The following is a 109,097-nucleotide window of genomic DNA, read 5'->3' as shown; positions in this document are numbered from 1 at the left end:
CCTCCCCTGAGGGCGCGCGCGACTTCCTCGTGCCCTCGCGCCTGCATCCGGGCAAGTTCTACGCGCTGCCGCAGGCGCCGCAGCAGTTCAAGCAGCTCCTGATGGTGTCGGGCTTCGACAAGTATTTCCAGATCGCGCCGTGCTTCCGCGACGAGGACCCGCGCGCCGACCGCTCGCCCACCGATTTCTACCAGCTCGACATGGAGATGAGCTTCGTCGAGCAGCAGGACGTGTTCGACACGATCCAGCCCGTCATGCAGGGCATCTTCGAGGAGTTCGGCGGCGGCCGGAAGGTCGACACCGAATGGCCGCTGATTTCCTACAAGGACGCGGCGCTGTGGTACGGCACCGACAAGCCGGACCTGCGCAACCCGATCAAGATGCAGGACGTTTCCGAGCATTTCAAAGGGTCGGGCTTCGCGATCTTCGCCAAGCTGCTGGAACAGGAAGGCACGCAGATCCGCGCGATTCCCGCGCCGACCGGCGGCAGCCGCAAGTTCTGCGACCGGATGAACGCCTTCGCCCAGAAGGAAGGCCTGCCGGGCATGGGCTACATCTTCTGGCGCGAGGCCGAGGGCGGCATGGAAGCCGCCGGTCCGCTCGCCAAGAACATCGGGCCCGAGCGCACCGAGGCGATCCGCCAGCAGTTGGGCCTCGGCGTCGGTGACGCGGCCTTCTTCCTCGGCGGCAAGCCCGAGGCCTTCGAGCGCGTGGCGGGCCGCGCCCGCGTCGCGATCGGCGAGGAGCTCGGCCTGACCGAGACCGACCGCTTCGCCTTTGCATGGATCGTCGATTTCCCGATGTACGAGAAGGACGACGAGGGCCGGATCGACTTCAGCCACAACCCGTTCTCGATGCCGCAGGGCGGCATGGAGGCGCTGCAGGGCGATCCGCTCGAGGTGCTGGGCTACCAGTACGACCTCGCCTGCAACGGCTACGAGCTGATCTCGGGCGCGATCCGGAACCACAAGCCGGAGATCATGTTCAAGGCGTTCGAGCTCGCCGGTTACGGCGAGGACGAGGTGCGCAAGCGCTTCGGCGGCATGGTCAACGCGTTCCAGTACGGCGCGCCCCCGCATGGCGGCTGCGCGGCGGGCATCGACCGCATGGTGATGCTGCTCGCCGACGAAGCCAACATCCGCGAGGTCATCCTCTTCCCGATGAACCAGCGGGCCGAGGATCTGATGATGAACGCGCCGTCGGAGCCCTCGAACGAACAGCTGCGCGAGTTGCGGCTGCGGGTGCTGCCGCCCGAGAGCTGAAGACATGGACCCGACGCTCGCCCTGGCCCGCTCCACCGCGCTTCACGCGCTCGACCGGGCCGGGGTGTTGCTCGGGATCGGAGCGCGGGCCGGTTGCATGGAGGTCCGGCTAGTGCCCGACCAGTTCGGGTTCGCCGAGCAGATCGGCATCTGCGTGGGCTTCGCGTCAGATCCACATTGCCGTTGATCGGCCAGGCGCCGCCGGACACCGATCCCGCGTTCGACGTCGAAAGCCTTGCAGCATGCCTCGCCGATGCGCGCGCCGCGATCGAGGCCATGCCCGAGGCGCCATTGGTCGAAGGTATCGCGCATCGGGCAGGCTTTGCCGATCTGGAGCAGTCACCCGAGGCCTATCTCGCCGCTTTCGCCCTGCCGAACCTGTGGTTCCACCTGTCGATGGCACATGCGATCCTGCGGGCGCAGGGCGTGCCGGTGGGCAAGGCCGATTTCGACGGGCTGCATCGCTACCCCGAAGGGTTCAGCTGGATCGACTGAAACGGGGTGCGGGTCAGAGTACCAGCCCCCCCAGCACGCAGATCCAGGCGAGCCCCACCGCCGCGCCCGCCACCGCCACCGCGGCACTCCCCGAATCCTTGGCCTGCTTGGCCAGTTCGCGGCGTTCTTCGCTCACGTCGTCGACCACCCGCTCGATCGCGGTGTTGAGGCATTCGAAGGCCAGCACCATGACGCCGCCCATCAGCAGCATGCCCCGCTCGCCGGCCGAGAGTGGCAGCAGGAAGGCGAGGCCGGCCGAGACGATATTGGCCCACATCCATTGGTGCAGGCTGCCCTCGGTGTTCCAGATATGCTTGAGGCCCTGCCAGGACCAGACCGCGCGCATGCGCAGCCTCTCGTAATGTTCGCGCATCTTCGGCTCCCGGATCGGAGCGCGCAGAATGGCCGCTCTGCCGGGCGAAGCCAAGACGCGCCGAGGCCTTGCCGGCAGCAATGAAATGCCGGTGACGCTGCGACCTGTACCAATGCCCCCTGCACCGGCCGCCGCTCCGCGCTAGATGTGACCCATGACACCTCAACACGAAGACTATCCCGCCTATGCCCGTTCCGAGCGCATCGCCGATGGCGTGATCCATGCGCTCGGCGTGACCTTCGCGCTGACCGGCGCGGTGCTGCTCATCGTGTTCTCGGCGATGGCGGCGGAGGCGCAGGCGGGCCGGATCGCCGCCGTCGCCGTCTATGGCGGCGCGCTGGTCGCGACCTTCACGGCCTCGGCCTTCTACCACATGACTCCATGGACCGGGCTCAGGCCGGTGCTGCGGCGGATCGACCATGCGGCGATCTATCTGAAGATCGCGGGCACCTACACGCCGCTGGTTGTGCTGATCGGCTCGGCCTTCGCCTATGCGATCCTCGCGGTGGTCTGGGCGGTGGCGCTGGGCGGCGCGATCTCGCGACTGTTCTTCTGGAAAAGCCCGGGCCGGCTCGGGCCGACGCTCTACCTCCTCCTCGGCTGGCTCAGCACCGCGCTGGTCTGGTCGTTGGCGCTGACGCTGCCGGTGGCCTCGACCGTGCTGGTGGTCATCGGCGGGCTGCTCTACTCGGCCGGCGTGATCTTCTTCCTGTGGGAAAAGCTGCGCTTTTCCAACGCGATCTGGCACGGCTTCGTGTTGGCCGCCTCGGCCTGCTTCTTTGCCGCGATCACGATGGGGGTGCTCGGCTGAGCACCCCCGACCGGCTTTCGGCCCGTTCAGAAGATCGCGTCAGAGGCCCGCAGCGGTACGGCGGACGATCTCCATGCGCTGCGCGTTCGGCGGGTGGGTCCCGAGGAAGGTGTCGCCCGGATCCGGGATTCGCAGGAAGAACTGGGCGCCATTGACGGGATCGTAGCCCGCGCGCTTGGCGATGGTGGTGCCCAGCGCATCGGCCTCCAGTTCGAAATCCTTGGAGTAGCTGCGCGCGCCGACGCCCGCGCCGATCTGCTGCGCCGTGCGCACCACATCGGCGTTGCCGCCACCCAGTCCGCTGGCGAGCTGGCCGAACACCGTGGCGCCGATTGCGGCGTTGCGGCTCTGCCGGTCGAGATGGCCGGCGATGTGATGCGCCGCCTCGTGGCTGAGCACGAAAGCGAGCTCGTCGGCGTTTCGTACCTCGCCCAGCAGCGCCACGGTGAAGGCGAGGATCGGCCGTCCCTGCGCATCGCGGGTCTGGTAGGCGTTGGCGGGCTGGCCGGGGCGGTCATCGACGACGATCCGGAAATCGCAATCGAGCTGCGGCGCGTTGGCGCGGCAGACCTGTTCGGCGACCGGCTCGAGCCGTTCGACCACCCGCACGAAATTGCGCGCGGCGATGCGGGCGGCATCGGGGTCGGCCACCACGCCGGGCCCCTTAGAGACGGTCACCTGGGTCGGGGCCGGGGTGCCGGGGCGGGTGACGGTGGTGGTTCGCTGCGGGCCGGTGGCGACCACGACGGGGGGTGCACAGGCCGAGAGCCCGAGGCCGGCGGCCAGGGCGAGGAGAGTGAGGCGTGACAGCATCGGCAGGAATTTCCGGTTGTCTGAGGGCTTTGCAGATGATCCTAGCGGTGCGGCCCGGGCGCGGCCAGTCCCGCGGGGGCGCCGTTCACGCGATCGGCATGGGGTTGCCGTCGCGCTTGCGGCACGGACCGGGCCTGCCTAGGCTGGGGCCATGTTTACCATCGAGCACGATTTCGACGCCACCGTGGTCACCCTCGTCGACGAGGGGACGGCGAACCTGCAGGAGGACGTCACCGTCTGCGCCTTCGAGGATTGCGTCACGGTGGAGCAATACGACCCCCGGCGTGATGCGGTGGTCCGCATCACCCTGTCGCTGCATCAGGCGAGGGAACTGGGCGCGGCGCTGCACCTGCCCGAAGGGATCTACCGGGCGAAGTCGGAAAGCTGAGCGCGCCTGTCCCAACCCTTTTTCGGGGATACCTCCGAAAAGGGCCTTCGGGCTGGTCGAGGCCCGGAAGGCCGGGTTTGGCCCGCCGGGCTGCGCCATGCGTATTTGTGGAAAGATGAAAGGGAAGGGTGCGGCTGGAGCCGGGAGGCTTCACTCCTCTTCGGAGTGGGCCGGAACGGCCTGGCCATGCGCGCGCCAGATCTCGGCGCCCTTGCGTGCCAAGGGCTTCAGATCCTCGGCCCGACCCGCATCCATCATCTCGAACAGCCGGTCGCGCATTCGCGGCTCCCAGAACGAGCGCAGATGCTCGGCCACGCGTTCGGCGCGGGTGCCCTCGGCCTGGCTTTCAAAGAAGGTGGCGATCTGGTTCGCCATGTAGACGAGCTTTTCGTCGGTGGTTCTAGAGGACATGGGCGCTCCCTATGCGGGCGTGATGGGTAAAGATGCGGGTGCCGTGGCGGTTGTGGGTGACGAGCGCGATACCGGCCTCCTCGGCCAGCCGCACCGCATGGGCGGTGGGCTGCGAGACCGAGAGCATCACCGGCGCGCCGATCATCGCGGTCTTCTGGACCATCTCCAGCGACAGCCGCGAGGTCAGCACGATCGCGCCCAATGCCGGATCGGTCCCGGCGGCCGCCATCGCGCCCGCCAGCTTGTCGAGCGCGTTGTGCCGGCCGACATCCTCGCGGGCGAGCACGATGCCCCGTCCAGGCACGTAGAACCCGGCCGCGTGGACCGCGCGGGTTTCGTCATGCAGCGGCTGCCGCGCGCGCAACCCGTCGAGCGCCGCCGCGATCTCCGACGGGGCCAGCACGAGATCGGAGGCGGGCACGGCGCGCACCTCGCGCGCCGCCTGCGCGAGGCTGTCGATGCCGCACAGCCCGCAGCCCACCGGGCCGACCTGCGCCCGGCGGCGCGCATCGAGCGCGGCCTGCCGGTTCTCGGGCAGCCAGATCCGGGCCTCGATGCCCATCGCCTGTTCGATGATCTCGACCTCGCCGATCTCATGCGCTTCGGCGAAGCCCTCGGTGATCGTGAAGCCGCGCGCGAAATCCTCGATATCGGCGGGAGTGGTCATCATCACCGCCTGGGTCGAGCCGTTGTAGACCACCGCCACTGGGGTCTCTTCGGGCAGCGAGACGGGGGCGGCTTCGGCCGCCCCCGTGTCATAAGCCGCAACCCGCCTGTAGGGATGCAGCCCGCCGCTCATTCCGCCGCCGGCAGGATGCGGCGCGATTGCTCGGCCTGCGCGTCGTAGTCCTGCTGCCACTCGGAGGGGCCGTTCGACGGGCTGACCTGCACCGCCGTCACCTTGTATTCCGGGCAGTTGGTCGCCCAGTCCGAGAAGTCGGTGGTGATGACGTTGGCCTGCGTCGTCGGGTGGTGGAAGGTGGTGTAGACCACGCCGGGGCTGACCCGGTCGGTGACCAGCGCCCTGAGCGACGTCTCGCCCGAACGCGAGGCGAGGCGGACGTAATCGCCATCGCGCACGCCGCGTGTCTCGGCGTCGTGCGGGTGGATCTCCAGCACGTCCTCCTCGTGCCAGCGCGAGTTCTCGGTCCGCCGGGTCTGCGCGCCCACGTTGTACTGCGACAGGATCCGCCCCGTGGTGAGCAGAAGCGGGAAGCGCGGGCCGGTCTTTTCATCCGTCGCCACGTATTCGGTGCGGATGAAGCGCCCGCGACCGCGCACGAAGCCGTCGATATGCATGAGCGGCGTGCCCTCGGGCGAAGCGTCGTTGCAGGGCCACTGCACCGAACCCTTCTCCTCCAGCAGCTCGTAGCTGACATTGGCGAAGCTCGGCGTCGTCGCCGCGATCTCGGCCATGATCTGCGCGGGGTGGGTATAGGTCCAGCCGCCGCCCATCGCGTTCGCCAGGAGCTGCGTCACCTCCCAATCCGCGTAGCCGTTCTTCGGGGCCATGACCTTGCGCACGCGGTTGATACGGCGCTCGGCGTTGGTGAAGGTCCCGTCCTTTTCGAGGAAGGTCGAGCCGGGCAGGAAGACATGGGCGTAGTTCGCGGTCTCGTTCAGGAACAGGTCCTGCACGATCACGCAGTCCATCGCCGCAAGGCCCGCCGCCACGTGCTTGGTGTCGGGATCGGATTGCAGGATGTCCTCGCCCTGACAATAGAGTCCCTTGAAGGTGCCGTCGACGGCCGCGTCCAGCATGTTGGGGATGCGCAAGCCGGGCTCGCTGTCGAGCTTGACGTTCCACAGGCTCTCGAACACGTCGCGGACCTCCGAGCCCGAGACGTGCCGGTAGCCCGGAAGCTCGTGCGGGAAGGAGCCCATGTCGCAGGAGCCCTGCACGTTGTTCTGGCCGCGCAACGGGTTCACGCCGACGCCGCGCCGACCGATATTGCCGGTCAGCATGGCGAGGTTGGCGATGCCGATGACGGTGGTCGAACCCTGGGAGTGCTCGGTCACGCCGAGACCGTAATAGATCGCGCCGTTGCCCCCCGTCGCATAGAGCCGCGCCGCCTCGCGCAGCTCCTGCGCGGGCACGCCGGTCAGCATCTCGACCGCCTCGGGCGCATGACGCTCCTTGGCCACGAACTCCACGTAGTCCTGGAACTCCTCCCAGTCGCAGCGGGTGCGGATGAATTCCTCGTCGTAGAGCCCTTCGGTCACGATCACATGCGCCATGGCGGTGACGATCGCGACGTTGGTGCCCGGCCGCAGCGCGAGGTGATGGGCCGCCTCGATATGGGGCGATTTGACGAGGTCGATCCGGCGAGGATCGACGACGATCAGCTTCGCCCCCTCCCGCAACCGCTTCTTGAGGCGGCTCGCGAAGACCGGGTGGCCGTCGGTCGGGTTGGCCCCGATGACGACGACCACATCCGTGTCCTCGACCGAATCGAAATCCTGCGTCCCGGCCGAGGTGCCGTAGGTCTGGCCGAGGCCGTATCCCGTGGGTGAGTGGCAGACGCGGGCGCAGGTATCGGTGTTGTTGTTGCCGAAGACGGCGCGAGCCATCTTCTGGACGAGGTAGGTCTCCTCGTTGGTGCAGCGCGACGATGTGATCACGCCGATCGACTTCTTGCCGTATTGCTCCTGGATGCCACGCATCCTTTTCGCGGCGAAGCCGATCGCCTCGTCCCAGGACACCTCGCGCCACGGCTCGTCGATGCTGTCGCGGATCATCGGGTTGAGGATGCGGTCCTTGTGCGCGGCATAGCCATAGGCGAAGCGGCCCTTGACGCAGCTATGGCCGCGATTGGCCTTGCCATGCTTGTAGGGCGTCATCCGCACCAGCTCGTCGCCGCGCATCTCGGCCTTGAACGAGCAGCCGACGCCGCAATAGGCGCAGGTGGTGACGACCGAGCGGTCGGGCGTGCCGATCTCGATCACCGACTTCTCCTGCAGCGTCGCGGTCGGGCAGGCCTGCACGCAGGCGCCGCAGGAGACGCAGTCCGAGGTCATGAAATCGTCGAGCTTGGTGCCCGCCGAGACCCGGCTGTCGAAGCCGCGACCCTCGATGGTCAGCGCGAAGGTGCCCTGCACCTCTTCGCAGGCCCGCACGCAGCGCGAGCAGACGATGCATTTGCTGGGGTCGTAGGTGAAGTAGGGGTTGCTATCATCCTTGGGGATGAATTGCGGGTTGTTGATCCCGACAGGGTCGCGCAGCCGCGCCTCGGCCTGGCTCCGCGCGCCGGTGCCCGAGGGGTCGTAATGGTTGTCCCCGGGCGTGTAGCGCACGTCGCGCAGGCCCACCGCGCCCGCCATGTCCTGCAACTCGCAATCGCCATTGGCGCCGCAGGTCAGGCAGTCGAGCGGGTGGTCGGAGATGTAGAGCTCCATCACCCCCTTGCGGAGCTTCTTGATCTTGGAGGTCTGGGTGTGGACCACCATGCCCTCGGCCACCGGGGTGGTGCAGGAGGCGGGGGTGCCGCGACGGCCCTCGATCTCGACCACGCAGAGCCGGCAGGAGCCGAAGGCGGCCATGTTGTCGCTGGCGCAGAGCTTGGGCACCTGAATGCCCAGCTCGGCCGAGGCGCGCATCACGCTGGTGCCCTCGGGGACCGTGACCTCGAAGCCGTCGATGCTCAACGTCACCATGCTGGTGGAGGTCGAGGCGGGCGTGCCCATGTCGCGGTCGTCGTGCAGCCCGGTGCCGCCCGGACCGTCAAAGGGGATCAGAAAGTCTTTCATTCCGCCGCCTCCTTGGCATTGGCATGGAAATCGTCTGGGAAATGGGTGAGCGCCGACATGACGGGGTAGGGGGTGAAGCCGCCCAGCGCGCAGAGCGAGCCGTCCTTCATGGTATCGCACAGATCGGTCAGCAGCGGGATCGCCGAGGCGTCGCCCCGTGCAATGCGGTCGACCGTCTCGACCCCACGCACCGCGCCGATCCGGCAAGGCGTGCACTTGCCGCAGCTCTCGACTGCGCAGAACTCCATCGCGAAGCGCGCCATGCCGAGCATGTCGGCGGTGTCGTCGAATACCACCACGCCCGCATGGCCGATCAGCCCGCCCTCGCCGTCGAACTCCTCATAGCCGAAGGGGGTGTCGAACAGGTCGCGCGGGAAATAGGCCCCGAGCGGCCCGCCGACCTGCACCGCCTTGACCGGGCGGCCCGAGGCGGTGCCGCCGCCAATCTCGTCGACCAGCGCGCCCAAGCTCGTGCCGAAGGCGGTCTCGAACAGACCGCCGTACTTCACGTTGCCGGCGATCTGGATCGGGATCGTGCCGCGCGAGCGCCCGAGACCGAAGTCGCGGTAATGCGCCGCGCCCTTCTCGAAGATCACCGGCACGGTGCCGAGCGAGATGATGTTGTTGACCACGGTGGGCTTGCCGAGGAAGCCCTCGATCGCCGGGAGCGGCGGCTTGGCGCGCACCACGCCGCGCTTGCCCTCGAGGCTGTTGAGGAGCGAGGTTTCCTCGCCGCAGACATAGGCGCCTGCGCCGACGCGGACCTCCATGTCATAGGCGAAGCCGGAGCCGAGCACCGAGGCGCCGAGAACGCCGCGCGCGCGGGCGATGCGGATCGCCTCGTTCATGGTGTGGATCGCTTCCGGGTACTCCGAGCGCAGGTAGATGTACCCCTTGGTCGCGCCGACGCAGATGCCCGCGATCGCCATGCCCTCGATCAGGCTGAAGGGATCGCCCTCCATCAGCATCCGGTCGGCGAAGGTGCCCGAATCGCCCTCGTCGGCATTGGCGACGATGTATTTCTGGTCCGCCTCGGCGAGCCGGACCGTGTCCCACTTGATGCCGGTCGGGAAACCGGCGCCGCCGCGACCGCGCAGTCCCGATTCCTTCATCTCGTCGATGATCGCCGCGCCGGTCATCTCCAGCGCCCGGCGCAGCCCCTTGAGCCCGCCATGCGCCTCGTAGGCATCGAGAGACAGCGGATCGATCACGCCGACGCGGGCAAAGGTGAGGCGGGTCTGCCGCTTCATCCAGTCGATTTCCTCGGTCGGCCCGAGGGCGAGGGCGTGATCGCCCCAATCGGCATCGAACAGCGCCTGCACGTCGTGCGGCGTCACCGGCCCGAAGGCATGGCGGGTGCCATCCTTCTCGATCTCGACCATCGGCTCCAGCCAGAGCATCCCGCGCGAGCCGTTGCGGATCAGCTCGACCTCGATTTCGCGGATCTTCGCCTCGGCCAGTACCGCCTCGGCGACCTTCTCGGCATCGACCGCGAGGGCGGCGGCGTCACGGGGGACGTAGATCTTCAGCTTGCTCATGCGCCGACCTCCGAAAGCAGGGTTTCGAGCCGCTTCTCGTCGACGCGGGCCACGACGCGGCCGTCGATCATCGCGGCGGGGCCGGTGGCGCAGAGGCCGAGGCAATACACGGGCTCAAGCGTCACGCCGCCATCGGCGGTGGTGCCGTGCCAGTCGACGCCGAGCCGCGCCTTGGCCGCGGCCTCGACGCCGTGACCGCCACGCGCCTGACAGGCCTCGGCGCGGCAGATCTTGACCATGTGGCGGCCCGCCGGCTCCTCGCGGAAATCATGGTAGAAGCTGACCACGCCATGCACCTCGGCGCGGCTGATGTTCAGCCCTTCGGCAATGATCGGCAGCGCCTCCGGCGGCACGTAGCCCCATTCGGCCTGCACAGCGTGCAGGATCGGCAGCAGCGGCCCCTCAAGTTGCGCGTGATCGGAGAGAATCGCGCCGAGGCGCGTCTCCAGATCGACGGGGGCTGGCGGTGTCGGCATTGGCTGGCTCCTCCTCGAGTCGTCCGCGCATACAACTGCATGCTCACGCCCCGGATCAATATCGCTGTTCCGTGCCGCGATAGAGAAATCCTATCATGATTTGTCGAAGCGTCGGGCCTCGGCGAGCAGGGCCGTCAGCAGCGGCGTGTGCGGCTCGCGCCAAGCCGCGATCAGCCCGATCTCATGCGCGGCATCGGGGGCGGTCAGGGGGCGGGCGACCAGCGGCTGCCCTTCCAGAAAGATCGCCGCGCCGCGCTCGGGCAGGATCGTCACCCAGCCGGTGGCGAGCACGTGGCTGATCAGCACAATGGTCGAGTTGGTCTCGACCTTGGGCGCAACCTCGACGCCAGCGGCCCGCAGATGCCCGGCGATGATCCGGCGGTTCTGCATGTCGGGTGTGAGCAGGCACAGCTCGACCTGCGCCAGATCGCCCCAGCGCAGCCTGTCGCGATCGGCCAGCGGCGCGTCGGCGCGCATCACCGCGACATAGCGCTCGGTATAGAGCGGCACTGTGACGACCCGGCCCAGTGGCTCGTTGTCGAGATAGCCGATCCCGGCATCGGCCTCATGATCCTCGATCGCCGCCAGAAGCTGGGTGGTGGTGGCCGAGCGGATGGAAAACCGCATCCTCGGATGCGCGGCCGAAAAGCGCGAGGTGAGCTGCGCCACCGCGCCCAGTGCCGTCGGGATGACCGCGAGCCGCAGCACGCCGGTAAGCCCCTCGCGCGCGGCGCGCAGCTCCTCCTTCATGCCCTTCACGTCGCCCGAGATGCGCCGCGCCCAGTCGAGCACGCGCTCGCCCTCGGGGGTCAGCCCCTGAAAACGCGAGCCCCGCCGCACCAGCATCACCCCGAGCTGGTCCTCGAGCTGGCGGATCGCGGCCGAAAGCGTGGGCTGCGTTACCCCCATCGCTTCGGCGGCACGGCCGAAATGCCGGGCCTTGGCAAGCGCCAGAAACGCCTCGAGCCGCTCGATCATCGCAAGCCCTCCGTGCCGAGGCGAAGCGGTCCCAGGACCCCGGACCCGTCGGAGCCGGAAACCGCCAGCGGGGCCGGGCGGGATGTCGTTCCAAGCGGCATGTGCCGCGCTTCCGTTGCCCGTGCGAAATCCGGGGCGGAGTCGGTCGGATAGGATGTCATCTGGCGTGTTCTCCCGCCCCGGAACTAGCGCTTAGGGAGGGCCGTGGCGAGAGCCGGCAGATTTTCGCTGTCCGCGATTGATCACAATTTCCGGATGCTGGCGCGGGAAATGAAACGTGAAGTTGCCGTGCGGTCGGGTTTGCCCGACATGATCTATGCGAAAGCGGCGGGATTTTCGCCATAAGGTTGCTCATCTTGCCTGACCCTGGGGAAATTCGACAGGTCTGCTGTCGCATGGTCATGCCGCGAATAGTCTTGCATTGCAGGGCCTATCGCAAAAGGATCGTGCCACAACCACGCCCGCAAAGGGCGGACGTCCATCCGGCGCGGCCTCACCCGCGCCTTTTACACAGGGATGATCTAATGACCTTGAAGACCCGCCTTCTCGCCGGTGCGGCGCTGATTGCCATGGCCGGCGCCGCCCATGCCGAAAGCCACGCGATGATGGAGCACCCCGAGACCGGGGAGAAGCTCGCCGCCGACCAGAGCTTCACCTACCGCGTGCTCGACGAATTCCCGTCGATCGACCCGAACCTGATCGAGGATGTCGAGGGCTCGGCGATCGGCCGCCAGCTGTTCGAAGGCCTGATGAACCAGGACGAGAAGGGCGAGGTGGTGCCGGGCGTGGCCACCGGCTACGAGGTCTCCGAGGATGGCCTGACCTATACCTTCACCCTGCGCGACGACGCCAAGTGGTCGAACGGCGAGCCGGTGACCGCGAATGACTTCGTCTATTCCTGGCAGCGCGCCGCCGACCCGGCGACCGCCTCCGAGTACCAGTGGTACATGGGCCTGATGAAGATCGCCAATGTCGACGAGGTGATCGCGGGCGACATGGAGCCCTCCGAACTCGGCGTGAAGGCGATCGACGACCACACCCTCGAGGTGACCCTGTCGCAGCGTCTGCCCTATTTCCCGCAGATGGTGACGCACACCACCACCTTCCCGGTGCCCAAGGCGACCATCGAAGAGCATGGCGACGCCTGGACCCAGCCCGGCAACATGGTGTCGAACGGCGCCTACGTGCTCGAGGACCGCGTCCCGCAGGAGTACATCACGCTCAAGAAGAACCCGGAATACTGGGACTCCGAGAACGTCATCATCGAAGAGGTGAAGGCGCTCATCATCAACGACGAGAACCAGGCGCTGACCCGCTATCTCGCCGGCGAGTTCGACCAGACCGACGTGCCCGCGGGCCAGTTCCCGCGTCTCGCCGAGGAGCACCCGACCGAGGCGATCTCGGTGCCGAACCTGTGCACCTACTACTACAACCTGAACGTCTCCGAGAGCGGCCCCGAGGCGCTCAAGGATCCGAAGGTGCGCGAGGCGCTCTATCTCGCCATCGATCGTGACGTGATCGTCGAGAACGTCGTCGCCGGCGGCCAGAAGCCGGCCTACACGCTGACCCACTGGGCCACCGCGGGCTTCGAGGTTCCCTCGGTCGAGGCGGCGCAGATGAGCCAGCAGGAGCGCAACGAGCGCGCCAAGGAACTCTTCGCCGAGGCCGGCTATGGCGAAGGCGGCGAGTCGCTCTCCTTCGACCTGCTCTACAACACCTCCGAGTCGCACAAGCAGGTCGCGACCGCGATCGGCCAGATGTGGAAGCAGACGCTGGGCGTCGACATCTCGATGGCCAACATGGAGTGGCAGACCTTCCTCGAGGAGCGCCACAACAAGAACTACGAGATCGCCCGTGCCGGCTGGTGCGCCGACTACAACGAGGCCTCGTCGTTCCTCGACATCATGGACACCAACTCGTCCTACAACGACTCCGGCTTCAACAACGCCGATTACGACGGGCTGCTGGCCGAGGCGAAGACCGCCGAGGATCCGCTGCCGCTCTACACCCAGGCCGAGGAGATCCTGACGCAGGAGTTCCCGATCCTGCCGATCTACCACTACGCCACCGTGTTCATGATGGATGACACCATCAAGGGCTACCCGCTCGAGAACGCGCAGGACAACTGGTACGCCAAGGATCTCTACCGCGTCGCGGAAGAGTAAATCCTGATGTGACGACAACCGCGCCCCCTGGCCGTCGCGCCGGGGGGCGCGATCCATTTCCGCAGGCTGCGGAAACGAGGTATCATCCCCCATGCTGAATTACGTTCTCAGGCGCGTCGCCGTCGCGATCCCGACGATCCTGCTGCTTGTCGTGATCTCCTTCGTGCTGATGTATGCCGCCCCCGGCGGCCCCTTCAATTCCGAACGCCCGCTGCCCGCGCAGGTCATGGCCAATATCGAGGCGCGCTACGGGCTCGATCAGCCCTATTGGAAGCAGATGGCGAACTACGTCTGGAACGTGGTCGTGCATTTCGACTTCGGCCCCTCGTTCCAGTACCGCGACCGCACCGTCAACGACGTGATCGCCCAAGGTTTCCCGGTGACGCTCACCTACGGGTTCTGGAGCTTCATCGTCGCCCTCGTGGTCGGCGTTGCGCTCGGCGTCGCCGCGGCGATCCGGCACAATTCCTGGCTCGACTATCTCGCCGTCGGCATCTCGATCGGCGCGCAGGTGCTGCCCAACTTCGTGATGGCCCCGATCCTCGTGCTGGTCTTCACGCTGTGGCTCGGCTGGCTGCCGGGCGGCGGCTGGCAGGGCGGCCAGATCGAGTACATCATCCTGCCGGTGATCGCGCTCTCGACCTCCTACATGGCCTCGATCGCCCGGATCACCCGCTCGTCGATGCTCGAGGTGCTCAATGCCGGCTTCATCCGCACCGCGCGGGCCAAGGGCCTGCCGACCAGCCGGATTATCTGGAAGCACGCGATGAAGCCGACCATGCTGCCGGTGCTCAGCTATCTCGGGCCCGCCTTCGTCGGCATGATCACCGGCTCGGTGATCATCGACGTGTTCTTCTCGACCGGCGGCATCGGCCAGTTCTTCGTCAACTCAGCCTTCAACCGCGACTACTCGGTCATCATGGGGATCACCATCCTCGTCGGTGTGCTGACGGTCACGTTCAACCTCGTGGTCGATCTGCTCTACGCATGGATCGATCCGAAGATCCGCTACTGAGGAGGGGTCCCATGTCGCTCAATCCCGATCCCGACACCGCCGACCGCCTGCTCGCCGCGCAGGCCGCCGCCGAGGTCAAGGGCCGCTCGCTGTGGAAGGATGCGCGCCAGCGCTTCATGCGCAACCGCGCAGCCGTGGCCGGTCTCGTGGCGCTGGTGCTGATCTGCATCTTCGCCTTCTTCGGCGGGTTTCTCGCCCAGTACGAACCCGACTACGTCGATTTCTCGCTGATCGGCTCCAATGCCACGCAGGGCGTGCCCTCCTTCGAGACCGGGCATTACTTCGGCACTGACAGCTCGGGCCGCGACCTCTATGCGCGGACCGTGCAGGGTACCCGGATCTCGCTCCTCGTCGGCATCGTTGGCGCTGGCGTCGCGGTGATTGTCGGCACGCTCTACGGCGCCATCGCGGGCTATCAGGGCGGGCGCACCGACGGCGCGATGATGCGCACGGTCGATATCCTGATGTCGGTGCCTTACATGTTCGTGCTGATCCTGATGCTGGTGATCTTCGGCCGCTCGATCCTGATGCTGTTCATCGGCATCGGCCTGATCTCTTGGCTCGACATGTCGCGCATCGCCCGCGGCCAGACATTGACCATCAAGGGCAAGGAGTTCGTCGAGGCGGCGCATGCCACCGGCGTCCGGCCGATGACGATCATCCTGCGCCACATCGTGCCGAACCTTCTGGGCCTCGTCATCGTCTACGCCACGCTGCTCGTGCCGCAGATGATCATCACCGAGAGCTTCATCAGCTTCCTCGGCCTCGGCATCCAGGAGCCGAACACCTCGCTCGGGGCGCTGATCTCGAACGGTGCCAGCAACATGCAGTACGGCGTGATCTGGCAGCTTGCCTTCCCGCTCTTCTTCTTCGTCATCACCCTCTTCGCCTTCTTCTTCGTCGGCGACGGTCTGCGTGATGCACTCGACCCCAAGGATCGCTGATGGCCCTGCTCGACATCGAAGACCTCCGCGTCACCTTCACCACCGGCGATGGCGAGGTGAACGCCGTCAACGGGGTCAGCTTCTCGGTGGAGGAGGGCGAAACCCTCGCCATCGTCGGCGAGAGCGGCTCGGGCAAGAGCCAGACCGCCTTTGCCGCGATGGGGCTCTTGGCGCGCAACGGGCGCGCCACGGGCCAGATCCGCTATGACGGGCGCAACCTGCTGGAGCTGAAGCAGAAGGAGCTGAACCGGGTGCGGTCCGAGGAGATCGGCATGATCTTCCAGGACCCGATGACCTCGCTCAATCCCTACATGCGGATTTCCGAGCAGATGGCCGAGGTGCTGACCCTGCACAAGGGAATGACCAAGCGCGACGCGATCGCCGAGGCCACGAAGATGCTCGACGCGGTGAAGATTCCCGATGCCAAGAACCGCATCACCATGTTCCCGCACGAGTTCTCGGGCGGGATGCGGCAGCGGATCATGATCGCCATGGCGCTGCTGTGCCAGCCGCGGCTCCTGATCGCCGATGAGCCGACCACCGCGCTCGACGTGACGGTGCAGGCGCAGATCATGGAACTGATGGCCGAGATCCGGCAGGAGTTCGGCACCGCGATCATCCTGATTACCCATGATCTCGGCATCGTCGCCGACACCTGCGAGCGTACGCTCGTGATGTATGGCGGCCAGATCATGGAGACCGGACCGACCGACACGCTGTTCGAACGGCCAACCCATCCCTACACGCTGGGTCTGTTGCGCGCCGTGCCGCGCATCGACCGCGACGACGAGACGCTCTCGACCATCGCGGGCGAGCCGCCGGACATGTCGCGGCTGCCCAAGGGCTGCCCCTTTACGCCGCGCTGCGCCTGGGCGCATGGGCCGTGCCCGACGGTGCGCCCCGAGCTGCTGCCCGCCGAGGGCTATCCCATGCTGCGCCGCGCCTGCCATGCCCCCGTCGAAGAGGTGAAGTGATGACCGATCCCAAAGACGACAAGTTCACCGAGGCCGAGGGCCGCGACGAGGCGGGCGATCCGATCCCCGCCGCGCCCCCGGCCTCCGGCACGCCGGTGGCGACGCCGCCATCGCCCGCGCCGGCCGAGGTGGCGCACAAGGGCGCGCCGGTCGCGGAGCGGGCCGACAATGGCGGTCGCCCCGACCGCACCGGCCAACTCGCCGCGCCGATCCTGCGGGTCGAGGACCTGCGCGTGGCCTTCGACATCCGCCCGCGTGGCGCCTGGCCCTGGACGCCCTCGAAGAAGCTGCACGCCGTCGGCGGCATCAGCTTCGACCTCGCACCGGGCGAGAGCCTCGGCGTGGTGGGCGAGAGCGGCTCGGGCAAGTCGACGCTGGCGCGCGCCATCGTCGGCACCATCGCTTCGACCGGCGGCCGCATCGAGTTCGAGGGCCAGGACCTCGCCTCGATGTCCGAGCGCCAGCGCCGCGTCCACCGCAAGGACGTGCAGATGGTGTTCCAGGACCCCCTAGCCGCGCTCAACCCGCGCATGACGGTGGGCGACATCATCGCCGAGCCGCTGATCACGCACGAGCCCAAGACGCCCCGCAAGGAGGTCCGTCGCCGCGTGGCCGAGCTGATGGAGCGGGTCGGGCTGCTGCCGAACCTCGTGAACCGTTATCCGCACGAGTTCTCGGGCGGCCAGTGCCAGCGCATCGGCATCGCCCGCGCGCTGATCCTCAAGCCCAAGCTCTTGATCTGCGACGAGCCGGTCTCGGCGCTCGACGTCTCGGTGCAGGCGCAGGTGGTGAACCTCCTGAAGGAACTGCAGCGCGACATGGGGCTGGCGATGATCTTCATTGCGCATGACCTCTCGGTCGTGAAGCACATCTCCGACCGGATCGTGGTGATGTATCTGGGCCGGGTGATGGAGGTGGCCAAGTCCAAGGCGCTGACCACCAGCCCCGAGCACCCCTATACGCAGGCGCTCATCGCGAGCGTGCCGATCCCCGACCCGGTGCTGGAGCGTAAGCGTCAGCGCCCGGTGCTGGGCGGCGAGTTGCCCTCGCCGATGAACCCGCCCTCGGGTTGCGTGTTCCGCACCCGTTGCCCCAAGGCGCATCCCGATTGTGCCGAGGGCCTGCCGCCGATGCTCGATCTGGGCGACGGCCACCGCGTGGCCTGTCCCTATCACGAAGAGCCCAGCGTGCTCGATTCCGCGCGGCAGATGGCGGGCTGATCGACATCCCGGCCGGCCCCTTGCAGGGCCGGCCGGGATTCCGCGTCGATGCTGGAGTCGGCGCAGGGCAGGGAAGGCCCTGCCCATAGCGGTGGCATGTGGCGGCTGGGCTCCGGGAACGGGGCGGAGAGCTGCACCGAGCCCGGTTGTCAGTCTTGAAGGATGTGAGATTTCGCAGTCGCCCCCGGGCGAGGCGAAGCTGGTTGCGCCTGCCTCTTGTGAACGGGGCATCAGGTCGGGTCCGGTGCCGGGTCGTCGGCGCTCAGCTCCCGATGACCGCCCGCGCGGCGGCCAGCAGTTGGCCGGGATCGTAGGGCTTTTGCACGCAAGGGTGCTTGGCGTAGCTGCCCGCGAGGCCGGCCGAGGCGTAGCCGGTAGCGAAGATGAAGGGAATCTTGCGTTCTTCGAGCAGCTCAGCCACCGGATAGCTCGTCTCGTTGCCGAGATTCACGTCGAGAATCGCCACGTCGAGATCGCTCTCCTCGGCGGCGCGCAACGCCTCGCTGAGCCGCATCGCCACCGTGACCCGGCAGCCGGCCTCGCTGAGCACGTCCTCGCCCAGCATCGCGACGATGCATTCGTCCTCGACCAGAAGCACCCGCACGCCGGTTAGCTCCCCGCTACCCATGTCCGGCCCCGGCGGATGGCTCCAACGCGACGGGGTCGGGCAGCTGCGGCAGCAGCATGTCGATCCGGCAGACAAGCCCTTCGGGGCGGAAATCGACATGCGCCTCGCCGCCGAATTCCATCGCCACCTGCCGCTCGATCAGCCGCAGGCCGAAGCCTCTCGACGCGGGCGGGGCGACCAGCGGACCGCCACGCTCGGTCCAGCGCAGCGACAGATGCGTGCGACCTTCCTCGGCGGGCTCCGCCGCCCATTCGAGCGCGACCTCGCCGTCGGGCTGGCTGAGCGACCCGTATTTCAGCGCGTTGGTCCCCAGCTCGTGCAGCGCCATCGACAGGCTCACCGCCGCCTTGGGGTGGACATCGAGATCCTCGCCGGTCACGGAGATCCGCCCCGGCGCGATCATCTCGACGGCGGCATCGGCGATGCCTTGCAGCGAGGCGCCCGCCCAGGCGGTCTCGGTCAGCACGTTATGCGCGCGCGACAGGGTGGTCAGCCGACCCGAGAACCGCTCGAAGGTCTCGGGATCGGTGCCCTTGAAGGTCTGCCAGGCGATCGACTGGACCGTGGCGAGGGTGTTCTTGACCCGGTGGTTCAACTCGTTGACCAGAAGCCGCTGCCGTTCCTGGGCGCGCTTCTCCTCGGAGATGTCGCGCACCTCGATGATCGTGCCGATGGTCTGGCTTTCCTCGTCGCGGATCGGGCTGGCGGTGAATCCGACCGGGTAGAAATGCCCGTCCCGGTGGACGAAGACCTCCTCGCCCTGGGTCTGGTTGTGCTCGGGGAAGGCGCGGTCGATGGCGCATTCATGCAGCGGGAACGGCGTGCCGTCGGGATAGGTATGGTGGATGATGTCGTGCAGCGGCTTGTCGAGCGCGACGACCTCCTCCAGCGTCCAGCCGGTCAGCAGCTCTGCGGCGCGGTTCATGTAGACGCATTGCTGCCGGTCATCCATCAGGAAGATCGAGACGCTGGCGTTGTTGAGCACGGCGTGCAGCCGCCGCTGGGCATCGTCGAGGGGGCGCATTTGAGAGGATTGCAGCAAGGTTAGAGTTCTCCGACGAAAGCGCCACCCGGCCGAGGATGCCACTTGGGGGCGATCACGGCCAGCGGCCATTTTCCGACCATCTAGTGTTCGACGCAGGGCGGCAACACCGCCCAAGCGTCACATGTCTTCAACTCCCGATCATCCTGCCCCAGAGATCATATTCGCCGGCCTCGTCGACCTTCACGGTGAGCATGTCGCCCGGCTTGAGGATCTCGTGACCCTCGTCGATGAACAGGTTGCCGTCGATCTCGGGCGCGTCGGCCATGGTGCGGCAGGTCGCGGCCTCCTCGTCGACCTCGTCGACGATGACCTGCAGGTGCTGGCCCACCTTGGCTTCCAGCTTGGCTTCGGAAATCGCCTGCGCCTTCTGCATGAAGCGCTCCCAGCGCTCCTGCTTGACCTCTTCGGGCACGTGGTCCGGCAGGTCGTTCGACCGGGCCCCCGCGACGTTCTCGTATTTGAAGCAGCCGACCCGGTCGAGCTGCGCCTCGTCGAGCCAGTCGAGCATGTAGTCGAACTCGGCCTCGGTCTCGCCGGGGTAGCCGACAATGAAGGTCGAACGCAGCGTGATGTCGGGCGCCATCGACCGCCACGCCGCGATTTCGTCGAGCGTCTTCGCGGAGGCCGCGGGGCGCGCCATGCGCTTGAGCACGTCCGGGTGCCCGTGCTGGAACGGGATGTCGAGATAGGGCAGCAGGCCGGAATTCGGATCGGCCATCAGCGGGATCAGATCGCGCACATGCGGGTAGGGATAGACGTAGTGCAGCCGCACCCATGCCCCGAGGCTTCCCAGATCGCGCGCCAGATCGGTGATATGGGCGCGGTGGCCGCGATCCTCGGCGTGGCGGATGTCGAGGCCGTAGGCCGAGGTGTCCTGGCTGATCACCAGAAGCTCGCGCACACCGGCCTCGACGAGCTTCTCGGCCTCACGCATCACCGCATGCGCCGGACGCGACTGCAGCCGGCCCCGCATGTCGGGGATGATGCAGAACTTGCACTTGTGATTGCAGCCCTCGGAGATCTTCAGGTAGCTGAAATGCCGGGGCGTGAGAGAGATGCCGCGCGCGGGCAGCAGGTCGACGAAGGGATCGGGCGCGGGCGGCACCGCACCATGCACCGCGTCGAGCACCTGCTCGTATTGATGCGGGCCGGTGACGGCCAGCACTTTCGGGTGCGCGCCGGTGATGTAGTCGGGCTCGGCGCCGAGGCAGCCGGTGACGATCACCTTGCCGTTCTCGTTGAGCGCCTCGCCGATCGCGTCGAGGCTCTCGGCCTTGGCACTGTCGAGAAAGCCGCAGGTGTTGACGATCACCGCGTCGGCGCCGGCGTAGTCGGGCGAGATCGCGTAGCCCTCGGCCCGGAGCCGGGTCAGGATGCGCTCGCTGTCGACCAGTGCCTTGGGGCAGCCGAGCGAGACCATGCCGATGGTCGGCTGGCCCGGGCGGGCGACATCGTTGAAGCGCGCCTTGGGGGCGAGGTCGGGGCGGAGATTCGGCGGGTTCTGCATCCGGCGCGATCTAATCGCTCTCAGCCCGTCTGGGAAGCCCTCCCGTTCTCGGCCCGGCGGATCGTGAACGACTTCCACACGAAGGCCGCGATGAAGATCATCGTGAGCCCGAGGATGATGGTCGGCGCGGGCGCGCTGTCGATCCAGAAGCTGGCATAGACGCCGCCCCATGTCGCCGCGAGCGTCACCGTCACCGCCACGCCGAGCATCGCGCCGAAACGGCGGGTCACGAGGAACGCGATGGCGCCCGGCGCGATCAGCAGGCCGATGGCGAGGATGATGCCGACCGCCGAGAGCGTCGAGACGATGGTCAGCGACAGCATCGCCAGCAGCCCGTAGTGGAACAGTCCCACCGGCAGGCCCAGCGCGCGCGCATGGGCCGCGTCGAAGGCGTGCAGCATCAGATCGCGCCAGCGCGCCAGCAGCGCGAGGCTGACCAGACCGCCGACGATGCCCGCGGTCCACAGATCGGCCTCGTCGACGCCGAGCATGTTGCCGAAGAGGATGTGGTCGAGATGCACCTCGCTCTCGATCCAGGTGTAAAGCACGAGGCCGATGCCGAACATGCCCGAGAACACCACGCCCATCACCGTGTCCTGCTTGATCCGGCTGTGATCGGCGAGAAAGCCGGTCGCCAGCGCGCAGGACATGCCCGCGACGAAGGCGCCGACCAGCAGAGGGATGTTCAGGATATAGGCCAGCACCACGCCCGGCAGCACCGCGTGGCTCACCGCGTCGCCCATCAGCGACCAGCCCTTGAGCACCAGAAAGCACGAGAGCAGCGCGCAGGGCACGGCGATCAGCCCGCCGATCACGAAGGCATCGCGCATGAAGTCGAGCTGGAACGGAAGCAACCAGTCGTTCATAGCGCCGCCCTCGCGCGGGCCCGTGCCGCCAGCCAGCCATGCTTGGGCGCGAAGACGAAGACCAGCAGGAAGATCAACGTCTGCAACGTGATGATCACGCCGCCCGTGGCCCCGTCGAGGAAGAAGGAGGCATAGGCGCCGACGAAGCTGGTGACGCTCCCCAGCGCCACGGCGATGACGATCAGCCGCGGAAAGCGATCGGTGAGCAGGTAGGCGGTGGCGCCGGGCGTCACCACCATGGCGATGACGAGGAACGCGCCCACGGTCTGCAGCGCCGCCACGCAGGCGGCCGAGAGCAGCACGAAGAACACGAAGCGCAGCATGCCGGGGCGCAGGCCCACGGAGCGCGCATGCGTCTCGTCGAAGAAGGCGACCATCAGGTCCTTCCATTTCAGCAGCAGTACCACGAGGCAGACCGCGCCGATGATGGCGAGCTGGAGCGTGTCCTCGGGCGTGATGGCGAGGATGTTGCCGAGAATGATGGTCTGCACGTCCACCGGCGTCGGCGAGACCGAGACCATGAACAGCCCCAGCCCGAAGAAGCCGGTGAAGATCAGGCCGATCACCGTGTCTTCCTTGAGGCCGGTGCGCTGGTTCAGGAACAGCATCGCCGCCGCCGCCAGCCCGCCCGAGAGGAACGCGCCCAGCGCGAAGGGCAGGCCCAGCATGTAGGCCCCCGCGACGCCCGGCACGATCGAATGCGAGAGCGCGTCGCCGATCAGCGACCAGCCCTTGAGCATCAGATAGGCGGAGAGAAAGGCACAGACCGCGCCGACAAGCGCCGAGACCCACATCGCGTTGAGCATGTAGCCATAGGTGAAGGGGAGGGTGAGCGTTTCGATCATCGCTCGCCCCCGTTGCTGCCGCCGGTCTGCTGGCGGTCGTCGTAGAACACCAGCGGGCGTTCATCATCCGAGAGGATGCGCAGCTTGCGGGCATCCTCGTCCTGATGCAGCTCGGCGCCGCCGAGCACGAAATGCCGCAGCACGCCGCCGAAGGCGCGCTCGAGATTGGGCCGGGTGAACACCTCGCGCGTCGGGCCATGCGCGAGAACCGTGCCCTTCACGAGCACGGTGCGGTCGCAGAATTCCGGTACGCTGCCGAGGTTGTGGGTCGAGACCAGCATCACCCGGCCCTCGTCGCGCAATTCGCGCAGCAGGCGGATGATCGCCTCCTCGGTCTGCACGTCGACGCCGGTGAAGGGCTCGTCGAGCAGGATCACCCGCCCGTCCTGCGCCAGCGCGCGGGCGAGGAAGACCCGCTTGCGCTGGCCGCCCGACAGCTCGCCGATCTGGCGGCGCCGGAAATCGGTCATGCCGACCCGCTCCAGCGCCGAGGCGACGGCCGCGTGGTCGGCCGCGCGCGGCCTGCGCAGAAAGCCCATGCGCCCGTAGCGGCCCATCATCACCACGTCCTCGACCAGCACCGGGAAGGACCAGTCGACCTCTTCGGCCTGCGGCACATAGGCGACGAGGCCGGATTTGAGCGCCTGTTTCACCGGTTGCCCGAGGATCGAGATCGAGCCCCGCGCCAGCGGCAGGAAACCCATGATCGCCTTGAACAGGGTGGACTTGCCCGCGCCGTTGACCCCGACCAGCGCCGAGATCGTGCCGACGGGCAGCGCGAAGCTGGCCTCGCGCAGCGCCGTGACGCCGTTGCGGTAGGAGACGGTGACACCCTCGGCGGAAATGCCGGCGCCCGCGCCCTGCGCGTGCTCGGGATAGGCGCGGGCATCCATCACTCGCCTCCGTTCAGGCCGTCGGCGATGGTTTCGGTGGTGACGCGCAGCAGGTCGAGATAGCTCGGCACCGGGCCGTCCGGCTCGGACAGCGAATCGACGTAGAGCTCGCCGCCATAGATCGCGCCTGTTTCACGTGCGACCTGCTTGGCCGGGTCGGTGTTGACGGTGCTTTCGCAGAACACCGCCGGGATCTCGTGTTCGCGCACCCCGTCGATGACCCGGCGCACCTGCTGCGGCGTGCCTGTGGCGTCCGCATTGATCGGCCACAGATACAGCTCGTTCAGCCCGAGGTCGCGGGCGAGATAGCTGAACGCGCCCTCGCAGGAGACCAGCCAGCGCTTTTCCTCGGGGACCTTCTCGATCTCGGCGCGCAGCGGCTCGATCATCGCGGCGATCTCGGCCTTGTAGGCCTCGGCGTTGGCGGCATAGGTCCCGGCGTTCTCGGGATCGGCCTCGCTCATGGCGTCGCGGATGTTGTCGACATAGATCGCGGCGCTGTCGGGGCTCATCCAGGCATGCGGGTTGGGCTTGCCCTCATATTCGCCGCCCGAGATCGAGATCGGCTCGATGCCCTCGGAGATCACGGCGGCGGGCCGGTCGCCCGCATTGTCGAGAAACTGCTCGAACCACAGTTCGAGGTTCAGCCCGTTCCACAGCACGAGATCGGCATCGCGTACGCCGAGGATGTCGCGCGGCGTGGGCTGGTAGTTGTGGATCTCCGCGCCCGGCTTGGTGATCGACACCACCTCGGCCGCGTCGCCCGCGACGTTGCGGGCCATGTCGGCGATCACGGTGAAGCTGGTCGCCACCTTGAGCTTGTCCTGCGCGGTGGCGGGCAGGGCCAGCACCGAGAGGCCGAGGGCGAGAAGGGGCAGGGGGCGCATGTAGGTCTCCGGATTGACTAGAACTCTGCCACCGAGAAGATGCGAACCATTCGCAAGAAGTCAACTGGATTGCGAATAATTCTCAACTAATCTGGCAGGGCCTTGCTGTGAGGTGGCGTTGCAGCGGCGCGCGGCCGCCGCTAGGCACGGGCATGCGAGATCTCATCACGCCCCATGATCCGAACTGGTCCGCCGCGTTCGACGCCGAGGCTCGGGCGGTTCAGGCGGTGCTGGCCGAAGTGGCCATCGCCCTGCACCATATCGGCAGCACAGCCATACCCGGAATCCCCGCGAAACCGGTGATCGACATGCTGGGCGTGGTGCCGGAACTCGGACAGCTGGATCGGCGAACGGTCGAGCTGCGCGCGCTGGGCTACGTGGCGATGGGTGCCTACGGCATCGAGGGCCGCCGCTACTTTCTCAAGAAGGATGCAGCCGGTCGGCACACCCATCATCTGCACGTCTACCCGGAAGGTTCGGCTCATATCGAGCGGCATCTCGTGTTCCGAGATTACCTGCGGCAGCACCCGGAGCAGGCCGCCGCCTATGGCACGCTCAAGCTACGGCTGACGAATGGCGGGGCGCGATCCCGCGAAGCCTATCAGGACGGCAAGGCCCCGTTCATCATGCAGACCGAAAGGAAGGCGCTGGACTGGTGCCGTGGGCCCTCGAAGACCGCCGGATAGCCGAAGCCGCATGAAGAAAGGGGCCGCGCGGTGGCGGCCCCTTGGCGTCTCTCGATCGAGAAGAACTCAGCGCCGACGGTCGCGGCGCGAGGACATCGGCTGGAAGGCGACGCCGACATGCGCTTCGCAATAGGGTTTGCCCTGCTGGGTCGGCAGGCCGCAGAACCAGAAATTGTCGGTCGCGGGGTCGCCCACCGGCCATTTGCAGGTCTTCTCGGTCAGCTCCATCAGCGTCAACTTCTTGGCGCCCTTCTCCACCTCGGAGACCTTCGCGAGCGCCTCGGGGCTGATCTCGTTGGCCGAGGGCTGCGGCGGCAGCGGCTGACCCGCGGGGATGATAGCGCGGCGCGCGGCGCTCATCGGGATCGGCGCGTCGTCCTCTTCTTCCTTCGCAGGCTCGGGCGCGGCGGCCTGCGGCGCGGGCTCGGGGCGCGATGGGGCTGCCGGCTGGGCCGGGGCCGCCGGGGCGGCCTGCGGGGCCGTCGGGGTAGGCTGCGGCGCCACGCCGGTGCGGTTCGACAGGCCCAGGCGGTGCACCTTGCCGATCACGGCGTTGCGCGTCACGCCCCCGAGTTCCTTGGCGATCTGGCTCGCCGACTGGCCCTCGTTCCACATTTTCTTGAGCGTCTCGACGCGCTCGTCGGTCCAGGACATGCAATGCCTCCGATCGGTTGGGCGGTGGCCCGCCGTTTCAGTTGCGACGTGCCGATTTACACAGCCACGCGCCGCAGTTCAACCCGGCGCGCGCAGCCCGGCGGCCGGCATCGCCCGCGTTGCGGCCTTGCCACCGCGCATGTGACGGCTACAACCCGGGCCCTAGGAGGTGCGCAAATGAGCATCGATACAGACCAGGGCATCCGCCGCTTCGGCCGGTTCAACAGGCTGGGCACCGCCACGCTCGCGATCCGCGAGATCCGCCGCTTCCTCAATGTCTGGGCGCAGACGGTGATGGCGCCGCTGATCAACGCGGCGCTGTTCCTGCTGATCTTCACCATCGCCATCGGGCCGCGACGCGGCGACGTGATGGGGGTGGAGTTCCTGCACTTCCTCGCGCCGGGCCTGTTGATGATGACGGTGATCCAGCAGGCCTTCGCCAACACCTCGTCCTCCCTCGCCTCGGCCAAGGTGCAGGGCAACATCGTCGACACGCTGATGGCGCCCCTCTCCTCGGCCGAGGTGCTGGCGGGCTATGTCGCGGGATCGGTGGCGCGCGGCCTGATCGTCGCCACGGTGATCGCCACGGGCGTCTGGCTGTTTCTCGGTGTCGGTCTCGCGCATCCGATCTGGGCCCTCGCCTTCTGGGTGCTGGGGTCGATCTTCATGGGCGCGCTGGGCCTGATCGCCGGGATCTACGCGCAGAAATTCGATCAGCTGGCGGCGATCACCAATTTCCTCGTGACCCCGCTCGCCTTCCTGTCCGGCACTTTCTACTCGATCGACGCATTGCCGGGATTCCTGCAGACGCTGAGCCATGCCAACCCGTTCTTCTACCTGATCGACGGGGCGCGCTACGGCATGATCGGCGTTTCCGACAGCTCGCCGGTTCTCGGCCTCGGCATCGCGGTGGTTTCCTGCATGGTGGTTCTCGGCTTGGCCTGGGCCTGGCTCGAGAAAGGCTACAGGCTCAAGCCGTGAAGCTGCGCGACGCCGTCCCGGCCGATTTCGAGCGCCTCGCCGTCGGTCTGCCGCCGCAGGGGCTGAAGCTGCCGGAGGCCGGGCTGGTCACCGTGACCACCGCGATGCTGATCGCCCGGCGCTGCGAGGATCTGCGGGCGGCACAGGGCTGGGGCACCTGCCTGATCACCGAGGGCGACCTCATGGTCGGCTTCGTGGTTTCGAAGCTGCCCGACCCGGCGGGCCATGCCGAGTTCGGCTACGCGGTGTCACCGGCCCAGCGCGGGCGCGGCATCGCCGGCGCGGCGGTCGGCGCCTTCATCGAGCGCGCGTCGGACGAAGGGCTCGCGGCGCTTCTCGCCGAGACCGACCCGGGCAATGCCGGCTCGATCCGGGTGCTGGAGCGCAACCTGTTCACCCCCGTGCCCTCGCCGCGTCCCGAGCGGTTGCGCTGGCGGCGCTACCTGCGGCGGTAGAGCGCCAGCGTCAGCGGCGCCAGAAGCGCGGTCAGGATCGCCGGGCCGAGCAGCGCGAGGCCGATCTCCCCCAGCGTCGCCGTGCCTGCCATCAGCGCCCGCATCGCCGTGGTCATCAGCGAGACCGGGTTCACCGCCACGAAGGCCTGCAGCCAGCCCGGCATGGTCACGGGATCGACCATGATGTTCGAGGCGAAGGTCACCGGAAACAGCACCGCGAAGCCCAGCGTCATCACCGTCATCGGCGTGCGCACCAGAAGTCCAAGCACGATGAAGATCCAGCCCCAGCCGAAGCCGATCGCCAAGAGCAGCGCGAATGAGGCGAGGATGCCCGTCAGCCCCGCCTCGGGGCGGTAGCCCAATGCCAGACCGATGCCGAGGATGATCGCGCCCGCGATGGAGTGGCGCAGCATGTCGCCCACCATCAGCCCGGCAAAGGGGGCGAGCGACCAGATCGGCAGGCTCCGAAACCGGTCGAACAGCCCCTTGGAGAGATCCGTGGACAGCCCCATCCCGGAATAGACGGTGTTGAACACGGTGGTCTGCACGAGGATGCCGGGAATGAACCATTGCAGATAGGCGGTGGACGACCCGGCCAGCGCGCCGCCGAAGATGAAGGTGAAAAGCAGCGTGAACATGATCGGCGTCATGACGAGGTCGAACAGCTGCTCGGGCACGTGGCGGAACTTGAGCACCGCGCGCCATGCGAAGGTCAGCGCGCTCGAGGCGGGCGAGGGGGCAGCGGGGCGCGGGCCGCGGGGCAGGGGGATGCTCATGCGGCCTCCTTTCCGGTCAGGGCGAAGAACACCTCGTCGAGGCTCGGCGCGCCGAGCGAGAATTCCGCGAGCCTGATCCCCGCCTCCGCCAGCCGCGCCAGATGCGCCGCCGCCTCGGCGTCGTCGGTGACCGGCACCGAGAGCCGCGCCCCCTCGGGGTCGGCCTGCGCCGCCTCGCCGAGAATGCCCAGCGCGATCGCGCGGTTGCCCGGGTCGAGCGGCGTGACATGCAGCACGCCCGAGCCGGTCTGCGCCTTCAACTCGCGGCTGGTGCCTTCGGCGATCTTGCGGCCATGGTCGATCACCGCGATGCGGCCCGCGAGCTGGTCGGCCTCTTCGAGATACTGGGTGGTGAGCAGGATCGTCACCCCTTCGGCCGAGAGCCCCCGGATCAGCCGCCAGACCCCGGCGCGGGCCGAAGGGTCGAGCCCGGTGGTCGGCTCGTCGAGAAACAGCACCCCCGGGGTCACGATCAGCGAGGCGGCGATGTCGAGGCGGCGGCGCATCCCGCCCGAGTAGTCCTTGACCTGTTTCCGGGCCGCCTCCGCGAGGTCGAACGCGGCCAGAAGCTCGCCGGCCCGCGCCTTGGCCGCGCGCCAGCCGAACCCCCAGAGCCGGGCCAGCATCACCAGATTCTCGCGCCCCGTCAGATCCTCGTCGAGCGAGGCGAACTGCCCTGTCATGGCGATCGCGGCGCGGACCTTCTCGGGATGCTCCGAGAGATCGTGTCCCATCACCTGCGCGGAGCCCGCATCGGGCCGGGTCAGCGTGGCGAGCATCCGCAGCAGCGTGGTCTTGCCGGCGCCGTTGGGGCCGAGAATGGCAAAAATCATGCCGCGCGGCACGTCGAGATCGATGCCGTCCACCGCCCTGAGATCGCCGAAGCTGCGCCGCAGCCCGCGCGCGCGGATCGCGAGATCCTCCTGCATGCGATACCTCCCTCGTCTTTCGATGAAGGCTAGCATGCGCGGGCCCGCGCGGCGCCGTTTTCCTCTTTCCGTCCCGGTATTCCTCGCCTAACGTCGCGCGCATGACGCAGATCGCCGCCTTTGCCGCCGCCCGACGCCGACGCTGAAGCTCACCCGCTTCGCGACGCGGCTCATTTTGCGTCCCGCTTCCCCCACGACAATTGACTTGCCCCTGCCGCTGCGGCACCAACGGGGCCTCTTGAAGGACCATTGCCATGATCCCCTCGATCCTGCCGACCTACAACCGCGCGCCCCTGTCCTTCGTGAAGGGCGAGGGCGTCTGGCTGCAGACCGAGGACGGGCGGCGATATCTCGATCTCGGCGCCGGCATCGCCGTCAACGCGCTGGGCCATGCGAATCCCGATCTCGTGGACGCGCTGACCACACAGGCGAACGCGCTGTGGCACGTCTCGAACCTCTACCAGATCCCGGCGCAGCAGCGGCTCGCCGACGCCCTCGTCGAGGCAAGCTTTGCCGACACCTGCTTCTTCACCAATTCGGGCACCGAGGCGATGGAACTCGCGGTGAAGATGGCGCGCAAGTACTGGCACGAGAAGGGCGAGCCGCAGCGCACGCGCATCCTCACCTTCGAAGGCGCGTTCCACGGCCGCTCCTCGGCGGCGATCGCCGCCGTCGGTACCGAGAAGATGACCAAGGGCTTCGGGCCGCTGCTGCCCGGTTTCACCCAGCTGCCATGGGGCGATCACGAGGCGCTGCGCGAGGCCGCAGCGCAGGCGGATGTCGGCGCGATCCTGATCGAGCCGGTGCAGGGCGAGGGCGGCATCCGGCCGGTGCCCGACCAGTGCCTGAAGGGGCTGCGCGATCTGTGCGACGACATCGGCGCGCTGCTGATCTTCGACGAGGTGCAGTGCGGCATGGGCCGGACCGGCCGCCTCTTTGCCCATGAATGGGCCGGCGTGACCCCGGACATCATGATGGTCGCCAAGGGCATCGGCGGCGGCTTCCCGCTGGGGGCGGTGCTGGCCACCGAAGCGGCGGCCTCGGCGATGACCGCTGGCACACACGGCTCGACCTATGGCGGCAACCCCTTGGCCTGCGCGGTCGGCGCGAAGGTGATGGAGATCGTTGCCGATCAGGGGTTTCTCGAAGGGGTGCGGGCACGGGCCGGGCGGCTGCGCCAAGGCCTCGAGGGCCTCGTGGCGGCGCACCCGGAGGTGTTCGAAAGCGTGCGCGGCACCGGGCTGATGCTTGGTCTGAAGTGCAAGGCGGCCCCCGCCGATCTGGTGCAGGCGGGCTATGCCGAGGGCGTGCTCACCGTGCCCGCCGCCGACAGCGTGGTGCGGCTGCTGCCGCCGCTGAACATCACCAAGGCCGAGGTCGACGAGGCCTTGGCGCGGCTCGACCGGGCGGCGGGGCGGATCGGGTCCGATGCCGGCTGACTACCGCTTCAGGCCGCTGGTCGCCTCGGACCGGCGGCTCTTCGACCGCTGGCTGGCGGAGCCGCATATCGACGGCTGGTGGGGCGACGCCGCCACCGAATGGGCCGAGATCGAGCGCGACTGGGCCGAGGGCAACACCGGCACCGACATGCGCATCGTCGAGCACCGGGCGCATCCCTTTGCCTATGTCCAGGATTACGACGTCCATTTCTACGACATGCCGCATTACGCGCATCTGCAAAGGCGCGCGCGCGGCATGGACGCCTTCCTCGGCGATCCGGCCTATCTCGGGCGCGGCCATGGCGCGGCCTTCCTGCGCGCCCGCGCGCTGCAACTGATCGCGGCAGGCGCGCCCTTGGTCGCGGTCGATCCCGCGCCCGACAACACCCGCGCCATCGCGGCCTATCTGCGCGCCGGTTTCGCCGGCGACACGATCCTGCCCTGCGAGGACGGCACGCCGATCCGGCTGATGCTGCTCGAGCCGGCATGATTTCATCTTTCTTCAAATACGCCGGGGGGAGTCGCGCAAGCGACGGGGGGCAGCGCCCCCCCTCCGCCATCCGACCCGGGAGACCGACATGACCCATTTCCTCGACATCCTGCCCACCCCCACGGACGATCTGCGCGCGATGATCGACCATGCCCGCGCCATGAAGGATGCGCGCAGGGGCCGCCCCAAGGGCATGTGCGACGACGAGAAGCCGCTCGACGGGCGCATGGTGGCGCTGATCTTCGAAAAGCCCTCGACCCGCACCCGGGTGAGCTTCGATGTCGGCGTGCGCCAGATGGGCGGCCAGACCATGGTGCTGTCCGGCGCCGACATGCAGCTCGGCCACGGCGAGACCATCGCCGACACGGCCCGGGTGCTGTCGCGCTATGTCGACCTGATCATGATCCGGACCTTCGAGGAGCAGACCCTGCTGGAGATGGCCGAGAACGCCACCGTGCCGGTGATCAACGGCCTGACCAACCGCACACATCCGTGCCAGATCATGGCAGATATCATGACCTTCGAAGAGCATCGCGGCCCGATCAAGGGGCGCCGGGTGGTCTGGTCAGGCGACGGCAACAACGTCTTCGCGAGCTTCGCCCATGCGAGCGCCCGGTTCGGCTTCGATCTCGTCTTCACCGGCCCGAAGCCGCTCGACCCCGATCCAGAGATCCTCGCGGCGTGCCGGGAGGCGGGCGCCAATATCGAGATCGTTCGCGACCCGATGGCGGCGGTCGAGGGCGCGGATCTCGTGGTCACCGACACCTGGGTGTCGATGCACGATCCGCAATCGGCGAAGGAGCGGCGGCACAACCAGCTGCGCGGCTACCAGGTCAATGCCGAGTTGATGGGCCGGGCCAAGCCCGACGCGCTGTTCATGCATTGCCTGCCCGCGCATCGCGACGACGAAGCGACGAGCGAGGTGATGGACGGGCCGCATTCGGTGATCTTCGACGAGGCCGAGAACCGGCTGCACGCGCAGAAGGCGGTGATGCGCTGGTGCCTGGGCGCGTGACGCCCGAATTTCGCCTAGAGCCGCTCAAGGTCGAGGACGCCGAGGCACTGGCGGCATTCGAGATGGCCAGCAGCGACTGGTTCGAGCGCGAGGTGCCGCCGCGCCCGGCAGGCTATTTCGATCCCGAGACGCTGCGCGGGTTCCTGCGCGAGCTGCTGGAGGGGCCGGAGGCGGGGCGGGACCGGTTCTATTTGGTGCGCAGTCCTGGGGGCGAGATCATGGGGCGGGTCAATCTCACCGGACTCACAGAGACGCCCGAGGGGCCATGCGCCGAGGTCGGCTACCGGATCGGCCCCGATCATGCGGGGCGGGGTCTCGCCAAGGCGGCGCTGGCGGCGGTGATCGCGCTGGCGCGGGATGCGGGGATCGCGCGCCTAGAAGCGAAGGTGGCCACCCGCAACGCCGCCTCGATCCGGGTGCTCGAGGCCAATGGCTTCACGCCCACCGGACGTGACCTGCCGCCGGCCGAGCTGCGCGGCGTGCCGCTGCAACTGCTGCACTACGCCCGCGCCATCTGAGTGCCCCGGGAACGCGGCTCGGCGGTTCGCGTTGGCCCTCGATGCCCTGCCCGGAGACCGCCCCATGCCCCGCCCGCCCCGATGCCATCGCCTTCGACGCGGTGGAAACCCTGTTTTCCCTCGAAAGCCTGCGGCCGCGTATCGAAGCGGCGGGGCTTCCCGGCCACGCCTTGGAGACGTGGTTCGCGCAGATGCTGCGCGATGCCTTCGCGCTCTGCGCGCTCGACATCTACAAGCCGTTTCGCGAGCTCGCGGAAGCCATGCTCGAAGCGATGATGAAAGCGCAAGGCATCGAGGAGCGCAGCCCCAGGATCGAGGCGATCCTTTCGGGCTTTACCGAACTCGACGCGGAACCCGACGTGCTGCCCGCGATGCAGCGGTTGAAGCGAGACGGGTTGCCGGTCGCCATCCTCACCAATGGCAGCGAAAAGGTCACCCGCGCGCTGGTCGAGCGCAACGGGCTGTCGGACTTCGTGGGCCGGGTGATCTCGGTCGACGAGCCTGGCCGCTGGAAGCCCGCCGCGCGGGTCTATCACCACGCCGCCGCGCGGATCGGCGTCGCGCCCGAGCGGCTCGCCATTGTCGCGGCGCATGGCTGGGACGTGCAAGGCGCGCGGAGCGCCGGGCTGATCACCGGCTACGTCACCCGGAACGGACGGCCGCGCAGCGCCGTGATGGCGCCCGCCGATGCCGAAGGCGAGACGCTGATGCAGGTGGTCGACCGGCTGATCGGCGCGCGCTGAGGCATCACATTTCCCGCAGGATCTCGCGCAGCCCGTCCTCGGTGACCAGCCGCGCCGCCACCTTGGCCGGGACCCAGCGCCGGTCGCGCCGCTTCACCTCGGGATAGTCGTCGAGCACGGTCTTGGCCTTCACCTCAAAGACGCGGGTGACGCAGATCTCCTCGTCGCCATGCTTCGACAGCTTGACCGCGACGAAGGTGCCGACCGGCTTGCGCTTGACCTTGCCCTCGCGCACCCCGGCTTCCTCCCACGCCTCGACGAGGGCGGCGTCGCTGTCGCGCATGCCCTCGATCGGCCAGCCCTTGGGCAGGATCCAGCGCCCCTCGGAGGAGGTGACGAGAAGCACCTCGCGGCCCTTCTTGCCCTTGCGGTGGCACAGGGCAGCGAGCTGCCGGTGGATCGGGGTGGTGTAACTGCCGGACATCTCGCCCGGAAGGTCCTTGGGGGTCATAAGGCTGCCTCGGATAACGCGTACCGTTCTTGTTCTTGTGCCGGGTAACATAACATCATGAACAGGTAATGCAATCTGACCCATTCAGCTTCCTTGGCGAGCTGAAGCATATCGGCCGATTGCCGCTACGTCCCGCGTGGCTTGGCGCGCAGGGTCGGCGCCGCCTCGGTCGGGTCCTCGGGCCATGGGTGACGCGGGTAGCGGCCGCGCATGTCCTTGCGCACATCCGCATAGGAGCTGGCCCAGAAACCGGGCAGGTCGTCGGTCACCTGCACCGGCCGACCGGCAGGCGACAGCAGCGTCATCTTCAGCGGCGTGCCACCGATCACGGGGTGCCGTTCGACGCCGAAGACCTCCTGTAGCCTGAGCGAGACCTCGGGCTGCGCGTCACCGTAATCGATCGGCACCTGCCGCCCCAGCGGCGTGGTGTAGGCGGGCGGTGCTTCGCGGTCGAGAAGCTGGGACTGGTTCCAGTCGAGCATCGCCCGCCATGGGCCCAACAGGTCGAAACCCTTCCAGTCGCCGGCGGTCTTCACGCCGCCCAGATAGGGCAGAAGCCACTCTTCCAGCCGCTCCATCAGCGCCGCGTCCGACAGGTCCGGCAGGTCGGCACCGCCCACGCGCACCAGCCGCACCCTCGCGCGGAACCGCTCCGCGGCGGGGGAGGGGCGCAGGCCGAGCTGGCGCACCCCGTCGAGCATGGCGCGCGCGACCGCATCCCCGGGCGCATCGCGCCAGATCCGGTCCGAGAGCGCGATCGCGCCGAGCCGCTCCTGCAGCCGGGTCGTGACACGGTTCTCGCGCCTCGACCACTCGCACAGGGCGACCTCCTCGATCCGGTCTGCGAAGGCCTCGCGCAGTTCCGCTTCCTCGATCCGGGCGGCGAGGCGGATGCGGGCCTCGGGCACATCGTCCGAGAGATCCGTCGCCACGATCAGCCGCGCCCCCGCGAGGGCGTCCGAGCCCGGCATCACCGCGCCGCGCCCGCCGGACAGCAGCCATCGCGGATCGTCGCCGGGCCGCCTCAGCCCGATCCGGTCGGGATAGGCGAGCGCCGCCATCGCGCCCGGCGACATCTCCGGCCCCTGGGCGCGGCCGCGCGACAGCCGCCTTGCCTCGTCGCGGATTCGCGACAGCGCGCCCATGTCGGGCGGGGCGGGCAAATCGCGCCGTCCGGCGATAGCGGCGAGGCGCAGGGACAGGTCGGCGCCGGCACCGCGCAGCGGGTCGCGCTCACCCATCAAAGCGGCCAGCGGCGCGGCCTGCGCTCCGGCGGTCTCCAGCATGTGACCGAGCCGCGGATGCAGCGGCAGCGCGGCGAGGCGGCGACCATGCGCGGTGATCGTGCCCATGCCGTCGAGCGCGCCCAGATCGCGCAGGAGCGCCTGCGCCTCGGCGAGCGCCGGAGCGGGCGGCGGCGTCAGGAAGGGCAGGGACCGGGCGCCCCACAGCGCCAGCTCGAGCGCCAGCGGCGCAAGATCGGCGCTGGCGATCTCCGGGTCGGGAAAGGCCGCGAGCGCGCCCTCCTCGCCGCGGGTCCAGAGCCGGTATGCCACGCCGGGCGCGACCCGGCCCGCGCGTCCCGCCCGCTGCGCCGCCTCGGCCCGGGTGACCCTCTCGGTGACCAGCCGCGACATGCCGGAGCCCGGGTCGAACCGGGCCCGGCGGGCGCGGCCCGCATCGACGACGACGCGAATGTCGGGGATCGTCAGCGAGGTCTCGGCGATGGCGGTGGCCAGCACCACCCGGCGGCCCGAACCGGGCTCGAGCGCCGCCGCCTGCTGCGCCGGCGGCAGCGCGCCGTAGAGCGGCAGCACCTCGCAGCCGCGAAGCCGTCCCTCCAGCAGGCCCTGCACACGCCGGATCTCGCCCTCGCCGGGCAGGAAGACGAGGATCGAACCCGCCGCCTCGGCCGCCGCACGTTCCACCAGCGCCGCCAGTTCCGGCTCCAACCGGGCGCGGGGCCCGAGCGGTCGCTCGAGCCAGCGGGTTTCGACCGGAAAGCTGCGCCCTTCGGAGATCACAACCGGCGCGCCCATCAGATCCGCCACGGGCTGTGCGTCGAGGGTCGCCGACATCGCGACGAGCACCAGATCCTCGCGCAGGGCGCCGCGGATCTCCAGGCAAAGGGCGAGACCGAGATCGGCGTTGAGCGAGCGTTCGTGAAACTCGTCGAAGATCACCGCCCCGACGCCCGACAATTCGGGGTCGGACTGGATCATCCGCGTCAGGATGCCTTCGGTCACGACCTCGATCCGCGTCGCCTTGGAGACCTTGGCCTCGCCCCGGATGCGGAAGCCTATCGTTTCACCGACCCGTTCCCCCAGCGTCGCGGCCATTCGCATGGCCGCCGCGCGCGCGGCGAGGCGACGCGGCTCCAGCATGACGATGCGGCCGGAGATGCGACCCAGCATCGCCAAGGGCACCCGCGTCGTCTTGCCGGCCCCGGGCGGGGCCATCAGCACCGCCTGTCCTCGGCTCTTCAGCGCGGCGAGCAGCTCGGGCAGGGCATCGTCGATCGGCAGTCGGGTCATGTCGCGCCTCGGTCTGGCCGGGCAGGGGGCGCTGCCCCCGCCGCCCGCTGGGCGGCTCCCCCGGCGTATTTCAGGAACAAAGTCGAAGGCATGCGAAAAGGCCCGGCACCTCGCGGGAGGGCCGGGCCTTGGTCTTCGCGATCCGAAGGGATCAGGCGGTGGCCGAAGCGGCCTTCGCGAGCTCTTTCTTGACCTTCAGCGCGGCCGCCGACAGGTCCTCTTCCTTCGCCTTGGCGAGGAAGGCGTCGAGGCCGCCGCGGTGATCGACCGAACGCAGCGCGTGCGACGAGACGCGGAACTTGAAGCCGCGGCCCAGCGTGTCGGACAGCAGCGTCACATCCTGCAGGTTGGGCAGGAAGCGGCGACGGGTCTTGTTGTTGGCGTGGCTGACATTGTTGCCAGTCATCGGGCCTTTTCCGGTCAGTTCGCAGCGGCGCGACATGGTCTCATCCTTCGTGTCTCGGGGCCTGGCAGAAATCCGAGCCCGAAGGCACGGATACGGCGTCGGCAACGGGGCCGGGCCATGAATTCGGTCAGGGGGCCTTACGGGGATTCCATGGCCGCGTCAAGCGTCCCGCAGCGCCCGAACCAGCGGCTCGAGCGCCGCGCGCGCCGCGGCGCCGGGCGCGGCGCGACCGGCCTCGACCTCGGCGCGCAGGCGCTCCAGCCGCGCGGCGAGTTCGCTGTCCGAGGCGAGCAGGGCCTCGAGGCCGGCGCGCAGCTCGTCCTCGAACCACTGGCCCGCCTGCGCGGCGCGCACCCGCGCCGTCACGCCGCTGTCGCGCCGCCAAGCGGCAAGCCGTTCCACCTCGGCCCAGGCCTCGGCGAGCCCCTCGCCGGTGAGTGCCGAAACGGTGCGCGCGGCCGGGATGCCCTCGGGGTCGGTGTCGCGCCGGCGCATCAGCCGCAGCGCGCCCGCGTAATCGGCGCGGGTGCGCTGCGCCTGCGCCGCGAGATCGCCATCGGCCTTGTTGACGAGCACGAGGTCGGCGATCTCCATGATGCCGCGTTTCACCCCCTGCAATTCGTCACCGCCGGCGGGGGCCAGCAGCAGCAGGAACACGTCGGTCATCCGTGACACCAGCGTCTCGGACTGGCCCACGCCCACCGTCTCGACGATCACCACGTCGAAGCCCGCCGCCTCGCACAGCAGCATCGCCTCGCGGGTCCGCCGCGCCACGCCGCCCAGCTGGGCGGCGGCGGGGGAGGGGCGGATGAAGGCGCGGGGCTCGCGGCTCAACCGCTCCATCCGGGTCTTGTCGCCCAGGATCGAGCCGCCCGAGCGGGCCGAGGAGGGATCGACCGCGAGCACCGCCACGCGGTGGCCATCTTCCACGAGCCGCAGTCCCAACGCCTCGATGAAGCTCGACTTGCCGACGCCGGGCGTGCCCGAGAGCCCGACGCGCAGCGCCGTGCGGTCGGGATCGGCGAGTCGGTCCAGCAATGCCTCGGCCGCGGCGCGGTGATCGGCGCGGGTGCTTTCCACCAGCGTGATCGCCCGCGCCAGCGCCCGCCGCTCGCCCGCGACGAGACGCGCGGCCAGATCCTCGATCTCGATGCTCATGGCCCCTTGTCGCGGCGAGGGCGCCGCCTGTCCAGCCTCAGCGGCAGATCGCCTCGGCCTGATCGGCAAACGCCTTGTAACGGCGCCAGAACGCCTCCTGGCCATCCTGCTGCCGGGTGTCCTGCGCCTTTTGCGGGTCCTTGAAGAACTTGGCCGCCCGGCGCTGCTCGCTTCCCGTAAGCATCGCGTTCGCCGCGCCCTGCACGCAGGAGCACAGCGCCGGGTTGGCGCCGGGTCGGTCGCTCGCCTCGCAGGCGCGGCTGATCGCGCCGGTGGGGCGCCCGCCGCCGCAGGCCGCCAGCGCCGTAAGCGCGATGATGGATATGATGATGCGCATGCCCGTATTCCCCGTCTGACCGGCCCGGGTTGACCCGGATCGCGGTGCTGCTCTGCCGGGCGCCAAGATGCCGCACTCCGCAGCCTTGCGCAATTCGACCGCGCGGCGGCGCCGCCGCGGCTCCCTCACGATGGCGTGAGCGCATGCGCGCGCAGCCGCCGCGCCGCCCCATTGACCGAAAGCTCGAACCCCTTCATATGCGGGCCATGACCGAGCTTTCGCACATCCGCAACTTCTCCATCGTGGCCCATATCGACCACGGTAAATCGACGCTTGCCGACCGGCTGATCCAGTCGACCGGGACGGTGCAGGACCGCGAGATGAAGGCCCAGCTGCTCGACAGCATGGACATCGAGCGCGAGCGCGGCATCACCATCAAGGCGCAGACCGTCCGCATCGACTACAAGGCGCTGAACGGCGAGACCTACGTTCTGAACCTGATCGACACGCCCGGCCATGTCGATTTCGCCTACGAGGTCTCCCGCTCGATGCGCGCGGTCGAGGGCTCGCTCTTGGTCGTCGATTCGACCCAAGGGGTCGAGGCGCAGACGCTCGCCAACGTCTACCACGCGCTCGACGCGGATCACGAGATCGTCCCGGTCCTGAACAAGATCGACCTGCCGGCCTCCGAGCCGGACCGGATCAAGGAGCAGATCGAGGACGTGATCGGCATCGACGCCTCCGAGGCGATGCTGGTCTCGGCCAAGACCGGCGAGGGCATCCGCGAGACGCTGGAGGCGATCGTGCACCGCCTGCCCGCGCCCAAGGGCGACCGCGACGCGCCGCTGAAGGCGATGCTGGTCGATTCGTGGTACGATCTCTATCTCGGCGTCGTGGTCCTCGTGCGGATCATGGACGGCGTGCTCAGGAAGAACGACCGCATCAAGTTCATGCAGAACGGCACGGTGCACCAGGTCGACCGGATCGGCGTGTTCAAGCCCGGGATGCTCCCCGTGGACGAGTTGGGGCCGGGCGAGATCGGCTTTCTCACCGCCTCGATCAAGCAGGTGCGCGACACCAAGGTCGGCGACACCATCACCCACGAGAAGAAGGGCGCGGACAAGCCGCTGCCGGGCTTCGCGCCGTCGGTGCCGGTGGTGTTCTGCGGGCTGTTCCCCGTGGATTCGGCCGAGTTCGAGGACCTGCGCAACGCCATCGAGAAGCTGGCGCTGAACGACGCCTCCTTCTCCTACGAGATGGAGACCTCGGCCGCGCTCGGCTTCGGCTTCCGCTGCGGCTTTCTCGGGCTGCTGCATCTCGAGGTGATCCGCGACCGGATCGACCGCGAATACGATATCGACCTGATCACCACAGCGCCTTCGGTGGTCTACCATGTCCACATGCGCGACGGCACGATGCACGAGCTGCACAACCCCGCCGACATGCCCGACCTCACCCATGTCGACCATATCGAGGAGCCGCGGATCAAGGCGACGATCATGGTCCCCGACGACTACTTGGGCGACGTGCTCAAGCTGTGCCAGGACCGGCGCGGCATCCAGCAGGAGCTGACCTATGCCGGCTCGCGCCCGCTGGTGGTCTACGACCTGCCGCTCAACGAGGTGGTGTTCGACTTCTACGACCGTCTGAAATCGGTGACCAAGGGCTATGCCAGCTTCGATTACCAGATCACCGGCTACCGGCAGGACAACCTCGTGAAGATGTCGATCCTCGTCAATGACGAGCCGGTCGACGCGCTGTCGATGATGGTGCATCGCGACCGGGCCGAGATGCGGGGCCGGGCGATGGTCGAGAAGCTCAAGGAGCTGATCCCCCGCCACATGTTCAAGATCCCGATCCAGGCCGCGATCGGTGGCAAGGTGATCGCCCGCGAGACGCTGTCGGCGATGCGCAAGGACGTGACCGCCAAGTGCTACGGCGGCGACGCCACGCGAAAGCGCAAGCTCTTGGACAAGCAGAAGGCGGGCAAGAAGAAGATGCGCCAGTTCGGGAAGGTCGACATTCCGCAGGAAGCGTTCATCTCTGCGTTGAAAATGGATAGCTAGTGGCGTTCTTGGAAGTACGGCCCGATTTTCCCTTGTACCAGTATTCGTCGCTTGACGGTGTCGAGAGTATTCTGCGGAGCAGAACACTTTGGTTGTCGGACTTAGCGGCGTCAAATGACCCCCGAGAGCTGGAACTCGGATATGAGCAAGTAGTAGAAGCGCTGAAATCCGTTCGACATACGGAGTATGCCGGAGAGCGGGGGCTTTTTCTCTCATTATTAGCTGGCAGACTTGCGGGATTTAGATCCAACATAAATGTATTTACGGCATGCTTTACCCCATTGCGTGACTCTCTCCCAATGTGGAGAGAGTACGGAGCAGGCGGGTCGGGTTGCGCAATCGGTTTTAGACCCGCGGCAATAGCCGACATGCCTGGGAGGCTGCAGCGTGTTTCCTATCTGGAAGGAAATGCCCAGCATGAGGTGCGATCAACTGTTTTGGCAATAGCTAATACATTCGCTGGTTCAGGTGGGTACCACGACAATATCTTTTGGATCGAAGCTACTGCCTATGCTGCTGCAAGAATAACGCAGACAAAACATGCATCTTGGGCCTATGAAAAAGAGCTCAGGCTCTGTTATAGCCAGCCTAAGAAAGCCCCCGGCGCTAGTGACCAAGAAATTGCTTCATGGGCCTATCCCGATGGTATGGAGGGGTACTGGCAGAAGCCAATGATCCGAGAGCGCGGATGTGAGGAAATAAGCTATGTACCATTTCACTTTGGCAAGCGACGTAATGGGGTTCACTCACACCAGCGCGCAGTTTCCGAGATAATATTAGGGCCAGCGAGTAAAGCCTCAATTGCAGACATAACCAAAATGATTTCAGAGTTGGGATATGTTGATGTAAAGGTTTCGCGTTCTGACTGTTTGGTTAGATAGCATTACTTTGCCCTAGCTCGTTCTGTGCTCACCCCCGCCCACTCTTCTCCTGCAGCGCGTCAATCCGCTCGCTGGCCTCGGCCTTGGTCAGGCTATCGTCGAATTCTTCCCCGGCCTCCTCGCACAGCGTCTTGAGATAGCTCGCCTGCGCGCCGGTCATCGGCTCGTCGCCGGTCACCCAATCCTCCGGGTCCTTCTCGGCGTTGCCCTGCGGCTGGCTCTTGGGGTTGTCGGTCATGGCACGATCTCCTGGGTTGGAGTTCGTATAATGTTCCACGCGCCGCATCGTTCCCCGCGCCGATGATCACACCGGCGCGAGGCGCGTCTCAGCCTTCGAGAAAGCCCCTGACCGCCGCCTCGACCTCGCGCGGCTTTTCCGCATGCAGCCAATGCCCGGCGCCCTCGATCCGCTCGAAGGAGGGATCGGCGAACAGCGCCCGGATCGCGTCGTGATGGTCCTCGGTCACGTAGGAGGAGTTCGCCCCCGACAGGAACAGCGCCGGGCCGTCGTAGCGACCATCCACCTCGGGAAAGCCAAGGATCGTCTCCATGTCGCGCTCCAGCACGTCGAGATTCAGCTTCCAGCGCTTCTCCTGAAGATCGAGCGATTGCAGGAAGAACGCCGCCGTCGCGGCCTCCAGATCGCCCATCATCTCGGTCGCCTCCGCGCGGCTGGCGATGGCCTCCAGATCGACCTGTTTCATCCGGCGAATGTTGTCGATCTGGTCGTGGCCATAGGCGACCGGCGCGATGTCGGCCACGACGAGGCGGCGCACCAGCTCGGGGCGGGTCAGCGCCAGCACCATCGACGCCTTGCCGCCCATGGAGTGGCCCAGCACGTCGGCGGGGCCGTGTCTCTCCAGCACCTCGGCCAAATCCTCGGCCATGCCGAAATAGTCGTGGCGCTCGGTCCAGTGGCTGTCACCGTGGTTGCGCATGTCCACGGCAATGACCTGTCGGTCCTCGCCCAGGCGGCGCGCGATGACGCCCCAGTTGCGGGCCGAGCCGAACAGGCCGTGGACGATCAGAAGGGGCGGGCGGTCGGAGGGTTCTCCGGTGAGGATGGTGTTCAGCATGGGGCATGTTGTAGCGCCGCAAGCGCCGGACGCCAGTCCCGGCGATGCCGATACGGACCATTGAGTGCCGGGCGCGGGGACGCTAACACAAGACATGGACCGCACCATGATAACCGTCTGGACGCGCGAGATTTCCCGGCTCCTGTCCGACAGGGCAGGGGTCGAGGGCCGCAACCTTGGCGACCGGCTCGACCGCGCCGCGCCGGCCTTGCCCCCCGAGATCCTGTCGCGCGCCCGCTTCCTCGCCGCCGCCGAGGCGGTGGCCAAGCTGCCCGGCCGCGCCGAGGCGATCGACATGGAGCGGGTGGAGACGGCCTATGTCACCGTGCAAAGCTGGCTGATGGCCGAGGAGCCGGACGAGCTGCGACAGGCGCTGCGCCGGGCGGTCTGGATCAAGCGGGCGCGCACCGTCGCCACGATCCTCATCGCCGCGCTGATCGCGGGCGTGCTGTGGCGCGAGGTCCTCTGACCCCGCGCCGACCGTCTCAGAGCTCGGGGTAGAGCGGGAACCGCTTGCACAGCTCCTCGACCTCGCCGCGCACCTTCGCCTCGACCTCGGCATTGCCTTCGGGTCCGTTCGCCGCGAGCCCCTCGGTCACCTCGACGATCCAGTCGGCGATCTGTCGGAACTCGGCCTCGCCGAAGCCGCGCGTCGTGCCGGCGGGCGAGCCGAGGCGGATGCCGGAGGTCACGGCGGGCTTCTCGGGGTCGAAGGGAATGCCGTTCTTGTTGCAGGTGATGTGGGCGCGGCCCAGCGCGTCCTCGGTGGCGTTGCCCTTCACGCCCTTGGGGCGCAGGTCGACGAGCATCAGATGGCTGTCGGTGCCGCCCGTGACGATGTCGAGCCCGCCCTTCATCAGCTGATCCGCGAGCGCCTGGGCGTTCTTCACCACCTGCTGCTGATAGGACTTGAACTCGGGGCGCAGCGCCTCTCCGAAGGCCACGGCCTTGCCGGCGATAACATGCATCAGCGGCCCGCCCTGGATGCCCGGGAAGATCGCCGAATTGACCTTCTTGGCGATGGCCTCGTCATTGGTGAGGATCATGCCGCCACGCGGGCCGCGCAGGGTCTTGTGCGTGGTGGTGGTGGCCACATGCGCATGCGGGAAGGGCGAGGGGTAGATGCCCGCAGCCACCAGGCCGGCGAAATGCGCCATGTCGACGAGGAGATAGGCGCCGACGCTGTCGGCGATCTCGCGCATCCGCGGGAAGTCGATGATCCGCGGGATCGCCGAGCCGCCGGCGATGATCATCTTCGGCTGGTGCTCGGTGGCGAGCGCCTGGATCTGGTCGTAGTCGATCTGCTGGTCCTGCTGGCGTACGCCGTACTGGACCGCGTTGAACCACTTGCCCGACTGGTTCGGCTTGGCGCCATGGGTCAGGTGGCCGCCCGCGTCGAGGCTCATGCCGAGAATGGTGTCGCCGGGCTGCAGAAGCGCCTGGAACACGCCCTGGTTCGCCTGGGAGCCGGAGTTGGGCTGCACGTTGGCGAATTCGCAGGAGAAGAGCTGGCGGGCCCGGTCGATGGCGAGGTTCTCGGCCACGTCGGCGAACTGGCAGCCACCGTAATAGCGGCGCCCCGGGTAGCCTTCGGCGTATTTGTTGGTGAGCACCGAGCCCTGCGCTTCGAGCACGGCGGCCGAGACGATGTTCTCGCTCGCGATCAGCTCGATCTCGTGGCGCTGGCGGCCGAGTTCGTCGGTGATCGCCTTGGCGATCTCGGGGTCGCGGGTGGCGAGCTTCTCGGTGAAGAAGCCGTCGTCGCGGGTGGATGCGTTCATCTCGGACACCTCGTGCGGGGTTGCGTCGCGGCTCTCTTAACCCAGCGACAAGAGGGCCAAAAGCCCCGAAACCGTCGCAGCATGGGCGCTTCGCGGCGAAATCGCCCGCCGCTTGCCTTTCGGGAAGCGCTGGCCGACAAACTAGGCGCAGCATCCGGGGGGAAAGAGATTTGGGCACCGACCGCATCGCCTTTCTGGCCAGCGAGGCCAGCATCGCGCAGGAAACGCGGGCACGGCTCGCGGAACGATACGGCGACAGCCCGCTGGACGAGGCGGATGTCGTGGTGGCGCTGGGCGGCGACGGCTTCATGCTGCAGACGCTGCATGCGACCGAGGGGCTCGACCTGCCGGTTTACGGGATGAATCGCGGCACCGTGGGCTTCCTGATGAACGCCTTCTCCGAGGACGATCTGCCGGACCGGCTCGCCGCCGCCGAGGAGGCGATCATCAACCCGTTGGCCATGACCGCCGAGACATCCTCGGGCGAGATGCATCGGGGTCTCGGGATCAACGAGGTGAGTTTGCTGCGGGCAGGGCCGCAGGCGGCCAAGCTGAAGGTGATCGTCGACGGGCGGGTGCGGCTCGAGGAGCTGGTCTGCGACGGGGCGTTGGTCGCCACGCCCGCGGGCTCGACCGCCTACAACTACTCCGCCTATGGCCCGATCCTGCCGATCGGGGCCGACGTGCTGGCGCTCACCGCCATCGCGCCGTTCCGGCCCCGACGCTGGCGCGGCGCGCTGCTGCCCACCGCCGCCACCGTGCGCTTCGAGGTGCTGGAGGCCGACAAGCGGCCGGTGATGGCCGATGCCGACAGCCGGCTGGTGCGCGACGTGATCGCGGTCGAGATCCGCTCGGAGCCGCGGGTGCGGCACCGCATCCTGTTCGACCCCGGCCACGGGCTGGAGGAACGGCTGATCCGCGAGCAGTTCGCCTGAGCGGCGCTCAGCTCACCGCCTCTCTCGGCACGCCGTAGCCCAGCGGCGCGATCGCCGCGCGCAACTCGTCGAGGATCGCGGGGTCGTCGATGGTGGCGGGCATCGCGAAATCCTCGCCATCTGCGAGCTTCGCCATGGTCGAGCGCAGGATCTTGCCCGAACGGGTCTTGGGCAGCCGCTCCACCACCACGGCAAGCCGGAACGCCGCGACCGGGCCGATGCGTTCGCGCACCAGATCGACCGCCTCGCGCAGGATCTCCTCGGGTGGCCGGGCGCAGGTGCGGTTGAGGCAGAGGAACCCCATCGGCAGCTGCCCCTTGAGAGGATCGGCGACGCCGATCACCGCGCATTCGGCGACGTCGGGATGATCGGCCAGAACCTCCTCCATGCCGCCCGTCGAGAGGCGGTGCCCGGCCACGTTGATCACGTCGTCGGTCCGGGCGAGGATCGACACATAGCCGTCCTCGTCGATCATCCCGGCATCGCCGGTGGCATAGAAGCCGGGATAGGCGGAGAGGTAGCTGCGCCGGAACCGCGCCTCGTCGCCCCAGATGCCGATCAGCGTGCCCGGCGGCAGCGGCAGACGGATCGCCACCGCGCCCAAGGCGCCGCGCGGCTTCTCCTGTCCCGTCTCGTCGAGGATGCGGATGTCGTAGCCCGGCATCGGCACGGTCGAGGAGCCGTCCTTGACCGGCAGCGGCTCGATCCCCACCGGGTTCCCCGTGATGGTGTAGCCGGTCTCGGTCTGCCACCAGTGATCGTAGACCGGGACATTCGTGATCTCGCGCGCCCAGGCCACCGTGTCCGGATCGGCCCGCTCGCCCGCGAGGTAGATTGCCCGAAGCCCCGAAAGGTCGTGATCCCGTGCCATCCGCCCCTCGGGATCCTCGCGCTTGATCGCGCGCAGCGCCGTGGGGGCGGTAAAGAAGGTGCGGACCTTGTTGCGGGCGATCACGCGCCAGAAGGCGCCCGCATCGGGCGTGCCCACCGGCTTGCCCTCGTAGATCAGGGTGGTGTTGCCGTGGATCAGCGGGCCGTAGCAGATATAGCTGTGGCCCACGACCCAGCCGACGTCGGAGGCGGCCCAGAACACCTCGCCGGGGTTGGTGGCGTAGACGTTCTTCATGGTCCAGTGCAGCGCCACCAGATGCCCGCCGGTGGGGCGCACTACGCCCTTGGGCTTTCCCGTCGTGCCGGAGGTGTAGAGGATATAGGCGGGGTGGTTGGCCTCGACCGGCACGCAGTCGGCGGGCTCGGCCTCCTCCTGGAAATCATGCCATTCGATGTCGCGGCCGTGCTCGATCCCGGCCATCGCCTGCGGGCGTTGCAGGATCACGCAGAATTCCGGCTTGTGCTCGGCCTCGATCAGCGCCGCGTCCAGAAGCGGCTTGTAGGCAACGACGCGGTGCGGCTCGATCCCGCAGGAGCCGGCGAGGATCGCCTTCGGCTTGCAGTCGTCGATGCGCACGGCGAGTTCGCGGGCGGCAAAGCCGCCGAAGACGACGCAGTGGATCGCGCCGATCCGGGCGCAGGCCAGCATCGCCTCCAGCGCCTCGGGGATCATCGGCATGTAGATGACGACGCGGTCGCCCTTGGTCACGCCGCGCGCCTTCAGCGCGCCCGCCAGCCGCGCGACCCGGCCCAGAAGCTCGCCATAGGTGATCTCGGTGCGGCTTTCGGTGACCGGGCTGTCATGGATGATCGCCACGTCATGCGTCCGTCCCTCGGCCACGTGCCGGTCGAGCGCGTTGTGGCAGCCATTGACCATGCCGTCGGGATACCAGAGCGGGACCGGATCGGCCTCCTCCGACAGGGCCCGGCTCGGGAAACGGTGCCAGTCGATGGCGCGCGCCGCACCCATCCAGAACCCCTCGGGGTCCGAGCGCCAGCTCTCATAGACGTCCGCATATGTCATATCCGTCCTCCCTCCGGACGGAATCCTACGCCCGGGCAAGGCTTTGGGGCAAGCGTCACGCGCGCCCCGACACCGCCCCTTTCGGCAGGGGCGGCGGTGTTCGCCTTTTTGGAGAATGAAGCACGGGGGAGGTCGCGCCTCCCCCGAGGATCTCAGCCGTAATGCGCGACCGGCGTGCCGGCGATGGCCGACATGTTGAGCAGCCCGCGCGCGGTGATCGAGGGCGTTACGATATGGGCCCGGTTGCCCATGCCCATCAGCAGCGGGCCGACCTCGAGGCCCGCGCCCTTCATCTTGAGGATGTTGCGCACGCCCGAGGCCGCGTCGGTGTTGGCGAAGACGAGGCAGTTCGCGGCTCCGGAAAGGCGCGCACCGGGGAAGGTCCTCTCGCGCAGCTCGGGATCGAGCGCGGCATCGACATGCATCTCGCCCTCATAGGCGAAATCGCGCGGCTCGGCGTCGAGGATCTCCAGCGCGGCGCGCATCCGGCGGCCCGAGGAGATGTCGAGATTGCCGAATTGCGAATGCGAGCACAGCGCGATCTTCGGCGCGATGCCGAAGCGGCGGATGTGCCGCGCGCAGCCCTCCACCGTCTCGGCGATCTGCGCGGGGCTGGGCTCGGCGTGGACCTGGGTGTCGGCCACGAAGAGCGGCCCGTCCTCGAGGATCATCAGGGACAGAGCGCCGACCGGGCGCAACTCCTTGGTGCCGAGCACCTGCTCGATGTAGTTGAGGTGCCATAAATACTGCCCGAAGGTGCCGCAGATCAGGCTGTCGGCCTCCTCGCGATGCACCATCACCGCGCCGATCGCGGTGGTGTTGGTGCGCATGATCGCCTTGGCGAGATCAGGGGTCACGCCCTTGCGCGCCATGATCTCGTGATAGGTGCCCCAGTAGTCGCGGTAGCGCGGGTCGTTCTCCGGGTTCACGATCTCGAAGTCGATGCCGGGGCGGATCGTCAGCCCGGCGCGCTCGCAGCGGGTCTCGATCACGTCGGGACGACCGATCAGGATCGGCGTGTCCGTGGTCTCCTCGATGATCGCATGCGCGGCGCGCAGCACCCGCTCGTCCTCGCCCTCGGCGAAGACGATCTTGCGGGTGGCCGAGCGTGCGGCGTCGAAGACCGGCCGCATCAGCAGCGCCGACTTGAACACCGAGCTGTCGAGCCGCCGCTTGTAGGCGTCCATGTCGTCGATCGGCCGCGCCGCGACGCCGGTTTCCATCGCGGCCTTGGCGACGGCGGAGGCGACCACGCCCATCAGCCGCGGATCGAAGGGCTTGGGGATCAGGTAGTCGGGCCCGAAGCTGAGCTGTTCGCCGCTATAGGCGGCGGCGGCCTCGGCCGAGGTGGTGGCGCGAGCCAGCGCCGCGATGCCTTCGATGCAGGCGATCTTCATCTCGTCGTTGATCGTCGTCGCGCCCACGTCGAGCGCGCCGCGGAAGATGAAGGGGAAGCACAGAACGTTGTTGACCTGGTTCGGCCGGTCCGAGCGCCCGGTGGCGATGATCGCGTCCGGTTTCACCTCGCGCGCCAGCTCCGGCATGATCTCGGGCGTCGGGTTGGCGAGCGCGAAGATGATCGGCCGGTCGGACATGCGCGCCACCATCTCGGGCGCCAGCAGGTTCGGACCCGAAAGGCCGAGGAACAGGTCGGCGCCATCGATCACGTCACCGAGCCCGCGCGGCCCGCCGGGCTGCGCGAAGGTCGCCTTCTGCGGCGTCATCGCCTCGTCCTCGCGTCCCTCATGGACAAGGCCGTTGATGTCGCAAAGCCAGATGTTCTCGCGCTTCACCCCGAGCTTGACCAGCATGTCGAGGCAGGCGATGCCCGCCGCGCCGCCGCCGGTCGAGACGACCTTGATCTCGCCGAAGCTCTTCTTCGCCACGCGCAACGCGTTGGTGGCCGCGGCCCCCACCACGATGGCCGTGCCGTGCTGGTCGTCGTGGAAGACCGGGATGTTCATCCGTTCGCGGCAGATCTTCTCGACGATGAAGCAATCCGGCGCCTTGATGTCCTCCAGATTGATCGCGCCGAAGGTCGGCTCCAGCGCGCAGACGATCTCGGCCAGCTTCTCGGGATCGCTCTGCTCCAGCTCGATGTCGAAGCAATCGATATTGGCGAATTTCTTGAAGAGCACCGCCTTGCCCTCCATCACCGGCTTGGAGGCCAGCGCGCCGATATTGCCAAGCCCCAGCACCGCGGTGCCGTTGGTGACGACGGCAACGAGATTGCCGCGCGAGGTGTAGTCGCGCGCCGTGTCGGGGTCAGACTTGATCTCGAGGCAGGCCTCGGCGACGCCGGGGGAATAGGCGCGGGACAGGTCCCGGCCATTGGCCAGCGGTTTCGTGGCGCGGATCTCCAGCTTGCCGGGCTTGGGCAGCCGATGGTAGTCGAGCGCCGCCTGCCGCAGGCTGTCGGAGCCCGCGCGGGCGTTGTCGTCTGTGCTATCGGCCATCGCGTCGCTTCTCCCCCTGATCGGAATGGTTCAGCATTAAACCTTTCCCAAGGGGACGCGAAAGTCCTATCGCTCCGCGATCTGCTCCTGAAGCACGCTTATCCGCTCATCGGCCTGCCGCTCGGTCAGGGAGGCGTCGTATTCCTCGCCGGTCCTGTCGCACAATTCGCGCAGCAGCACCGCCTGCCTGTCGTTCATCGGCGCGTCGGGGTCCTCCGCCGTGCGGGCTTCGGTCTCGGGCAGAACGGCCTTGGTTGGTTCGATCATCTCGGTCCCTCCTGTCATCGGAGGAAACCCGGAGCCGGGGAGGGGGGTTCCGCGAGGACGGACTTGCATCACGGCAGGGGGAGGGACAGTGTTTTCGGCAAACCCGTGAGGAGGCCCACCCATGACGCTGGTCGATGATGCGCGCCGCGTGCGCGAGAACGCCTATGCCCCCTATTCCAACTTCAAGGTCGGCGCCGCGATCCGCGCCACCTCGGGCGCCGTCCATCTCGGCGTCAATGTCGAGAACGTCGCCTATCCGGAGGGCACCTGCGCCGAGGCCGGGGCGATCGCCGCGATGATCGCCGCCGGCGACAGCGAGATCGCCGAGGTGGCGGTGATCGCCGACAGCCCGGTACCGGTCTCGCCCTGCGGCGGCTGCCGCCAGAAGCTCGCCGAGTTCGGTCGCGGCGACGTGAAGGTCACGCTGGCCACGACCGATGGCACCACCAGCGAGACGACGCTCGGGGCGCTGCTGCCCGGCGCCTTCGACCAGCACCAGATGGAACGCGCCTGATGGAGGCCAGCCGCCTGATCGCCACGCTGCGCCGGGGCGAGACGCTGCCGCCCGAAGCCATAGCCGGTTTCACCCGCGGCCTCGCCGACGGCACCGTCTCCGACGCGCAGGCCGGGGCCTTCGCCATGGCCGTCTGCCTGCGGGGTCTGGGCGAGGCCGGCCGCGTCGCGCTGACCACCGGGATGCGCGACAGCGGCGACCGGCTGCGTTGGGACCTGCCGGGCCCGGTGCTCGACAAGCATTCCACCGGCGGCGTCGGCGATCCGGTCTCGCTGCTGCTGGCGCCCGCGCTCGCGGCCTGCGGCGTCTACGTGCCGATGATCTCGGGGCGCGGTCTGGGCCACACCGGCGGCACGCTCGACAAGCTCGAGGCAGTGCCGGGGCTGTCGACCCAGGTCGACGAGGCGCGGCTGCGCATGATCACCCGCGACGTCGGCTGTGCCATCGTCGGCGCCACGGGCCGTATCGCCCCCGCCGACAAGCGGCTCTACGCGATCCGTGACGTGACCGGCACGGTGGACAGCATCGATCTGATCACCGCCTCGATCCTGTCGAAGAAGCTCGCGGCCGGGCTCGAAGGCCTCGTGCTAGACGTCAAGGTCGGCTCCGGCGCCTTCATGAAGTCCGAGGCCGAGGCCCGTGCGCTGGCCGAGGCGCTGGTGACGACGGCGAACGGCGCGGGCTGCCCGACGGCGGCCTTCCTGACCGACATGGACGAGCCGCTCGCCCCCGCCTTGGGCAACGCGACCGAGATGGCGGTGATCATGGAGGTGCTGTCGGGCGACCGGCTCGCGGCGCCGCGGCTGCACGATCTCACCGTGGCGCTGGGCGGACGGCTCATGGCGCTTGCCGGTGGCGCCGAGGGCGAGGGCGAGGAGAAGATCGCCCATGCCATTGCCTCGGGCCGGGCGCTGGAACGGTTCGCCGCGATGATCCACGCGCTGGGCGGGCCGCCCGACATGGCCGAGGACTGGCGCACGCATCTGCCGAAAGCCCCCGTGATCCGCGACGTGACCGCCCCCGAGGCCGGGCATCTCGCCGCCATCGACGGCGAGGCGCTGGGCCATGCTGTCGTGGGCTTGGGCGGCGGGCGGAAGGTCGAATCCGACCGGATCGACCCGGCGGTGGGGTTGTCCGACATGGCCCGGCTGGGCACGAAGCTCGGCCCCGGCGATCTTCTGGCACGGGTTCATGCGGCGAGCGACGAAGCCGCCGACCGCGCTGAGGCGGCGCTGCGCGCGGCCATCGCGATCGGCGATGCGCCGCAGATCAACGACCTCGTCCGAGGGAGGGTGGACCCATGACGCGCGTATTTCTTCTGGTGATGGACAGCGCCGGGATCGGCGGCGCGCCGGATGCCGACGCCTTCTTCAACGGCGACACCCCCGACACCGGCTCCAACACCATCGGCCACATCGCCGAGGCCTGCGCCGCCGGTCGCGCCGAGGAGGGCCGGTCCGGCCCGCTGAAGCTGCCGGCGCTCGACGCGATGGGGCTGGGGCGCGCCATCGCGCTGGCCTCGGGCCTCGATGCGCCCGGCCTCGGGGCGCAGCCCTCGGGAGCCTGGGGCGCGGCGACCGAGGTCTCGAACGGCAAGGACACGCCCTCGGGGCACTGGGAACTGGCGGGCGTTCCGGTGCCCTGGGACTGGCACTACTTCCCCAAGGAGGTCCCGGCCTTTCCGACCGAGGTGACGCGGGCGCTGATGCAGGCGGCGGGCACCGACGGCATCCTCGGCAACCGCCACGCCTCGGGCACCGCGGTGATCGAGGAGGAGGGACCCGAGCACATGCGGACCGGCTGGCCGATCTGCTACACCTCGGTCGACAGCGTGCTGCAGATCGCCGCCCATGAGGAGCGCTTCGGCCTCGAACGGCTGCTGAACATGTGCCGCGACGTGGCGCCGCTGCTGCATGACATGAAGGTCGGCCGGGTGATCGCGCGGCCCTTCTTGGGCGACGAGGCGACGGGCTTCACCCGTACCCCGAACCGCCGGGATTTCGCCATCGCCGCGCCGGGGCGGACGCTGCTCGACAGCGCCCATGCGGCGGGCCGTGACGTGCATGCTGTGGGCAAGATCGGCGACATCTTCTCGATGCGCGGCGTCACCGATCTGCGCAAGGGACCCGACGAGAAGCTGATGCACCATCTGTCCGATCTCGTGGACGAGGCGGCCGAAGGCGCGCTGGTCTTTGCCAATTTCGTGGAGTTCGACACCAATTTCGGCCATCGCCGAGACGTGGCGGGCTATGCGCGCCATCTCGAATGGTTCGACGCCGAGCTAGGAAAGATCCTGCCGCGGCTGCGCGACGGCGATCTCGTGATCGTCACCGCCGATCACGGCAACGATCCCACCTTCACCGGCACCGACCACACGCGTGAGCGGGTACCGGTGCTGTGCCACGGTCTCGGCGCGCGCGAACTCGGCCTGATGGGCTTCACCGATGTGGGCGCGCTCGCCGCCCGGCATCTCGATATTCCCGCACCCGACCCGGAGGCCGCGCCATGAGCTACCGCTCCTTGCCGAAGGCCGAGTTGCATCTGCATCTCGAGGGCGCGGCCCCGCCCGCTTTCATCAAGGGGCTGGCGCGCGAAAAGCATATCGACATCGACCGCATCTTCGACGGGAACGGTGGTTACGTCCGTGGCGATTTCGACTGGTTCCTCAAGGCCTATGACGCCGCCTGCACGGTGCTGCAGCGCCCCGAGGATTTCCGCCGGCTGATGCTGGCGGTGCTGGAGCAGAGCGCCGAGCAGGGGGTGGTCTATACCGAGTTCTTCCTCTCGCCCGATTTCTGTGGCGGCGGCGATCTCGCGGCGTGGCGCGACTATCTCGACGCGATGGTGGATGCCGCCGACGAGGCCGAGCGCCGCATGGGCATCACCTCGCGCGGGATCGTCACCTGCCTGCGCCATCTGGGCCCCGAGGCGGCGAAGCCGATCGCGCGCTGCGCCGCCGAGACCAAGGGGCGCTTCGTCACCGGCTTCGGCATGGCCGGGGCCGAGATGATGCACCGGCCCGGCGATTTCGCATGGGCCTTCGACGCCGCACGCGAGGCCGGGCTCGGTCTTACCGCCCATGCCGGCGAATGGGGCGGGCCGGACATGGTGCGCGAGACCGTCGACCTGCTGGGTTGCGAGCGCATCGGCCATGGCATCAACGCCGTGACCGACCACGCGCTCTGCGACCACCTGATCGAGCGGGGCGTCACGCTCGAGGTCTGCCCGGTCTCGAACCTTGTTCTCGGCGCGGTGCCGGACTGGAAGTCCCACCCGATCGAGGATCTGCGCGACCGCGGGCTTCGGGTCACCGTCTCGACCGATGATCCGCCCTGGTTCGGGACCACCATGACCCATGAATACGAGATGCTGGAGCGGCATTTCGGCTGGGAGGAGGAGCGGCTGCGCGTCGTCAACAGGGTAGCCGCCGAGGCGGCCTTCTGCGATGAGACGACCCGAGCGGAGATCCTGAAGAAACTGGAGGCGGCATGAGCCACACCGACCAACATTTGACCGTCGTCACGCATCCGCTGGTGCAGCACAAGCTGACCTTGATGCGCAAATCCGACACCTCGACCGCGAGCTTCCGGCAGCTTTTGCGCGAGATCAGCCTGCTTTTGGCCTATGAGGTCACGCGCGACCTGCCGATGACCTCGACCCGGATCGACACGCCGATGCAGCCGATGGACGCGCCGGTGATCGAGGGCAAGAAGTTGGCGCTGATCTCGATCCTGCGGGCCGGCAACGGGCTGCTCGACGGCATCCTCGAACTGATCCCCTCGGCCCGCGTCGGCTTCGTCGGTCTCTACCGCGATCCCGAGACGCTGCAGCCGGTCGAGTATTATTTCAAGGTGCCGAGCCATCTTGGCGAGCGGCTGACCATCGCGGTGGACCCGATGCTCGCCACCGGCAACTCCTCGGTTGCGGCGATCGACATGCTCAAGAAGGCCGGGGCGAAGGACATCATCTTCCTGTGCCTGCTGGCGGCGCCCGAGGGCGTGGCGCGGATGAAGGAGGCCCATCCCGACGTGCCGATCGTGACCGCGTCGCTCGACGAGAAGCTGAACGATCACGGCTACATCGTGCCCGGACTGGGGGATGCGGGTGACAGGATGTTCGGAACGAAGTAGCGCAATCTTTACAGGTTGACGGGGCTGCGCCATGGTTTCGGAAAACACTCCGGGGGCAGGGGCAACATGATCAGGACATTTCTCGCCGCATCGGTGGCGGCCTTGGCCGTGGCCGGACCAGCCATGGCGCAAGAGGGAATTCCGGCCGAGTTCCCGCCCGAAAGCTACGCCGCCAACCAGTATGTCGACAGCGAGGGCTGTGCCTTCATCCGCGCCGGGATCGGCGGCATGACCAACTGGATCCCGCGCATGAGCCGCAGCCGCGAGCCGCTTTGCGGGTTCGAGCCGAGCCTTGCCGCGGCCGCGCCAGCCGTGGCCGAATCCCGGCCCGCCGCCACAGCCGCACGGGCGCGGTCGGCCGAGGCCAGCCCGGCATCTCGCCGCGCCAGCGCCGCGCCCGTTTCGCCCCGCGTGGTGACGCCGCAGCCGACGGTGGCGCGCGACACGCCGCCGGTGCTGACCCGGGCCGCCTTCTGTGTCGGGCGTAGCGGGCCGCAGCCGGGATATGTCAGCAGCCGCACCGGCGAGACCATCATCTGTGGCGAGGACCGCGATGCCCGTCCGGGCGCGCCGCTGCGCGGCACCGTGACGCTCGCCGCCGTCTGCGCCGACATGGCCGCGACGGGCCGCCGCTACGTGCTAAAGCACAGCGGCGAGCCGGTGAGCTGCAGCCCGCATGACGCGACCGCTCCGGCGCCGGGCAGCCGGCTGGCTGCGGCGGTGCCGGCGCATCCGGCTGGCCCCGCGGGGACGCAAGCCTGCGATCCCGGCTCCGAATCGGGGCGCGCCGGCACCGGTGCCTCGACGCTGCCGCGCCGCTGCGGTCCGCAGGCGCAGTCGCCCTCGGGCCTCGGCAATGCCGCCCGCCTGGCCCCGCGCGGCACCGGCGTCATGGCGTTCCTCGACCCGGCAGGCGACCTGCGCCGCGCCGCCGCGGCGGTGCCGATGCCCGACCCGGTGTCGCCGCCGCGCGGCTATCGCAGTGCCTGGGATGATGGCCGGCTGAACCCGAACCGCGGCGTGCGCATCATCGAGCAGGCCGGGGCGGGACAGGTCCGGGCCCCCGTGACCGCCGCGCCTGTGGCGGTGCCGACCGCTCTGGTGAGCCGTGTCTCGTCCCGCTCGGCCCCGGTGGCCCCGGCTGTCGCCGCGCAGGGTCGTTTCGTGCAGATCGGGGCCTTTGCCCAGAGCGCCAATGCCGATCGCGCCGCGGCGCGCCTTCGGGCGATGGGGCTGCCGGTGGCGCATGGGAGGGTCACCAAGGGCGGCACCGAGATGCGCATCGTCGCGACGGGTCCCTTCGCCGACGCGGCCACGCTGGGCCGCGTGCTGGGCACGGTGCGAAAGGCGGGCTACGCCGACGCCTTCGCGCGCAGATAGGCAAAGGGGCGGGCCGGGGCTCAGTTCCGGCAGATGCCCTGCAGGCTGACCCAGTCGCCATCCGACAGGACCGGACCGGCCGTGGCGGCGGGTTCGGCGGCGACCAGCACGGCCGAGATGGCGCCGTCGGGGTCGCTGGCCCGGGCCCAGGGGCCGATCGGCACGCCCGCTGCCGCGAACTGGTCGAGCAGCACCGCGTCATCCGCGCGCGGCGCCGGGGTGTTCACGAGGTGGCGTGCCTGCTGCTGCAGTTTCTCGGTCGGGATGTCGCCGGTGGTCAGCAGCCGCAGCACCGTGCCGAAACCCGCTTCGCGCAGCAGGTCGTCGAGCGGGTCGGATTCCTTGCGGCTCGCGGCCGTGGCCAGCACGTGACCGGCCACCACCGCCGGGTCCTCGGTCGCCTCGATGGTCTCCTGCGGCAACACGATGATGCCACCGGGCAGGTAGAGCGGCCCGGCAAGCCCCTCTGGCACCACCACGATCTGGCCGCCGCCGCGCCCGAGCAGCCGGTCGCGCATCCGGCCCAGCGCCTCGCTGCCCAAGGGGTCCCGACAGGTCGGGCCGGTGATCTCCTGCACCATCCCCAGAAGCGTCGCGCCGAACTCGGAGCGCTTGCCCGGCGGCACGACGCTCAAAGTCTGCTGCATCAGTGCGCCGGGCAGCCAGAACACGGCGAGACCGAGCGCCAGCGCCGTGCCGCCCCAGATCGCGCCCTGCCGGAGCCGCCCCGGCCGCGGCTGCCGCGCGGCCACGGCGCGGCGCACCTTCTCCAGCGCGCCGATCATCGTGTCGTCGTCGATCTCCAGCGTTTCGCTGGCCTCCTCGTCGGGGGCATAGATCGCGGGGCGCTGGTTGGGATTGAGCCGGTGCAGTGCTGGCAGCGACCAATGCGTCACCGGCAGGCCGCTGTCGTCGCACAGCACGAGGGTCGCCTCGCCGAAGGATATGGTCACGGAACGCGGTTCGGCGCCCGGCTCGGGATGCCAGGTGCCGATCGTCTCGAGCCGAGCGAATTCCTTCAGTGCGGTCATCGTTCCTTTCGCGGCCCAAACGTCCCGGCCTGCCGTTTCGGCCAACATAGCCCTGCGATGTAGGGAGGAACAGGGGCGACGCATCGAAGCCTGCGCCGGATCGGCGGCATCCGCGTCGCATTCGCCGTCCGATGCGGGACGGGGATCCGCGGCGCCCGGGGGCGGGCGCCGCGGATCGTCGTGGTCAGGCGGCGTCGGCGGCTTGGCCGTCGCCGTAGCGGTCGTAGAACGCGGCACCCGAGCCTGCCATTTCACGCAGGAGCTTGGGGCAGGCGAAGCGCTGACCATGCTTTTCGGTCAGCGCGTCGCAGCGCTCGGCGGCGAAGCCCGCACCGATCATGTCGAGCCAGGAGAACGGCCCGCCCGACCACGGCGCGAAGCCCCAGCCGAGGATTGCCGCCACGTCGCCTTCGCGGATGTCCGTCAGCACACCGTCCTCGAAGGCGCGCACCGCCTCGAGCACCTGCGCGAAGAGTAGCCGCTGCTGCACCTCCACGAGGTCGGGCTGGTCGTCCGAAACCGCATAGCGCTCCGACAGACCGTCCCAGAGGCCGGTGCGCTGGCCCTTCTCGTCATAGGCGTAGAAGCCCGACTTCGACTTGCGCCCCATCCGGCCCTGATCGGCCATCCAGAACAGCACCTCGTCCACCGCCTCGTCCGGATAGGCGTCGCCCATCGCGGCCTTGGTGGCCTTGGCGATCTTCACGCCGAGATCGATCGAGGTCTCGTCCACCAGCTGCAGCGGCCCCAGCGGCATGCCGACGAGACGCGCCGCGTTCTCGATCAGCGCCGGCTCCACCCCCTCGGCAACCATGCGGATGCCTTCGTTGATGTAGGGGATGATGCAGCGGTTGGCGTAGAAGAAGCGCGCGTCGTTGACGACGATCGGCGTCTTGCGGATCTGCCGGGCGAAGTCGAGCGCCTTGGCCACGGCGACGTCGCCGGTCTCGCGGCCCTTGATGATCTCGACCAGCATCATCTTGTCGACCGGCGAGAAGAAATGGATGCCGATGAACTGATCGGGGCGCGCGCTTGCCTTGGCCAGCTCGGTGATCGGCAGGGTCGAGGTGTTGGTGGCGAAGATGCAGTCCTCGCCGATCACGGCCTCGACCTTCTTGGTCATCTCGGCCTTCACGCCGACATCCTCGAACACCGCCTCGACGATCAGGTCGCAGTCCGACAGCGCCTCGATCTCGGTGGTGGCGTTGATCCGGCCCAGCACCTCCTCTTTCTTCTCGGGCGTGACCTTCTTGCGGCTGATGCCCTTGTCGAGCAGCCCTTCGGAATAGGACTTGCCCTTGTCGGCGGCGGCCTGCTCGCGGTCGATCAGCACCACCTCGATCCCGGCATTGGCCGCGACATAGGCGATGCCCGCGCCCATCATGCCGGCGCCGAGAATGCCGACCTTCTTCACGCTCTGGTCCGGGGCCTCGGGCCTGTTCGCGCCCTTTTCCAGCGCTTCCTTGTTGAGGAAGAGCGAGCGGATCATCGCGGTGGAGGAGGGATCCATCAGCACCTTGGTGAACCAGCGCGCCTCGATCTTGAGCGCGGTGTCGAAGGGCACCAGCGCACCCTCATAGACCGCCGAGAGAAGCGCCTTGGCGGCCGGGTACACGCCCTGGGTCTTGCCATGCACCATCGCGGAGGCGCCGACGAAGGTCATGAAGCCCGCCGGGTGGTAGGGCGCGCCGCCGGGCATCTTGTAGCCCTTGGCGTCCCACGGCTTCACCAGATCCGCGTCCTTGGCCTGCAGCACCCAGGTCTTGGCCGCGGCGAGCGGGTCCTCGACCACCTCGTCGATCACGCCCAGCGCCTTGGCCTTCCTGGGGTCGTTCATCTTGCCTTCGAGCAGCAGCGGGCTCGCCCCCATAGCGCCGAGCTTGCGCACGAGGCGGGTGGTGCCGCCGGCACCGGGGAAGATGCCGACCATGATCTCGGGCAGGCCGATCTTGGCCTTGGGGTTGTCGGCCACGAAGATCCGGTGGCAGGCCAGCGGAATCTCCAGCCCGATGCCCAGCGCGGTGCCGGGCAGGGCGGCGGCGATCGGTTTGCCACCCTTGTTGGTCTTGGGGTCGAGGCCCGCGCGCTCGATTTTGCGCAGCACGCCATGCATGCGCATCACGCCATCGAACACCGCCCGGGCGGGGTCGTCTCCGCCGGCCTTCTTCATCCCGGCGATGACGCCGAGATCCATGCCGCCGGCGAAATCCTTCTTGGCGGAGGTGATGACGATGCCCTTCACGGCCTCATCGGCCAGCGCCTCGTCGACCAGCGCATCGAGTTCCTCGAAGCCCTGCATCGACATGACGTTCATGGAGCGGCCGGGCACGTCCCAAGTAATGACGGCAACGCCATCGGCGTCGCGCATGAGTGTGAAATCGGTCATGACGACCTCCTGTTCGCAAACTGTATGGGGAAGGGACGGCGCGGATGCGGCGTCAGGGGGCGTCGCTCGGCGGCGCACCGAATTCGATCATCTCGATCACCGGACGCGGCGTGTCCAACCGACAATAGTAGATCACGTCGAGATCGACCCGCTCGCCGCTTTCGTTCCGGAAGCTGCGCTCGATCCAGACCCGGAACTTTCTGGCCCGCGGCAGCTCCAGCGTATGGATGCGGACATATTCCTCCTGCATGGCGCGGGTGCCGAGGTCGCGTTGCCAGCCCTGCAGCCATTCCCGGTAGATATCGCGGTTGGCCAGCACCGTGAGACCTTCCGGCCCCTGTACACCCAGCGGGTAGTCGCAGTCGTCGAGCATCTCCTCGATCCGCCCTTCGCGGAACAGCCGGATATGGTTCTCGATGAATTGCGACATGACGCGGGACATGCCAATCGACCTCGCAGATTGCAGGATGGATTTCCCACTGGAAACTAAGGCGCGAGGAGCCCTTGTCCACGTGTGGAAGGCGTCCCGGCGGGGCGCCTGAGGAGCGGGCGAGCATGGCTCAGACCCGCTCGATGATGGTGGCGGCGCCCATGCCGGAGGCGACGCAGAGCGTGGCGAGGCCGGTGCCCTTGCCGGTCCGCTCCAGCTCGTCGAGCAGGATGCCAAGGATGATCGCCCCGGTGGCACCCAGCGGGTGACCCATGGCAATGGCGCCGCCATTGGGGTTGAGCGTCGCGGGGTCGATGTCGAAGGCCTGCATGAAGCGCAGCGGGATCGCCGAGAAGGCCTCGTTCACCTCGAACAGGTCGATGTCCGAGATTGCCATGCCATTATCGGCGAGGATCTTCTCGGTCACCGGCACCGGGCCGGTGAGCATGATCGTCGGATCGGTGCCGATCTTCGCGGTGGCGCGGATCCGGGCGCGCGGCTTGAGACCATGCGCGCGGCCGAACTCGGCATCGCCGATCAGCAGGCCGGCGGCGCCGTCGACGATGCCCGACGAGTTGCCCGCGTGGTGCACGTGGTTGATCCGCTCCAGATGCGGGTACTTCATCAGCGCGACCTTGTCGAAGCCGGGCATCACCTCGCCCATCGCCTTGAACGACGGTTCCAGCGCGCCGAGCGCCTGCATGTCGGTCTGCGGCCGCATGTATTCGTCGCGGTCGAGGATGGTCAGGCCGTTGATGTCCTTGACCGGCACGACCGAGCGGTCGAAGCGGCGGTCGTCCCAGGCCGCCTTGGCGCGGCGTTGGCTCTCGACGGCGAAGGCGTCGACCTCGTCGCGCGAGAAGCCGTATTCGGTGGCGATGATGTCGGCCGAGATGCCCTGCGGCACGAAATAGGTCTTCATCGCGACCGAGGGATCGACCGCGATGGCGGCGCCGTCCGAGCCCATCGGCACGCGGCTCATCGCCTCGACGCCGCCGGCGATATAGGCGCGGCCGGCACCGGCGCGGACCTGGTTGGCGGCGAGGTTCACGGCCTCCATGCCGCTGGCGCAGAAGCGGTTGATCGACAGGCCCGGGATGCGCTCGTCGAGCGAGGAGGCGAGAACGGCGGAGCGAGCGAGGCAGCCGCCCTGTTCGCCGACCTGCGTGGCGTTGCCCCAGATCACGTCCTCGACGGCGTGGCCCTCGAGGCCGTTGCGCTGGGCCAGCGCGTCGAGCACGCCGGCCGAGAGCCTGAGGCTCGAAACCTCGTGCAGGGAGCCGTCCTTTCGGCCCTTGCCGCGCGGGGTGCGGATCGCGTCGTAGATGAAGGCTTCGGTCATGTCGTCGCTCCTTCCCGGTCGGCGGGCGATCCGGGCATCAGTTCGTAGGGGTGTTTCCAGCCCGGCAGCGCCGCGATGCGGTCGAGCCAGCGGTCGATATGGGGATGCGCGGCGCGGTCGAAGCCGAAAGGCTCGGTGTAGAAAAGATAGCCGCAGCAGGAGAAGTCGGCATTGGTCGGGCCGTCGCCCACCAGCCAGTCGCGGGCCTCGAGCGCCCGGTCGAGAGTCGCATAGGTCGGGGCGAGGCGGCCCTGCAGCCACTTGATCACCTGCTCGGGCCGCTTTTCGGGCGGCAGGAAGTTCATCAGGAACCGCAGGCTGCCCGCCTGACCCGAAAGCTTGTGGTTGTCCCACAGCACCCAGCGCAGCACGTCGCGGCGTTCCTCGGGCGAGTGGCCGCCGAACTTGCCGGTGCGTTCGCTGACCCAGTCCTGGATCGCGCCGGACTGGCTCAGCCGCAGCCCGTCATCGGTTTCGAGCACCGGCACCTCGCCCATCTCGTTGAGCGCGCGGAACGCGTCGGAGCGGGCGGCGCCGGCGAAGAAGTCGACCTTCACCGGTTCCCAGTCGAGCCCGGCAAGCGTCATCGGCAACGCCGCCTTGTAGGCGTTACCGCTCTCGCCGAAGCAATGAAGTCGGATCATTTCTCCTCCTCGGGTCGTGTCACCCGGCCGCGGCCGGGCCTTTGCGTATTTGAAGAAAGATGAAGCAGGCGCGGCATTTAACGCATCGTCAACGCTTTGCCGTCAGCTTCGCATCTGCGGTACAGGCTGGCGAGCCGATGACCGTGGAAGATGAAGCCCGCGGGGTCGAGCGTCCGAACGTGACGCGAGGCGCCGCGGGTGGATCGCCGGCCCTTTCATCTTTCTAAAAATACGCAGCTCCTCCATCTGCGAGCCTGCGCAGGCGCTACCTCTTGCGCGCCTCCAGCTCCGCGTTGAACAGCCTGAGCCGGTGCCCGAAGGTATCGGCGTCGATCACGCTGTCGAAATTCTCGAACAGGAAGGACAGCGCCTCGCCTTCGTCGAGCCCGGCCTCCCGGGCGAAGCGCCTGAGGCGGCGATAGCCGTCCTCGCTCATGGCCACGGGAAATCGACGGGTCAGTTTCAGGCGCTTGGGCATCTCGTCCTCCGGGTCGCTGTCCGGGACGAGCCTCGCCCCGGACGGCGCCCTCGTCCATCAGAAAGCGTCCGCCTCCAGCGCCATCACCGGCGCGGCGCCGCTCTCGATCCGGGCGAGATGCATCTTCGTCGCCGGCAGCTGGCGCGCCATGTAGTAGCGCCCCGTCGCGAGCTTGGTCTCGTAGAAGCCCCGGTCGCCGGTGCCGGCATCGAGGCCAGCCCGCGCTGCCTTGGCCATTCTGGCCCAGGTCCAGCCCAGGCAGACATGGCCCATCAGGTGCATGAAGTCGCTGCTGCCGGCCAGCGCCGCGTTGGGGTCCTTCATGCCGTTCTGCATGAAGAACATCGCCGCCTGCTGCATGTCCTTAGAGGCGGATTTCAGCGGCTCGATGAAGTCGCGCGCGAATTCGGCATCCTCGGCGTTCTCCTTGCAGAAGACCTTGATCTCCTCGATCAGCGTCATCATCGGCTTGCCGCCCTGCGCGGCGAGCTTGCGGCCCACGAGATCGAGCGCCTGCACGCCGTTAGCGCCCTCGTAGATCATCGCGATCCGGGCATCGCGCACGAATTGCGACATGCCCCATTCCTCGATGTAGCCATGCCCGCCAAAGACCTGCTGGGCCTGCACGCACATCTCGAAGCCCTTGTCGGTGAGGAAGCCCTTGATGATCGGCGTGAGCAGCGAGATCATCGCTTCGGCCTCCGCGTCGCCCGCCTTGTGGCCGCGGTCGATCAGCATCGCGCCCCAATAGGTGAAGGCCCGCGCCGCTTCGTTGAAGCTCTTCTGATCCATCAGCGAGCGGCGGATGTCGGGATGCACGATCAGCGGATCGGCCGGGCCGTCCGGGTTCTTGGCGCCGGTCACGGCGCGGCCCTGCAGCCGGTCCTTGGCGTAGGCGAGCGCGTTCTGGTAGGCGACCTCGGATTGCGCCCAGCCCTGCAGGCCGACGCCGAGACGGGCCTCGTTCATCATGGTGAACATGGCGCGCATGCCCTTATGCGCCTCGCCCAGCAGATAACCCTCTGCGTTGTCGTAGTTCATGACGCAGGTGGCATTGCCGTGGATGCCCATCTTCTCTTCGAGATTGCCGCAGGCGACGCCGTTGCGCGCCCCCAGCGAACCGTCCTCGTTCACGAGGTATTTCGGCACGATGAACAGCGACACGCCCTTGATGCCTTCGGGGCCGCCGGGGATCTTGGCCAGCACGAGGTGAACGATGTTCTCGGCCATGTCGTGCTCGCCGGCCGAGATGAAGATCTTCTGGCCCGAGATCCTGTAGGTCCCGTCCTCCTGCGGCACCGCCTTGGTGCGCATCAGCCCGAGATCCGTGCCGCAATGCGGCTCGGTCAGGTTCATCGTGCCGGTCCATTCGCACGAGCCGAGCTTCGGCAGCCAGCGTGCCTTCTGCTCGTCGGTGCCGTGGATGTGGATCGCACTGTAGGCGCCATGCGTCAGGCCCTGATACATGTTCAGCGCCATGTTTGCCGAAACCATCGGCTCGTTCGCGGCGGTGTGCATCAGATAGGGCAGGCCCTGGCCGCCATATTGCTCGGCGACGTCGATTGCGGTCCAGCCGCCGTCGCGGATCTGGTCGAAGGCCGCCTTGAAACCTTCCGGCGTGCGCACCACCCCGTTTTCGAGACGGCAGCCCTGATGATCGCCGGTCAGGTTCAGCGGGGCCAGAACCCCCGAGGAGAGCTTGCCAGCCTCCTCGAGGATCGCTGCCGTGAAATCGGCGTCAAGATCCGCATAGCCCGGAATTTCCTGGCGCGAGACGTCGAGCATCTCGTGCAGGACGAACTGCATGTCGCGGATCGGCGCGGTGTAGCTTGGCATTCCCTGTATCTCCTCCGGCGGGCCCGAAGGCCCGGTCTGGTCCTCGTCACGCGGCCCGGGCTCCCCCGCCCGGACCGCGCAATGTCATGTCGACCAGAAGAGGAGAGGGCGGTCAGGCCGCCGTCGCTCGTGCGCGCAGCTGGTTCAGCCGCTCCGCGCCCCATTGCATCTGTGCCTCGAGCTCCCGGATCGCCTCGTCGAGCGCGGCACGTTGCTCCTGCATCTCCCGCAGATGCCGTTCGGCCACCTCGTAGGTGCGCGCGAGCTGCACCTCCTGCTGGTCGTCGGTCTCGTAGAGATCGAGCAGCTGGCGGATCTCCTCGAGGCTGAAGCCGAAGCGCTTGCCGCGCAGGATCAGCTTGAGCCGGGCCCGGTCGCGCCGGGTGAAGAGCCGCTTCGTGCCTTCACGAATGGGAAACAGGAGCTCCTTTGCCTCGTAGAAGCGCAATGTGCGGGGCGTCACATCGAAGCTGTCGCACATCTGGCGGATGGTCATGGTCTGGTCGGTCATTCTTTTTAACCCTCGGTGTCCGGTCAGACGATCCACCTGCGGGTTCCGAAGAGACCATACAAGCAAAGGTGACGCGAACGTAAACATGACGCCACGTCAGAGGTCGAATGACGAAAGGTCAAGAAAAATGTGACCCTTGGGAAGCAATTTTGTTCTCTTGGTCAAATTTTCCGATTCGCCCTCAGGTTGATGACTTTTGTCCTGTTCCCTTGAGGGATGCAGAAGATTCGTCCCGCAGGCGACGCAGATCGGCGATGGTCTGTTCCAGCTCGCGCCGCTGCCCCTTGAGCACCTCAAGCTGCCGGTCGGCCATGCCGACCCAGACCTCCATCTGTGCCCGGGTGCCCTCGGTCTCGTAGATCATGAGGAACTGGCGGATCTCCTCGAGCGAAAAGCCGAAGCGCCGGCCCCGCAGGATCAGCGTCATCCGCGCGATCTCACGCGGGCCGTAAAAGCGCGAGCGGCCCTCCTTCTCGGGGGAGAGCAGTTCGATGTATTCGTAGTAGCGCAAGGTCCGGGGGGTCACCTCGAAGCGATCGCACATTTCTTTGAAAGTCAGGGGGGTATCGGACATGTCGGCGCTCCTTCGGGCGAACTCTAGGCCCGGGATGCCGTGACGACAACACGGCTTCAAGCCTTCTCGCGACGAGATAACGCTTGCGGGAGCCATTCGGATCGCCAAGCTGACGCCATGACATCCGATCCCGACAAAGAACTCGCCCGAGCCCAGCAATTCATCGACGCGTTGCCGCATGCGCAGGCCCTCGGAATGCGCATCAACGCGCTGGGTGACGGCCATGCCGCGATCTCGATGCCCTATGACGCGCGGCTGGTCGGCGATCCGGAAACCGGAGTGATTCATGGCGGCGCGGTTTCGGCGCTGATGGACACCTGCGCCGGGGCGGCGGTGATGTCGCACCCCTCGGCCCCGGTGAGCACCGCGACGCTGGACCTGCGGATCGATTACATGCGCCCCGCGACGCCGGGCCAGTCGATCACCGCGCGGGCCGAGTGCTGGCACGTGACCCGCTCGGTCGCCTTCGTACGGGCGGTGGCGACGGACGAGGACGAAGACCGCCCCGTCGCCACCGCGACCGGTGCCTTCACCCTCGAAAACAGGAAGACGCAGCCATGAGCCGACCGCGTCCCGAACCCGTCCAGGTCATCAAGACCCGCCGCGACGGCGCGCTGGAGCGGCTGGTGGGCGGCGTGCCCTACATCGCCTTCCTGGGCATCCGCTTTGAACGCCATGGCGACGAGTTGACCGCCGTGCTGCCCTATGCCGACCGGCTGATCGGCAACCCGATGCTGCCGGCGCTGCATGGCGGCGCCACGGCGGCGTTCCTCGAGACCACCGCCATCGTCGAGTTGGCCTGGACCCGGATGTGGGGGCTGATCGAGGCCGGCACGCCGGAGGCGCAGGCCGAGGCCGAGGCCCGGCCGAACTGGCCGCGCACCATCGATTTCACCGTCGACTACCTGCGCTCCGGCCTGCCGCGCGACGCCTATGCGCGGGCCCGGATCAACCGCTCGGGGCGGCGCTATGCCAGCGTCCATGTCGAGGCCTGGCAGGACAACCGCTCGCGGCTCTTCGCGCAGGCGACGGGGCATTTCCTGATGCCGGGGCTGGATGGCTGAGACCGCCGCGACCGCGCCGCGCGCGCCGCTGACCCATCGGCGCGTCCTGAAGATCGCGCTGCCGATCGTGCTGTCGAACGCCACGGTGCCGATCCTCGGCGCGGTCGATACCGGTGTGGTGGGGCAGATGGGCGCTGCCGCGCCGATCGGCGCGGTGGGGATCGGCGCGGTCATCATCTCGGGCATCTACTGGATCTTCGGCTTTTTGCGGATGGGCACCACCGGCCTCGCCGCGCAGGCGCTGGGTCGCGACGACCGGGCCGAGGTCTCGGCGCTGCTGAGCCGCGCCCTGATGATCGCCTTCGCCGCAGGCGCCGCGATCATCGCGCTGCAATGGCCGATCTTCGCCGGCGCCTTCACCGTTGCGCCTGCCAGCACCGAGGTCGAGGCCCTGGCGCGCGATTACCTCGCGATCCGGGTCTGGTCGGCCCCGGCGGCGATCGCGATCTACGGACTGACCGGCTGGCTCATCGCACAGGAGCGCACTGCCGCCGTGCTGGTGCTGCAGCTGTGGATGAACGGCGTCAACATCGCGCTCGACCTGTGGTTCGTGCTCGGCCTCGGCTGGGGCGTGCCCGGCGTCGCCACGGCCACCTTCCTTGCCGAATGGTCGGGCCTCGCTCTGGGGATCTGGCTGTGCCGCGACGCCTTCGCCACGCCCGCCTGGCGCGACCGGGCGCGGATCTTCGACCCGGTGCGGCTCAGGCACATGGCGGCGGTGAATACCGACATCCTGATCCGCTCAGTGCTCTTGCAGGCGATCGTGATCAGTTTCCTGTTTTGGGGCGCGGGCTTCGGCGACGTGCCGCTCGCCGCGAACCAGGTGCTCCTGCAGTTCCTCAACATCACCGCCTTCGCGCTCGACGGTTTCGCTTTTGCGGCCGAAGCGTTGGTGGGGCAGGCGATGGGCGCGCGGGCGGCGCTCAGGCTCAGGCGTGCCGCGATCCTCGCCTCGGTCCAGGGCGGCGTGGTCAGCCTCGGGCTGGCGCTGGGCTTCTGGATCTTCGGGCCCGCGATCATCGACACCATGACCACCGCGCCGGAGGTGCGGGCGGCGGCGCGCGACTACCTGCCGTGGATGGTGGCGACGCCGCTCTTCGGGCTGATCCCCTGGATGCTCGACGGCATCTTCATCGGCGCCACCCGCTCGCGCGACATGCGCAACATGATGGCGCTTTCGGCGGCGATCTACTTCGCCGCCGCGATGCTGCTCACGACGCTGTTCGGCAATCACGGCCTCTGGGCCGCGATGCTGGTGAGCTACGTGGCGCGCGGCGCGACACTGGCCGCGCGCTATCCGGCGCTGGAACGCGCCGCGGGTTAGAGCCAGTCGGCGCGGCCCGTGGCCACGGCCTCCGATACGTTGGCGAAGCCGTCGCGCTCGAGCAGCCGGTCGAGCCCGCGCGCGATCTCGCCCGCCAGGCCGACGCCGCCATAGACCAGCGCGGTATAGAGTTGCACCGCCGAGGCCCCGGCGCGGATCTTCTGATAGGCCTGCTCGGCCGAGCCGACGCCGCCGACGCCGATCAGCGGCAGATCGGTGAGCGAGGACAGCCGCGCCAGCACCCGCGTCGATCTCTCGAACAGCGGCTGGCCCGACAGGCCACCCATGTTGTCCCGCTGCGGATCGGTGAGCCCGTCGCGCGACAGCGTGGTGTTGGTCGCGACGATCGCCGCCACGCGCGCCTCCTCGGCCACGAGCGCCACGTCCTCGATCTCGGCCTCCGACAGGTCTGGGGCGATCTTGAGAAAGACGGGCAGGGGCCGCATCAGACCCGCATTGGCCGCCATCACGCCCGACAGGAGCGCCGAGAGCGCGGCCCTGCCCTGCAGGTCGCGCAGCTTCTCGGTGTTGGGCGAGGATACGTTGACCGTGGCGAAGTCGAGATGCGGGCCGCAGCGCTTCAGGACGGTCGCAAAATCGGCCGCGCGATCATGGCTGTCCTTGTTGGCGCCGAGATTGAGGCCGATGATCCCGGCGGGCCGCCGTTCCAGCCGCCCTGCGATCGCCTCCATCCCCTCGTTGTTGAAGCCGAAGCGGTTGATCGCGGCGCGGTCGGCCTTGAGCCGCCACAGGCGCGGGCGCGGGTTGCCCTCCTGCGCCCGCGGCGTCGCGGCGCCGACCTCGACGAAGCCGAAGCCGGTCTTCGCCAGCGCATCGAGCGCCACCGCGTTCTTGTCGAACCCAGCCGCCAGCCCAACCGGGTTGGGCAGGTCGAGCCCGGCCAGACGGGTCCTGAGACGGGCGCTCGTTACCGGTCCGCCCTTGGGTCCAAGCCCTGCCTTCAGCGCCTTGAGCGCCAGCCCGTGCCCGGTTTCGGGATCGATCCGGTGCAGCGCCGCGAGGCCCAGCTTTTCCAGCGCGCTCATGTCATCTCCCCGGGAAACTCGTGGTGCCCGCCTGCCAGCGGCAGTTTTCTGGACCAGACCACTTCGGACCGCTTCAGCGGCCGGTAGAGATGCGGGAACAGTTGGCCGCCGCGCGACGGCTCCCAGCGCAGATCGTCGCCCAGCGCCCCGGCGTCGATGGCCGCCAGCACCAGCCCGTCCTCGCCGGAAAAATGCTTCGCGGCGGTCTCGGGTGCCTGCGCAGCGGTGGAGAAATGGATGTAGCCATCGGCGAGATCGACGGGGGCGCCGCGGGTTTCCCCCGCGAGGTCCAGATCTGCCCATTCGGAGGCGCGGAATATCTTGTAGATCAGCATGAGCGTTCCATGGCCGCGCCCCGCCGCGACGTCAAGCGCCGCCATCATTCCCCTGTCATCCGCCTGACATGCCGCTAGGGCAGGACGCAGACGGCTTTGACAGATGCGCCGGGCATGGCGCAGGCTCGCAACCATAACGAAACCGACAGGGACGTCATCGATGAAACTCGGACTCTTCGGCGGTACCGCCGCTCTCGCGCTCGCCGCCGGTGCCGCGCAGGCGGAATACTCGCTCACGATCCTGCACACCAACGATTTCCACGACCGTTACGAGCCGATCTCGGCCTTCGATTCGACCTGCGCGCCGGAGGATAACGAGGCCGGCGAATGCTTCGGCGGCGTGGCCCGGCTCGTCACCGCGCTGCAGGAAGCGCGCGACCGGGCCGGCGACGGCAACCTGCTTCTCGTCGATGGCGGCGACCAGTTCCAAGGCACGCTGTTCTATACCTACTACAAGGGCGAGATGACGGCCGAGTTCATGAACCAGCTCGGCTATGACGCGATGACCGTCGGCAATCACGAGTTCGACGACGGCCCCGAGGTGCTGCGCGCCTTCATCGACAAGGTCGAGTTCCCGGTGCTGATGTCAAACGCCGATGTCTCGGGTGAGGAGCAGCTCGCCGACGCGATCCAGAAATCCACCGTGATCGAGCGCGAGGGCGAGCGGATCGGCCTGATCGGCCTGACGCCCGAGGACACGCACGAACTCGCCAGCCCGGGCGAGAATGTCACGTTCTCCGACCCGGTCGCGGCGGTGCAGGCCGAGGTTGACCGGCTGACCGAGGAAGGCGTGAACAAGATCGTCGTGCTGAGCCATTCCGGCTTCGAGACCGACAAGCGCGTGGCCGAGGAGACCACCGGTGTCGACGTGATCGTCGGCGGCCATTCCAACACGCTGCTGTCGAACACTCAGGAGGATGCGGTCGACGTCTATCCGGTGATGGTCGGCGACACCGCCATCGTGCAGGCCTATGCCTATGGCAAGTTCCTCGGCGAGCTGAACGTGACCTTCGACGAGGAGGGCGTCATCACCGAGGCGGCGGGCGAACCGATCCTGATCGACGGCAAGGTGGCCGAGGATCAGGCGGCGGTCGACCGCGTCTCCGAGCTGGCCAAGCCGCTCGACGAGATCCGCAACCGCGTCGTCGCCAGCACCACCGCGCCGATCGAGGGCAACCGCGACGTCTGCCGCGCCATGGAGTGCGAGATGGGCAACCTCGTGGCCGACGCCATGCTCGACCGCGTGGCCGATCAGGGCATCCAGATCGCCATCGCCAACTCGGGCGGCCTGCGCGCTTCGATCGACGAGGGCGAGGTGACGATGGGCGAAGTGCTGACCGTGCTGCCGTTCCAGAACACGCTCTCGACCTTCCAGGTGTCGGGCGCGACCCTGCTCGAAGCGCTCGAGAACGGCGTGAGCCAGATCGAGGAGGGCGCGGGCCGCTTCCCGCAGGTTGCTGGCATGAGCTTCGCGGTCGATCCCGCCGCCGAAGCCGGTAGCCGGGTCTCGGACGCGATGGTGGATGGCGAGCCGCTCGACCCCGAGGCGACCTACGGCGTGGTGTCGAACAACTACGTGCGCAATGGCGGCGACGGCTACGCGATGTTCGTCGATGCCGAGAACGCCTATGACTACGGCCCCGACCTCGCCGACGTGACCGCCGAGTACATTGCGGCGCAAGGCGACTACAAGCCCTACACGGATGGGCGGATCACCATGAAGTAACGCATCCGCAAGGATGAAACGAGGGCGCGCGCCGGGGCACCGGCGCGCGCTTTTTCGTCGATACGGGCGATGGCGATGCTGGCTGTTTCGCGCACCCGCCATGCCGCGCGGCAGGGGCGGTCCCCGCGCCTAGGCGTCGGAGGGAACTTCGTATGCTGCGAGCCCTCGGCCCTCGCGCGCGAAATCGCTTCGCTGCCGTCGGTCAGGGATCGAGGCCAGGCGCGGACGCGCTCCAAGGGGCGGCCGAAGCAGACCAGCTACCGCTCGAAGCGGTGCGCCGGGCTGTCCGGGAACGGTCCGCTGCCCGTTTACCGGTCCGAAAGGTAGTCCTCGGATACGTAGCCCGTGATGCCCGGCGCATCGGCGAGCGAAACGCGGCACCACAGCTGCCCAACCTCGGTCACGCAGTCGCGCCTGAGAAGCCGGGTGCCGTCGGGCAGGCCGAGGATCACGTTGTAGTCGAGCCCCGGTCCCCCGCGCAGCTTCAAGAGCTCGTCGGGGCCGGCGCCTTCGACCACCGTCCGGCTTCCGGACGCGGCGCAGCCCGAAACGAGCATCAGCGTGAGTGTTGCGGCGATGGCAGGGCGCATGAGCTGACCTCGGTTGTTTTCCTCTGGCCGCCCTTTTGGCAGCCCGACCGTTGCGAGTGAAGCCCGAACTCTCGCGGTCGCGGCAGGTCGGACGCTTGGCGCCGATACGGGATTTCATGCCGATGACTACCTCATCGCGCCTCATCGATGCTATGTCGGAGCGGAGCGACAGGAGCCCCCATATGTGCGGACGCATGGCCATCACACTGCCCCATGACGCCATGGCGCAGATCTTCGGCGCCACCCCGGCCAATGACCTGCCGGATGTGCCGAACTACAATGTCTGCCCGACCGTACAGGTGCATTCCGTCACCTCCGATGGGGACAGCCGTCGCCTGCGCCCGATGCGCTGGGGCTTCATCCCGCATTGGTACAAGACGCCGACCGACGGGCCGCTGCTGATCAATGCCCGCGCAGAGACGGTGGCCGAGAAGCCCGCGTTCCGCGCGGCGGTACGCGAACGGCGCTGCCTGATCCCGGCCTCGGGCTTCTACGAATGGACCGTCGACGAAGACGGCAACAAGCTGCCCTGGTTCATCCATCGCGAGGATGGCGATCCGTTGGCCTTCGCCGGGCTCTGGCAGAGCTGGGAGCGGGAAGGGGACAGCTTCGTCACCTGCGCCGTCGTCACCACCGGCGCGACCGGGCGGATGCGCGACATCCACAGCCGCATGCCGGTGGTGCTGGAGCCCGGGGACTGGCCGCTCTGGCTAGGCGAGGCGGGGCATGGCGCCGCCGTGCTGATGAAGCCGAACCCCGAGGCGCTGGCCTTTCACCGGGTCGATCCGAAGGTCAATTCGAACCGGGCCAGCGGCCCGGAACTGATCGAACCGATTGACGTCTAGGCCGTCTTGAAGCCTCCCGCGCGAGCCGCTATCAAGGCCCCGAAGCGGGCGTGATGTAGTGGTAGCCTGTCAGCCTTCCAAGCTGAACGTGCGGGTTCGATTCCCGCCGCCCGCTCCAATCTCCCACGAGACGACGGCAGGGCCTCGCGGGGCAGGGGCGGACACGCCGCCCCTTGAAGCTGTCACGCGGGAACCGAGCTCGCCCGGTCGGAGGAACGCGGACCGCTTTCCTGCCATTCGCCCTCGAAGTCGCGCGGCACCAGCAGGTTGTGCGGGCCCAGATCGGCAATGTCGCGCTCGCCGCACAGCGCCATGGTCAGGTCGAGCTCCTTGCGGATCACCTCCAGCGCCGTGGTCACGCCCTTTTCGCCCATCGCGCCGAGACCGTAGAGCCAGGCCCGGCCGATCATCGTTGCGTCCGCGCCCAGTGCCAGCGCCTTGAGCACGTCCTGTCCCGAGCGGATGCCGCTGTCGAGCCAGATCTCGGTCTCGCCTTTCACCTCGCGCACGATCGAGGGAAGGATGCGGATCGAACTGAGCGCCCCGTCCAACTGCCGCCCGCCATGGTTCGACACGACGATGGCGTCGGCGCCGCATTCCACGGCGCGGCGCGCGTCATCGGCGTCGAGGATGCCCTTCAGGATCAGCTTGCCGTCCCATTTCTTCGCGATCTTGCGGACCTTTTCCCAGTCGAGCTTCAGGTCGAACTGCTCGGCGGTCCACTTCATCAAGGAGCGCGTGTCGCCCACGTCCTGGGCGTGGCCGACGATGTTGCCGAAGACGCGGCGCTTGGTGCGTAGCATCTCGAGGCCCCAGGTCCACTTTGTCGAGAGGTCCAGAAGCGTCGCGGGGGTCAGCTTGGGCGGGGCCGAAAGGCCGTTCTTGAGATCCTTGTGGCGCTGGCCCAGAAGCTGCAGGTCGAGCGTCAGCACCAGCGCCGAGCAACCGGCGCGCTTGGCTCGCTCGATGATCCGGTCGACGAAGTCCTCGTCGCGCATGACGTAGAGCTGGAACCAGAACGGGGCCGAAGTGTGCTCGGCCACGTCCTCGATCGAGCAGATCGACATGGTGGAGAGGGTGAAGGGCACGCCGAACTTCTCGGCCGCACGCGCCGCCTTGATCTCGCCATCGGCGTTCTGCATGCCGGTCATCCCCACGGGGGCGAGGGCGACGGGCATCGCGACCTTCTCATCCAGCATTCGACCCACGGTCGAGCGGTCGGACATGTCGACCGCCACCTTCTGGCGCAGGCGTATCTTCTCGAAATCGGTGGTGTTCTCGCGGAAGGTCTGCTCGGTCCAGCTGCCGGATTCGGCATAGTCGAAGAACATCTTCGGCGCGCGGCGTTTGTGCAGACGTTTCAAATCGTCGATGCAGGTGATGACTGGCATGGTTCCCTCCCCCGATTGGTAAGGATGATTTACCAGTGGTCAGCCGGGCTCGCAATGACGGACGGCGCCACTAGTGGCGCCGTCGGGTTTGCGTATTTGAAGAACAAAGTCGATCAGGCGGAATGCGCGCCATCGGCCAGCGCCTTCACGAAGTCGAGGATCTCGGGGACCGGCTTGCCTTCGGCGATCTGGTTGACGATGGCCGAGCCGACCACGGTGCCGTCGGCGATGCCGGCGATGTTCTTCGCGGTCTCGGGCGTCTTGACGCCGAAGCCCACGATGATCGGCAGGTCGGTCTTCGACTTGATCCGCGCCACTTCGGGGGCCACCGCCTCGGCCTGCGCCTCGGCTGCGCCGGTGATGCCGGTGATCGAGACGTAGTAGACGAAGCCGGAGGTGTTCTGCAGCACCTTGGGCAGCCGCGTGTCATCGGTGGTCGGCGTGGCGAGGCGGATGAAGTTCAGGCCGGCCTGCTGCGCGGGCAGGCACAGCTCGGCGTCTTCCTCGGGCGGCAGGTCGACCACGATCAGCCCGTCGATGCCGGCGTCCTTGGCCTGTTCGAGGAATTTCGGCACGCCGCGCGAATGGATCGGGTTGTAGTAGCCCATCATCACGATCGGCGTCTTGTCATCGGTCTTGCGCAGGTCGCGCGCGATTTCGAGCGTCCGGTCGAGCGTCATGCCTTGCGCCAGCGCCCGCTGGCCGGCGAGCTGGATCGTCGCGCCATCGGCCATGGGGTCGGTGAAGGGCAGGCCCAGCTCGATGATGTCGACGCCGGCGCCGGGCAGGCCGCGCACGATCTCCTTGGAGGTCTCGAAATCCGGATCGCCGGCCATGACATAGGCCACGAAGGCCTTGCGCCCCTCGGATTTCAGCCGCGCGAAAGTGTCGTCGATGCGTGTCATGCCCGTCCCCTCTGGCCCGATCCACTCGCGGTTTGGGCCAAAGGGGGGCGGAAATCAATGGGGGCTCAGGCTTGGGGCTGGTCCGGCATGGGGGCCTCGACGCCGATCATCCAGCGGGTGCCGTAGCGGTCGGTCAGCGTGCCGAAGCCCTCGGACCAGAAGGTCTTGGCGAACTCCATGTGGATCTGGCCATGCTCGGCCAGCGCGTCGAACACGGCGCGGGCGCGGGCGACGTCGGGCAGGTCGACGGTGATCGAGCAGCCCGCCATCTCCGGGCTGCCGCCCATGATGTCGTCGCTGGCATATATCCAGCCATCGCCGATTTTCAGCGCCGCATGCATCACCGCCTGCGGGCTGGCCTCGGGGAGGGAGTCGCGCATCTCCTGCGGCGCCTCGGAGAAGGTCATCACGTTGGCGGGCGGCGCGTCGAAGATCCGGGCATAGGCCGCCAGCGCCTCGGCGCAGTTGCCGTGAAAGGTGACATAGGGAATCGGGATCATCGCGGGCTCCTCGGTGAATGAGCGCCGAGCATGGCATGGGGGCACGCCCCTGACCAAGCCTTGGCTTGCGCGAAGCCGCCCGTGCGGATAGGACCGCCGCGATGTGCTGATAGGAGGCGTGACATGGGCTTTCGCATGGGGATCGTGGGGCTGCCGAATGTCGGCAAGTCCACCCTGTTCAACGCGCTGACGCGCACCGCCGCGGCGCAGGCCGCCAACTTTCCCTTCTGCACGATCGAGCCGAATGTCGGCGATGTCGCGGTGCCGGACCCGCGCCTCGACAAGCTGGCCGCGATCGCCAAGTCCAAGCAGGTGATCCCGACCCGGATGACCTTCGTGGACATCGCGGGGCTGGTGAAGGGCGCCTCGAAGGGCGAGGGCCTCGGCAACCAGTTCCTCGCCAACATCCGCGAGACCGATGCCATCGCCCACGTGCTGCGCTGCTTCGAGGATGGCGACGTGGTGCATGTCGACGGCCGGGTCGACCCGGTGGCCGATGCGCAGGTGATCGAGACCGAGCTGATGCTCGCCGATCTGGAATCGGTCGAGAAGCGGCTTCAGGGCCTGCAGCGCAAGGTGCGCGGCGGCGACAAGGAGGCCGCCGACCAGGAGCGCCTGCTGAAGGCCGCGCAGGCGGCGCTGTCCGAGGGCAAGCCCGCCCGCAGCGTCGAGGTCGCCGATGACGACCGCAAGGCGTGGAAGATGCTGCAGCTCCTGACCGCCAAGCCGGTGCTTTATGTCTGCAACGTCGAGGAAGGCTCGGCCGCGACCGGCAACAGCCAGTCCGCCAAGGTGGCCGAGATGGCCGCCGCCGAGGGCAACGCCCATGTCGTGATTTCCGCCCGGATCGAGGAGGAGATCAGCCAGCTCGACGCCGAGGAGCAGGCCATGTTCCTCGAGGAGATGGGCCTCGAGGAGGCCGGTCTCGACCGGCTGATCCGCGCGGGCTACGATCTCCTGCATCTCGAGACCTACTTCACCGTCGGGCCCAAGGAGGCGCGGGCTTGGACCATTCGCCAGGGCACGCTGGCGCCGCAGGCGGCGGGCGTGATCCACGGCGATTTCGAGCGCGGCTTCATCCGCGCCGAGACCATCGCCTACGAGGATTTCGTCAGCCTCGGCGGCGAGGCTGCTGCCAAGGAGGCGGGCAAGATGCGCGCCGAGGGCAAGGGCTATACCGTCAAGGATGGCGACGTCATGCACTTCCTGTTCAACACCTGAACCGGACCGCGCGGCGCACCGGTTGCGCCGCGCCCCCCGAATCGGGCAGTCACACCCCTTTCCGTCGCCGAGAAAGGGAAAAGCGCGATGCCCGACCTGACACTCCGCCGCAACCGCGAGCGCGATCTCGCGCCACTGGCGCGCCTGTTGACCGACGAGACCGATCTGCGGCTGGTGAACCCCTCGGCCCAGCATCCCTTCGATCCGCTCGAATGGCAGGAGAAGTGGCTCGGCGACCTGCACGACGAATCCTTCTATGTGCTCGACGATCAGGGTCGGGAGATCGGCTTTTTCGCGATGCGGGTGGGCATCGGGCCCGAGGTGCGCCATCTCACCTACGTGTTTCTGAAGGAGGCCGCGCGCGGCGGCGCGGGCGCCGATATGGCGCGGCTGATCGAGCAGGCCGGGCGCGATCTCGACGCGCTGTCGATCACGCTCAAGGTCGAGACCGACAACGCGCCCGCCCGCAATCTCTATCTCGCCGCCGGCTACGAGGAGTTGAGCCAGCGCGACGGCATGGCGACGATGCGGCTCGATCTCGACTAGCGACCGAAGACAATTCTGCCCTCGAGGGTTGTATTATTGACCCGCTTATCCACCAAAGAAAGAGACGGCGACAGTTCTCCAGGCGTTTGCTTGAGTGAAACATGAAGGCGAACCTTACTGGAACGATTCCTGATACCATGCCGCCGGGCAATGACTTGGTTTTAGCCTGACAAAGGTATTTGGCAGCGCCATACTTCAGTGAGCTCGGAATTCCGCAAACCAGCCCTCACAAGAAATATTGGTCCGGACGAAAATATCTGCACGGACCCATTCCGCAGTCGCTTAAGGCGAATGCTGGCCGGAACCCGGCATGAGGTATTTTAGAACTGAAAGACTCCATCCTTCATTAGCAATACCTCAGTTCCATCATCTTTAATCCCTACTGCCTTCATATCATCTGCGCCGAAAGTGACATTGACCGTCAAGAGCGAAGAGTTCAGGCCCGCTGCTTCGAGCTCTTCTTTGGACTTTTCCTTGCCGCCCGAAAGATTGGAGGGAGAGGCGTTTCCTATGCCGACATGACAGCCAGTGTTCTCGTCGAACAAAGTGTTGTGAAAAAGCGTATTCGATTCAGCAAGAGGGGATTTATTCGACGCCAGCGCAATCTCGCCCAGATAGCGCGACCCCTCGTCCGTTTCAATGATATCCCGCAAAACCTTCTGCCCCCTGTTCGCATGATAGCTAACAATCCGTCCGCTCTCAAAGACGAGACTGAATTCGTCGATAATTCTTCCCTCATAGATAAGGGGTTTAGTGGCTACCAGCTTGCCGTTCACTTCAAACTTGCTCGGGGCGGTGAATAGCTCCTCTGTGGGCATGTTAGGAAAAAAGACCACCCCCTCATCATCCACGACACCACCGCCGATGTAGATGTGATTTCTGGGCAGGCCAACCAAGAGATCTGTTCCAGTATCGCTGGTGAAACGCAGGGCACTAAACTGACTCTCATTCAGAAAGCTTTTGCGTAGCCCAAGATCTTTATGGTGATCATGCCAAGCCTGGGTGACATCCGGCGCATCTGCCCGAGACCCTTTCAAAACCAAACTCCACAAGGATCGTAATGCCTCCTGCTCGGGCAGATCGGGAAACACTTTGACAGCCCATTCAATGCACGGTGCTATCAGAAGGCACCAGCGCACCCGGTGGGACCTGATTTTTTCATAGTGCCCACTCAGCTTGGCGCGAGCGGATTTCTGAAAGCGGCTTATTCTTTCAGCAGGAGCCGCCTGTAGGGCGTCTGGGTCCTCTGATATGATATGGATGTAGGCAGCGCTCGCATCTTCCCACTCCGCAAAGCGTGCAGCCTGCCATTCCGGATAATGATCAATGGCACTATCATCTGCGTTTAGGAGGAAAGCTTTCGAGGATTCTTGGTCCGACCAATCGATGAATACGCTGGATGCCCCCGCTTCATAAGCTTCAAATTGGACCAGACGCGCAAGCTCGGCGTGCCGTATATCGCTATGTATAATCAGGAGCTGATTTTCTTGCAGATTTACGCCAACTCGCACAGCGAGAGCCGCATACTTCTTTATCCAGATTTCATTGCGGCCTTCGTTTCTATATGCATCCATTTTGAGGCCTCCAAATATCGTTCATCCGGGTTTTACTACATGTATCTATTTGATTCAAATGCTGCCTCTCTTTTTGCATGGGGCGTTTCTTGCACCGCCACACCCGAAATGAGCGGATCAGAAATGCGCCGCCTTGCCGATGATCTCATCGGTATCAAGGCCAGGAGGTCAAACTTCTGACCGGCGGGCTCGAAAACTTCTCAAGGTGACCGATTTAGCCGCGGGCAATACCGGCTGGCTAAGTAGGCTTGATTCAATCGGTTCAGAGCGAACGCCTGAAGTCTCAGTCGTTCACATGCATTACGGAGTAGGAATGATTGGCGTCACGGCCAGCATAGCCCGTATTCCTTCGAGCGACGCACCTGCCTACCGACTGCTCCTTGAAGCAGGACCCGCATCTGCTCGACCACGGGGATCGGCCGCCAGATCGTTGTCGACTTCTCGCGGTCGATGCCTGCTTTCGTGGTCCATTGCTTGACCACTTCCCGGACGGGGTCGCGATGATTCCAACGCCAAACGATCTCATCGAGATAGCGCTGAAGGTGCTGACGGCCGAGGTTATGATAGACGCCAACCAAGGCGCGCTGAACCTGGGAGATCACTGCTTCGGCAGTATTCACATGAGCGCCGGTCTCCGGATTGGCATATTCTTTCTGGCTGTGGATTACATACTGGTGGTCTGCCATGGTCTTGCCCAAGCCCCGGTAGCTTGTGCTCCCGTCGGTCATTAAGCTGGTCGTCTTGGGGTCGATCCATTCGAGGAGGACCGGCTCCAGTGTCGCCCTTCGATCATTGGGAACAACCCTTGCGCGCGCCTGCCCATCGCGTGAGGCCGCCACGAAGATCATCGGCTTTCCGGTCCCCTTGCCCCTCGGATTATAGGCCCCTGACAGGGACTTCGGGGCTCCTCCGACATATGCCTCGTCCACCTCAACGATATCCTCCAGCGGCCGCAACTCCGCGTTCCGGTCGTCCATCAGCTCCCTAATGGCGTGCCCCATCTTCCAGGCGGTCTTCTGATTCACGCCGAGCAACCGTGCCATCACGACCGAGGAGATGCCCTTGCTCGATGTAAGCACCAGGAACATCGCGCAGATCCAGATACGCAAGTCGAGCTTCGTGCCGTGCATCGGGGTGCGCGTGGTGACCGTGAACTGGAGACGGCAGTCCCGGCATTGATAGAGACCTAGCCGGCAGGTCCGGCCGCGCAATGTCGACGAGTCTGCTGAGCCGCAATGCGGACAGTGCCTACCGGTCGACCAGATCATACCCTCCAAGAAGCGCCGAGCGTGCATCTCGCTGGGCATACGCTTCCAGATGTCCGGGATCGACTTGAGTTCGGTGATCATCGGAATCCTCCATGCCTGCTGCCAACCGGGCAATATTGGCCGCGAGGTCGATTTACGAAGGACGAGCCTGAGGGAAAAGCGCGAAATGCGGCGACACCGAGGAAAACCTACGCCTCTTCAGGCGCTTCGCTCACTCGGTGCTTCTTCTCGTGGATAAGCGGGATTATTGATCTTGGTATCTATCAGTGCAATTTTATCGAGGTGAGTATGTCCACGTCTGCACAAGTTCTGAACGAATACCTGACAGAGGTGAATGCAAATGCATCTTCCAATGAAAAATTTTTATCAGCGGCTGCGAGATATCTAAATTATAGTGGCGATAATTCTACCCTTCGAGCTTTAAATTTCACCTACTCGGCTGTATCCAATCTTATTCATGATTTCGATAGGCTGAACCTTGATGAAGATAGAAAGGGTGCTTTGATGCGGCGTGTAACGCCCTTCAATGGCTTGCTTGATTTTAGCCACATGCATTTCGATATAAATAGTGCCCGTAACAACTTTTTAAAGCCGGACGTTCTGAATGGTCTTACAAGTTTACACGTAGCAATGCGCACGGAGATAATAAGGCCGGATCTGCCACAGGATCTTTATGATGATGCTAAGAAAATAGAGAAATCGGCAGTTGAAGTCGAAAACTGGGACGTCTCGGACGACGTTCGCGTCGCAGTCAGCGACAGTCTTGTGAAAGTCTCTAAAGGTATTAAAGAGTACGACGTTCAGGGTGGCAGCGCAGTTGCGGAAAGCTTTCGTGAGTTTATTGGCGTAATATTTCTTTCAAGTGATAGGCTTGGCAAATTACTTCAAGTTCAGCGCCAAGAGTTAAAGCGGGCAATTGCTCTCGTCTGGACGGCAATGGAGAAGATTTCCAAATTTGATAAATACGTCGATTCGTTTATGTCCTTGGCGCATAAGGCGAGCAAGCTGATTGGGCATCTTTAGTCTCGAAATTCAGGACTGCCGTAGCTCTTCCAGATGCGCCTGCGCCGATTTCAGATCGGCGCGGAACTTCTCGGTCTCGTCGTCGCGCAGCGCCGGATCGGGCAGGCGCAGCAGGTAGGAGGGGTGGACCGTCAGGAACACCGGTACGCCCTCGGCGGTCTCCTCGACCGTGCCGCGCCGCGACAGGATTCCCTTTCGCGAACCGGTCAGGCTCTCGGCGGCGGTGCCGCCCATCGACAGGATCAGTTTCGGGCGCACCAGTTCGATCTCGGACTGCAGCCAGAAGCGGCACGCCTTGATCTCGCCGGTGTTCGGGTTCTGGTGAATGCGCCGCTTGCCCTTGGGCGCGAACTTGAAATGCTTCACCGCATTGGTGACGAAGGCGCGGCTGCGGTCGATCCCGGCCTCGCGGGCGATCCGGTCGAACATCTGCCCGGCGGGACCGACGAAGGGCCGGCCCGCCAGATCCTCCTGATCGCCGGGCTGTTCGCCCACCACCATCAGATCGGCGTCGCGCGGGCCTTCGCCCGGCACCGCCTGCGTCGCGTTCTCGTAGAGCGGGCAGCGGGTGCAGGCGTTCTCTTCTGCCCGAAGCTGATCGAGATCATCGGCCATCGCGCGCACAACGCTAGGTGCGGCAAGCCGTTCCGTGATCTTCGCGGCACGCAGGGGCGGAAGGGTAGGGGCCGCGGCTTGCATCGCCTCGGCCCGCGCCCCGGCGCTCGCGATCATCTCGGGGATATGCCGCGCCTCGGGCAGGTTCTTCCAGTACTTCTTGGGCATCTCCGACATCATCGCCCCGACCTTGAGCCGAGCGGGGTTGAAGATGTTGCGGAAATAGGTGCCCCAAAGCTCTTCGGTCGCGTCCTCGGGGATGTCCGGCTTGGGCTGCCCCTCGGCGAATCCCAACTCGCCGTTCTCGAATATCGCCGTGAGGTCCGGCGTCGCGATTATCCAGTCCATGTCGGAGAAGCGGCGCGCGAAGAAGGGGGCGGTGGGCTCCAGCGTAAAGTGCGTGGGCTCGAACCAGGCGGCGAAGCGACGGCGCGGCAGATCGCGCGCGCCGATCTCGCGAAATCGCACGAAGGCGGTCATCTTGTGCCGGTCGCGATGCACCGCCTTTTCCATGGAGCGCAGCTTGGCCAGGGCGACGTCCCCGCGATCTTCCATCAACCCTTTCTCGGATCTCAGGCGCCACAGTATCGCGTAGAGCCGGGCGAAGCGTTCGGGATCACGGTGCCAGACCACCGAGCCCGCCAGCGACACGAAATCGCGCGGCACCTTGAGGGTGGCGCGCGTCTGCGCGACCTGTTCCGGTGCCTGTGCGAAGAGATCCTCTTCGGCCGCGCCCCGGCTCCACGTCACCTCGTCCGGGGGCACGCGCCGCGCGACCAGCCCCCGCGCGGCGTTGCGCCAGGCCTTGTCGGTTCCGGTATGGGGCAGGGCGACGTGCGGCATGGGCCCGAAACGTCAGAACAGCGACAGCTGTTCCGGCTGCGGCGCGAAGCGCGCCGCGAGGTCCGGCGCGTCGAGCAGCGCGCCGGGCGTCCAGTCCGCGAGCGTCACGAAAGGCCGGGCGTTCTTCATGTTGGCCCCCATCCGCACCAGATCGTCCCAGCGCAGCCGGCGATGCCGCCTTGCCGCGATGATCCGGCCCACCGTCTTGGCCCCGAAACCCGGCACCCTGAGCAGAGCCTCGCGATCGGCCCGCATCGGATCGACCGGAAAGGCGTGACGATTGCGCAGCGCCCAAGCGAGCTTGGGATCGATCGCGAGGTCGAGATTGCCATCCGTCCCGGCGGTGATCTCGCCCGCATCGAAGCCGTAGAACCGCATCAGCCAATCAGCTTGGTAGAGCCGATGCTCCCGCATCAATGGCGGCTTGATCAGTGGCAGCTTGGCCGTGGCGTCGGGGATCGGCGAGAAGGCCGAATAATAGACTCTTTTGAGCCCGTAGGAGGAGTAGAGCCGGGTCGACTGGCCGAGGATCGTCGCGTCGTTCGACCCGTCGGCGCCGATGATCATCTGCGTCGATTGGCCGGCGGGCGCGAAGCGCGGTGGCCGTTTGCCGGTGTGGCTCTTGTCCTTCGCCGCCTCCTTGCGCATCCGCACGCCGGCCATCGCGCGACGGATCGTGTCGGGCTTCTTCTCGGGCGCGTATTGCGTCACGCTCGCGTCGGTCGGCATCTCGACATTGATCGAGACCCGGTCGGCATAGAGCCCCGCCTGTTCGATCAGTTCCTCGCTCGCCTCGGGAATGGTCTTGAGATGGATGTAGCCGCGAAAGCTCTCCTCGAGACGCAGTTTCTTGGCGATCCGGACCATGTCCTCCATCGTCTTGTCCGGGCTCTGGATGATGCCCGAGGACAGGAACAGCCCCTCGATGTAGTTGCGCCGGTAGAACTCCAGCGTCAGCTTCACCACCTCGTCGACGCTGAAGCGCGCGCGCTCGGTGTTGGACGACACCCGATTCACGCAATAGGCGCAGTCGAAGATGCAGAAATTCGTCATCAGGATCTTCAAGAGACTGATGCAGCGCCCGTCCGGCGCATAGGCGTGGCAGATGCCCGACCCTTCGGTCGAGCCGAGACCCTTGCCGTCCTTGGAGTTGCGCTTCGCCGTCCCCGAAGACGCGCAGGAGGCGTCGTAGCGGGCGGCGTCGGAAAGGATGGCGAGCTTGCGTTCGAGGCTGTGCGCTGTCATGTCGTTCAGCTAATGTTCCACCCTTTCCGCAACAAGGTGACCCGGCTGCGACAGGTTGTCCACCTGCGTCTTTCCGCTAGCTCGGCCGCATGAGCGCCTTCGACGTGATACCGGACATCCATGCCGACCCGGGTCGGCTGGAACGCAGCCTTGACGCTGCGGAGCCCGGCGCGCGTCTGGCGCTGCTCGGCGATTTCATCGATGCGCTGCCGGGGCAGGCGGCCGTGTCCGACCGCGCGGTGCTGGGGCGGGTTCGCGATCTGGTCGAGACGGGCCGCGCGGTGGCGGTCATGGGCAATCACGAGTTGAACGCGATCCTGTTTCATCGGCTGGGCAAGGACGGTGCGGCGCTGCGTCGCCACAACGCGCGCAACATGGCCCAGCATCGCAGCTTCGTGGCCGATTTCGGAATCATGACGCCGGAGGCGCTGGGCTGGACCGACTGGTTCCTGACGCTGCCGCTTTGGCTGGAGCGGGACGGCCTGCGTCTCGTTCATGCCTGCTGGAGCGCCCCGGCGGTCGAAACCATCGCGGCACGTCGCCCCGACGGCCGCCTGCGACCCGAGGACCTGCCCGAGATCGCGACCCGCTCCAGCCGCTTCGGCCGGGCGGTGCAGATGCTGGTGACCGGGCCCGAACTGACCCTGCCGGTGGGGCACGTCTTCACCGACAGCCACGGCGCGCTGCGTCACCGCGTGCGCCTTGCATGGTGGCGCCATGGCGCGGCGCGCTGGCGCGAGGCGGCACTGTCGGTGCCCCGCCCCGAAGAGCTTCCCGACGCCCCGCTACCGCACCGTCCCAACTTCGCCTTCTACGACCACGAGGCACCACCGGTGCTCTGCGGCCACTACAAGATGCAGGGTGCGCCGCGCATCGAGGCGCATAACGTCGCCTGCCTGGACTATCCGGCCAGCCCCTGCCTCTACCGCTGGCGCGGCGATAGCCGGTTGAGTCCCGCGCATCTGGCGACCCTGGACGGCTGATCCCAGATTTCCGCCACGGAGCGGATTTCGCCCTTGTTTTCGCTTCCGCCGCCGCATAGACACACCGGCGGAGACGTGGCCGAGTGGTCGAAGGCACACCCCTGCTAAGGGTGCAGGCGGGAAACCGTCTCGAGGGTTCGAATCCCTTCGTCTCCGCCACTTTCTTCCAATTAATCGCTGAGTTTTGCTGCGTATGCATGAACTGCGACGCGCGTCAGGGCATGCGTTTGCCGCATGGCGGCATTGACTGGCATCCCGGCGGAAACGGGGCCATTTGGGGGGTGCGGGCGATGAGGCCCGCCGATGTTCCCAATGAGCCGAAGATGACCCAGATCGTTCGCTATACCCACCCGACTCAAGCCCAGATGGAGGCCGTTCTGGCCGAGGCGCGCCAGATGCGCTCCGACATGATCGCGCGCCTGTTCCATGACGTCGCCGCGAAGCTGCGCGGCGTGCTCGGCGGCGGCAAGGCACCCGCCGCGGCCTGATCGCGTATCGGCGGAGCGGCGTGAGGCCGCTCCGCCGCGCCTGATCTCAGGCGGCCATCCGGGATGCGAGCGCGGCGCGCAACTCGGCGACGCGGGGCTTTACGCGCGACACCGCCTCGGCCTTGACCGGACCGAAACCGCGGATCTCCATCGGGGCGGACAGCAGCGCCCGGCAGGTGTCGAGATCGGCCCCCGACGCCGCGGCGCAATCGCTCATTACCTCCTCAAACCAGCCGATCAGTTCGCGCTCCATGCGCCGCTCGGCGGTGTGGCCGAACGGGTCGAAGGCGCTGCCCCGGAGCCGCTTCAGCCGTGCCAACGCGCGAAAGCCGGGTCTGATCCAGGCGCCGAAAGCGCGCTTGCGCGGGCGGCCGCGACTGTCGCGGCCCAATGGCAGGAGCGGCGGTGCGAGATGATGCTTCACGGTGAAATCGCCGTCGAACTCCGCCTGTAGCGCCTTGGTGAAGCGGGGTAGGCTGTGCAGCCGGGCCACCTCGTACTCGTCCTTGTAGGACATCAGCTTGAACAGCGATTTTGCGGCAAGGCGGGTCAGTTCCTCGGCTTCCTCCGCGGGACGGGCAAGGCTCTTGCAGAAGTGCGAAAGCCGGTCGCGGTAGCGCTGCGCCCAGGCCGCGTCCTGATAGTCCTCGAGAAAGGCGGCGCGGCGGTCGATCAGCCGCTCCAGCGGCTCTTCCCCGGCGGGCGCCTGACCCAGTGCCTCCCGCAGCAGCTCGGGGCGCGCCGCGAGCAGGCGGCCATAGGCCAGCGCCATGCGGTTCTTCTCGATCGCGACGCCGTTCAATTCGACCGCCTGCTCCAGCGCCGCGAGGCTCACCGGGACCATGCCGCACTGCCAGGCATGGCCCAGCATGATGACGTTGGAGAACACCGCGTCGCCCAAGAGCGCCTCGGCGACGGCGTTGGCGTCGAAGGCGTCGAGCTTGTCGGCCCCCACCGCCGCGGCGATCGCCGCCTCTCGCGCATCGACCTTCAGATCGGCGTCGCGGTGCAGCACCAGATCGCCGGTCGGCATCTCAGCGCGGTTCAGCACCACGCGCGTGCCACGGCGGTAGCACACGCTCGCCTTGGGCGATGACGATGCGACGATGTCGCAGGCGATCACCGCGTCGGCCGTGCCCGCCTCGATCCGCACCTGGTGGATATCGTCGGGGCTGCGGGCAAGGCGGATGTAGCTCAGCACGGTGCCGAATTTCTGCGCAAAGCCGGTGAAGTCGAGCACGCTCGACCCCTTGCCCTCGAGATGCGCCGCCATGGTGATCAGCGCGCCCACGGTGACGACGCCGGTGCCGCCGACGCCCGAGATCAAGAGCTCGTAGGGCTTCGACAGGGCGGGCAGGGTGGGCATCGGCAGATCGGCGGCCAAAGCCAGAGCGTCGATCCCCGCGCCTTCGCGCTTCTTGCGGGTCGCGCCCTCGACGGTGACGAAGCTGGGGCAGAAGCCTTCGAGACAGGAGAAGTCCTTGTTGCAGCTCGACAGGTTGATCTTCCGCTTGCGGCCGAACTCGGTCTCCTTGGGTTCGACGCTCAGGCAGTTCGAGGCGACCGAGCAGTCGCCGCAACCCTCGCAGACCAGCTCGTTGATATAGGCGAAGCGCTTGGGGTCCTCCATCGTGCCGCGCTTGCGGCGGCGGCGCTTCTCAGTGGCGCAGGTCTGCTCGTAGATGAGAACCGTGACGCCGGGGATCTCGCGCAGTTCGCACTGAATCCGGTCGAGATCGCGGCGATGGTCGATGGTGGTGCCCTTCGGGAAATCGGCGTGATCGAACTTCAGCGGGTCGTCAGAGACCAGCGCGATCCGCTCCACCCCCTCGGCGCGGCAGGACTGGGCGATGCCTTGCACGCTGACGGGGCCGTCCACCGGCTGGCCGCCGGTCATGGCGACGGCGTCGTTGTAGAGGATCTTGTAGGTGATGTTGGCCCGCGCCGCGACGGCCTGACGGATCGCAAGGCTGCCCGAGTGGTACCAGGTGCCTTCGCCGAGGTTCTGGAAGATGTGGCGGCCGCCATTGAACTTCGACGCCGCGACCCAGGGCACGCCTTCGCCGCCCATCTGCGCGTAGCCCAGCGTTTCGCGATCCATCCATGACGCCATGACGTGGCAACCGATGCCCGAATTCGCCTGGCTGCCCTCGGGCAGCTTGGTCGAAGTGTTGTGAGGGCAGCCCGAGCAGAAATAGGGCGTGCGGGTCGCGCCGGGGATCGACAGGATCGGTGGCGGTGTCTCGGTGAGCGCCCGCGCCTTGGCCGGAAAACCCTCCTCGGGAAACAGCTTGTCGAGCCGCTTCGCGAGGGCGGGCAGCAGCACCTTGGGCGACAGCTCCCCGGTCCAGGGCAGCAGCGGGTTGCCCGGCCCGTCGAACTTGCCGACCATGCGCGCGGGCTTGTGGCCGGGCCAGTCGTAGAAATATTCCTTGAGCTGGCTTTCGATGATGCCGCGCTTTTCCTCGACGACGAAGACCTCCTGCTTTTCCTGCACGAAGTGGAGCGCGGCCTTGCGCGCCAGCGGCCAGACCATGCCGACCTTGTAGACGTCGATCCCGAGGCGGCGGCACTCGGCCTCGTCGAGGCCAAGCAGCCGCAGCGCCTCCATCAGGTCGAGATGGCCCTTGCCGGTGCTGACGATGCCGAAGCGGGCGTCGGGGATGCCATAGATCGCGCGGTCGATCGGGTTGGCCTCGGCAAAGGCCTGCACGGCGGCAAGCTTGTGCTGCATCCGTGCCTCGATCTCGGGGCTGGGCAGGTCCGACAGGCGCACGTGGAGCCCGCCTTGGGGCGCGGTGTAGTTCGGCTGTGCAAAATCGCGCGGGGGGAGAAGCTCGACCGACTGGCCGCTTTCGACCGTCTCCGAGACGGCCTTGAAGCCGACCCAGGTGCCGGAAAAGCGTGACAGCGCGAAGCCCCATTCGCCGAAGGGGAGGTATTCGGCGACCGAGGCCGGGTTCAGCACCGGCATGAACCACGCCATGAAGGCGACGTCGGATTGATGCGACATCGACGACGAGACGCAGCCATGATCGTCGCCCGCCACCACCAGAACGCCGCCCTTGGGTGACGAGCCATAGGCGTTGCCGTGCTTGAGCGCGTCGCCGGAGCGATCGACGCCCGGACCCTTGCCGTACCACATCGAGAACACGCCCTCGACTTCGGCACGCGGGTCGAGCGCGAGCTGCTGCGCGCCCAGAACCGCGGTGGCGCCGAGGTCCTCGTTCACGGCGGGCAGGAACTCGATGCGATGCTCTTCGAGCTGCGTCTTGCCGCGCCACATCTCCATGTCGAGCGCGCCCAGGGGCGAGCCGCGATAGCCGGAGACGAAACCGGCGGTGTTCATGCCTTCGGCTCTGTCGCGCCGGGCCTGATCGAGCATGATGCGCACCAGCGCCTGCGTGCCGGTCAGGAACACGCGCCCCTCGGTGCGCCTGTAGCGGTCCGACAACTGGTAGCTGCGGAAGCTGTGCGATTGATCTGTCATGGCGGAGTCCTCCCCGACTCTGGCTTGCTCCACTGTGGACCCGGCACGGTGGATATTGCTTTCAGTTTCGCGCGACTGGCGCTAGTTTGCGGAACGCCGTTTCATGCGGCCGCCTGTTCTCGGAATGAAATGGTCACATCTCTCGATCCTGCCGACATCCGTATCCTTGCCGCCTTGCAGGAGGATGGCCGGCTGTCGAATGCCGATCTGGCGGAAAAGGTCGGCATGTCCGCCTCCTCCTGCTGGCGCCGGGTGCGGGCGCTGGAAGAGGCCGGGGCGATCGAACGTCCCGGGGTCAGGCTCAATCCCGAGGCCTGCGGGCTGACGTTTCAGGCGATCGTGCATGTCAGCCTCGTGCGTCACGAGATGCGGCCCGTGGAGGATTTCATCCGCGCCGTTCAGTCGCGGCCCGAGATCCAGGAATGCTACGCCACGACCGGTCAGGCCGATTATCACCTGAGGGTGCTCTGCCGCGACCTTGCTGCCTACAACGCGTTTCTCGAACAGTTCCTGTTTCGCCAGCCGGCGGTGGCCAGTGCGCAGACCAACATGGTGCTGCGTGCGGTCAAGACGCGCGGCGTGTTGCCGCTCTAGCCGGTCGTCACCTCTGCGGCGTGGCGAGGTATTTCGGATCGTAGGCCGGGGCCTCGATCCGCCGCCGGCCCTCCTCGGCGCGGGGCAGGGGGTCGCAGGCCACGAGCTTTTCCCCCGCCTCCGCCGCGAGCCGGGTGTAGATCGCGGTGCCTTGGCTTTTCCACGCGACCTCTTCCTCGGTCAGCTCGCGGGTCACCTTGGCGGGCATGCCGACCACCATCGAGCGCGGCGGGATCTGCATCCCGGCCTTCACGAAGGCCAGCGCGGCGACGATGCTTTCCGCCCCTATGACCACGTCGTCCATGATCACCGCGTTCATGCCGACCATGGCGTTCTCGCCGACCCGGCAGCCATGCAGCACCGCGCCATGCCCGACATGGCCGCGTTCCTCGATCACCACGTCCTTGTTCGGAAAGGCGTGCATGACGCAGGTTTCCTGCAGGTTGGCGTTGGCCCCGACGACGACCCGGCCGAAATCGCCACGCAGGATCGCGCCGGGGCCGACATAGGCGCCGGGGCCCACATGCGCGTCACCGATCAGCACCGCTTCGGGGTGGACGAAGGCCGAAGCGTCCACCACCGGCACGACGCCGTCATAGGCATAGACCTTGGCCATCAGAGGTCGCGCTGTTGCTTGGCGACCAGTGTCAGCACGTCGTATTGCGCCACCACCTCGGCGTCGTCGCGCAACACGGTGCAATCCCAGCGGACCTCGCCGTAATCGTCGGTCTCGCGCGGGTTGATCTGCTTGGCGGTGAGCTGGACGCGCAAGCTGTCGCCCGCGTTCACCGGGGTCATGAAGCGCAAGGAATCGACGCCGTAATTGGCGAGCACCGGGCCTTCGTCGGGCTGCACGAAGAGGCCCGCGGCGAAGGAGACGATCAGGTAGCCATGCGCGACGCGGCCCTCGAAGAACGGGTTCCGCTGGGCCGCTTCCTCGTCCATGTGGGCGTAGAAGGTGTCGCCGGTGAAGTTGGCGAAGTGCTCGATGTCCTCGAGCGTGACCTTGCGCGCCTCGGTGACGACGGTGTCGCCGATCTCCAGCTCCGCGAGCGACTTGCGGAACGGGTGGACGTCCGTCTCGCGGCGGGTCGCGCCCGGCATCCACTGGCCGATGACGGCGGTGAGTTGGTCGGGCGTGCCCTGCAGCGCCGTTCGTTGCATGAAATGCTTCACGGCGCGCATGCCGCCCAGCTCCTCGCCGCCGCCCGCGCGGCCCGGGCCGCCATGCACCATCTGCGGCAGGGGCGAGCCGTGGCCGGTGGAGGTCTTGGCCGAGCGGCGGTTGCCGAACAGCACCCGGCCATGCAGCTTGGCGATGCCGCGGCCCAGCGTCTTCGCGACCTCGGTGTCGTCGGTGAAGACCGAGGCGACCAGCGAGCCTGCGCCCCGATTGGCGATCTCGATAGCCTCGTCGAGGCTGTCATAGGGCATCAGCGTGCAGACCGGGCCAAAGGCCTCGATCTCGTGCGGAGCCTTGGCGGTCAGCGGTGCGTCGCAAACCAGCACGCAGGGAGACACGAAGGCGCCTTTCTCCGGCACCGGCCCCGGCGCGATGGCGATGCGGGCCTCGGCACCGATCGCCTCGACGGCACGATGCACCTCCTCGACCTGATCGGTCGAGGCCAGAGCGCCCATGCGGGTGGCGGCGTCACCGGGATGGCCGATCACCGTCTTCTCGATCCGCGCCCGCAGCGCCTCGACCGCCGGTTCGACCAGTGCGCGCGGCAGGATGGCGCGGCGGATCGCGGTGCATTTCTGGCCCGCTTTGGCGGTCATCTCGCGATGCACTTCCTTGACGAACAGCTCGAATTCCGGGCTATCGGGTGTGGCATCTTGACCAAGAATGCAGGCGTTGAGGCTGTCGGCCTCGGCGGTGAAGCGCACAGCGTTCTCGATGATCGCGGGCGTGTTGCGCAGCTTGCGTGCGGTGGCCGCCGAGCCGGTGAAGGTCACCACGTCCTGGCAGGTGACGCGGTCCAGAAGGTCGCCGGTGCGGCCGCAGATCAGTTGCAGCGCGCCTTCGGGCAGCTCGCCGGTTTCCAGCATCAGCCGCACGCAGGCCTCGGTGAGATAGGAGGTCTGGCTCGCGGGCTTCACGATGGCGGGCATGCCGGCGAGCCAAGTCGGGGCGAGTTTCTCTAGCATGCCCCAGACCGGGAAGTTGAAGGCGTTGATGTGGATCGCCACGCCTTCGAGCGGCATCAGCACGTGCTGACCGATGAAGCTGCCATCCTTCGACAGGATCTCGGGGTTTCCGTCGGGGATGACATGCGCATTGGGCAGCTCGCGGCGGCCCTTCGAAGCATAGGAGAGCATCGTGCCGATGCCGCCCTCGATATCGATCCAGCCATCCGAGCGGGTGGCGCCCGTCGCAGTGGAGATCGCGTATAGCTCCTCCTTGCGCTCCATCAGCGCCAGCCCGAGGCGCTTCATCATCATCGCGCGCTGATGCGTCGTCATCTCGCGCAAGGCCGGGCCGCCGACCTCGCGGCCGTGGCGCAGCATCTCTTCCATGTCGATGCCGGTGGCGTCGACCCGGGCGACCGGATCGCCGGTCGCGGCATCGGCGACGATCTGGCCCTCGCCGGTGCCGGCCTGCCAGCGGCCGGCAACATAGGACTCGAGGCGGCGCGGCTCGGTGGGAATGGCGTCCAGCATGCTCAGTGTCCTTCGTATTCGATGGTGATCTCGTCCGAGAGCGGCAGGCACTGGCAGGTCAGCACCAGCCCGTCCGCCACCTCGTTGTCCTCGAGCGCGTAGTTCTGCATCATCTCGACCTCGCCGGACTTCACCCGGCCGATGCAGGTCGAGCAGACCCCGGCCTTGCAGGAGAAGGGCGCGTCGATGTCATGCTCGCGCGCCGCGTCGAGCACCGACTGGCCGCTACGCGGCATCTGGAAGCTGCGCGACACGCCGTCGAGGATCACGGTGGCGCGGATCATGTCGCCGCTCTCGCGCGCGGCTTGGGCAGCTTGCCGCATCTTGGCGCGGCCCGGCTGGGCGGCGCCGAACAGCTCGAACTTGATCCTGTCCTTGGGCATGCCCGCCTCTTCGAGCGCGGTGGCCACGTCCTTCATCATCGCCTCGGGGCCGCAGATGAAGGCCATCTCGGCCTTCGGGCTGACCCATGGGCCGAACAGCGCGTGGCATTTCTCGGCGTCGATCCGGCCCGAGAACAGCTCGATCTCCTGCGCCTCGCCCGAGAAGACATGCACCACGTTCAGCCGGTCGAGATAGCGATCCTTCAGGTCGCCGATCTCGCGCTTGAACATCACCGAAGACAGTTGCCGGTTGCCATAGACCAGCGTGAAGCGGGCGGCGTCGGAGCCGGCAAGGATGCTCTTGGCGATCGACAGCACGGGGGTGATGCCGGAGCCGGCGGCGAAACCGAGATAGTGCTTCTCGCCCGCCTCCTCGGGGGCGTGAAAGCGGCCCTGTGGCGGCAGCGCGTCGAGCGTGTCCCCGACCTTCAGCTCGTGCTTGGCAAAGCTCGAGAACGCCCCGCCATCGACCTTCTTGATGCCGACCCGCAGCCCCTCCTCGGGGGTGGCGCAGATCGAGTAGGAGCGGCGCAGCTCCTCGCCGTCGAAATCGCGGCGGAAGGTGAGGTATTGGCCCGGGCGAAACCGGAACTTGTCGCAGTCGCCCTTCGCGGGGGCGAGCGAGACCACCACGGCGTCGCGGGTGTCGTGGTCGATGCCGGTGACGGTCAGCGGATAGAACTCTTGCATCAGATCGCCTTGAAATAATCGAAGGGCTCGCGGCAGTCGCGACAGCGGAACTGCGCCTTGCAGGGGGTGGAGCCGCGCGCCGCGATCGCCTCGGTGTTCTCCGAGCCGCATAGCGGACAGGCGGCGCTTTGGGCCGAGAGCATGCCCGCGCAGTTGGCGGCATTCAGCTGCGGCGGCGCGATGCCGTAGTCGAGCAGCTTCTGCCGGCCCTCGGGGCTGATCCAGTCGGTCGACCAGGGCGGCGACATGCGACGGCGCACCTCGACCTTCTCCAGGCCCCGCTCGCGCAGCGCCGTCTCGATGTCGAGCGCGATCACCAGCGTTGCGGGACAGCCCGCATAGGTGGGCGTGACGTCGACGACCAGCGTGTCATCCTCCCAACCCACGTCGCGGACGATGCCGAGATCGACCACCGAGATCGCCGGGATCTCGGGATCGGGGACCTCGCCCAGCCAATCGCGCACGGTGTCAATGTCCGGGCGCATCGCGCTCACCAGCGAGCGTCGGGGTAGCTGCGCGGAATCGACTGCATCTCGGCGAGGATGTAGCCCATCGTCTCGGTATGGATGCCGCTGCGGCCGCCGGTGCGGGCGTGGCCGTTCTCGGGGATCGCCAGCGTCGCGCGCTCCAGCGTCGCCGCGGTCTCGGCGTCGAAGGCGCGGCGCACCCGGTCGAGATCGGGCAGCACGCCCTGCTCGGTGAGCATGGCCTCCACTTCGTCGGTCGCCATCAGGTCGGCGGCATAGGGCCAGAGCGCGTCGAGCGCCGCCTGCATCTTGGCGTGGCTTTCCCCGGAGCCGTCGCCCAGACGCACGATCAGGTCGCGCGAGCGGTCGATATGGTAGCGCACCTCCTTCACGGATTTCTGCGCCAGCTCGCGGATCGCCTCATGGCCGCTCTCGCACAGCGCCTCCTGCATCGGCAGGTGCCAGGCGTCGAACAGGTATTGCCGCATCAGCGCATGGGCGAAATCGGTGTTGGGACGCTCGACCAGCTGCGCGTTGAGGAACTGCCGCTCGGTGCGGAAGAAGGCGAGATCGTCGGGGGTGCGGCCGCGGCCCTCAGCCTCTGCCGCGATCTCGTACCAGAGCTGGGTCTGGCCGATCAGGTCGAGCCCCATATTGGCGAAGGCGATGTCTTCCTCAAGTACCGGCGCGTGGCCGCACCAAGCCGCGGTCTGCTGGCCGAGGATCAGCGTCGTGTCGCCCATCCGCAGACAGAAGGTGACGAGCGGGTCCATCACATCGCCCCCACATCGTCGGGGATCTCGAAGAAGCTCGGGTGGCGGTAGACCTTGGATTTCGGCGCGGCGAAGTTCTGCTCGGCGGTGTCCGGATCGAAGGCGGTGATCTTGGCGGATTCGACCACCCAGATGCTCATGCCCTCGTTGCGCCGCGTATAGACGTCACGCGCGTTCTTCAGCGCCATCTCGGCGTCGGGCGCGTGCAGGCTGCCGACATGCCGGTGCGACAGCCCGTGCTGACCGCGGATGAAGATCTCCCACAGGGGCCATTCCTTGCTCATGCCGCTCACTCCGCCGCGATGGTCTGTTGTTTCTCGGCATGGGCGATCAGCCCGTCGCGATACCACGCGCCGTCGTCCCAAGCCTTGTTGCGCGCCGCCAACCGGTCGCGGTTGCACGGGCCGTTGCCCTTGAGCACCTCGTAGAACTCGGACCAGTCCGGCTCGCCGAAATCGTAGCCGCCCTTCGCCTCGTTCCAGGCGAGGTCGGGGTCGGGAACGGTGAGGCCCAGCCATTCGGCCTGCGGCACGGTCTGGTCGACGAACTTCTGGCGCAGCTCGTCATTGGTGTTCTGCTTGATGCCCCACTTCATCGACTGCTCGGAATGCACCGAGTCCTTGTCGGACGGGCCGAACATCATCAACGAGGGCCACCACCAGCGGTTCAGAGCGTCCTGCGCCATCGCCTTCTGGTCGTCGGTGCCCTGGCAGAGCTGGCGCATGATGTCGAAGCCCTGACGCTGGTGGAAGCTCTCTTCCTTGCAGACGCGGATCATCGCGCGGGAATAGGGGCCGTAGGAGCAGCGCTGCAGCGGCACCTGATTCATGATCGCGGCACCGTCCACGAGCCAGCCGACCGCGCCGATATCGGCCCAGGTCAGGGTCGGGTAGTTGAAGATCGAGGAATACTTGGCCTTGCCCGACAAAAGCTGCGCGGTCATCTCGTCGCGGCTGATCCCCAGCGTCTCGGCGGCGCAGTAGAGGTAGAGCCCGTGACCGGCCTCGTCCTGTACCTTGGCCAGAAGGATCGCCTTCCTTTGCAGCGACGGCGCGCGGGTGATCCAGTTGCCCTCGGGCAGCTGACCCACGATCTCGGAATGCGCGTGCTGGCTGATCTGGCGGATCAGCGTCTTGCGGTAGCCCTCGGGCATCCAGTCATTGGCCTCGATCCGCACGCCGCGATCGATCTTCTCCTGAAACTCGCGGTCCTTCTCGGAGGTCTCGGCGGCCCCGGTCTCGACGAGCTGTGCGTACATGTCGGATCTCCTGCGGCTTGCAACGAGTCGGTTCCCGCACGGGATTCATCGACTCTCCCGAATTATGTGACACGTGATGTGGCACATTTCAAGTCACAAGATCGGATGCGTGTGATGTATCGTGACGGCGTTCCGCAAGGCGGAACTGCCCCGTCGGATCAGTGGTAGGAGAGATCGGCGATGCGACGGGCGATGCGGGTCGGATCGGCCCTGAGAGGGCCGTCGCGGTCGACGAAATCGCGCGCCACGGCGGCATCGGCGCCGGGGGTGAGGTGCAGGTAGAGCCGGGCGAACAGCGCGCGCACCTCCGGGCCCTGCCAATTCTCGGGCAACATCCCCAGAGGCAGCGCCGGGTCCGACAGCGCGATGTCGCGGTAGACATGCACCAGCAGCAGCCGCAGCCCCAGCGCCTCTTCGGGGCTGCACGACACGCCGTCGAGCGGTGCGAAACCTTCCATGAAACGCGCCATCCGTTCGGCCAGGGCGTCGAGCGGCCAGGCGGCACGGGCCATTTCTGTCAGGTCGTCCTCGGTGGTGGCGTGGAAATGCGGCGCGCCCAAGGGGGGCAGGGGGTCGCCGCGATCCGGCAGGATCGCGAGATAGGGCTCGGCCATGCCGAAGCGCAGTCGCGTCAGCCGTGTCACCAGCGCTTCGCGCCCCGGCCCCTGCGGCAACGCCACGAGATGCCAGCCCCTGAGCGGCGCGGCGCGGGGGCGGCGATAGATCAGCCGCGCGGCGCGCTGGAACTCCTTTTCCGCCGAGGCGGTGAGCCGGTAGTAGCTCTTGCGCCCGTCCTTCACCCCCTCGATCCGCTCGGCGGCGACGAGCCGCGACACGGCGGTACGCACCCGGCTTTCACTCAGGCCGACGGCGGCGCAGGCCGAAATGATGTTGCCCATCCAGATCTCGCCGCCGCGTGGCGCCACCACATCGCCATAGAGCGTGACGATGAAGGCACCGGCGCTGACCGGATTGGCGGCGAGGACGTTGTGCAGGGCATCTGGCGACATGTCGGCTCCGGGTTGTGCGCGAGAACCGGTGTAGTGCCCTCGCGCCATGGGCACAATTCAGCCCTTGGGCCGCTCGTCGACGACGCGCTTCGCCTTGCCCTCCGAGCGTGCGATGCTGCCACAGGGCTTGATCTCGACCTTGCAAGACACGCCGACCACGCTCTTGACGTGGCCCATCAGCTCGCGTGCGGCCGCCTGCGCCGTGGCCGCGTCGCCATCAATCTTGCACTCGCAATGGATGCACATCTCGTCCATCCGGCCCTTGCGGGACAGATGGATCTGGTAATGCGGGGCCAGCGCCGCGCATTTCAGGATCTGCTCCTCGATCTGGGTCGGGAAGACGTTGACGCCGCGCAGGATGATCATGTCGTCGCTGCGCCCCGTCACCTTCTCCATCCGCCGCATCGACCGCGCGGTGCCGGGCAGCAGCCGCGTCAGGTCGCGGGTGCGGTAGCGGATGATCGGAAAGGCCTCCTTGGTGAGCGAGGTGAAGACCAGCTCGCCTTCCTGCCCGTCCTCGACCGGCTCGCCGGTCTCCGGATCGATGATCTCCGGGTAGAAGTGATCCTCCCAGATGTGCAGACCGTCCTTGGTCTCGACGCATTCCTGCGCGACGCCCGGGCCCATCACCTCGGAGAGACCGAAGATATCGACCGCATCCATGTCGAATGCCTGCTCGATTTCCTGGCGCATGGCGTTGGTCCAGGGCTCGGCCCCGAAGATGCCGGTCTTGAGCGAGCTCTTGCGCGGGTCGAGGCCCGCGGCGCGGTAGGCGTCGAGGATCGACAGCATGTAGGAGGGGGTGACCATGATGATCGAGGGCTTGAAATCCTCGATCAGCGTGATCTGCCGCTCTGTCATGCCGCCGGAGACCGGGACCACGGTGCAGCCCAGCCGCTCGGCCCCGTAATGCGCGCCAAGCCCGCCGGTGAAGAGGCCGTAGCCATAGGCGACGTGGCAGATGTCGCCCGGCGCGCCGCCCGCGGCGCGGATCGAACGCGCCATGACGTCGGCCCATGTGTCGATGTCGTTCTTCGTATAGGCCACGACCGTCGGCTTGCCGGTGGTGCCCGAGGAGGCGTGCAGCCGCGCGATCCGGCTTTGCGGCACCGCGAACATGCCGAAGGGGTAGTTGTCGCGCAGGTCCTGCTTCACGGTGAAGGGGAATTTCTTGAGGTCCGACAGCGATTTCAGATCGTCCGGGTGGACGCCGCATTCGTCGAACTTGGCCCGGTAGAAGGGCGAGCCCTCATAGGCGCGCTGGAGCGTCTGCTTCATCCGTTGGAACTGCAGCGCCGCGATCTCGTCGCGCGAGGCGGTCTCGATCGGGTCGAGGGGCGCGCGCGCCCCGGTGGGTCTGGTCAGCATGTCATCCTCCCTCGGCGCCCTCCCGCGGCGCCGGTCTCAGTTCACTTGGCGCGTGGCGTCACGATCCGCGAATTGCCGCGAAAGCTGGCGATCAGCGTGCCGTCCTCGCGATGCACCGCCACGTCGTAGAGGCCCGAGCGCCCGGCCCGCGTCACCTCGGTGCCGGTGCCGATCAGCACGTCGCCCAAGCGCCCCGGCGCGTGGTAGACGATGTCGCATTGCACGCCGACGGCCTGGTAGTCGTAGCTGTTGGCCGCGAAGGCGAAGACGCTGTCGGCGAAGGCGAAGGTCAGGCCGCCATGCAGCGTGCCATGGCCGTTCACCATGTCCTCGCGCACCCGCATCCGCATCACGGCGGTGCCGGGTCCGACCTCGAGAAGCTCCATCCCCATCGCCTTGCTGGCGGTGTCCTCGTCCCACATCTCCTGCGTGCGCTTCTCGGCCTGCGCCTGCGGGTCGAGCTTCATCTCCACCGCGCCGCTCATTGCGCGCGCCCGGTGAAGACCGGCTCCCGCTTCTCGGTGAAGGCGCGCACGCCCTCGGCATAATCGGGCGAGAAGCCCGCCTTGCGTTGCAGGTCGCGCTCGAGATCGAGGCTGGCGTCAAGATTCTGACCACCCGCGGCCTGGATCGCCTGCTTGGTCAGCCCGTAGCCATAGGTCGGCCCCTTGGCCAGCGCGGTCGCGAGCGCCTCGGCCTCCTCCATCAGCGCCGCATCGGGCACGGCGCGCCAGATCAGCCCCCAATCGGCGGCCTGCGCCGCGCCCAGCGGCTGACCGGTCAGCGCCAGTGCCTTGGCGCGAGCTTCGCCAAGCGCCCGGGTCAGGGTCCATGTGCCGCCCGAATCCGGCACGAGGCCGAGCTTGGCGAAGGACTGGATGAAGCGCGCGCTATCGCCCGCCAGAACGATGTCGCAGGCGATGGCGAGGTTGGCGCCGGCGCCGGCGGCGACGCCGTTCACCGCGCAGATCACCGGCTTGGGCAGGGCCCGGATGGCGCGCACCAGCGGGTTCCACAGCGTGCCGATCGTCTCGCCCAGATCCGGCGCGCCGCCCGCGGCATCGGGATGGCGCTGGCCGAGATCCTGACCGGCGCAGAAGCCGCGACCGGCCCCGGTGAGCAGCACCGCGCGCACCGCCTTGTCCTCGGCCGCCCGGCCGATCGCCGCGCGCAGCGCCGCATGCAGCTCGGGGGTGAAGGCGTTCAGGCGGTCGGGCCGGTTCAGCCTCAGGCGCAGCACGCCATCCGTCAGGTTCTCCAGAAGAACTGGCTCGGTCATGATCCCTCCCTCGCATCGCGCGCATCGCCACCGGCCTCTCCCCTCAAAGGGGCACGGAAACGCAGCGCTTTGGGAAAAAATGTGTTGCATGATGGTCGCGGCTGGTCAATGAATAAAGCGTCACGGAATGCCGAAATTATGTGCTGCGATGTGACGAAAGGGAGGAATGACATGACGAGACAAGCAGTTGCCGCCGGCGTCTCGGCGCTGGCCCTGCTGACGGCCGCGCCCGCGCTGGCCGAGATCAAGATCGGCGCCTCGCTCGCCGTCACCGGCCCGGCCGCCTTTCTCGGCGATCCCGAAGCCAAGACGCTGGAGATGCTGGTCGAGGAACTGAACGCCAATGGCGGCATCAACGGTGAAGAGGTCGAGCTGATCGTCTATGACGACGGTGCCGATCCGAACAAGGCGCGCACCTTCGCGACCCGTCTCATCGAGGAGGACGAGGTGGTCGCGGTGATCGGCGGCTCCTCGACCGGGGCCACCATGGCGATGGCGCCGCTCTTCGCCGATTACGAGATCCCGTTCATCTCGCTCGCCGGTGCCGTGGTGATCATCGACCCGGTGCAGGAGTTCGTCTTCAAGACGCCGCATACCGACCGCATGGCCTGCGAGAAGATCTTCGCCGACATCACCTCGCGCGGCATGACCAAGGTCGGGCTGATCTCGGGCACCGACGGCTTCGGCGCCTCGATGCGCGAGCAGTGCCTCGACGTGGCCGAGGCCTCCGGCGTCGAGATCGTCGCCGATGAGAGCTATGGCGGCAGCGACAGCGACATGACCCCGCAGCTCACCAACATCGCCGCCACCGAGGGTATCGAGGCGGTGGTGAACCCCGGCTTCGGCCAGGGCCCGGCGGTGGTGACCCGCAACTACGCCCAGCTCGGAATCGAACTGCCGTTCTATCAGAGCCACGGCGTCGCCTCCGACGAGTTCATCAAGCTTGCCGGTGACGCCGCGAACGGGCTGCGCCTGCCCGCGACGCCACTCTTGATCCCCGACCAGCTGGCCGAGGACGACCCGCAGCGCCAGCCGGTGCAGGACTACATCGCGGCCTATGAGGCGGCCCATGGCGAGAAGCCCTCGACCTTCGGCGGCTATGCCTATGATGCCTTCCACCTGCTGGTGAACGCGATCGAGCGGGCCGACTCGACCGATCCGGTCGAGATCCGCGACGCGCTCGAGGCGACCGAGGGCCATGCCGGCGTCACCGGCGTCTACAGCTTCACCCCCGAGGACCACATGGGTCTCGACCTTTCGGCCTTCCGGATCCTCGAGATCAAGGATGGCGGCTGGACCCCGGTCGAAGAGTAAGGATCTGCCTTGTCGGAGCTTCTGCAATTCCTCGTCTCCGGGGTCACGGTGGGCGCGATCTACGCGGCCATCGCCCTCGGGTTCACGCTGATCTACAACGCCTCCGGCGTCGTGAACTTCGCCCAGGGCGAGTTCGTGGTGATCGGCGGCATGACGGCGGCGGCGCTGATCGGCGCGGGCGTGCCGGTCTGGATCGCGGCGCCGCTGGCGGTGATCGCGGGTATGCTGGTGGGCGTCGCGCTCTACCGGCTGGCGATCCGACCCGCGCGCGAGGCGCCGCTGGTGTCGCTGATTATCATCACGATCGGCGCCAGCATCTTCCTGCGCGGCGCCATGCAGGCGGTCTTCGACAAGCAGATCCATCGCTATGACGGCTTCTCCGGCGACGCGCCCCTGCGCGTCGGGGGCGCCACCATCCTGCCGCAGAGCCTGTGGATCATCGGCGGCAGCATCGCGGTCTTCGCCTTTCTCGCGTGGTTCCTGAACCGGACCCGGGCCGGGCGCGGCATCCGTGCCACCGCCTCGAACCGCATGGCCGCAGCACTCGTCGGCATCAACACGGGCCGCGCGATGAACCTTTCCTTCGCGCTTTCGGCCGCCATCGGCGCGCTGGCCGGGGTGCTGGCGACGCCGGTCACCTTCACCAGCTACGATGTCGGCGTTCTGATGGCGCTCAAGGGCTTCTCGGCCACCATGCTGGGCGGCGTCGGCTCGCCTCTGGGCGCGCTGGCGGGCGGGCTGCTGATCGGGCTGATCGAGGCGATGACGGCGGGCTACATCTCCTCCGACTACAAGGATGCGAGCGCCTTCGTTGTCATTCTTCTCGTGCTGTTCCTGCGGCCCCAGGGCCTGTTCGGCGCGCGTATCACGGAGCGGGTGTGATGGCCGGGCAGGGGACGACCACCAGCGCCGCGCCGGTCGATACCGGGGGCGATGCGTATTTGCAGAACAAAGTCACAAGGCGGCGCGCCATCGGGCCGGGGCTTCGCACCTTCCTGATCTTCGCGGTCCTCGTGGGGCTGGGCGCGCTGATCTTTCCGTCGAGCTATTTCTACCGGGTCGGTACGCTGGTCTGGATCAACACGCTTGCGGTCACCGGCATCGTGGTGCTGCTGGGCTATGTCGGCCTGGTCAGCCTCGGCCATGCCGGCTTCTTCGCCATCGGCGCATATGCCACCGCGATCCTGCCGAATTACGGCGTGCCGTCGCCGCTGGCGATGCTGTCGGGGGTGCTGCTGGCCGGTCTGCTGGCGCTCGTCGTCGGGCGGCCGATCCTGAAGCTTTCGGGCTATTATCTCGCCATCGCGACGCTGGGTCTGGGCATGCTGATCTGGATGGTGCTGTCGAAGGAGGCTTGGCTCACCGGCGGGCCGGACGGCATGACGGTCTCCGGCATGAACGCCCGCAACCTGTTCAAGATGGTGGGCCTCAACCTGAAATCCGCCGAAGCGTGGTACTGGGTCGCGGGCTTCACCGCCGCCATCGGTGCGGCGATCGCGGTCAACCTCGCGGGCTCCCCATCGGGGCGCAGCCTGCGGGCGATCCATGACAGCGATGTCGCCGCGCGTTCGCTCGGCATCGACGTGGCCCGCGCCAAGTCGCGCGCCTTCGTGATCTCGGCGCTCTACGCCGCCGTGGCGGGCGGCCTGCTGGCGCTGGCCAATGGCTACATCACCCCCGAGACGGGCGGCTTCATGCATTCCGTCGAGATGGTGACCATGGCGGTGCTGGGCGGGGCCACTTCGGTGTTCGGCGCGCTGGTCGGCGCCCTGATCCTCACCGCGCTGCCGCAGGTGCTCACGGTCTTCGCCGATTACGAGCACATGGTGCTTGGCGGTATCATGGTCGTCACCATGATCGCGATGCGGCGCGGCCTCGTGCCCTTCATCGCCGATCTCTGGACCCGGAGGAAATCATGAGCCTCGACATCGACGGCCTCGGCATCGCCTTCGGCGGCATCAAGGCCGTGGACGGCGTGAGCTTCACCGCGAAACCGGGCGAGGTGACCTCGATCATCGGTCCGAACGGCGCGGGCAAGACCACGCTGTTCAACCTCGTCTCCGGGGTCTACCGCGCCAGCTCCGGCCGGGTCCGGATCGACGGGCAGGACGTCACCGGCCTCGCGGCCCACGATCTGGCCCGGCGCGGCATGGCCCGCACCTTTCAGAACCTGCAGGTCTTCCCGCAGATGAGCGCGCTCGACAACGTCATGACCGGCTGCCACATGCAGGAGAAATCCAACCTGCTCTCCGACCTGCTGGGCCTGCCCGGCGCGCGACGCGAGACCGAGCGGAGCCGCGCCAGCGCCATGGCCGCGCTGGAACGCGCGGGCCTCGCCGATCTGGCGCATCGCCCGGCCTCCGAGATGTCCTATGGACAGCTCAAGCGGCTGGAGATCGCCCGCGCGCTGGTCACCGGCTGCACCATCCTGCTGCTCGACGAACCGGCGGCGGGCTGCAACGCGGTCGAGACGCGCGAGGTCGACGACCTGATCCACGCCATCGCGGACGAGGGCAAGACCGTGGTGCTGATCGAGCACGACATGCGCATGGTGATGCGCATCTCGGCGCACATCGTCGTGCTCGATCAGGGCCGCAAGATCGCCGAAGGCGGGCCGGAGGAGATCCGCACAAACCCCCATGTCATCGCCGCCTATCTCGGCGCCCATGGCGCCGCCGAAGCCGAGGCCGCCGCCCATGCCTGAACCGCTTTTGTCCATCGAGGGCCTGCGCTCCGCCTATGGCCCGATCGAGGTGCTGCACGGCGTCGATCTCACCGTGAACGAGGGCGAGATCGTCTCGCTCGTCGGGGCCAATGGCGCGGGCAAGACCACCTTGATGCGCTGCATCTCCGGCGTGCAGCCGGTGAATTCCGGCTCCGTTCGATTTTCGGGGCACGACCTGACCCGCCAGCCCGACCACGCGCGCGCCGCTCTGGGCGTCGCGCATTCGCCCGAGGGGCGGCAGATCTTCGGCGATCTGAGCGTGGCCGAGAATCTGAGCCTGGGCGGCTATCATCGCACGGACGATCTCGGCGCGGACATGGACGAGGTCTATGGCCTCTTTCCGATCCTGCGCGACAAGGCGGCGCTGCCCGCGGGCGGGCTCTCGGGCGGCCAGCAGCAGATGCTCGCCATCGGTCGCGCCATCATGGGCCGCCCGAAGCTGATGCTGCTCGACGAGCCGTCGATGGGCCTCGCCCCGGTGCTGGTCGATCAGGTGCTCGGGGTGGTGAAATCGCTGCGCGATCGCGGCGTGACGCTGTTGATGGTCGAGCAGAACGCCTATGCCGCTCTGTCGATCGCCGACCGGGGCTACGTCATGGAGCAGGGCGAGATCACGCTCTCGGGCAATGCCGCTGAGCTGATCGCCGATCCGCGTATCCGCGAGGCCTATCTCGGGGCCTGACGGTCGTTTCCCGCAACTTTCGCTTGTAGGACGGGACGGCCGGACCCAGGGTCTGGGCATGACCGAGACCCTCCGCATTCCCTCCTCGACCGGCCGGCCGCCGCTTCGGGCGGATTTCACCGCCGGAAAGGGGCGTGATCTGGCGGTCGTGCTGCCGGGGTTGCGCTATGGCTGCGACCGCCCGCTGCTGCGGGGCACGGCTGCCCTGTTTGAGCGGGCAGGCTGCGACATGGCGCGGCTGGCTTTCGACTATGCCGAGGATGAGGCCTTCATGACTGCCCCCGATGCCGAGCAGTTCGCCCGCATCGCGGCGGATGGGCGGGATATCGGGGCGCATCTGTCGGCCATGCGCGCTTATGAACGGGTCTGGCTGATCGGCAAGTCGCTCGGCACGCTATCGATGGGGGCGGCATTGTCGGCCGGGATCGGCGCCTCGGAACGGACCCGGGCGGTCTGGTTGACCCCGAGCCTGCTCGGCACGCCGCTTTTGTCCTGGATGCGCAACTGGCCGGGAGTTGGGGTAGCGGTGCTGGGAACCGAGGATCCCTCAAACCGCCCGGAGCTGCTGGAAGCTCTCGGGCGACAGCCGGGGCTGACCCTGCGGATGGTCGCGGGGGCCGATCATGGCTTCGATCATGCCGAAGGGCGTGATGCCGCGCGGCGGGCCATCGGCGAAGCCATCGATACAGTGGAGCAGTGGAGAAAGCAGCAGCTTTGACACCTGGAAAGGAGAAGGGGGCCGTTCGGCCCCCTTCCTGTATCAGCTTTCCGGCGCCTCGGCCGAGGGCTTGCCCTCGCCCTCGGGGAAGAAGCAGGCCGATTTCTGCACCGCCCCGTCGAGCAGGGGGCGCTGCTTCCGGCACTTGTCCTGCGCCTTCCAGCAGCGCGGCGCGAAGGCGCAGCCCGGCGGCACGGCGAGTGGCGAGGGCAGTTCGCCTTCGAGCTTGATCCGCTCCTTGGCGGCCTCCGGATCGGCGCGCGGCGTCGCCGAGAGCAGCGCCTTGGTGTAGGGGTGCTGCGGGTTGTCGAAGATCATGTCCTTCGGGCCCGTCTCCACCGCTCGGCCCAGATACATCACCTTTACCTCGTCGGCGACGTGACGCACCACCGACAGGTCATGGCTGATGAAGAGATAGGCCAGTTGCATCCGCTCCTGCAGGTCGATCAGCAGGTTCAGCACCGAGGACTGGATCGACACGTCGAGCGCCGAGACCGGCTCGTCGAGCACCAGCACCTCGGGCTCCAGCATCAGCGCCCGGCCGATGGCGATGCGCTGACGCTGGCCGCCCGAGAACATGTGCGGGTAGCGGTCGAAATGCTCGGGCCGCAGGCCCACCAGCCGCAACATCTCGCGCGCCTTGGCCTCGCGCTCGGATGTCGGCATCTGGGGGCGGTTGATCAGCAGGGGCTCCATCAGGATCTGGCCGATTCGCTGGCGCGGGTTGAGCGAGCCGTAGGGGTCCTGGAACACGATCTGCACCTTGGAGCGCAGGCTTTTCCACGCGTCCGGCGTGGCGTCGGTGCCCGAGATCGACAACTCGCCGCGGGTCGGCTCCTCGATCAGCGTCACGACCCGGGCGAGGGTGGACTTGCCGCAACCGGATTCGCCGACCACGGCCAGCGTCCGGCCCGGCGTCAGCTCGAAATCGAGATCCGACAGCGCGCGCACCACGCGCGGCTTGGAAAAAAGACCGCCGCCAACCTCGTAATGGCGGGTGAGGCCGCGCGCGGTGACGACGGGGCCGGTCTTGGCGGGCGATGTCGTGTCATGGGCGTCTGTGGTCACGGCACTCACGAGGCGAGCCTTTCGTCGGTGTTGAGCGGGTAGTGGCAGCGCGCGAGGCCGAGATCCGGCCCGCGCGGCTTGGGCGGCACCTTGCGGCAATGGTCGTCCGCATAGGGGCAGCGCGGCGAGAACAGGCAGCCCTGCGGCCGGTCGAACTGTCCCGGCACCACGCCGGGAATGGTCGGCAGCCGCTTGTCGGTGGCGCGCTCGGGCAGGGCCGCGAGCAACGCCGAGGTATATGGGTGGTGCGGCGACCGGAACAGCGGGCGCACCGGCTGCTCCTCGACCTTCTGGCCCGCGTAATGCACCGAGACGCGCTGCGCGGTCTCGGCCACCACGCCCATGTCATGGGTGATCAGCACCAGCCCCATGCCGGTCTCGTCGCGCAGCCTGACGAGCAGGTCGAGGATCTGCGCCTGGATCGTCACGTCGAGCGCAGTGGTCGGCTCGTCGGCGATCAGCAGCTTGGGATTGCACGAGATCGCCATGGCGATCATCACCCGCTGGTTCATGCCGCCCGACATCTGGTGCGGGAACGCCTTGAGCCGCTGCTCGGGGTCGGGGATGCCGACCAGATCGAACAGCTCCAGCGCGCGGGCCTGCGCGGCCTTGCGGTCCATGCCGAGATGGATGCGCAGCGCCTCGCGGATCTGGAAGCCCACGGTGAAGCAGGGGTTGAGCGAGGACATCGGCTCCTGGAAGATCATCGCGAGGTCCTTGCCGACGATCTTGCGGCGGGCCCGGGCCGACATCTTCGACAGGTCGTGCCCGTCGAAGATCATCTCGTCCGCCGTCACCTTGGCGGTCCAGGGCAAGAGCCCCATCAGCGCCAGCATCGACACCGATTTGCCGGAGCCGCTTTCGCCGACGATGGCCAGCACGTCGCCCTTGTCCACGTCGAGATCGACCTGGTCGACGGCGCGGAACCGGCCGCCGGTGGTCGCAAACTCGACCGAGAGGTTGCGCAGTCTCAGAAGACTCATGAGATCAGCTCCGCTTCAGTTTCGGGTCGAGCGCGTCGCGCAGACCATCGCCCATCAGGTTGATGGCGAGCACGGTGATCAGGATCGCGAGGCCGGGCAGGGTGACCACCCACCATGCGCGCAGGATGAACTCGCGCGCCTCGGCCAGCATCGTGCCCCATTCCGGGGTCGGAGGCTGCGCGCCCATGCCGAGGAAGCCCAGCGCCGCCGCGTCGAGGATCGCGGTGGAGAAGCTGAGCGCCGCCTGCACGATGATCGGAGCGAGGCAGTTCGGCAGCACCGTGACGAACATCAGCCGCCACAGCCCGGCACCCGCGACGCGGGCCGAGGTGACGTAGTCCTCGCCCAGCTCGCCGATCACGCTGGCGCGGGTCAGGCGCACGTAATGCGGCTGCAGCACGATCGCGATGGCGATCATCGCGTTCAGGAGCGATGGCCCGAGGATCGCCACCAGCACCAGCGCCAGCAAGAGCGACGGAAAGGCGAGGATGATGTCCATCAGCCGCATGATGATCGCGTCGAGCCATTTCGGCGAGAAGCCCGCCAGCAGGCCCAGGAGGATGCCGCCCGACGCCGCGACCACGACCACGACGATGCCCACGAAGAACGAGTAGCGCGCGCCGTTCAAGAGCCGCGAGAGCATGTCGCGGCCCAAGGGGTCGGTGCCCAGCGGGAAGCTCCAGTTGCCGCCCTCCTGCCACGCGGGCGGGATCAGCGCGAATTCGCGGAACTGCTGCGTCGGGTCGTGCGGCGCGATCCACGGCGCGGTGGCCGCGATGAACACGAAGACGACGAAGACCCAGAAGCCGAACACGGCGCCGCGGTTCTCGCGGAAATAGAACCAGAACTCGGAGAGCCGGCCGGGACGCTTCTCGACCTGGGTTTCCACCTCTTTGGAAAGTGCGTGGTCCATCAGCGCTTCCTGATCTTGGGATTGATGAGGCCGTAGAGCAGGTCGACGGTCAGGTTCACCACCATCACCATCACGGCGATGAGCAGCAGGCCGCCCTGCACGACCGGGTAGTCGCGGCGGAAGATCGAATCGACCATCCACTTGCCGATGCCCGGCCAGGAGAAGATCGTCTCGGTCAGGATCGCGCCGGCGAGCAGCGTGCCGACCGACAGGCCGATCACGGTGATGACCGGGATCAACGCGTTGCGGAGCGCGTGCAGCCCGTTGATCCGGCCCGGCGGCAGGCCCTTGGCCCGTGCCGTGCGGATGTAATCCTCGCCGAGGACCTCGAGCATGGCCGAGCGGGTCTGGCGCGCGATCACCGCGAGCGGGATGGTTCCGAGCACGATGGTCGGCAGGATCAGGTGTCGCACGGCGGAGGTGAAGGCGCCGTCCTGGCCCGAGATCAGGCTGTCGATCAGCATGAAGCCGGTGACGTCGTCGAAATAGTAGAGCAGGTCGATCCGGCCCGAGACCGGGGTCCAGCCGAGATTGCCCGAGAACACGATGATCAGGAGCAGCGCCCACCAGAAGATCGGCATCGAGTAGCCCACCAGCGCGGTGGACATCAGCGTCCGGTCGAAGAACTTGCCGCGGTTCATCGCCGCGATCACGCCCGCGGGAAGGCCCAGCGCCACCGCGAAGATCATCGCGCAGATCGACAGCTCCAGCGTCGCCGGGAACAGCGCGAAGAACTCGTCCCAGACCGGGCGCTTGGTGACGTAGCTGTTGCCGAGATCGCCCTGCAGCACGCCGGTCAGGTAATCCCAGTACTGCGCGAGGATCGGCCGGTCGAAGCCGAACTGCACGACCAGCTCGTCATAGCGTTCCTGCGTCATGCCGCGCTCGCCCGCCATGACGATGATCGGATCGCCCGGCAGCACGCGGATGAAGGCGAAGGAGATGAGGGTGACGCCGATGAAGGTCGGCAGGAAGGTCGCGAAGCGCGACAGCACGTAGCGCAGCATCTCAGCGGCCCGCCATGTCGGGGCCGGACCGCGCGAACGCGGCGCTGCCGTGGGAATCGAGGGTGACCATGCCGGTACGGGTCTCCTGTTGCGGGTGATCGGGCAATCGGGGTCTCGGTCGGCGGCAGAACCGTCGGTTCCGCCCTTGAAGCGCGCCACGTATCACAGAGTTCACGGACTTGTCGAGTTTTCGTGATGCCTGACGCCGGGTCGTGACCCGAGCCTGCGCCCCCGGTGACGCGACGGTCAAGCGCCATGCCCCGGATATGCGAAAGGTCCGGGGCCATGACGGCCCCGGACCCCGGTTGCGCTGTCGCGCGGTTTATTCGGCGATCGAGACGTTGTCGAACAAGTGGCCGCCCAGCGGGTGCACCACATAGCCCTCGACCTCTTCGCGCATTGGCATCGAGACGACCGAATGGGCGATGGTGGCCCAGGGTGCCTGCTCCTTGAAGACCATCTGCGCCTCTTCGTAGAGCGCGGCGCGCTCTTCCTGGGTGGACTTGGTCTTGGCTTCCTGGATCAGCGCCTCGAACTCCTCGTTGCACCACTGCGCGCGGTTCGAGCCGCCGACGCCGTCACAGCCAAGCAGCACGGCGAGGAAGTTGTCCGGGTCGCCATTGTCGCCGGTCCAGCCCAGCAGCACCGCGCCGTCGCGATCCTCGGCCTTGGACCGCTCGAGATACTCGCCCCACTCGTAGGAGACGATCTCCACGTCGACGCCGATCTCGGACATGTCTTCCTGGATCAGCTCGGCCATGCGCCGGGCGTTCGGGTTGTAGGGGCGCTGCACCGGCATCGCCCAGATCTTCATGCTCAGATCGCTGACGCCGGCTTCTTCCAGCATCTGCTTGGCGGCCTCGGGATCGTAGGGATCGTCCTCGACCGCGTCGTTGTAGGACCACATGGTCGGCGGGATCGGGTTCTTGGCGACCTTGCCGGAGCCCTGGAACACCACGTCGAGGATCGCCTGCTTGTCGATCGCCATGTTGAGCGCCTTGCGCACCTCGGGCTGGTCGAACGGCGCCTGCGTCGTGTTGTAGGCGAGGTAGCCGACGTTGAGGCCTTCCTGCTCCATCACCTCGATGCCCTCGGCCTCCTTCATCGCGGCGATGTCGGCGGGGTTCGGGTAGGGCATGACGTGGCACTCGCCCGCCTGCAGCTTCTGGTAGCGGACGGAGGCGTCGGGGGTGATCGCGAAGATCAGGTTCTCGACCTTGGCGGGCTCGCCCCAGTAGTCGTCGAAGCGCTCGTAGCGGATCACCGCGTCCTTCTGGTAGGCCACGAAGCTGAACGGGCCGGTGCCGATCGGCTGCTGGTTCAGCATCTCCGGGTTGTCCGCGACCGCGTCGGCATACTCGGCCGAGAGGATCGAGGCGAAGTCCATCGCCATGTTGGCGACGAAGGGTGCCTCGGGGCGGGTCAGCTTGAACTTGACGGTGTAGTCATCGACCTTCTCGATGCTCTCGATCAGGTCGGGCATCGACATGCCCTGGTAGTATTCCCAGGTGCCGCCCGAGGCCATGTGGAACGGGTGGTCGTCCTTGCCCTGGCGCTCGAAGGAGAAGATCACGTCGTCGGCGTTGAAGTCGCGCGACGGGGTGAACTGGTCGTTCGAGTGGAATTTCACGCCCTGGCGCAGCTTGAAGGTGATCTCGGTGCCATCCTCGGAGACTTCCCAGCTCTCGGCGAGTCCCGGAACCACCTCGGTGGTGCCGGTCTTGAACTCGACCAGCTGGTTGTAGACCGTGTGCGA

General features: G+C 67.4%; 110 protein-coding genes and 2 tRNA genes (2 of these 112 only partly in view). 47 read left to right on the top strand and 65 right to left on the bottom strand.

Annotated features, from left to right (window positions below):
• The 3 genes in view from aspS to ACRAQ3_RS11355 are tightly spaced (at most 4 nt apart) and all read left to right on the top strand, a layout consistent with a single transcriptional unit that may run on beyond the window.
• On the top strand, positions 1–1,262 hold the 3' portion of the coding sequence (aspS, locus tag ACRAQ3_RS11365) for an aspartate--tRNA ligase (protein WP_269396131.1). 514 nt of this gene lie to the left of the window's left edge; 1,262 of the gene's 1,776 nt are visible here — the last part of the coding sequence; its start codon lies off the left edge, out of view; its stop codon occupies positions 1,260–1,262.
• 4 nt (positions 1,263–1,266) lie between these two features.
• Complete coding sequence (locus ACRAQ3_RS11360; protein WP_432254693.1) at positions 1,267–1,449, top strand: hypothetical protein; 183 nt, start codon at positions 1,267–1,269, stop codon at positions 1,447–1,449.
• Entirely contained in the window at positions 1,440–1,757 is a 318-nt protein-coding gene (locus ACRAQ3_RS11355; RefSeq protein ID WP_432254692.1) for a DUF1993 family protein, read from the top strand. Before ACRAQ3_RS11360 ends, ACRAQ3_RS11355 begins: the two co-directional genes overlap by 10 nt.
• Before the next feature lie 13 nt (positions 1,758–1,770).
• On the opposite strand, the gene ACRAQ3_RS11350 is transcribed toward ACRAQ3_RS11355, so the two are convergent.
• Entirely contained in the window at positions 1,771–2,130 is a 360-nt protein-coding gene (locus tag ACRAQ3_RS11350; RefSeq protein WP_269396129.1) for a diacylglycerol kinase, read from the bottom strand.
• Positions 2,131–2,284: 154 nt separating this feature from the next.
• On the opposite strand from ACRAQ3_RS11350, the gene trhA reads away from it, so the two are divergent.
• Complete coding sequence (trhA, locus tag ACRAQ3_RS11345; protein WP_432254691.1) at positions 2,285–2,941, top strand: PAQR family membrane homeostasis protein TrhA; 657 nt, start codon at positions 2,285–2,287, stop codon at positions 2,939–2,941.
• A gap of 39 nt (positions 2,942–2,980) precedes the next feature.
• Here trhA and ACRAQ3_RS11340 read toward each other — a convergent pair whose 3' ends face one another.
• On the bottom strand, positions 2,981–3,754 hold the full coding sequence (locus tag ACRAQ3_RS11340) for a M48 family metallopeptidase (protein WP_432254690.1): 774 nt from the start codon (positions 3,752–3,754) through the stop codon (positions 2,981–2,983).
• Positions 3,755–3,905: 151 nt separating this feature from the next.
• Here ACRAQ3_RS11340 and ACRAQ3_RS11335 point away from each other — a divergent pair, with 151 nt between their 5' ends.
• On the top strand, positions 3,906–4,142 hold the full coding sequence (locus ACRAQ3_RS11335) for a hypothetical protein (RefSeq protein WP_269396126.1): 237 nt from the start codon (positions 3,906–3,908) through the stop codon (positions 4,140–4,142).
• Between the two features lie 150 nt (positions 4,143–4,292).
• On the opposite strand, the gene ACRAQ3_RS11330 is transcribed toward ACRAQ3_RS11335, so the two are convergent.
• The 6 genes from ACRAQ3_RS11330 to ACRAQ3_RS11305 form a co-directional block, all read right to left on the bottom strand.
• Complete coding sequence (locus ACRAQ3_RS11330; protein ID WP_269396125.1) at positions 4,293–4,553, bottom strand: formate dehydrogenase subunit delta; 261 nt, start codon at positions 4,551–4,553, stop codon at positions 4,293–4,295.
• Positions 4,543–5,352 carry a formate dehydrogenase accessory sulfurtransferase FdhD gene (fdhD, locus tag ACRAQ3_RS11325; RefSeq protein ID WP_432254689.1) on the bottom strand — a complete coding sequence of 270 codons (810 nt, stop codon included), beginning with the start codon at positions 5,350–5,352 and terminating at the stop codon, positions 4,543–4,545. The genes ACRAQ3_RS11330 and fdhD overlap by 11 nt, the downstream gene beginning before the upstream one ends.
• Positions 5,349–8,300 carry a formate dehydrogenase subunit alpha gene (gene fdhF / locus ACRAQ3_RS11320; protein ID WP_432254688.1) on the bottom strand — a complete coding sequence of 984 codons (2,952 nt, stop codon included), beginning with the start codon at positions 8,298–8,300 and terminating at the stop codon, positions 5,349–5,351. Before fdhF ends, fdhD begins: the two co-directional genes overlap by 4 nt.
• Entirely contained in the window at positions 8,297–9,829 is a 1,533-nt protein-coding gene (locus tag ACRAQ3_RS11315; RefSeq protein WP_432256281.1) for a formate dehydrogenase beta subunit, read from the bottom strand. The genes fdhF and ACRAQ3_RS11315 overlap by 4 nt, the downstream gene beginning before the upstream one ends.
• 5 nt (positions 9,830–9,834) lie before the next feature.
• Positions 9,835–10,314 carry a formate dehydrogenase subunit gamma gene (locus ACRAQ3_RS11310; RefSeq protein WP_085895578.1) on the bottom strand — a complete coding sequence of 160 codons (480 nt, stop codon included), beginning with the start codon at positions 10,312–10,314 and terminating at the stop codon, positions 9,835–9,837.
• A 93-nt stretch (positions 10,315–10,407) separates the two neighbouring features.
• Positions 10,408–11,292 (bottom strand): LysR family transcriptional regulator, encoded by an 885-nt coding sequence (locus ACRAQ3_RS11305; RefSeq protein ID WP_432254687.1) that lies wholly within the window; start codon positions 11,290–11,292, stop codon positions 10,408–10,410.
• Positions 11,293–11,816: 524 nt separating this feature from the next.
• Between ACRAQ3_RS11305 and ACRAQ3_RS11300 the strand changes: the two genes are divergently transcribed.
• From ACRAQ3_RS11300 to ACRAQ3_RS11280, 5 genes are all read left to right on the top strand, one after another.
• The gene (locus ACRAQ3_RS11300; protein WP_432254686.1) at positions 11,817–13,457 is read left to right on the top strand and encodes a peptide ABC transporter substrate-binding protein; all 1,641 of its coding nucleotides are present in this window, start codon (positions 11,817–11,819) and stop codon (positions 13,455–13,457) included.
• A 91-nt stretch (positions 13,458–13,548) separates the two neighbouring features.
• Complete coding sequence (gene oppB, locus ACRAQ3_RS11295; RefSeq protein ID WP_432254685.1) at positions 13,549–14,472, top strand: oligopeptide ABC transporter permease OppB; 924 nt, start codon at positions 13,549–13,551, stop codon at positions 14,470–14,472.
• Positions 14,473–14,483: 11 nt separating this feature from the next.
• A complete protein-coding gene (locus tag ACRAQ3_RS11290; RefSeq protein WP_269396119.1) occupies positions 14,484–15,416 on the top strand; it encodes an ABC transporter permease subunit in 933 nt (310 codons plus the stop codon).
• Positions 15,416–16,390 carry an oligopeptide/dipeptide ABC transporter ATP-binding protein gene (locus tag ACRAQ3_RS11285; protein WP_269396118.1) on the top strand — a complete coding sequence of 325 codons (975 nt, stop codon included), beginning with the start codon at positions 15,416–15,418 and terminating at the stop codon, positions 16,388–16,390. Before ACRAQ3_RS11290 ends, ACRAQ3_RS11285 begins: the two co-directional genes overlap by 1 nt.
• Positions 16,390–17,610, top strand: a complete 1,221-nt coding sequence (locus ACRAQ3_RS11280; protein ID WP_432254684.1) for an oligopeptide/dipeptide ABC transporter ATP-binding protein — start codon at positions 16,390–16,392, stop codon at positions 17,608–17,610. Before ACRAQ3_RS11285 ends, ACRAQ3_RS11280 begins: the two co-directional genes overlap by 1 nt.
• 262 nt (positions 17,611–17,872) lie before the next feature.
• Here ACRAQ3_RS11280 and ACRAQ3_RS11275 read toward each other — a convergent pair whose 3' ends face one another.
• The 7 genes from ACRAQ3_RS11275 to ACRAQ3_RS11245 all read right to left on the bottom strand — a co-directional run bounded on the left by ACRAQ3_RS11275 (position 17,873) and on the right by ACRAQ3_RS11245 (position 24,281).
• Complete coding sequence (locus ACRAQ3_RS11275; RefSeq protein ID WP_432254683.1) at positions 17,873–18,238, bottom strand: response regulator; 366 nt, start codon at positions 18,236–18,238, stop codon at positions 17,873–17,875.
• A complete protein-coding gene (locus tag ACRAQ3_RS11270; protein ID WP_432254682.1) occupies positions 18,231–19,262 on the bottom strand; it encodes a sensor histidine kinase in 1,032 nt (343 codons plus the stop codon). Before ACRAQ3_RS11270 ends, ACRAQ3_RS11275 begins: the two co-directional genes overlap by 8 nt.
• A gap of 148 nt (positions 19,263–19,410) precedes the next feature.
• The gene (rimO, locus tag ACRAQ3_RS11265; RefSeq protein ID WP_432254681.1) at positions 19,411–20,790 is read right to left on the bottom strand and encodes a 30S ribosomal protein S12 methylthiotransferase RimO; all 1,380 of its coding nucleotides are present in this window, start codon (positions 20,788–20,790) and stop codon (positions 19,411–19,413) included.
• Positions 20,791–20,810: 20 nt separating this feature from the next.
• Positions 20,811–21,656, bottom strand: coding sequence for a metal ABC transporter permease (locus ACRAQ3_RS11260; protein ID WP_432254680.1), 846 nt, complete (start codon positions 21,654–21,656; stop codon positions 20,811–20,813).
• Complete coding sequence (locus ACRAQ3_RS11255; RefSeq protein WP_432254679.1) at positions 21,653–22,501, bottom strand: metal ABC transporter permease; 849 nt, start codon at positions 22,499–22,501, stop codon at positions 21,653–21,655. The genes ACRAQ3_RS11260 and ACRAQ3_RS11255 overlap by 4 nt, the downstream gene beginning before the upstream one ends.
• On the bottom strand, positions 22,498–23,394 hold the full coding sequence (locus ACRAQ3_RS11250; protein WP_432254678.1) for a manganese/iron ABC transporter ATP-binding protein: 897 nt from the start codon (positions 23,392–23,394) through the stop codon (positions 22,498–22,500). Before ACRAQ3_RS11250 ends, ACRAQ3_RS11255 begins: the two co-directional genes overlap by 4 nt.
• The gene (locus tag ACRAQ3_RS11245) at positions 23,394–24,281 is read right to left on the bottom strand and encodes a metal ABC transporter substrate-binding protein (protein WP_269396111.1); all 888 of its coding nucleotides are present in this window, start codon (positions 24,279–24,281) and stop codon (positions 23,394–23,396) included. The genes ACRAQ3_RS11250 and ACRAQ3_RS11245 overlap by 1 nt, the downstream gene beginning before the upstream one ends.
• Before the next feature lie 152 nt (positions 24,282–24,433).
• Between ACRAQ3_RS11245 and ACRAQ3_RS11240 the strand changes: the two genes are divergently transcribed.
• Positions 24,434–24,967: a GrpB family protein gene (locus ACRAQ3_RS11240; RefSeq protein ID WP_432254677.1), complete on the top strand. Its 534-nt coding sequence runs from the start codon at positions 24,434–24,436 to the stop codon at positions 24,965–24,967.
• 66 nt (positions 24,968–25,033) lie between these two features.
• Here ACRAQ3_RS11240 and ACRAQ3_RS11235 read toward each other — a convergent pair whose 3' ends face one another.
• The gene (locus ACRAQ3_RS11235) at positions 25,034–25,621 is read right to left on the bottom strand and encodes a GcrA family cell cycle regulator (protein ID WP_269396109.1); all 588 of its coding nucleotides are present in this window, start codon (positions 25,619–25,621) and stop codon (positions 25,034–25,036) included.
• Positions 25,622–25,798: 177 nt separating this feature from the next.
• Here ACRAQ3_RS11235 and ACRAQ3_RS11230 point away from each other — a divergent pair, with 177 nt between their 5' ends.
• The gene (locus ACRAQ3_RS11230) at positions 25,799–26,602 is read left to right on the top strand and encodes an ABC transporter permease (protein WP_269396108.1); all 804 of its coding nucleotides are present in this window, start codon (positions 25,799–25,801) and stop codon (positions 26,600–26,602) included.
• Positions 26,599–27,057 carry a GNAT family N-acetyltransferase gene (locus ACRAQ3_RS11225; protein WP_432254676.1) on the top strand — a complete coding sequence of 153 codons (459 nt, stop codon included), beginning with the start codon at positions 26,599–26,601 and terminating at the stop codon, positions 27,055–27,057. Before ACRAQ3_RS11230 ends, ACRAQ3_RS11225 begins: the two co-directional genes overlap by 4 nt.
• Here ACRAQ3_RS11225 and ACRAQ3_RS11220 read toward each other — a convergent pair.
• Positions 27,042–27,833: an ABC transporter permease gene (locus ACRAQ3_RS11220; RefSeq protein ID WP_432254675.1), complete on the bottom strand. Its 792-nt coding sequence runs from the start codon at positions 27,831–27,833 to the stop codon at positions 27,042–27,044. The two genes, ACRAQ3_RS11225 and ACRAQ3_RS11220, sit on opposite strands and share 16 nt — an antisense overlap.
• Positions 27,830–28,762, bottom strand: coding sequence for an ATP-binding cassette domain-containing protein (locus tag ACRAQ3_RS11215; RefSeq protein ID WP_269396105.1), 933 nt, complete (start codon positions 28,760–28,762; stop codon positions 27,830–27,832). Before ACRAQ3_RS11215 ends, ACRAQ3_RS11220 begins: the two co-directional genes overlap by 4 nt.
• 254 nt (positions 28,763–29,016) lie before the next feature.
• Here ACRAQ3_RS11215 and ACRAQ3_RS11210 point away from each other — a divergent pair, with 254 nt between their 5' ends.
• The 5 genes from ACRAQ3_RS11210 (at position 29,017) to ACRAQ3_RS11190 (ending at position 32,967) form a co-directional block, all read left to right on the top strand.
• Entirely contained in the window at positions 29,017–30,201 is a 1,185-nt protein-coding gene (locus tag ACRAQ3_RS11210; RefSeq protein WP_432254674.1) for an aspartate aminotransferase family protein, read from the top strand.
• Positions 30,191–30,691, top strand: coding sequence for a GNAT family N-acetyltransferase (locus ACRAQ3_RS11205; RefSeq protein WP_269396103.1), 501 nt, complete (start codon positions 30,191–30,193; stop codon positions 30,689–30,691). The genes ACRAQ3_RS11210 and ACRAQ3_RS11205 overlap by 11 nt, the downstream gene beginning before the upstream one ends.
• Positions 30,692–30,779: 88 nt before the next feature.
• Positions 30,780–31,706, top strand: a complete 927-nt coding sequence (argF, locus tag ACRAQ3_RS11200; RefSeq protein WP_432254673.1) for an ornithine carbamoyltransferase — start codon at positions 30,780–30,782, stop codon at positions 31,704–31,706.
• Entirely contained in the window at positions 31,703–32,224 is a 522-nt protein-coding gene (locus ACRAQ3_RS11195; protein ID WP_432254672.1) for a GNAT family N-acetyltransferase, read from the top strand. The genes argF and ACRAQ3_RS11195 overlap by 4 nt, the downstream gene beginning before the upstream one ends.
• A 41-nt stretch (positions 32,225–32,265) precedes the next feature.
• A complete protein-coding gene (locus tag ACRAQ3_RS11190; protein WP_432254671.1) occupies positions 32,266–32,967 on the top strand; it encodes a haloacid dehalogenase type II in 702 nt (233 codons plus the stop codon).
• Positions 32,968–32,971: 4 nt separating this feature from the next.
• Here the strand turns inward: ACRAQ3_RS11190 and ACRAQ3_RS11185 are convergent, their stop codons facing one another.
• From ACRAQ3_RS11185 to ACRAQ3_RS11165, 5 genes are all read right to left on the bottom strand, one after another.
• Positions 32,972–33,418 (bottom strand): NUDIX hydrolase, encoded by a 447-nt coding sequence (locus ACRAQ3_RS11185; RefSeq protein WP_242665516.1) that lies wholly within the window; start codon positions 33,416–33,418, stop codon positions 32,972–32,974.
• A 125-nt stretch (positions 33,419–33,543) separates the two neighbouring features.
• A complete protein-coding gene (hrpB, locus tag ACRAQ3_RS11180; RefSeq protein ID WP_432254670.1) occupies positions 33,544–35,952 on the bottom strand; it encodes an ATP-dependent helicase HrpB in 2,409 nt (802 codons plus the stop codon).
• 151 nt (positions 35,953–36,103) lie between these two features.
• Positions 36,104–36,394, bottom strand: coding sequence for a 50S ribosomal protein L28 (rpmB, locus tag ACRAQ3_RS11175; protein WP_085895602.1), 291 nt, complete (start codon positions 36,392–36,394; stop codon positions 36,104–36,106).
• A 123-nt stretch (positions 36,395–36,517) separates the two neighbouring features.
• Positions 36,518–37,516 (bottom strand): methylmalonyl Co-A mutase-associated GTPase MeaB, encoded by a 999-nt coding sequence (gene meaB, locus ACRAQ3_RS11170; protein ID WP_432254669.1) that lies wholly within the window; start codon positions 37,514–37,516, stop codon positions 36,518–36,520.
• Positions 37,517–37,553: 37 nt separating this feature from the next.
• Complete coding sequence (locus ACRAQ3_RS11165; protein WP_432254668.1) at positions 37,554–37,853, bottom strand: arginine transporter; 300 nt, start codon at positions 37,851–37,853, stop codon at positions 37,554–37,556.
• A gap of 206 nt (positions 37,854–38,059) precedes the next feature.
• Here ACRAQ3_RS11165 and lepA point away from each other — a divergent pair, with 206 nt between their 5' ends.
• Both lepA and ACRAQ3_RS11155 read left to right on the top strand, forming a co-directional pair.
• Positions 38,060–39,859, top strand: coding sequence for a translation elongation factor 4 (gene lepA, locus ACRAQ3_RS11160; RefSeq protein WP_432254667.1), 1,800 nt, complete (start codon positions 38,060–38,062; stop codon positions 39,857–39,859).
• A 32-nt stretch (positions 39,860–39,891) separates the two neighbouring features.
• Positions 39,892–40,740 (top strand): DUF2971 domain-containing protein, encoded by an 849-nt coding sequence (locus ACRAQ3_RS11155; RefSeq protein WP_432254666.1) that lies wholly within the window; start codon positions 39,892–39,894, stop codon positions 40,738–40,740.
• A 28-nt stretch (positions 40,741–40,768) separates the two neighbouring features.
• Here ACRAQ3_RS11155 and ACRAQ3_RS11150 read toward each other — a convergent pair whose 3' ends face one another.
• Together ACRAQ3_RS11150 and ACRAQ3_RS11145 are read right to left on the bottom strand one after the other, a co-directional pair.
• The gene (locus tag ACRAQ3_RS11150) at positions 40,769–40,978 is read right to left on the bottom strand and encodes a DUF3072 domain-containing protein (RefSeq protein WP_432254665.1); all 210 of its coding nucleotides are present in this window, start codon (positions 40,976–40,978) and stop codon (positions 40,769–40,771) included.
• An 88-nt stretch (positions 40,979–41,066) separates the two neighbouring features.
• Positions 41,067–41,816 (bottom strand): alpha/beta fold hydrolase, encoded by a 750-nt coding sequence (locus ACRAQ3_RS11145; RefSeq protein WP_432254664.1) that lies wholly within the window; start codon positions 41,814–41,816, stop codon positions 41,067–41,069.
• A 106-nt stretch (positions 41,817–41,922) separates the two neighbouring features.
• On the opposite strand from ACRAQ3_RS11145, the gene ACRAQ3_RS11140 reads away from it, so the two are divergent.
• Positions 41,923–42,285: a hypothetical protein gene (locus ACRAQ3_RS11140; RefSeq protein WP_133056293.1), complete on the top strand. Its 363-nt coding sequence runs from the start codon at positions 41,923–41,925 to the stop codon at positions 42,283–42,285.
• Between the two features lie 16 nt (positions 42,286–42,301).
• On the opposite strand, the gene glyA is transcribed toward ACRAQ3_RS11140, so the two are convergent.
• Positions 42,302–43,597 (bottom strand): serine hydroxymethyltransferase, encoded by a 1,296-nt coding sequence (glyA, locus tag ACRAQ3_RS11135; protein ID WP_432254663.1) that lies wholly within the window; start codon positions 43,595–43,597, stop codon positions 42,302–42,304.
• Positions 43,598–43,767: 170 nt separating this feature from the next.
• Here glyA and ACRAQ3_RS11130 point away from each other — a divergent pair, with 170 nt between their 5' ends.
• On the top strand, positions 43,768–44,532 hold the full coding sequence (locus ACRAQ3_RS11130) for an NAD kinase (RefSeq protein WP_085895609.1): 765 nt from the start codon (positions 43,768–43,770) through the stop codon (positions 44,530–44,532).
• A gap of 7 nt (positions 44,533–44,539) precedes the next feature.
• Here ACRAQ3_RS11130 and ACRAQ3_RS11125 read toward each other — a convergent pair whose 3' ends face one another.
• The 3 genes from ACRAQ3_RS11125 to ACRAQ3_RS11115 form a co-directional block, all read right to left on the bottom strand.
• The gene (locus tag ACRAQ3_RS11125) at positions 44,540–46,447 is read right to left on the bottom strand and encodes an AMP-binding protein (protein WP_432254662.1); all 1,908 of its coding nucleotides are present in this window, start codon (positions 46,445–46,447) and stop codon (positions 44,540–44,542) included.
• 152 nt (positions 46,448–46,599) lie between these two features.
• Positions 46,600–48,903: an NADP-dependent malic enzyme gene (locus tag ACRAQ3_RS11120; protein ID WP_432254661.1), complete on the bottom strand. Its 2,304-nt coding sequence runs from the start codon at positions 48,901–48,903 to the stop codon at positions 46,600–46,602.
• Positions 48,904–48,969: 66 nt separating this feature from the next.
• Positions 48,970–49,170: a DUF3072 domain-containing protein gene (locus ACRAQ3_RS11115; RefSeq protein ID WP_269396091.1), complete on the bottom strand. Its 201-nt coding sequence runs from the start codon at positions 49,168–49,170 to the stop codon at positions 48,970–48,972.
• A 121-nt stretch (positions 49,171–49,291) separates the two neighbouring features.
• Here ACRAQ3_RS11115 and ACRAQ3_RS11110 point away from each other — a divergent pair, with 121 nt between their 5' ends.
• From ACRAQ3_RS11110 to ACRAQ3_RS11085, 6 genes are all read left to right on the top strand, one after another.
• Positions 49,292–49,684 carry a cytidine deaminase gene (locus ACRAQ3_RS11110; RefSeq protein ID WP_085895613.1) on the top strand — a complete coding sequence of 131 codons (393 nt, stop codon included), beginning with the start codon at positions 49,292–49,294 and terminating at the stop codon, positions 49,682–49,684.
• Positions 49,684–50,988, top strand: a complete 1,305-nt coding sequence (locus tag ACRAQ3_RS11105) for a thymidine phosphorylase (protein ID WP_432254660.1) — start codon at positions 49,684–49,686, stop codon at positions 50,986–50,988. Before ACRAQ3_RS11110 ends, ACRAQ3_RS11105 begins: the two co-directional genes overlap by 1 nt.
• A complete protein-coding gene (locus tag ACRAQ3_RS11100) occupies positions 50,985–52,193 on the top strand; it encodes a phosphopentomutase (protein ID WP_432254659.1) in 1,209 nt (402 codons plus the stop codon). The genes ACRAQ3_RS11105 and ACRAQ3_RS11100 overlap by 4 nt, the downstream gene beginning before the upstream one ends.
• Positions 52,190–53,176 (top strand): adenosine deaminase, encoded by a 987-nt coding sequence (locus ACRAQ3_RS11095; protein WP_432254658.1) that lies wholly within the window; start codon positions 52,190–52,192, stop codon positions 53,174–53,176. The genes ACRAQ3_RS11100 and ACRAQ3_RS11095 overlap by 4 nt, the downstream gene beginning before the upstream one ends.
• Positions 53,173–53,814, top strand: coding sequence for a uracil phosphoribosyltransferase (gene upp, locus ACRAQ3_RS11090; RefSeq protein ID WP_269396086.1), 642 nt, complete (start codon positions 53,173–53,175; stop codon positions 53,812–53,814). The genes ACRAQ3_RS11095 and upp overlap by 4 nt, the downstream gene beginning before the upstream one ends.
• Before the next feature lie 66 nt (positions 53,815–53,880).
• Complete coding sequence (locus tag ACRAQ3_RS11085) at positions 53,881–55,194, top strand: SPOR domain-containing protein (RefSeq protein WP_432254657.1); 1,314 nt, start codon at positions 53,881–53,883, stop codon at positions 55,192–55,194.
• Positions 55,195–55,214: 20 nt separating this feature from the next.
• Here the strand turns inward: ACRAQ3_RS11085 and ACRAQ3_RS11080 are convergent, their stop codons facing one another.
• From ACRAQ3_RS11080 to ACRAQ3_RS11040, 9 genes are all read right to left on the bottom strand, one after another.
• Positions 55,215–56,225 carry a hypothetical protein gene (locus ACRAQ3_RS11080; protein WP_432254656.1) on the bottom strand — a complete coding sequence of 337 codons (1,011 nt, stop codon included), beginning with the start codon at positions 56,223–56,225 and terminating at the stop codon, positions 55,215–55,217.
• 184 nt (positions 56,226–56,409) lie between these two features.
• Positions 56,410–58,611 carry a 3-hydroxyacyl-CoA dehydrogenase NAD-binding domain-containing protein gene (locus tag ACRAQ3_RS11075; RefSeq protein WP_432254655.1) on the bottom strand — a complete coding sequence of 734 codons (2,202 nt, stop codon included), beginning with the start codon at positions 58,609–58,611 and terminating at the stop codon, positions 56,410–56,412.
• Between the two features lie 52 nt (positions 58,612–58,663).
• On the bottom strand, positions 58,664–59,041 hold the full coding sequence (locus ACRAQ3_RS11070; protein ID WP_269396082.1) for a hypothetical protein: 378 nt from the start codon (positions 59,039–59,041) through the stop codon (positions 58,664–58,666).
• Between the two features lie 130 nt (positions 59,042–59,171).
• Positions 59,172–60,383 carry an acetyl-CoA C-acetyltransferase gene (locus ACRAQ3_RS11065; protein WP_432254654.1) on the bottom strand — a complete coding sequence of 404 codons (1,212 nt, stop codon included), beginning with the start codon at positions 60,381–60,383 and terminating at the stop codon, positions 59,172–59,174.
• Positions 60,380–61,027, bottom strand: a complete 648-nt coding sequence (locus tag ACRAQ3_RS11060) for a glutathione S-transferase family protein (protein WP_432254653.1) — start codon at positions 61,025–61,027, stop codon at positions 60,380–60,382. Before ACRAQ3_RS11060 ends, ACRAQ3_RS11065 begins: the two co-directional genes overlap by 4 nt.
• Positions 61,028–61,292: 265 nt before the next feature.
• The gene (locus ACRAQ3_RS11055) at positions 61,293–61,505 is read right to left on the bottom strand and encodes a hypothetical protein (protein ID WP_269396078.1); all 213 of its coding nucleotides are present in this window, start codon (positions 61,503–61,505) and stop codon (positions 61,293–61,295) included.
• A gap of 57 nt (positions 61,506–61,562) precedes the next feature.
• Complete coding sequence (locus ACRAQ3_RS11050) at positions 61,563–63,341, bottom strand: acyl-CoA dehydrogenase C-terminal domain-containing protein (RefSeq protein WP_432254652.1); 1,779 nt, start codon at positions 63,339–63,341, stop codon at positions 61,563–61,565.
• A 112-nt stretch (positions 63,342–63,453) separates the two neighbouring features.
• Positions 63,454–63,852: a MerR family transcriptional regulator gene (locus tag ACRAQ3_RS11045; protein WP_085895626.1), complete on the bottom strand. Its 399-nt coding sequence runs from the start codon at positions 63,850–63,852 to the stop codon at positions 63,454–63,456.
• 181 nt (positions 63,853–64,033) lie between these two features.
• On the bottom strand, positions 64,034–64,426 hold the full coding sequence (locus ACRAQ3_RS11040) for a MerR family transcriptional regulator (protein ID WP_432254651.1): 393 nt from the start codon (positions 64,424–64,426) through the stop codon (positions 64,034–64,036).
• A 117-nt stretch (positions 64,427–64,543) separates the two neighbouring features.
• Between ACRAQ3_RS11040 and ACRAQ3_RS11035 the strand changes: the two genes are divergently transcribed.
• The 3 genes from ACRAQ3_RS11035 to ACRAQ3_RS11025 are packed head-to-tail and all read left to right on the top strand — an operon-like array spanning position 64,544 to position 66,814.
• Positions 64,544–64,987: a PaaI family thioesterase gene (locus ACRAQ3_RS11035; protein ID WP_432254650.1), complete on the top strand. Its 444-nt coding sequence runs from the start codon at positions 64,544–64,546 to the stop codon at positions 64,985–64,987.
• On the top strand, positions 64,984–65,490 hold the full coding sequence (locus ACRAQ3_RS11030) for a PaaI family thioesterase (protein WP_269396074.1): 507 nt from the start codon (positions 64,984–64,986) through the stop codon (positions 65,488–65,490). The genes ACRAQ3_RS11035 and ACRAQ3_RS11030 overlap by 4 nt, the downstream gene beginning before the upstream one ends.
• Positions 65,483–66,814 (top strand): MATE family efflux transporter, encoded by a 1,332-nt coding sequence (locus ACRAQ3_RS11025; RefSeq protein ID WP_269396073.1) that lies wholly within the window; start codon positions 65,483–65,485, stop codon positions 66,812–66,814. The genes ACRAQ3_RS11030 and ACRAQ3_RS11025 overlap by 8 nt, the downstream gene beginning before the upstream one ends.
• Here the strand turns inward: ACRAQ3_RS11025 and ACRAQ3_RS11020 are convergent.
• Positions 66,811–67,860, bottom strand: a complete 1,050-nt coding sequence (locus ACRAQ3_RS11020) for a quinone-dependent dihydroorotate dehydrogenase (protein WP_432254649.1) — start codon at positions 67,858–67,860, stop codon at positions 66,811–66,813. The genes ACRAQ3_RS11025 and ACRAQ3_RS11020 overlap by 4 nt on opposite strands.
• Entirely contained in the window at positions 67,857–68,195 is a 339-nt protein-coding gene (locus ACRAQ3_RS11015; protein ID WP_432256280.1) for a DUF952 domain-containing protein, read from the bottom strand. The genes ACRAQ3_RS11020 and ACRAQ3_RS11015 overlap by 4 nt, the downstream gene beginning before the upstream one ends.
• 160 nt (positions 68,196–68,355) lie before the next feature.
• On the opposite strand from ACRAQ3_RS11015, the gene ACRAQ3_RS11010 reads away from it, so the two are divergent.
• Positions 68,356–69,921 (top strand): bifunctional metallophosphatase/5'-nucleotidase, encoded by a 1,566-nt coding sequence (locus tag ACRAQ3_RS11010; protein WP_432254648.1) that lies wholly within the window; start codon positions 68,356–68,358, stop codon positions 69,919–69,921.
• 308 nt (positions 69,922–70,229) lie between these two features.
• Here the strand turns inward: ACRAQ3_RS11010 and ACRAQ3_RS11005 are convergent, their stop codons facing one another.
• The gene (locus ACRAQ3_RS11005) at positions 70,230–70,511 is read right to left on the bottom strand and encodes an SH3 domain-containing protein (RefSeq protein WP_269396070.1); all 282 of its coding nucleotides are present in this window, start codon (positions 70,509–70,511) and stop codon (positions 70,230–70,232) included.
• A gap of 182 nt (positions 70,512–70,693) precedes the next feature.
• On the opposite strand from ACRAQ3_RS11005, the gene ACRAQ3_RS11000 reads away from it, so the two are divergent.
• Together ACRAQ3_RS11000 and ACRAQ3_RS10995 are read left to right on the top strand one after the other, a co-directional pair.
• Positions 70,694–71,356 (top strand): SOS response-associated peptidase, encoded by a 663-nt coding sequence (locus ACRAQ3_RS11000; RefSeq protein WP_269396069.1) that lies wholly within the window; start codon positions 70,694–70,696, stop codon positions 71,354–71,356.
• Between the two features lie 44 nt (positions 71,357–71,400).
• A tRNA-Gly gene (locus ACRAQ3_RS10995) sits at positions 71,401–71,474 on the top strand.
• Positions 71,475–71,538: 64 nt separating this feature from the next.
• On the opposite strand, the gene ACRAQ3_RS10990 is transcribed toward ACRAQ3_RS10995, so the two are convergent.
• From ACRAQ3_RS10990 to ACRAQ3_RS10980, 3 genes are all read right to left on the bottom strand, one after another.
• Complete coding sequence (locus ACRAQ3_RS10990) at positions 71,539–72,747, bottom strand: alpha-hydroxy acid oxidase (RefSeq protein ID WP_269396068.1); 1,209 nt, start codon at positions 72,745–72,747, stop codon at positions 71,539–71,541.
• Positions 72,748–72,860: 113 nt separating this feature from the next.
• Positions 72,861–73,652, bottom strand: coding sequence for a tryptophan synthase subunit alpha (gene trpA, locus ACRAQ3_RS10985; RefSeq protein ID WP_432254647.1), 792 nt, complete (start codon positions 73,650–73,652; stop codon positions 72,861–72,863).
• Between the two features lie 65 nt (positions 73,653–73,717).
• Positions 73,718–74,152, bottom strand: a complete 435-nt coding sequence (locus ACRAQ3_RS10980) for a VOC family protein (RefSeq protein WP_269396066.1) — start codon at positions 74,150–74,152, stop codon at positions 73,718–73,720.
• A gap of 123 nt (positions 74,153–74,275) precedes the next feature.
• Between ACRAQ3_RS10980 and ychF the strand changes: the two genes are divergently transcribed.
• Complete coding sequence (gene ychF, locus ACRAQ3_RS10975) at positions 74,276–75,373, top strand: redox-regulated ATPase YchF (RefSeq protein ID WP_269396065.1); 1,098 nt, start codon at positions 74,276–74,278, stop codon at positions 75,371–75,373.
• An 87-nt stretch (positions 75,374–75,460) separates the two neighbouring features.
• A complete protein-coding gene (locus ACRAQ3_RS10970) occupies positions 75,461–75,919 on the top strand; it encodes an N-acetyltransferase family protein (RefSeq protein WP_432254646.1) in 459 nt (152 codons plus the stop codon).
• 320 nt (positions 75,920–76,239) lie between these two features.
• Here ACRAQ3_RS10970 and ACRAQ3_RS10965 read toward each other — a convergent pair whose 3' ends face one another.
• Positions 76,240–77,493: an aminopeptidase gene (locus tag ACRAQ3_RS10965; RefSeq protein WP_432254645.1), complete on the bottom strand. Its 1,254-nt coding sequence runs from the start codon at positions 77,491–77,493 to the stop codon at positions 76,240–76,242.
• 323 nt (positions 77,494–77,816) lie between these two features.
• A complete protein-coding gene (locus ACRAQ3_RS10960; RefSeq protein ID WP_432254644.1) occupies positions 77,817–78,842 on the bottom strand; it encodes an IS1595 family transposase in 1,026 nt (341 codons plus the stop codon).
• 201 nt (positions 78,843–79,043) lie between these two features.
• On the opposite strand from ACRAQ3_RS10960, the gene ACRAQ3_RS10955 reads away from it, so the two are divergent.
• Entirely contained in the window at positions 79,044–79,784 is a 741-nt protein-coding gene (locus ACRAQ3_RS10955; protein ID WP_432254643.1) for a hypothetical protein, read from the top strand.
• Positions 79,785–79,793: 9 nt separating this feature from the next.
• Here ACRAQ3_RS10955 and ACRAQ3_RS10950 read toward each other — a convergent pair whose 3' ends face one another.
• Together ACRAQ3_RS10950 and ACRAQ3_RS10945 are read right to left on the bottom strand one after the other, a co-directional pair.
• Positions 79,794–81,242, bottom strand: a complete 1,449-nt coding sequence (locus tag ACRAQ3_RS10950; protein ID WP_432254642.1) for a UdgX family uracil-DNA binding protein — start codon at positions 81,240–81,242, stop codon at positions 79,794–79,796.
• A gap of 12 nt (positions 81,243–81,254) precedes the next feature.
• The gene (locus ACRAQ3_RS10945) at positions 81,255–82,487 is read right to left on the bottom strand and encodes a putative DNA modification/repair radical SAM protein (RefSeq protein ID WP_269396062.1); all 1,233 of its coding nucleotides are present in this window, start codon (positions 82,485–82,487) and stop codon (positions 81,255–81,257) included.
• A gap of 89 nt (positions 82,488–82,576) precedes the next feature.
• Between ACRAQ3_RS10945 and ACRAQ3_RS10940 the strand changes: the two genes are divergently transcribed.
• From ACRAQ3_RS10940 to ACRAQ3_RS10930, 3 genes are all read left to right on the top strand, one after another.
• Complete coding sequence (locus tag ACRAQ3_RS10940) at positions 82,577–83,470, top strand: metallophosphoesterase (RefSeq protein ID WP_432254641.1); 894 nt, start codon at positions 82,577–82,579, stop codon at positions 83,468–83,470.
• 69 nt (positions 83,471–83,539) lie between these two features.
• Positions 83,540–83,629 (top strand) — tRNA-Ser (locus ACRAQ3_RS10935).
• A gap of 164 nt (positions 83,630–83,793) precedes the next feature.
• On the top strand, positions 83,794–83,958 hold the full coding sequence (locus ACRAQ3_RS10930) for an RSP_7527 family protein (RefSeq protein ID WP_269396060.1): 165 nt from the start codon (positions 83,794–83,796) through the stop codon (positions 83,956–83,958).
• Between the two features lie 46 nt (positions 83,959–84,004).
• Here the strand turns inward: ACRAQ3_RS10930 and ACRAQ3_RS10925 are convergent, their stop codons facing one another.
• The gene (locus tag ACRAQ3_RS10925; protein WP_432254640.1) at positions 84,005–87,448 is read right to left on the bottom strand and encodes an indolepyruvate ferredoxin oxidoreductase family protein; all 3,444 of its coding nucleotides are present in this window, start codon (positions 87,446–87,448) and stop codon (positions 84,005–84,007) included.
• Between the two features lie 129 nt (positions 87,449–87,577).
• Here ACRAQ3_RS10925 and ACRAQ3_RS10920 point away from each other — a divergent pair, with 129 nt between their 5' ends.
• Entirely contained in the window at positions 87,578–88,042 is a 465-nt protein-coding gene (locus ACRAQ3_RS10920; RefSeq protein ID WP_269396058.1) for an Lrp/AsnC family transcriptional regulator, read from the top strand.
• 7 nt (positions 88,043–88,049) lie between these two features.
• On the opposite strand, the gene ACRAQ3_RS10915 is transcribed toward ACRAQ3_RS10920, so the two are convergent.
• The 11 genes from ACRAQ3_RS10915 to paaG all read right to left on the bottom strand — a co-directional run bounded on the left by ACRAQ3_RS10915 (position 88,050) and on the right by paaG (position 97,931).
• The gene (locus ACRAQ3_RS10915; RefSeq protein WP_432254639.1) at positions 88,050–88,658 is read right to left on the bottom strand and encodes a transferase hexapeptide repeat family protein; all 609 of its coding nucleotides are present in this window, start codon (positions 88,656–88,658) and stop codon (positions 88,050–88,052) included.
• Complete coding sequence (gene paaZ / locus ACRAQ3_RS10910; protein WP_432254638.1) at positions 88,658–90,703, bottom strand: phenylacetic acid degradation bifunctional protein PaaZ; 2,046 nt, start codon at positions 90,701–90,703, stop codon at positions 88,658–88,660. The genes ACRAQ3_RS10915 and paaZ overlap by 1 nt, the downstream gene beginning before the upstream one ends.
• 2 nt (positions 90,704–90,705) lie before the next feature.
• On the bottom strand, positions 90,706–91,776 hold the full coding sequence (locus tag ACRAQ3_RS10905; RefSeq protein WP_432254637.1) for a 2Fe-2S iron-sulfur cluster-binding protein: 1,071 nt from the start codon (positions 91,774–91,776) through the stop codon (positions 90,706–90,708).
• Entirely contained in the window at positions 91,776–92,261 is a 486-nt protein-coding gene (gene paaD, locus ACRAQ3_RS10900; protein WP_432254636.1) for a 1,2-phenylacetyl-CoA epoxidase subunit PaaD, read from the bottom strand. The genes ACRAQ3_RS10905 and paaD overlap by 1 nt, the downstream gene beginning before the upstream one ends.
• A gap of 5 nt (positions 92,262–92,266) precedes the next feature.
• On the bottom strand, positions 92,267–93,016 hold the full coding sequence (paaC, locus tag ACRAQ3_RS10895) for a 1,2-phenylacetyl-CoA epoxidase subunit PaaC (protein ID WP_432254635.1): 750 nt from the start codon (positions 93,014–93,016) through the stop codon (positions 92,267–92,269).
• Positions 93,016–93,300 carry a 1,2-phenylacetyl-CoA epoxidase subunit PaaB gene (paaB, locus tag ACRAQ3_RS10890; protein WP_269396053.1) on the bottom strand — a complete coding sequence of 95 codons (285 nt, stop codon included), beginning with the start codon at positions 93,298–93,300 and terminating at the stop codon, positions 93,016–93,018. The genes paaC and paaB overlap by 1 nt, the downstream gene beginning before the upstream one ends.
• A 5-nt stretch (positions 93,301–93,305) precedes the next feature.
• A complete protein-coding gene (gene paaA, locus ACRAQ3_RS10885; RefSeq protein WP_269396052.1) occupies positions 93,306–94,274 on the bottom strand; it encodes a 1,2-phenylacetyl-CoA epoxidase subunit PaaA in 969 nt (322 codons plus the stop codon).
• A 158-nt stretch (positions 94,275–94,432) separates the two neighbouring features.
• Complete coding sequence (locus ACRAQ3_RS10880) at positions 94,433–95,284, bottom strand: PaaX family transcriptional regulator (RefSeq protein ID WP_432254634.1); 852 nt, start codon at positions 95,282–95,284, stop codon at positions 94,433–94,435.
• 57 nt (positions 95,285–95,341) lie between these two features.
• Positions 95,342–96,652, bottom strand: coding sequence for a phenylacetate--CoA ligase PaaK (gene paaK / locus ACRAQ3_RS10875; RefSeq protein ID WP_432254633.1), 1,311 nt, complete (start codon positions 96,650–96,652; stop codon positions 95,342–95,344).
• A 41-nt stretch (positions 96,653–96,693) separates the two neighbouring features.
• Positions 96,694–97,137 (bottom strand): hydroxyphenylacetyl-CoA thioesterase PaaI, encoded by a 444-nt coding sequence (gene paaI / locus ACRAQ3_RS10870; RefSeq protein WP_269396049.1) that lies wholly within the window; start codon positions 97,135–97,137, stop codon positions 96,694–96,696.
• Positions 97,134–97,931: a 2-(1,2-epoxy-1,2-dihydrophenyl)acetyl-CoA isomerase PaaG gene (paaG, locus tag ACRAQ3_RS10865; RefSeq protein ID WP_432254632.1), complete on the bottom strand. Its 798-nt coding sequence runs from the start codon at positions 97,929–97,931 to the stop codon at positions 97,134–97,136. The genes paaI and paaG overlap by 4 nt, the downstream gene beginning before the upstream one ends.
• A gap of 171 nt (positions 97,932–98,102) precedes the next feature.
• On the opposite strand from paaG, the gene ACRAQ3_RS10860 reads away from it, so the two are divergent.
• The 6 genes from ACRAQ3_RS10860 to ACRAQ3_RS10835 are packed head-to-tail and all read left to right on the top strand — an operon-like array spanning position 98,103 to position 103,370.
• Complete coding sequence (locus ACRAQ3_RS10860) at positions 98,103–99,245, top strand: ABC transporter substrate-binding protein (protein ID WP_269396047.1); 1,143 nt, start codon at positions 98,103–98,105, stop codon at positions 99,243–99,245.
• A gap of 9 nt (positions 99,246–99,254) precedes the next feature.
• Positions 99,255–100,127 (top strand): branched-chain amino acid ABC transporter permease, encoded by an 873-nt coding sequence (locus tag ACRAQ3_RS10855; protein WP_269396046.1) that lies wholly within the window; start codon positions 99,255–99,257, stop codon positions 100,125–100,127.
• A complete protein-coding gene (locus ACRAQ3_RS10850; protein WP_432254631.1) occupies positions 100,127–101,164 on the top strand; it encodes a branched-chain amino acid ABC transporter permease in 1,038 nt (345 codons plus the stop codon). The genes ACRAQ3_RS10855 and ACRAQ3_RS10850 overlap by 1 nt, the downstream gene beginning before the upstream one ends.
• Positions 101,161–101,949: an ABC transporter ATP-binding protein gene (locus ACRAQ3_RS10845; RefSeq protein WP_432254630.1), complete on the top strand. Its 789-nt coding sequence runs from the start codon at positions 101,161–101,163 to the stop codon at positions 101,947–101,949. The genes ACRAQ3_RS10850 and ACRAQ3_RS10845 overlap by 4 nt, the downstream gene beginning before the upstream one ends.
• Complete coding sequence (locus ACRAQ3_RS10840) at positions 101,942–102,652, top strand: ABC transporter ATP-binding protein (protein ID WP_432254629.1); 711 nt, start codon at positions 101,942–101,944, stop codon at positions 102,650–102,652. Before ACRAQ3_RS10845 ends, ACRAQ3_RS10840 begins: the two co-directional genes overlap by 8 nt.
• Positions 102,653–102,710: 58 nt before the next feature.
• Positions 102,711–103,370 carry a hypothetical protein gene (locus tag ACRAQ3_RS10835; RefSeq protein WP_432254628.1) on the top strand — a complete coding sequence of 220 codons (660 nt, stop codon included), beginning with the start codon at positions 102,711–102,713 and terminating at the stop codon, positions 103,368–103,370.
• A gap of 42 nt (positions 103,371–103,412) precedes the next feature.
• On the opposite strand, the gene ACRAQ3_RS10830 is transcribed toward ACRAQ3_RS10835, so the two are convergent.
• The 5 genes from ACRAQ3_RS10830 to ACRAQ3_RS10810 all read right to left on the bottom strand — a co-directional run.
• Positions 103,413–104,447: an ABC transporter ATP-binding protein gene (locus ACRAQ3_RS10830; RefSeq protein WP_432254627.1), complete on the bottom strand. Its 1,035-nt coding sequence runs from the start codon at positions 104,445–104,447 to the stop codon at positions 103,413–103,415.
• Complete coding sequence (locus tag ACRAQ3_RS10825) at positions 104,444–105,421, bottom strand: ABC transporter ATP-binding protein (RefSeq protein WP_432254626.1); 978 nt, start codon at positions 105,419–105,421, stop codon at positions 104,444–104,446. Before ACRAQ3_RS10825 ends, ACRAQ3_RS10830 begins: the two co-directional genes overlap by 4 nt.
• Positions 105,422–105,425: 4 nt before the next feature.
• Positions 105,426–106,334 carry an ABC transporter permease subunit gene (locus ACRAQ3_RS10820; RefSeq protein WP_432254625.1) on the bottom strand — a complete coding sequence of 303 codons (909 nt, stop codon included), beginning with the start codon at positions 106,332–106,334 and terminating at the stop codon, positions 105,426–105,428.
• Positions 106,334–107,341 (bottom strand): ABC transporter permease subunit, encoded by a 1,008-nt coding sequence (locus tag ACRAQ3_RS10815; RefSeq protein WP_085895662.1) that lies wholly within the window; start codon positions 107,339–107,341, stop codon positions 106,334–106,336. The genes ACRAQ3_RS10820 and ACRAQ3_RS10815 overlap by 1 nt, the downstream gene beginning before the upstream one ends.
• Before the next feature lie 322 nt (positions 107,342–107,663).
• On the bottom strand, positions 107,664–109,097 hold the 3' portion of the coding sequence (locus tag ACRAQ3_RS10810) for an ABC transporter substrate-binding protein (RefSeq protein WP_269396037.1). It continues 150 nt past the right edge of the window; the window shows 1,434 of its 1,584 coding nt (coding positions 151–1,584); its start codon lies off the right edge, out of view; its stop codon occupies positions 107,664–107,666.

The organism is Limimaricola sp. AA108-03 (assembly GCF_050847355.1).
Taxonomy (GTDB): Bacteria; Pseudomonadota; Alphaproteobacteria; order Rhodobacterales; family Rhodobacteraceae; genus Limimaricola.
This window is presented reverse-complemented; position numbering and strand designations above follow the sequence as displayed.

Coding starts and splice junctions, on each gene's coding strand:
- ACRAQ3_RS11360 (WP_432254693.1), top strand. CDS start 1,267: ATGGACCCGACGCTCGCCCTGGCCCGCTCCACCGCGCTTCACGCGCTC.
- ACRAQ3_RS11350 (WP_269396129.1), bottom strand. CDS start 2,130: ATGCGCGAACATTACGAGAGGCTGCGCATGCGCGCGGTCTGGTCCTGG.
- trhA (WP_432254691.1), top strand. CDS start 2,285: ATGACACCTCAACACGAAGACTATCCCGCCTATGCCCGTTCCGAGCGC.
- ACRAQ3_RS11340 (WP_432254690.1), bottom strand. CDS start 3,754: ATGCTGTCACGCCTCACTCTCCTCGCCCTGGCCGCCGGCCTCGGGCTC.
- ACRAQ3_RS11335 (WP_269396126.1), top strand. CDS start 3,906: ATGTTTACCATCGAGCACGATTTCGACGCCACCGTGGTCACCCTCGTC.
- ACRAQ3_RS11330 (WP_269396125.1), bottom strand. CDS start 4,553: ATGTCCTCTAGAACCACCGACGAAAAGCTCGTCTACATGGCGAACCAG.
- fdhD (WP_432254689.1), bottom strand. CDS start 5,352: ATGAGCGGCGGGCTGCATCCCTACAGGCGGGTTGCGGCTTATGACACG.
- fdhF (WP_432254688.1), bottom strand. CDS start 8,300: ATGAAAGACTTTCTGATCCCCTTTGACGGTCCGGGCGGCACCGGGCTG.
- ACRAQ3_RS11310 (WP_085895578.1), bottom strand. CDS start 10,314: ATGCCGACACCGCCAGCCCCCGTCGATCTGGAGACGCGCCTCGGCGCG.
- ACRAQ3_RS11305 (WP_432254687.1), bottom strand. CDS start 11,292: ATGATCGAGCGGCTCGAGGCGTTTCTGGCGCTTGCCAAGGCCCGGCAT.
- ACRAQ3_RS11300 (WP_432254686.1), top strand. CDS start 11,817: ATGACCTTGAAGACCCGCCTTCTCGCCGGTGCGGCGCTGATTGCCATG.
- oppB (WP_432254685.1), top strand. CDS start 13,549: ATGCTGAATTACGTTCTCAGGCGCGTCGCCGTCGCGATCCCGACGATC.
- ACRAQ3_RS11290 (WP_269396119.1), top strand. CDS start 14,484: ATGTCGCTCAATCCCGATCCCGACACCGCCGACCGCCTGCTCGCCGCG.
- ACRAQ3_RS11285 (WP_269396118.1), top strand. CDS start 15,416: ATGGCCCTGCTCGACATCGAAGACCTCCGCGTCACCTTCACCACCGGC.
- ACRAQ3_RS11280 (WP_432254684.1), top strand. CDS start 16,390: ATGACCGATCCCAAAGACGACAAGTTCACCGAGGCCGAGGGCCGCGAC.
- ACRAQ3_RS11275 (WP_432254683.1), bottom strand. CDS start 18,238: ATGGGTAGCGGGGAGCTAACCGGCGTGCGGGTGCTTCTGGTCGAGGAC.
- ACRAQ3_RS11270 (WP_432254682.1), bottom strand. CDS start 19,262: ATGCGCCCCCTCGACGATGCCCAGCGGCGGCTGCACGCCGTGCTCAAC.
- rimO (WP_432254681.1), bottom strand. CDS start 20,790: ATGCAGAACCCGCCGAATCTCCGCCCCGACCTCGCCCCCAAGGCGCGC.
- ACRAQ3_RS11260 (WP_432254680.1), bottom strand. CDS start 21,656: ATGAACGACTGGTTGCTTCCGTTCCAGCTCGACTTCATGCGCGATGCC.
- ACRAQ3_RS11255 (WP_432254679.1), bottom strand. CDS start 22,501: ATGATCGAAACGCTCACCCTCCCCTTCACCTATGGCTACATGCTCAAC.
- ACRAQ3_RS11250 (WP_432254678.1), bottom strand. CDS start 23,394: ATGGATGCCCGCGCCTATCCCGAGCACGCGCAGGGCGCGGGCGCCGGC.
- ACRAQ3_RS11245 (WP_269396111.1), bottom strand. CDS start 24,281: ATGCGCCCCCTGCCCCTTCTCGCCCTCGGCCTCTCGGTGCTGGCCCTG.
- ACRAQ3_RS11240 (WP_432254677.1), top strand. CDS start 24,434: ATGCGAGATCTCATCACGCCCCATGATCCGAACTGGTCCGCCGCGTTC.
- ACRAQ3_RS11235 (WP_269396109.1), bottom strand. CDS start 25,621: ATGTCCTGGACCGACGAGCGCGTCGAGACGCTCAAGAAAATGTGGAAC.
- ACRAQ3_RS11230 (WP_269396108.1), top strand. CDS start 25,799: ATGAGCATCGATACAGACCAGGGCATCCGCCGCTTCGGCCGGTTCAAC.
- ACRAQ3_RS11220 (WP_432254675.1), bottom strand. CDS start 27,833: ATGAGCATCCCCCTGCCCCGCGGCCCGCGCCCCGCTGCCCCCTCGCCC.
- ACRAQ3_RS11215 (WP_269396105.1), bottom strand. CDS start 28,762: ATGCAGGAGGATCTCGCGATCCGCGCGCGCGGGCTGCGGCGCAGCTTC.
- ACRAQ3_RS11210 (WP_432254674.1), top strand. CDS start 29,017: ATGATCCCCTCGATCCTGCCGACCTACAACCGCGCGCCCCTGTCCTTC.
- ACRAQ3_RS11205 (WP_269396103.1), top strand. CDS start 30,191: ATGCCGGCTGACTACCGCTTCAGGCCGCTGGTCGCCTCGGACCGGCGG.
- argF (WP_432254673.1), top strand. CDS start 30,780: ATGACCCATTTCCTCGACATCCTGCCCACCCCCACGGACGATCTGCGC.
- ACRAQ3_RS11190 (WP_432254671.1), top strand. CDS start 32,266: ATGCCCTGCCCGGAGACCGCCCCATGCCCCGCCCGCCCCGATGCCATC.
- ACRAQ3_RS11185 (WP_242665516.1), bottom strand. CDS start 33,418: ATGACCCCCAAGGACCTTCCGGGCGAGATGTCCGGCAGTTACACCACC.
- hrpB (WP_432254670.1), bottom strand. CDS start 35,952: ATGACCCGACTGCCGATCGACGATGCCCTGCCCGAGCTGCTCGCCGCG.
- rpmB (WP_085895602.1), bottom strand. CDS start 36,394: ATGTCGCGCCGCTGCGAACTGACCGGAAAAGGCCCGATGACTGGCAAC.
- meaB (WP_432254669.1), bottom strand. CDS start 37,516: ATGAGCATCGAGATCGAGGATCTGGCCGCGCGTCTCGTCGCGGGCGAG.
- ACRAQ3_RS11165 (WP_432254668.1), bottom strand. CDS start 37,853: ATGCGCATCATCATATCCATCATCGCGCTTACGGCGCTGGCGGCCTGC.
- lepA (WP_432254667.1), top strand. CDS start 38,060: ATGACCGAGCTTTCGCACATCCGCAACTTCTCCATCGTGGCCCATATC.
- ACRAQ3_RS11150 (WP_432254665.1), bottom strand. CDS start 40,978: ATGACCGACAACCCCAAGAGCCAGCCGCAGGGCAACGCCGAGAAGGAC.
- ACRAQ3_RS11145 (WP_432254664.1), bottom strand. CDS start 41,816: ATGCTGAACACCATCCTCACCGGAGAACCCTCCGACCGCCCGCCCCTT.
- ACRAQ3_RS11140 (WP_133056293.1), top strand. CDS start 41,923: ATGATAACCGTCTGGACGCGCGAGATTTCCCGGCTCCTGTCCGACAGG.
- glyA (WP_432254663.1), bottom strand. CDS start 43,597: ATGAACGCATCCACCCGCGACGACGGCTTCTTCACCGAGAAGCTCGCC.
- ACRAQ3_RS11125 (WP_432254662.1), bottom strand. CDS start 46,447: ATGACATATGCGGACGTCTATGAGAGCTGGCGCTCGGACCCCGAGGGG.
- ACRAQ3_RS11120 (WP_432254661.1), bottom strand. CDS start 48,903: ATGGCCGATAGCACAGACGACAACGCCCGCGCGGGCTCCGACAGCCTG.
- ACRAQ3_RS11115 (WP_269396091.1), bottom strand. CDS start 49,170: ATGATCGAACCAACCAAGGCCGTTCTGCCCGAGACCGAAGCCCGCACG.
- ACRAQ3_RS11110 (WP_085895613.1), top strand. CDS start 49,292: ATGACGCTGGTCGATGATGCGCGCCGCGTGCGCGAGAACGCCTATGCC.
- ACRAQ3_RS11105 (WP_432254660.1), top strand. CDS start 49,684: ATGGAGGCCAGCCGCCTGATCGCCACGCTGCGCCGGGGCGAGACGCTG.
- ACRAQ3_RS11100 (WP_432254659.1), top strand. CDS start 50,985: ATGACGCGCGTATTTCTTCTGGTGATGGACAGCGCCGGGATCGGCGGC.
- ACRAQ3_RS11095 (WP_432254658.1), top strand. CDS start 52,190: ATGAGCTACCGCTCCTTGCCGAAGGCCGAGTTGCATCTGCATCTCGAG.
- upp (WP_269396086.1), top strand. CDS start 53,173: ATGAGCCACACCGACCAACATTTGACCGTCGTCACGCATCCGCTGGTG.
- ACRAQ3_RS11085 (WP_432254657.1), top strand. CDS start 53,881: ATGATCAGGACATTTCTCGCCGCATCGGTGGCGGCCTTGGCCGTGGCC.
- ACRAQ3_RS11080 (WP_432254656.1), bottom strand. CDS start 56,225: ATGACCGCACTGAAGGAATTCGCTCGGCTCGAGACGATCGGCACCTGG.
- ACRAQ3_RS11075 (WP_432254655.1), bottom strand. CDS start 58,611: ATGACCGATTTCACACTCATGCGCGACGCCGATGGCGTTGCCGTCATT.
- ACRAQ3_RS11070 (WP_269396082.1), bottom strand. CDS start 59,041: ATGTCGCAATTCATCGAGAACCATATCCGGCTGTTCCGCGAAGGGCGG.
- ACRAQ3_RS11065 (WP_432254654.1), bottom strand. CDS start 60,383: ATGACCGAAGCCTTCATCTACGACGCGATCCGCACCCCGCGCGGCAAG.
- ACRAQ3_RS11060 (WP_432254653.1), bottom strand. CDS start 61,027: ATGATCCGACTTCATTGCTTCGGCGAGAGCGGTAACGCCTACAAGGCG.
- ACRAQ3_RS11055 (WP_269396078.1), bottom strand. CDS start 61,505: ATGCCCAAGCGCCTGAAACTGACCCGTCGATTTCCCGTGGCCATGAGC.
- ACRAQ3_RS11050 (WP_432254652.1), bottom strand. CDS start 63,341: ATGCCAAGCTACACCGCGCCGATCCGCGACATGCAGTTCGTCCTGCAC.
- ACRAQ3_RS11045 (WP_085895626.1), bottom strand. CDS start 63,852: ATGACCGACCAGACCATGACCATCCGCCAGATGTGCGACAGCTTCGAT.
- ACRAQ3_RS11040 (WP_432254651.1), bottom strand. CDS start 64,426: ATGTCCGATACCCCCCTGACTTTCAAAGAAATGTGCGATCGCTTCGAG.
- ACRAQ3_RS11035 (WP_432254650.1), top strand. CDS start 64,544: ATGACATCCGATCCCGACAAAGAACTCGCCCGAGCCCAGCAATTCATC.
- ACRAQ3_RS11030 (WP_269396074.1), top strand. CDS start 64,984: ATGAGCCGACCGCGTCCCGAACCCGTCCAGGTCATCAAGACCCGCCGC.
- ACRAQ3_RS11025 (WP_269396073.1), top strand. CDS start 65,483: ATGGCTGAGACCGCCGCGACCGCGCCGCGCGCGCCGCTGACCCATCGG.
- ACRAQ3_RS11020 (WP_432254649.1), bottom strand. CDS start 67,860: ATGAGCGCGCTGGAAAAGCTGGGCCTCGCGGCGCTGCACCGGATCGAT.
- ACRAQ3_RS11015 (WP_432256280.1), bottom strand. CDS start 68,195: ATGCTGATCTACAAGATATTCCGCGCCTCCGAATGGGCAGATCTGGAC.
- ACRAQ3_RS11010 (WP_432254648.1), top strand. CDS start 68,356: ATGAAACTCGGACTCTTCGGCGGTACCGCCGCTCTCGCGCTCGCCGCC.
- ACRAQ3_RS11005 (WP_269396070.1), bottom strand. CDS start 70,511: ATGCGCCCTGCCATCGCCGCAACACTCACGCTGATGCTCGTTTCGGGC.
- ACRAQ3_RS11000 (WP_269396069.1), top strand. CDS start 70,694: ATGTGCGGACGCATGGCCATCACACTGCCCCATGACGCCATGGCGCAG.
- ACRAQ3_RS10990 (WP_269396068.1), bottom strand. CDS start 72,747: ATGCCAGTCATCACCTGCATCGACGATTTGAAACGTCTGCACAAACGC.
- trpA (WP_432254647.1), bottom strand. CDS start 73,652: ATGACACGCATCGACGACACTTTCGCGCGGCTGAAATCCGAGGGGCGC.
- ACRAQ3_RS10980 (WP_269396066.1), bottom strand. CDS start 74,152: ATGATCCCGATTCCCTATGTCACCTTTCACGGCAACTGCGCCGAGGCG.
- ychF (WP_269396065.1), top strand. CDS start 74,276: ATGGGCTTTCGCATGGGGATCGTGGGGCTGCCGAATGTCGGCAAGTCC.
- ACRAQ3_RS10970 (WP_432254646.1), top strand. CDS start 75,461: ATGCCCGACCTGACACTCCGCCGCAACCGCGAGCGCGATCTCGCGCCA.
- ACRAQ3_RS10965 (WP_432254645.1), bottom strand. CDS start 77,493: ATGGATGCATATAGAAACGAAGGCCGCAATGAAATCTGGATAAAGAAG.
- ACRAQ3_RS10960 (WP_432254644.1), bottom strand. CDS start 78,842: ATGATCACCGAACTCAAGTCGATCCCGGACATCTGGAAGCGTATGCCC.
- ACRAQ3_RS10950 (WP_432254642.1), bottom strand. CDS start 81,242: ATGCCGCACGTCGCCCTGCCCCATACCGGAACCGACAAGGCCTGGCGC.
- ACRAQ3_RS10945 (WP_269396062.1), bottom strand. CDS start 82,487: ATGACAGCGCACAGCCTCGAACGCAAGCTCGCCATCCTTTCCGACGCC.
- ACRAQ3_RS10940 (WP_432254641.1), top strand. CDS start 82,577: ATGAGCGCCTTCGACGTGATACCGGACATCCATGCCGACCCGGGTCGG.
- ACRAQ3_RS10930 (WP_269396060.1), top strand. CDS start 83,794: ATGACCCAGATCGTTCGCTATACCCACCCGACTCAAGCCCAGATGGAG.
- ACRAQ3_RS10925 (WP_432254640.1), bottom strand. CDS start 87,448: ATGACAGATCAATCGCACAGCTTCCGCAGCTACCAGTTGTCGGACCGC.
- ACRAQ3_RS10920 (WP_269396058.1), top strand. CDS start 87,578: ATGGTCACATCTCTCGATCCTGCCGACATCCGTATCCTTGCCGCCTTG.
- ACRAQ3_RS10915 (WP_432254639.1), bottom strand. CDS start 88,658: ATGGCCAAGGTCTATGCCTATGACGGCGTCGTGCCGGTGGTGGACGCT.
- paaZ (WP_432254638.1), bottom strand. CDS start 90,703: ATGCTGGACGCCATTCCCACCGAGCCGCGCCGCCTCGAGTCCTATGTT.
- ACRAQ3_RS10905 (WP_432254637.1), bottom strand. CDS start 91,776: ATGCAAGAGTTCTATCCGCTGACCGTCACCGGCATCGACCACGACACC.
- paaD (WP_432254636.1), bottom strand. CDS start 92,261: ATGCGCCCGGACATTGACACCGTGCGCGATTGGCTGGGCGAGGTCCCC.
- paaC (WP_432254635.1), bottom strand. CDS start 93,016: ATGGACCCGCTCGTCACCTTCTGTCTGCGGATGGGCGACACGACGCTG.
- paaB (WP_269396053.1), bottom strand. CDS start 93,300: ATGAGCAAGGAATGGCCCCTGTGGGAGATCTTCATCCGCGGTCAGCAC.
- paaA (WP_269396052.1), bottom strand. CDS start 94,274: ATGTACGCACAGCTCGTCGAGACCGGGGCCGCCGAGACCTCCGAGAAG.
- ACRAQ3_RS10880 (WP_432254634.1), bottom strand. CDS start 95,284: ATGTCGCCAGATGCCCTGCACAACGTCCTCGCCGCCAATCCGGTCAGC.
- paaK (WP_432254633.1), bottom strand. CDS start 96,652: ATGCTGACCAGACCCACCGGGGCGCGCGCGCCCCTCGACCCGATCGAG.
- paaI (WP_269396049.1), bottom strand. CDS start 97,137: ATGAGCGGCGCGGTGGAGATGAAGCTCGACCCGCAGGCGCAGGCCGAG.
- paaG (WP_432254632.1), bottom strand. CDS start 97,931: ATGACCGAGCCAGTTCTTCTGGAGAACCTGACGGATGGCGTGCTGCGC.
- ACRAQ3_RS10860 (WP_269396047.1), top strand. CDS start 98,103: ATGACGAGACAAGCAGTTGCCGCCGGCGTCTCGGCGCTGGCCCTGCTG.
- ACRAQ3_RS10850 (WP_432254631.1), top strand. CDS start 100,127: ATGGCCGGGCAGGGGACGACCACCAGCGCCGCGCCGGTCGATACCGGG.
- ACRAQ3_RS10845 (WP_432254630.1), top strand. CDS start 101,161: ATGAGCCTCGACATCGACGGCCTCGGCATCGCCTTCGGCGGCATCAAG.
- ACRAQ3_RS10840 (WP_432254629.1), top strand. CDS start 101,942: ATGCCTGAACCGCTTTTGTCCATCGAGGGCCTGCGCTCCGCCTATGGC.
- ACRAQ3_RS10835 (WP_432254628.1), top strand. CDS start 102,711: ATGACCGAGACCCTCCGCATTCCCTCCTCGACCGGCCGGCCGCCGCTT.
- ACRAQ3_RS10825 (WP_432254626.1), bottom strand. CDS start 105,421: ATGAGTCTTCTGAGACTGCGCAACCTCTCGGTCGAGTTTGCGACCACC.
- ACRAQ3_RS10820 (WP_432254625.1), bottom strand. CDS start 106,334: ATGGACCACGCACTTTCCAAAGAGGTGGAAACCCAGGTCGAGAAGCGT.
- ACRAQ3_RS10815 (WP_085895662.1), bottom strand. CDS start 107,341: ATGCTGCGCTACGTGCTGTCGCGCTTCGCGACCTTCCTGCCGACCTTC.